Raw genomic sequence first — 85,516 nt, forward strand, 5'->3', positions numbered from 1 at the left:
CTTTCAGCGTCTCGAACGCATGGCTCCAGACGAACGGCATATGCAGTTCGACATGCAGGGTATCATCCAGCCACGCCACGTGATGTAACGCTTTCAGCGTGGTGAGATTGTGCTTCAGGGTGGGGTGCTGAAAATTAGCCAGCGTCCCGGCAACCATTGCGCGCAAGGCTTCCGGTGATTTGGCCTGGGATTGAGAACTCATCCCGACTCCTTTGTAGTTGTTCTGAAAAAGAGATGTAATTACCAAGTTTACCCCAGAGGTAACAATTATTCATTTATGGATTAATGCCCTTATCACTTGGCGTAGTTATTCCCTTTCGGGTAACATCAAAAACCCTTTTCACAGCTAAAAGAAGTAATACCTACTATGACTCAAGTCGCGAAAAAAATTCTGGTAACGTGCGCTCTGCCGTACGCTAACGGCTCCATCCACCTCGGCCACATGCTGGAGCATATCCAGGCTGATGTCTGGGTCCGTTACCAGCGAATGCGCGGCCACGAGGTAAACTTCATCTGTGCAGACGACGCTCACGGCACGCCAATCATGCTGAAAGCCCAGCAGCTGGGTATCTCCCCGGAGCAGATGATTGCCGAAATGAGTCAGGAGCATCAGACCGATTTTGCTGGCTTCGACATCAGCTATGACAACTATCACTCCACGCACAGCGACGAAAACCGTGAGCTGTCGGAGCTGATCTACACCCGTCTGAAAGAGAACGGTTTTATCAAAAACCGCACCATCTCTCAGCTGTACGATCCGGAAAAAGGCATGTTCCTGCCGGACCGTTTCGTGAAAGGCACCTGCCCGAAATGTAAGTCTCCGGACCAGTATGGCGATAACTGCGAAGTGTGCGGCGCAACCTACAGCCCAACCGAGCTGATTGAGCCGAAATCCGTGGTTTCCGGTGCGACGCCAGAGATGCGTGATTCCGAACACTTCTTCTTCGACCTGCCGTCGTTCAGCGAAATGCTGCAGGCGTGGACTCGCAGCGGCGCGCTGCAGGAACAGGTGGCGAACAAGATGCAGGAATGGTTTGAATCCGGCCTGCAGCAGTGGGATATCTCCCGCGATGCGCCATACTTCGGCTTCGAAATCCCGAACGCACCGGGCAAATACTTCTACGTCTGGCTGGATGCGCCTATCGGCTACATGGGCTCCTTCAAGAACCTGTGCGACAAGCGAGGCGACAACACCAGCTTCGACGAATACTGGAAGAAAGATTCCACCGCCGAGCTGTATCACTTCATCGGCAAAGACATCGTTTACTTCCACAGCCTGTTCTGGCCTGCCATGCTGGAAGGCAGCGGTTTCCGCAAGCCAACCAACCTGTTTGTCCACGGCTATGTAACCGTGAACGGCGCGAAGATGTCCAAATCGCGTGGCACCTTCATTAAAGCCAGCACCTGGCTGAACCACTTCGATGCGGACAGCCTGCGCTATTACTACGCGGCGAAGCTCTCTTCCCGTATCGACGATATCGACCTGAACCTGGAAGATTTCGTGCAGCGCGTGAACGCCGACATCGTGAACAAAGTCGTTAACCTGGCCTCCCGTAACGCCGGCTTTATCGCCAAGCGTTTCGACGGCGTAATGGCGGCGGAACTGGCCGATCCTGAGCTGTACAAAACCTTCACCGACGCGGCTGCCGTAATTGGCGAAGCGTGGGAGAGCCGCGAGTTTGGCAAAGCGGTGCGTGAGATCATGGCCCTGGCCGACCTCGCTAACCGCTACGTTGACGAGCAGGCTCCGTGGGTGGTGGCGAAACAGGAAGGCCGCGACGCTGACCTGCAGGCGATCTGCTCCATGGGTATCAACCTGTTCCGCGTGCTGATGTCTTACCTCAAGCCGGTTCTGCCGCAGCTGGCCGCGCGTACCGAAGCGTTCCTGAACACCGAACTGAGCTGGGACAGCATCAATCAACCGCTGCTCGGCCATAAGCTGAACGCCTTCAAGGCGCTCTACAACCGCATCGAGATGAAGCAGGTTGAAGCCCTGGTTGAAGCCTCGAAAGAAGAGGTGAAAGCCGCCGCCGCGCCGGTTACCGGCCCGCTGGCGGACGATCCGATTCAGGAGACCATCAGTTTCGATGATTTCGCCAAAGTCGATATGCGCGTGGCGCTGATTGAAAACGCGGAATTTGTGGAAGGCTCCGATAAGCTGCTGCGCCTGACCCTCGATCTGGGCGGCGAGAAGCGCAACGTCTTCTCCGGCATTCGTTCCGCCTACCCGGATCCGCAGGTGCTGATTGGCCGCCACACGGTGATGGTGGCGAACCTCGCGCCGCGCAAAATGCGCTTCGGCATCTCTGAGGGGATGGTGATGGCCGCAGGTCCTGGCGGGAAAGATATCTTCCTGTTAAGCCCGGACAGCGGTGCGCTGCCTGGTCATCAGGTGAAATAAATGAAAAAGCCGGAGTTAATCTCCGGCTTTTTTTATGCCCTTTTGCCGGGTGGCGGCTTCGCTTTACCCGGCCTGCATAACCCGTAGGCCCGCGCAAGCGCAGCGCCGCCGGGCAACATTACGGCTTCGCGGCATGCACCCGGTTGGTGAGCCCACGCAGGAAGTAGCGCAGGAATTGATCCCCACACTCGCGGTAATTTTTATGGTCCGGCGCGCGCATCATGGCGGTGATTTCCGGCATTGAGACGCGGAACTTCTGTTCGGTCATAATGGCCAGAATATCGTCGGTTTTCAGTGAAAAGGCGATGCGCAGTTTCTTCAGCACCGTGTTGTTATTCACCCGACGCTCCAGCGACAGCTCAGGCGCAGATTCATCTTTGCCACGCTTGTGGTAGATCAGGCCGTTCAGAAAACCGGAGAGGATGATGTCCGGGCAGCGAACAAATCCCTCCTCGTCCTCTTTGGTCATCCAGGTGTCGAACCCGGCGGAGGTGGATTCCATGTCGGCAAGCGCAAGAATGCGCACCATGTCGTTGTTATTGGCTTTCAGGGTGTAGCGCAGGCTACGAAGAATATCATTACTGAGCATAGAGCCTTCGAGTGTCGATGATGCAATGGCGCGCAGTGTAGCAGTTTTACAGCCCTATCGCCTCTTTCAAACTTTTCAGGTAGCGACGGCTGACCGGCACCGTCTGTCCGGCGCGCAGCACCAGTTCCGCCTGACCGTTCTCTTCAAGGCGGATCTCTTTCAGATGCGCCATGTTCACCAGGTACTGGCGATGGCAGCGCAGCAGCGGTGTACGGCTCTCCAGGGTGCGCAGCGTCAGCTCGGTAAAGCCCTCTTTGCCTTCGTGGCTGGTGACAAACACCCCGCTCATCCGGCTGCTGACAAAGGCCACATCCTCCATCTGCAGCAGATAGATCCGGCTGTGGCCGGTACAGGGGATAAACTTCAGCGGCTGCTGGTGTTCCGCCAGCAGCGATACGTCCTGCACGTTGCGCTCCTGGCGCAGGCGGTTGAGGGTCTTTTCCAGCCGCGGCTCTTCGATGGGTTTCAGCAGATAGTCAAAGGCGTGCTCTTCGAACGCTTTTACTGCGTATTCATCAAAGGCGGTGAGAAAGACAATGTAGGGACGATGTTCCGGGTCGAGCATGCCCACCATCTCTAGGCCGCTGATGCGCGGCATCTGGATATCCAGAAACAGCACGTCGGGACGCAGCTTGTGCACGGCACTAATGGCTTCAATGGCGTTAGCGCACTCGCCGACAATCTCAATATCGCTGTGCTCCTGCAGCAAAAATCGCAGGTTTTCTCGCGCTAAAGGCTCGTCATCGACAATCAGCACATTCAACATGCGTGTTCCTCCAGAGGCAGTCGTAAGGTTATACGGGTAAAGCTATCGGGCTCACAGGTAACGGTAATACCGCAGTTCTCGCCAAAATGGGCGCGCAGGCGTTTGTCCACCAGCCCCATTCCCAGGCCTCCCCCCTCTTTTGTACCGCTGTAGAGCCCGGCGTTGTCTTCTATATTCAGCACCAGATAGCGGTTAAAGCGGCTGGCGGTGATGGTTATCTCTCCGATACCCAGCAGCTGGGAGGTGCCATGCTTGATGGCGTTTTCCACAATCGGCTGCAGGGTAAAGGCTGGCAGCTGCTGCCAGGCCAGCTCATCCGGCACCGACAGGGTCACCTGCAGACGCGACTGGAACCGGGCCTGCTCGATTTGCAGATAGGCATTCACATGCTCTATTTCATCCGCGAGGGTGACAATTTCCGACGGCCGCTTCAGATTCTTACGGAAAAAGGTCGAGAGAAATTGCACCAGCTGCGTTGCCTGCTCGCTGTCCCGGCGGATCACTGCCTTCAGGGTATTGAGGGCATTGAACAGAAAATGCGGGTTCACCTGCGCATGCAGGAGCTTGATCTCCGACTGGGTCAGCAACGCCTTCTGCCGCTCATACTGCCCGGCGAGGATCTGCGCCGAGAGCAGCTGGGCGATCCCCTCCCCCAATGTACGGTTGATGGAGCTGAACAGGCGGTTTTTCGCTTCATACAGTTTAATGGTGCCCATCACCCGCTGGTTTTCGCCGCGCAGCGGGATCACCAGCGTCGAGCCCAGCTTGCACTGCGGATGCAGCGAGCAGCGGTACGGCACTTCGTTTCCGTCGGCGTAGACTACCTCACCGGTCTCGATGGCACGAAGCGTATATGCGGACGAAATCGGTCTGCCTGGCAGGTGGTGGTCGTCCCCGGTGCCGGTAAAGGCCAGCAGCTTTTCGCGATCGGTAATGGCGACCGCGCTGATATCCAGCGCCTGATGGAGCACCTGCGCCACCTTCATGCTGTTCTCTTCGTTAAAGCCCTGACGCAGGATCCCCTCCGTCGAGGCCGCGACATTGAGCGCCGTTGCCGAAAAGGCCGAGGTGTACTTTTCAAACATGGCCCGCTTATCGAGCAGAATGCGCATAAACAGCGCGGCGCCTACGGTGTTGGTGACCATCATCGGCGCGGCAATGCTGCCCACCAGATGCAGGGCATCTTCGAAGGGACGGGCAATCAGCAAAATGATCAGCATCTGCACCAGCTCGGCCACCAGGGTTATCGCGCCTGCGGTAAGGGGGCTGAAGACTTTATCCGGGCGACCGCGGCGGATCATCACGCTGTGGACGAGGCCGCCAAGCAGCCCTTCGACAATGGTCGAGATCATACAGCTCAGCGCCGTCATGCCGCCCATTGAGTAGCGGTGCAGCCCCCCGGTCAGCCCCACCAGTCCGCCGACAACCGGGCCGCCGAGCAGGCCGCCCATCACCGCGCCAATCGCACGGGTGTTGGCAATGGAGTCTTCGATATGCAGGCCCAGATAGGTGCCGAGAATGCAGAAGATAGAGAAGGTAACGTAGCAGAGCAGCTTGTGCGGCAGACGAACGGTGACCTGCATCAGGGGGATGAACAGGCGTGTTTTACTCATCAACCACGCGATGACCAGAAACACACACATCTGCTGAAGCAGCAGCAACACCAGATTAAATTCGTACATACCCACAAACCGCAAATTCTGAAAGCGCGTAACATACACCGAAGCGCAATAACTTTCTTTGCAGTCAAAGGACGAAAATGTGTTTTCGTGTTAGCCATCACACCTTTAGCCGAACATAATCTGATATTCGCATTATTTGTGCAAAAAAAGAGCGAAACTTCCTGGTTCGGGATTCTCCGTCTACAGTTAATCTGGGCATCCGCAAGCCGGGGGAAAACATGGCGCTCTACACGATAGGAGAAGTGGCACTCCTGTGTGATATCAATCCTGTGACGTTACGGGCATGGCAACGACGATATGGATTACTGAAACCGCAGCGAACCGACGGCGGCCACCGGCTGTTTACGGATGCGGATATCGACCGCATCCGTGAGATCAAAGGCTGGATCGATAATGGCGTGCAGGTCGGGAAGGTCAAAACGCTATTGAGCCCGGAAGGTCAGGAGGCGCAGGATATCTGGCGCGAACAGCAGGAGGTGCTGCTGCGTTATCTGCAGTGCGGCCATCTGCACCGCCTGCGTATATGGATCAAGGAGCAAGGCAGTGAATACCCTGCGCAAACCTTAATTAACCAACTGTTCATCCCGTTACGCAGGCGTCTGCAATCCCAGCAGCCTACGCTCCAGGCGCTGCTGAGCGCGCTGGACGGGGTGCTTATCAACTACATCTGCATTTGTCTGGCTACGGCGCGAAAGAAGAACAGCAAGGATGCGCTGGTAGTAGGCTGGAACGTGCACGATACTACACGCCTGTGGCTGGAGGCGTGGATTGCGGCGCAGCAGGGCTGGCGCGTCGATGTGCTGGCGCATTCGCTCCCACAGCTGCGCCCGGAGCTGTTCGACGGACAGACCCTGCTGGTCTGGTGCGGAGAGTCACCGACGGCGGCACAGGAGCAGCAGCTGACCCAGTGGCAGGCGCACGGCTATCCCGTCTTCCCGCTGAAAGGCAATTAATGGTTCATTAACACCCGCGCTTCACCGTATAATCGCCCTGTTAACATCAGGAGCACATTATGAAGGCAACCAAAGTCGCGGTTATTACCCTCTTCTTTCTCATGGCCGTCAGCGGTATTGGGGGCGTGATGCTGGCAGGTTATTCGTTTATTGTCCGTGGTGGTGTCGGCTGAGGCTTCGCGCCAGCCGTTCAAAGGCGCGATCGACCACAATCGCCGCCAGCGCCACCAGCAGCGCACCCTGGATAATATAGGCGGTATTAAAGCCACTTAAGCCGATAATAATCGGCGTCCCCAGCGTATTGGCCCCCACCGTTGAGGCGATGGCCGCGGTACCGATATTCACAATCACCGAGGTGCGGATGCCCGCCAGCATTACCGGCGCGGCCAGCGGCAGCTCGACGTTGCGCAGGCGCTGCCAGCCACTCATCCCCATTCCTTCGGCTACGCTGATGGCCGCCGCGGGCACTGCCGCCAGCCCCGCCAGCGTCGCCTGTAAAATCGGCAGCACCCCATAAAGGATCAGCGCGATAATCGCCGGCTTCTGACCAAAGCCCATCACCGGCACCGCAATAGCCAGCACCGCCACGGGCGGGAAGGTCTGCCCGACGGCGGCGATGGTCTCTACCAGCGGGCGAAACTCCCGGCCCGCCGGTCGCGTTACGGCAATCCCGGCGCCTGCACCCACCACGATGGCAAAAATACTGGAGATGCCGACCAGCCAGAAGTGGGCGAGCGTCAGGCTAACGAAGCTCTCCTGCTGGTAGACCGGGCGCGGCAGCTCCGGGAACAGCGCGCTGAAGAGCGGCGCGCTGTAGGGCATCAGGAACAGGAGCGCCACAAACAGCGCCACCAGCCACAGAAGTGGATCGCGTAATAGCCTCACGACGCCTCCCGGGTCAGCAGATCGCGAAACCAGAGCGTGCCGCACGGCTTTTCCTGGTCGTCCACCACCGGCAGACGTTCACAGCCCTGGCTGACAAACGCCGAGAGCGCATCCCGCAGGCTCATGGAGGCCCGCAGCGGGCTGGACTCGCCCGAGGTGATTTCCGGGCGCATCGACTCGCCGACCGTGCGCAGCGACAGCAGGCGTACGCCCAGTTCGCTGCGGCCAAAAAACTCGCGCACAAATCCATTCGCCGGTCGGGTCAGCAGCGCCAGCGGCGTCCCCTGCTGCACTACCCTGCCGCTGTCCATCAGCACCAGGTGGTCTGCCAGCCGGAGCGCCTCGTCGATATCGTGGGTCACCAGAACAATGGTCCGCCCCAGAATACGATGGATGCGGGTCATCTCCAGCTGCAACGCGCTACGGGTGACCGGGTCGAGGGCGCCAAAAGGTTCATCCATCAGCAGTACCTCCGGGTTAGCGGCCAGGGCCCGCGCCACACCGACCCGCTGCTGCTGCCCGCCTGAGAGCTGGTGCGGATAGCGCTCACGCAGGGCGGGATCCAGCCCCAGTAGCGCCATCAGTTCATCCACCCGATCGTCAATCTGTTGCCGCGGCCATTTTTGCAGCTGCGGCACGGTGGCGATGTTGCGCGCCACCGTCCAGTGCGGGAAGAGACCGATGGACTGAATGGCATAACCCATCCGCCGACGCAGCTCCAGCACCGGCAGGCTGCGGATCTCCTGCCCGGCAAAGCGGATCAGACCGCTGTCGTGCTCCACCAGACGGTTGATCATCTTCAGGGTGGTCGATTTGCCCGAACCCGAAGTACCCACCAGCACCGTGAAGGCCCCTTCGGCAAAGGTCAGATCCAGATTGCTGACCGCGGGCTCGCCGGCAAAGGTTTTACTTACATCATCAAATTCAATCATCGGTTCTCCTTTGCAGCAGGGCGATCCACAGCGCAAACAGCGCATCCACTACCACCGCCAGCACGATGGTGGGTATGACGCCCAGCAGCACCAGATCCAGGGCGCTGCTCAGCAGCCCCTGGAACACCAGCGCGCCGAATCCTCCGGCGCCAATTAAGGCCGCTATCACCGCCATCCCCACGGTCTGCACCGCCACTACGCGCAGGCCGCGCAGCAGCACCGGCAGGGCCAGCGGGAGCTGGATCTGCCAGAAGCGCTGGCGGCTGTTCATCCCCATCGCGTCGGCGCTCTCCAGCACCTCGGCGGGCACCTGGCTGAGCCCCGCCAGCACCCCACGCGCCAGCGGCAACAGGGCATAGAGCACCAGGGCGATCAGCGCGGGCGTCATGCCGGTTCCGGCAATGCCCAGCGACGACAGCCACGGCCAGGCGCGGGTCAGCCCGGCAAGGGGGGCAATCAGCAGGCCGAATAACGCAACTGAGGGGATGGTCTGAATGATATTGAGCACCGCAAACACCGGCCCCTGGGAGGCCGGACGGCGATAACAAAGCAGCCCCAGCGGCACGCCAATCAGCAAGGCCGGGATGAGGGTGCCCATCAGCAGCGTGAGGTGCTGCTGCCCGGCATCGTTAAAGACATCCTGCCGGTTGGCGTACTCTTTCATCAGCGAGAGGGCGTTGAGTTCGCCGCTGAACAGCAGTAGCAACGGCAGGATCCAGATTTGCGCCTGTAGCAGCCAGCGCCAGAGCGGCGACAGGCTAAGCCGACGAATGGCATCGCTGCAGGCGAGCAGGCAGAGCGCCAGCCAGAGCCACAGTCCGCTGCCCACGGCAGTACGCGCCAGCGGACTTTCGCTGCTGGCAAGATGCGTGGCGGCAAGCCCTGCGCTCCAGACCAGCGCGGCGAACAGCAGCTCGCACACCACAAGCGTCGCCACCACTGCCCAGCGCCCACGCATCAGCGAGAGTCCCAGCAACAGACCCGGCACAATAAGCAGCAGCGCAGGCGAGAACGCCCACACCTGCCAGACGGCGCGCCCTTCCCCGGACACCAGCCGGTTCGGGGCGAAATTCACAAAGGGTAGCGCTCCTGCTGCGAGGGCAATGAGAGCCATCAGCAGCAGCACGCGGTTATGACATCTTATCGGCACAGCACAGTCCTGCGGCGGGTTATTTCACCAGCCCTTTTTGCTTCAGGTAATCTGCCGCCACTTTTTTGGCATCCAGCCCTTCGACTGCAATGCTGGCGTTCAGCTGTTGCAGGGTTTTCTCATCCAGCGTTTCAAATACCGGCTTCAGCCACGCGTCCAGCTCCGGATAAGCCTTCAGCACCGCTTCGCGCACCACCGGCGTCGGGGCATAGATCGGCTGAACGCCTTTCGGATCGGTCAGGGTTTGCAGGCCCAGCGCCGCTACCGGGCCGTCGGTACCGTAGGCCATCGCCGCATTCACTCCCGAGGTTTGCTGGGCAGCCGCTTTGATGGTGACGGCAGTATCACCACCCGCCAGCGACAGCAGCTGGCTCTGATCGAGCTTGAAGTCATAGGCTTTTTCAAAGGCAGGCAGGGCATCAGGGCGTTCGATAAACTCGGCTGAAGCGGCGAGTTTAAAATCACCCTTCTCTTTCAGATAGCGGCTGAGATCCTCAAGGGAAGTGAGTTTACCTTTCTCCGCCACATCCTTGCGTATCGCGATGGTCCAGGTGTTATTCGCCGGAGCCGGGGTCAGCCAGATTAGCTTGTTCTGTTCGGCATCGAGTTTTTTCACTTTCTCGTAGCCATCCTTAGCATTTTTCCACGCCGGGTCGTTTTCGTCTTTAAAGAAGAAGGCCCCGTTGCCGGTGTATTCCGGGTAAATATCCAGTTCGCCGGAGGTGATGGCGCCACGTACTACCGGGGTAGTGCCAAGCTGCACTTTATTGACGGTTTTGACGCCGTGGCTCTCCAGCACCTGCAAAATAATGTTGCCCAGCAGCGCCCCTTCCGTATCAATTTTCGACCCGACCTTTACCGGCTCCGCCGCCTGTAATGGCAGGCTCAACGCCGCCAGCAGCGCCGTTGAGCCAACAATCCCCTTTAAAATAGTCATTCCGCTTTCCTCATGATTTTGCCGCCTTTTTCAGAGGCTTGAGAGAAAAGCGTAGTCGATAAGTGGCGTTTTAGCGCGTCTCAGGTAGTTTTAACGGCAGGGTAAGCACGCTGGCGGCAAAGTAGAGTATGGCGATCACCCACAGCGTCCCCTCCACGCCGAGCGGAGCCACGCAGAGGGTGACAATCAACGGCCCGACAAAGTTGCTCAGGCCGGAGCCCAGATTGAGGCAGGCGATCGCCGCGCCTTTGTTATCAGGAAGCAGGGAGGGGATCAGCGCGCTGAGCGGCCCAAATGCCCCGAGCCCAATGGCATAGAGCGCTAAGGCGCAGAATAGCGCGGGCTCGCTGTCACCAAACAGCACCGGCGCGTAACATACCGCCACCATCGCCAGTCCGCACAGGGTGCCGGAGAACCAGACCACCGTGTTGCGCCAGCCGATGGTGTCCCCCAGCCAGCCAAAGAAGTAGCTGGCAAAAATATTAACCACGTTCACCAGCCCCCAGATGGTGAGCCACGCCGCGATGCTGAAGCCAAAGCGCGGCAGGTAGACCGGCATCAGGATCACCAGCGAAAATTTACCGATGTCGTTGATGGTTTTGACGATCACCGCGAGACGCATTTTTGGCTCCCGCACCAGCACCATGATCCCTTCGGTGAGTGCAGCCCCCAGGCTGCCGCCCTGGGCCGTCTGCGGCCGATCGCGGTTGAGCACCAGCGCGCAGAACGCCCCCAGCACCACAAAGATAAAGCCGCTCAGCAGGGTCGCGGTTTCGCCGATCCGCGGCAGCATCAGGCTGGCGTACCACGGTCCGACGATCGTCATCCCCACGCCAAAGGCGATCCAGAACCAGGAAACCGCCCGCCCCAGGATACGCGGCTCGCAGCGCTGGTTGATCCAGACCAGAAACGAATAGGCAAACAGCGGGTAAGCCACGCCGCGCAGGGCGTAGCTGGCGACCATCAGGGGATAATTCCCCTGCGGCAGGGCATAGCCGATAAAGGGGATCGAACCGAGAAAATAGACCGCCGTGGCACCCCACATCAGGCGACGCAGGCCCAGTACCCCCGCGCCAATCCCCGAGAACCAGGAGATCACCGCCACGCACAGGCCGAACACCGATGAGAGCAGGCTGATGTGAAACGCGTCATAGCCGCGGTTTTGCAGCATCGAGGCCAGCCAGCTTTGCTCGATGGTGGCGCCGGTAATAAACAGGAAAAGGCCGATAAAGCCCCAGCTCAGTTCCCGGGGCAGACCCAGTCTGGCCCAGATCCCTTGCTGAATATATACGCTGTGTTCTGTCATGTGCTTCGTCCTGAAAGACCAGGCGCACAGGCCCGGTCAGAATAGGAGGATCAGGCGTTGTTAAATTGCGGGGAGGTCTGTCGCGCCATCATTCGTTTGCGGTTGAGATAGCCAACACTATTCTCGCCCCAGCAGTGCTCATACGGCATACCGGTCAGGCTTTCGATAACCGCACGGTTTTCCGCGCTGACGGTCGCCTTGCTGCCCCCCTGCTTCAGTCGTGCCACCTCTTCGTTCAGAATGGCGTGCGTGCGGCTGTTAACGCGGAACTGGAAGGCCGACCAGATCCCCCATACGGTGAGGATCACCGGCAGGGCAATCATGATCACCATAATCATATGGATGGCCGACTGCGGCTGTGCGGATTGCCCGGAGACAAAGCCCGACATCTGCAATGCCACGCCGACGAGGAAAATTGACATCGCCTGAGAGGCCTTACGCAGCAGGCTCATAAAGCCGGCAAAGATCCCCTCCCGACGCTGACAGGTGAGGATCTCGTCCACATCCGCCACGAAGGTGTAGTTATTCCATGGAATGGCGTAGATCCCGCCGCGCGCCAGGCCTGCAATCGCCGCCCCGGCATACAGCAGCACCATCCCGCCGGTCTGATGGAAGTATGCTGACACCAGCAGGACAAAGGCCACCAGCGCCATTGAGGCCTGGGTGGCAAAGGCCCGGGATGGGGAGTAACGCAGGGTCAGCCAGGTGGCGATCCCGACGCCAAAGAACTGAAGAGCGTTGATCACGCCGAGCAGGTTAGAGGCCATCACCGGCGAGGTCATCAGGGCGAAGACCATGAAGTAGGTAAAGACGGAGTTGAAGATATCCTGCGCCACTGAACCGCCCAGATACATCCCGAGGTGCGATCTGAACGTCTTGATTTTCAGCGTAGAGACAAAATCGTAATAGATTTGGTACGCCCGGGTTGCCAGCGGCGCTTTCTCCTCCTCGTCGGCGTGGGCTTCGCTCTGCTGGATCTCCTCCAGCGAACGTTCCCAGGTGCCGAAGTAGACAAAGAAGAGTACTATCATAAAGGAGACGGTAAAGATGGCACCGGTGTAGAAAAACGACGCCGAGGTTTCCGGGCCGAAGTATGCCACCAGCCGTCCCGGCAGGAAGGCGGCGGCAAAACCGGCCAGCTGGGCGATGTACATGCGGGCGCTGGTGAGTTTAGAGCGCTTTTTGAAGTCAGAGGTCATCTCTGCCGACAGGGTGTCGTAAGGGATGATGATCATGGTGTAGACAATCTCAAACAGGATGTAGAACAGCAGGTACATCCAGTAGTTAAAGCCCTCCACCCACAGCAGGCTGTAGACCGACACCAGCGGAATGCTGGCCAGCAGGAAGAAGCGGCGACGGCCAAAGCGGCGGCCCAGCGCCGTCTTGTGGAAATTATCGGAAATGTAGCCGATGACCGGACACATGATCACATCAACAATACGCGCCACCGCAAACAGCGAGCCCGCCTGAATCGGTGTCAATCCGCAGAAGGTGGTTAAGAAAAACAGCAGCCAGGCGCTGACCAGGGTGAAGGCGCCGGAGCCAATCACATCTGCCAGCCCGTAACAGACATAGTTACGCAGTTTTATTTCTCGCACTTTTTTTATCATTTTCTATTCCCTGTATTCGCCGGGTAAGTTCGGATGCTCTCTTCATCCCAGCCCGCAGGTAACGGCAGCGGACGGGTAATCTGGATGGCGTGCAGCTGTAATCCCTCAACACCTGCGGCATAGAGCGCGGGCAGTCCGTGCGGATAACGTTCTACGCCGTGGGCGCGCCCCGTTTGCGGGTTGACGAGATAGGCGTTATCCAGCCCCATCCCTGTCGGGCGCGCGGGGTTGCAGGGAGGGCGCACGTCATAGCAGCCCTGCTCGTCGCTGGCGCTCAGGCGCTGAGAGAAGCTCAGCCCATTAAAAGTGATGTCGTGAATGGCGCCCGGCATGTCGCTGTGCAGGTTGATGGCCCCTTCCCCGCTTCCGTTGAGGCTTAAGAAAGTGACCTGGCTTATTTCGCCCGGCGTGACGTCGGGCGCGCGGTGGCGGACGGAGACAAAGACCGGATCGGCTTTTCCCCAATGGCAGGGATCGCCGTGCCGGCAATCAAAGACAATATTGCTGAACAGCATCTGGCTGAACCGTCCGCCGTCGCGGGAGACCAGGCCGATGGCGCGGTTGGATTCGAAAATGACGCAGTTGCTGACCACCAGGTTGCGGATATCGGCAAAGGTCTCGGTGCCCACTTTGATGGCGCAACTTTTTGAGCGAATGATGCAGTTATTGACCGTGACATTCTCCATCGGCTGCTGCAACGCTGCGCTTTTGGCGGTGGTCTTCAGGCAGATGCCGTCGTCGGCGGCGCTGAAATAGCTGTCGCTGAGGTGAACGTGCTGGCAGCTGTCGAGATCCAGCGCATCGGTATTGGAGAGCGCCAGATCGTTATCGATGGTGATCTGTTTGATGAAAACATGCCTGCAGCTGACCAGGTGCGCGGTCCACATGGGCGCGTCATACAGCGTGATATCGGCGATCCGCACCTGCTCGCACCCTTCCAGCACCAGCAGGCGCGGACGATGGGTTTTCGGCTGACGGTAGCCCTGGGCGTCTGGCGTGGGCGCAAACCAGGCGCTGGCATTACCGTCGATACAGCCTGGACCGCTCAGGGTCAGGTGATGGGCATCACACGCATAGAGGAGCGCCATCCTTGAAAGCTCGGCCATGCTTTGGGTTTCGCAGGCCTGGTAGTCCGCCTCATGGGGGCTCGCCAGCAGACGCGCACCGGCTTCCAGATGCAGGGTGAAGTTTGACGGTAATACCAGCGTGCCCGTCAGGTAGGTACCCGGCGTGATCACCAGCGTCCCGCCACCAGCCTGAGCGAGGGTCGTAATCAGCCCCTGGAGGAGATCGGTGACGGGAGTCAGGCCGCTGCGGTCGAGAACGACATTTTCTAACGAGAGCTTTATGTTGATACCTGTCAGCTGTTAAGTGACAGGCATTTAACGCCGTTTTATCCCCCCGCTCGCGGGCCGTATTTGGGGATTTTGAGCGAAGAGTGAAGATCGTCACGCCAGAATAAGGCGGTAGAAAGCGCTTTTGATGGGGTTCACGTTTTCTCAGGGGCGGCAAAAATGAAGTGTGAAAATCATCACAAATCACCTGCCAGGAAGGGATAAAAAAGAGGGATTCAGGTCGGTTTCAGGCGGGACTGGAAAAAAATTGCGGGGCCGATCACGAATCAGGTGAGGCGGCCCCGTCTGGATATTGCCCGGCACCGCCGGGCTTTTTTTACAGCAGCTCGAACTCACCCTTGTTTACGCGAGCAGAATCCGTACCGATGAAGACGTTGAATTTGCCTGGCTCAGCGTCATATTTCATCTGCTGATTCCAGAACTTCAGCGCATCCACGTCGATTGGGAAGCTGATGGTCTTCGTTTCACCCGGTTTCAGGTTGACCTTCTCAAAGCCACGCAGCTGTTTCACCGGGCGGCTCATGGAGGCGGTAATATGCTGAACGTACATCTGAACTACCGTCTCCCCTTCACGTTTACCGGTGTTGGTGACATCCACGCTGGCGGTCACCGTGCCGTCCGCCTTCATGGTCGGGGCCGACATTTTCACCTCAGAAACCTTAAAGGTGGTGTAGCTCAGGCCGTAGCCAAACGGATAGAGCGGACCATTGGCTTCGTCAAAGTAGCGCGAGGTGTACTTGTTCGGTTTGTCGGCGTTGTAAGGTCGGCCAGTATTCAGGTGGCTGTAATAGACCGGGATCTGCCCCACCGAGCGCGGGAAGGACATCGGCAGTTTACCCGACGGGTTGTAGTCCCCAAACAGCACGTCGGCAATGGCATTACCGCCCTCGGTACCGGCGAACCAGGTTTCCAGAATCGCGTCAGCCTGCTGATCTTCTTTCACCAGCGCCAGCGGACGGCCATTCATCAGCACCAGCACCAATGGCTTGCCGGTGGCTTTCAGCGCGGCAATCAGATCGCGCTGGCTTTGCGGCAGGGTGATATCGGTACGGCTCGAGGCCTCATGCGCCATCCCCTGGGCTTCACCCACCACGGCTACCACCACATCAGACTGCTTCGCGGCATTCACCGCTTCGTCAATCATCTCCTGGGCGGAGCGCGGATCGACTTTCACCGCCTCTTCATACTGGTTGAGGAAGGTGACGATATCTTTATCGTTGGTGACGTTGGCCCCTTTGGCGTAAATCACTTTGCCCTTGTCGCCCAGCGCATCTTTAATGCCCGTCAACACCGTGACGGACTGATCCGCCACGCCAGCCGCAGACCAGCTGCCCATCACGTCGCGTTTGCTGTCGGCCAGCGGGCCCACCACCGCCACGGTGCCGGATTTCTTCAGCGGTAGGGTCTCGAGACGGTTTTTCAGCAGCACCAGGCTCTCACGCGCCACTTCACGCGCCTCTTTACGATGCAGGCGGCTTTCGGCGTTGGTGTCTACCGGGTCAGACTCTTTTGGCCCCAGGTGGCTGTACGGATCGTTAAACAGCCCCATATCATATTTGACGTTCAGAACGTGGCGCGTGGCGTCGTCCAGCTCCGCCATGGTGACCTTACCGCTCTTCACCAGACCCGGCAGGTACTTGCTGTAATACTCGTCGCTCATGCTCATGTTGATGCCGGACTTCAGCGCCACCCGCACCGCATCCTCCGGATCGGCGGCCGTGCCGTGCTTGATCAGCTCCTTGATCGCCCCGTGATCGGAGACGGTGATGCCTTTGAAGCCCCACTGGTCGCGCAGGACCTCTTTCAGCAGCCAGCTGTCGGAGGTGGCCGGTGTCCCGTTCAGGGAGTTCAGGGCCACCATCACCGCGCCGCTGCCAGCATCCAGACCCGCTTTGTACGGCGGCATATAGTCGTTGAACAGGCGCTGCGGGCTCATGTCGACGGTGTTGTACTCTTTGCCGCCCTCCACGGCGCCATAGGCGGCGAAGTGTTTGACGCTGGTCATCACCGAGTAGCGATCCGCCGGGCTTTTGCCCTGCATCGCTTCGACCATGGTTTTACCCATCGTCGCGGTGAGATAAGTATCCTCCCCGAAGCCTTCCGAGGCGCGGCCCCAGCGCGGATCGCGGGAGACGTCCACCATCGGCGCCCAGGTCATGTTCAGGCCGTCGTCCGCCGCTTCGTATGCAGACACGCGGCCCACGGTTTTCACCGCTTCGAGGTTAAAGGAGGAGGCCAGGCCGAGGGTAATCGGGAAGACGGTACGCTGGCCGTGAAGCACGTCAAAGGCGAAGAAGAGTGGGATTTTCAGGTGGCTGAGCTCCATCACCTGATCCTGCATTTTGCGGATATCCTGGCGGGTGACGGTGTTGAAAATCGCCCCCACCTGCCCGTTTTTAATCATCTCGCGAATGGCTTCTTTCGGATTATCCGGCCCGACGCTGATGAGGCGCAACTGGCCGATCTTCTCATCAACCGACATCTTTGTGAGCAGATCGGTTACAAATGCGTCCCGGGCTTCCGGCGTTAGCGGATGATTGCCAAACAGGTCGTCAGCCAGCGCGGGTTGCAGCGCCAGACTTACAGCCACACCTACAGAACAGAGCCATTTCATCTCGTTTACTCTCTCATCAATAACCGCCGGATAGTCGCGGCCAGACCGTACGAAAAGCGCAGTGTGCCATAAACCCTCTGAACGTTGCAGGGTTTATTCTCTGATTTTTCTGGTGAATACTGGTTCGCTTAAACATTAATCGCGCTATGATTTTTGACGACGCATTTGAATAACCACAAGGGGTGGACGATGTCTTCTGAACGACTGCACGATAACACCAGTTTCATTAACGAGCTATCACGCCTGGTAGGCCAGGCGCACCTGCTTACCGACGCCGCGAAAACTGCCCGCTACCGCAAGGGCTTTCGCTCCGGACAAGGGGACGCGCTGGCGGTGGTGTTCCCGGGCACGCTGCTGGAGCTGTGGCGGGTGCTCAATGCCTGCGTCGCAGCAGACAAAATTATTCTGATGCAGGCGGCCAATACCGGCCTGACCGAAGGCTCCACGCCGAACGGCAATGATTACGATCGCGACATTGTGATTATCAGCACCCTGCGCCTCGACAAGCTGCATCTGCTGGATAAAGGTGAGCAGGTGCTGGCCTATCCGGGCACCACGCTCTACTCCCTGGAAAAGGCGCTCAAGCCGCTGGGCCGTGAGCCGCACTCGGTGATTGGCTCCTCCTGTATCGGCGCCTCGGTGATCGGCGGGATCTGCAATAACTCTGGCGGATCGCTGGTACAGCGCGGCCCGGCCTATACCGAAATGTCACTCTTCGCCCGCATCGATGAGCAGGGCAAGCTGACGCTGGTGAACCATCTGGGTATCGATTTAGGGGTCACGCCGGAGCAGATCCTCAGCAAGCTGGATGACGACCGCGTGAAAGACAGCGATGTACTGCATGACGGGCGCCACGCTCATGACCATGATTACATCAGCCGGGTGCGTGAAATTGATGCCGACACCCCGGCGCGCTATAACGCCGACCCGGATCGTCTGTTTGAATCCTCCGGCTGTGCCGGCAAGCTGGCGGTCTTTGCCGTACGCCTGGACACCTTCCCGGCCGAGAAACGCCAGCAGGTGTTCTATATCGGCACCAACCAGCCGGAGGTGCTGACCACCATCCGTCGCCACATTCTCGGGGAATTTACCCATCTGCCGGTGGCCGGTGAGTATATGCACCGGGATATTTACGACATCGCCGAACGCTACGGCAAAGACACCTTCCTGATGATCGACAAGCTCGGCACCGACAAGATGCCCTTCTTCTTCACCATGAAGGGGCGCACCGATGCCATGCTGGAGAAAGTGTCGCTGTTTAAGCCCAACTTTACCGACCGCTTTATGCAGAAGCTGGGCAGCGCGTTCCCGGCACACCTGCCGCCGCGGATGAAAAGCTGGCGGGATAAGTACGAACATCACCTGCTGCTGAAGATGGCGGGCGACGGCATTGCCGAAGCACAGAGCTGGCTGAGCGAATTCTTCAAAACCGCGGAGGGGGATTTCTTTGCCTGCACCCCGGAAGAGGGCAGCAAGGCCTTTTTACACCGCTTTGCCGCCGCTGGCGCCGCGATCCGCTATCAGGCGGTTCACGCTGACGAGGTGGAGGATATTCTGGCGCTGGATATCGCCCTGCGCCGCAACGATACCGAATGGTTCGAAAAACTGCCGCCGGAGATCGACAGCCAGCTGGTGCATAAGCTCTATTACGGCCACTTTATGTGTTACGTCTTCCACCAGGATTACATCGTTAAAAAAGGGGTCGATGCCCACGCCCTGAAGGCGCAAATGCTGGCTCTGCTGAAGGCGCGCGGCGCGCAATATCCGGCGGAACACAATGTCGGTCACATTTACGAAGCACCGGACTCATTAAAACAGTTTTATCGGGCTAATGACCCAACTAACAGTATGAATCCGGGGATTGGTAAAACAACCAAGCATAAAAACTGGCAAGAGCAGCCTGAAACAGCGACTCATAGCCCGCAAGCCACTGATCAAACCAGTTAGCCAGAATGGGCCCGCTGTTAAGCCTGTACAAATCGTACTAGAGTAGCCACGGGTCGCCAGAGAAACGTTTCTCTGGCTTTTTTTGATGAGGAGCGGACATATTATGTCGGCTGTTGAAACTTTCTCCGAAACTGACGTTCAGGTTCGCGATGCAGAGGCGGAGGACGCTCATGCCATCGCCGCCATCTATGCCTGGCACGTCCTTAACGGGCGTGCATCGTTTGAAGAAGTTCCCCCTACCGTTGACGAGATGCGCGAGCGTATACACGCGGTGACCAGCCAGGGGCTGCCGTGGCTGGTGGCACTCTATCGTGGGATTGTGGTGGGCTTCTGTTACGCCACCCATTATCGCGCGCGCCCCGCCTACCGTTACACCCTTGAAGAGTCGATTTACGTTGAGGCCAGCACCCCCGGACGCGGCTTTGGCAGCGCGCTGCTGAGCGCCCTGATTGCCCGCAGCGAAGAGGGGCCGTGGCGCCAGATGATCGCCGTGGTGGGCGATGGGCCGAACAACGCCGGGTCGTTACGCCTGCATAAAAAGCACGGTTTTGAAGTGGCAGGACAGCTGAGAAGCGTGGGATACAAGAAAGGCGACTGGCGCGATACGCTGATTTTGCAGCGCCCCCTCAACGACGGTGACTGGACGCTGCCGGAGTAAGGTGATATTGCCCGGCGGCGCTACGCTTGCACGGGCCTACGGGTTTTGTAGGCCGGGTAAGCGCAGCGCCACCCGGCGATTACACACGGCTCAATCGTTCTGCGCCGTCGCCATCTGGGCGGCTTTTTGCTTTTTGTAGCTCAGAGCTGCGGCGGGAACCGGGGTGACTTTTCCGGTTTCAATCCAGGTCCGCAAACGGCTGGCGTCGGCAAAGTGGGTATATTTGCCAAAGGCATCCATCACCACCAGCGCCACCGGCTTGCCATTAAAGACCGTACGCATCACCAGACAGTGGCCCGCGGCGTTGGTAAAGCCGGTTTTGGTCAGCTGGATATTCCAGTTATCGCGGTAGACCAGATGGTTGGTGTTACGAAACGGCAGGGTATAGGCCGGATGCGAGAAGGTCGCCATCTCTTCGCGGGTGGTGCTGAGCTGGCCGAGCAGCGGATACTGCTTAGTGGCGATCAGCAGCCTCGTCAGATCCTGCGCCGTCGAGACGTTATGAATTGACAGACCGGTTGGCTCAACAAAGCGCGTCTGAACCATCCCCAGCGCCTTCGCTTTCGCATTCATCGCCCGGATAAAGGCGTCATAACCACCGGGATAGTGGTGCGCCAGGCTTGCCGCGGCGCGGTTTTCCGAGGACATCAGCGCCAGCAGCAGCATATTTTTACGGCTGATTTCGCTGTTCAGGCGCACGCGGGAGTAGATCCCTTTCATCTCTGGCGTATGGCTGATGTCGACGCGCAGTTTTTCATCCAGCGGCAGTCGTGCATCCAGCACCACCATCGCGGTCATTAATTTGGTAATCGACGCGATCGGGCGCACCAGATTCGGGTGGCTGGAATAGATCACTTTGTTGGTATTCAGATCGACGATCATAGCGCTGCCGGAAGCAATCTCCGGCTGTGTCGCCGTAGCCACAGCGGCAGTTTTGGCGATTGCGGGGGTCGCCACTGGCACGGCCAGCAACAGTGCAAGACTCAGTAAAGAAACGCGGAATTTCAGCATGGTGAGATTTCGGATAATTATTCACGCACGTAATAACGTACGCCGCCCGGGCCGAAGTGAGAACACGGGCTGGCTAAGGCATCATAGCCGTCCGGATGCCTTGCTACCAGTAGTTAATCGTGAACAGATGCTGCATTGCTGGCAATTACGCCAGCAATGCAGTGTCGTCAGAAGAGACGATATCCATAACCCCAAAGAATAACCGTCAGCGCCAGTAGCACTTCCAGCAACAGCACGCCGATGGCGAGAGTCGAACCGGAAAAGCTGCGGCCCTCTTCTTTGTTGATATTCAGGAAGGTAGGAATACCGATATAGAGCAGATAGCCGGTATAAAAGAGCGCCAGCGTCCCCACCAGCGCGCACAGCCAGACTATCGGGTAGAGTGCCACAATCCCGCTCAGGAACAGCGGCGTCGCCACATAACCGGCAAACACCATACAGCGCGTCAGGGAAGGACGCTGCGGATAGCGGCGCGCCATCCAGTAAATCACCCGCCCCATCACTGCCACCCCGGCCAGCATCAGGGCGTAAAAGACCACTGCCAGCGCCAGGCCGGTTGTCCACGAAAGTTTTACAATGTTGCCGTCGTCAAAATCCCAGCCAATTTGCGTGGTACCGATGAACGCGCAAATCACCGGTACGGCGGCCATCAGCAACACATGGTGGGTATAGTGATGACTGACCGTTTCGTTTTCGCTTCTGATCACGTGCATTTCACGATCGGGATGGGAAAAGAGTCCCCAGACATGGTTCATAACGCCCCCTTGTTGTCGGCCCGCTAGCGATAACTCAAGTATAATGCAGGCCTGAGATTATTTTTTGTACAGTATAAAAATGCAGCGGCAGGTTTGGGCGTCTGGTATATTACTCCCTGCTAAACAGCAGCTTACGGGAGAGAATCTCTGATGGCAGAATTCATTTTTTTCCAGAAAGGAAAGCAAATCGCTGCGCTGGATAAGTCCGACCTGCAGGGTGCAAAAATGCTGGTTGAACAGGGATATAAAAAGCAGTTTGAAGAGGTGACTGCCCCTGACGGTCCGCATGCGCTGGCGCGCTTTGCCGATATCAAAAAAGAAGAAGAGGTAGCGCCGTTTGCCTGGGCGACAGGTGCCCTGTTTTTTGGTCTGATCGTTCCTGTTTTAGGTTTCATCAGCTGGTTGTTCATGCGTTAACGTTTCCTGCGCTACGCTTAGCGTATGGATATTAATACTTTGATTGCACAGTATGGCTATGCCGCGCTGGTCGTTGGCAGCATAGCGGAAGGGGAAACTATCACTCTGCTGGGGGGTGTGGCGGCGCATCAGGGGCTGCTGCGTTTTCCACTGGTCGTGGCCGCGGTAGCGCTGGGGGGCATGATCGGCGATCAGCTACTCTATCTGCTTGGCGTCCGGTTTGGTCCGGCGATCCTGCGGCGCTTTTCCCGCCATCAGAAGAAAATCAACCGCGCCCAGCAGCTGATCCAGCGCCACCCTTACCTTTTCGTGATCGGCACCCGCTTTATGTACGGTTTTCGCATCATCGGCCCGCTGCTGATCGGGGCCAGTCGCCTGCCGCCGAAAATTTTCCTGCCGCTGAACATTGTGGGCGCCATCATCTGGGCGCTGATTTTCACCACCTTAGGCTACGTGGGCGGTGAAGTGCTGGAGCCCTGGCTGCACGCGCTGGACCAGCACCTGCGCCACTGGATCTGGCTGATTGTGGTGCTGGTGCTGGTTTTCGTGGTGCGCTGGTGGCTGAAACGCCGGGATCGCAGCTAAGGGTTACTGCTCCGGTTTAAACTGCGGATTGCCCAGCATAAAGCCGCCATCGACGATAAATGACTGTCCGGTGGCGTAGCTGGCGTCGGTGTCACATAGCCAGGCGACCAGGCTGGCAATCTCTTTGGTATGCCCCGGCCTTGCCAGTGGAATGTTGGGCATAGAGCCGGGCTTCACTTCGCTGTCGTCCATGTCATTCATCGGGGTGGCAATGGCGCCCGGCGCCACGGCGTTCACCAGAATGTTATGGTGAACCAGCTCCATCGCCATCGACTTGGTCAGGCCGCCGAGGGCGTGTTTGGCTGAGGTGTAAGCGCTAGCCTCCGGCAGTGGCGTATGTTCATGCACCGAGGTGATATTGACGATACGTCCCCCCTCCCCCTGCTTTACCATCTGCCGGGCGGCGATCTGCGAACAGAGAAATGCCCCATCCACATCGACGCTAAAAATGGATCGCCACTGGTCATATTCCATCTCAAGAAACGGCGCTTTGGTCATCGCCCCGGCGTTATTGACCAGCACATCAAGTCGGCCGAAACGTTCAATCAGCGTCTCGATGGCTTTCGCCCCGTCCGGCAACTGGCTCAGATCCAGATGGATGGCCTCTGCCCGCCGCCCGCGCGCCTCGATCTCGCGGCAGGTTTTCATCGCCCCTTCCTCATCCGAGTGCCAGGTGACGCCGATATCAAACCCACGCTCCGCCAGCATCAGCGCTGTGGTTTTGCCGATCCCCGAATCTGATGCCGTTACAATAGCCACACGATTGGTTGAACCCATACTCACCTCCAGAATAGAAGACAAAGAAGTAAGTATAGTGACTTCTCACTTTTCACCCGTGCTTATAGCCGCCACCCAGCGCGGAGGTGAGTTGCAGGGTGGCATCGATGTACTGTCCCTGCAGCGTCAGCCCGGCGAGTTGTTCCTGCAGGGCGGGGATTCTGGCCTCGCTGACGCGCGAGCCTGCGATAATCCCGGCGTTGAAACGCGCCTGCGCCAGAGCCACTACCCGAGCCGCATCGGCTTCCACGCGCTGCTGATGTTTATTTTTCTCCATCAGCGTTTCAACGTTGCTTGCGCAGCGGGTCACCTGATTGACCGCCTCCACCACCGCTTTGTTGTAGTGAGCAATCGACAGATTGCTTTGCGCCTGGGCAATATCAAGATTCGCATTCAGGCGACCGCTGTCAAAAATGGGCAGGGTCAGGCCGGCGGTGACGCCCATCTGCTGCGCCGAGGAGCGGAACAGATCGCTTAAGTGCAGCGCATCCTGTTGCAGGAAGGCCATCAGGTTCACGTCGGGATAGAAGGCCGCTTTCGCCGCATCCACCTCATGCAGGGAGGCTTCGATATACCAGTGCGCCTCCTGTAAATCAGGGCGGCGAGCCAGTAATTCATAGCCCAGGGTCGACGGCAGGTTGCTCTCCACAGTGGGCAAGGCGTGCGGGGTCAGCGTCACCGTTGGGGAGTTGGTAAGCGCCGCCAGACGCGCCTCAATGGCTTTCATTTTTCCCTTCACCTCCGCCAGGTGCTCATCGGTTTTACTGGCGTTAATGTCGGTTTCCACCCCTTCCACAGAAGAGGTGATGCCATGCTGGTACAGCTCCCGGTCGGTACCGATAATATTGAGCTGCTCCTGTTTGATGGCGGCTAAGAGATGCCCGATGGCCGCCTGGGTTTGCCAGTCCCAGTAAAGACGCGCCACGCTGCTGGCAAGCAGTTGACGGGTCTGCTGCAGCTCCGCCTGTTGTGCGTTGACCTTCCCGATGCGGGCTTCAACCTGGGCGCGGTTTTTACCCCACAGATCCAGATCCCAGCCGGCGGTCAGGCCAAAGGTGCCGTTGGTATACCAGGGGCCGGTGGTTCCGGCCGCCGGATCGGTTATCGCGAAGGGGCCCATCAGCCCTTCGGCTGACATTTTCTGGCGCTCTGCGTCGGCTGAGAAATTAACCTGCGGGCCATCGGCAGCCATTGCCATTTTGGCCTGCGCTTCGGCAAGGGCGATGCGCTGACGGGCAAGGGTCATATCCGGCGCATCGGCCAGGGCTTTGTTAATCAGCGTATTTAATTCTGGATCGTGAAAATCTTCCCACCAGCTCTCTTTTGGCCACTCTCCGGCAGCCAGGCCGGTATCGATTTTCGCGGCGGGGATCTGTTGATTCAGTGAGGTTGCGGTATCGTGGCCCGGGGCGCAGGCAACAAGAAGCAGGGAGAGAGGCAAGCAGCAGAAATAAAAAATCGAACGATTCATGACGTTATTCACCTAAAAAAGAAGGTGGGCAAAATACGCCCGCTTCGCCTCCTTTGTTTAGGAATCGGTGGCAATCCACAATTTGTCATACCTTTACATATCCAGTAAAAACCCGGATACGCATCCCGTTTGCACACGTTGACCGTGTCGTTCGGCGCCACAATGCGCCCCGCAAAAAGCGTGATGCTTGCCGTACTGCTATTTCGCCTGAATCACCCGGGCAATATCCGCCGAGGTTTGCAGAGTACGGATCTCCTGAAACAGCGCCAGGGCTTCGTCATACTCTTTGCGCAGATAGCTTAGCCACTGCTTGATACGCGCCACGTGATACAGGCCGGTGTCGCCCTGCTTTTCGAGGCGGGAATATTTCTTCAGCAGCGTGACGACATCCGCCCACGGCATGCGCGGCTCGTCATATTTAATCACCCGGCTGAGATTAGGAACGTTGAGCGCCCCGCGCCCAATCATGATGGCATCGCAGCCGGTTGCGGCCATGCAGGCCAGCGCGCTCTCGCGATCCCAGATTTCACCGTTAGCGACCACCGGGATGGTCAGCCGTTTACGGATCTCGCCGATGGCCTGCCAGTTAATGCGTTCGGCTTTGTAACCATCTTCTTTGGTGCGTCCGTGAACCACCAGCTCGGTCGCCCCCGCCTGCTGTACGGCGTCGGCAATTTCAAACTGCCTGTCGCCGCTGTCCCAGCCGAGGCGTACCTTCACCGTCACTGGCAGATGCGAGGGCACCGCCTCGCGCATCGCTTTTGCGCCACGGTAGATAAGCTCGGGATCTTTCAGGAGCGTGGCGCCGCCGCCGCTGCCGTTAACCATCTTTGACGGACAGCCGCAGTTCAGATCCACGCCCCAGGAGCCCAGCTCGACGGCACGCGCGGCGTTTTCTGCCAGCCACTCGGGGTATTGTCCCAGTAGCTGGACGCGCACCAGCGTACCGGAGGGGGTGCGGCTCTGGCGATGCAGCTCCGGACAGAGTCTGTAAAACGATTTTACCGGCAACAACATATCCACCACCCGTAAGAACTCGGTGATGCAGAGATCATAATCGTTAACGTCAGTCAGCAGCTCGCGCACCAGCGAATCGAGCACGCCTTCCATCGGTGCCAGTAATACACGCATATCAGTATCCGTAAAAAAAGAGGCGCTATGGTATCTGCTCTGTGTAATGGTGGGAAGCCCTGTTTAAGGGCTCATGGAACCGGGCTGATTTATAATGTTTTTACCCTTCTGGCTGGGGGAATGCCCGAGGTTCCGAATGGGAATGTCTGGTATGCTCAAAAGTCATGATGTGATCCGTAGCACGTTTCCGGTTTTAATTGTATGATGAATGCGTTCCATTAAGGGCTTCCACCATGAATAAAACACTGATCGTTATCTGGCAATACCTGCGCGCCTTCATCCTTATTTATGCCTGCCTCTATGCAGGTATCTTTCTCGCCTCCCTGCTGCCGATCACCATTCCCGGCAGTATTATTGGCATGCTGATCCTGTTTGTGCTGCTTGCGCTGCAAATCCTTCCGGCAAACTGGGTCAAGCCAGGCTGCTCGGTCCTGATCCGCTATATGGCCCTTCTGTTCGTCCCCATCGGCGTGGGCGTGATGCAGTATTACGATCTGCTGAGCGCGCAGTTTGGCCCGATCTTCGTCTCCTGTACCATCAGTACGCTGGTGGTGTTTTTAGTGGTGAGCTGGAGCACCCATCTGGCACACGGGGAGCGTAAAGTGATTGGACAGAAAGGACAGAAAAAATGATGGCTAATATCTGGTGGTCGCTGCCGCTTACCGTGGCAGTCTTCTTCGCCGCCCGCAAGCTGGCGGTGCGCCTGAAGTTCCCGCTGCTTAATCCCCTGCTGGTGGCGATGGTCGTGATCATCCCTTTCCTGCTATTAACCGGCATCCCTTACGATCACTATTTCCAGGGCAGCAAAGTCCTCAACGATCTGCTGCAACCTGCGGTGGTCGCGCTGGCGTTTCCGCTGTATGAACAACTGCACCAGATCCGCGCCCGCTGGAAGTCGATCATTACCATCTGCCTGGTGGGTAGCGTGGTGGCGATGATCACCGGCACCTCGGTGGCGTTGCTGATGGGGGCAACACCGGAAATTGCCGCCTCCATTCTGCCTAAATCGGTCACCACCCCGATTGCCATGGCGGTGGGCGGCAGCCTCGGCGGCATTCCGGCGATCAGCGCCGTGTGCGTCATTTATGTCGGTATTCTGGGTGCGGTATTAGGCCATACGCTGCTGAACGCCATGCGCATTCGCACCAAATCTGCCCGTGGGCTGGCGATGGGCACCGCCTCACACGCCCTCGGCACTGCCCGCTGTGCGGAGCTGGATTACCAGGAAGGTGCCTTCAGTTCGCTGGCGCTGGTGATCTGCGGGATTTTGACCTCGCTGATTGCCCCTTTCCTGTTCCCGATCATTCTGGCGGTGGTGGGCTAAAATTTGCGACGCGTCGCGCATTTTTAATCTGAGTTTCATAAGTTGCACACATAATGAGATCTAAGTCACATATAAAGCCCCAGCGGCTCCGTACACTACCGATCCATTAACCTTTATGAGGCAACGCCATGCATCCACGTTTTCAATCAGCTTTTGCCGAGCTAGCAGAGAATTTGCAGTCAGCCCTGGCCCCGGTTCTGGCGGATGCACACTTCCCCGCCCTGCTGACGGCTGAACAGGTCGCCGCACTGAAACGTGCCACGGATCTTGATGATGACGCGCTGGCCTTTGCGCTTCTGCCGCTGGCGGCGGCCTGCGCCCGCGCTGACCTTTCCCATTTCAACGTCGGCGCCATTGCCCGCGGCGTGAGCGGCACCTGGTACTTCGGTGGCAATATGGAGTTTCTCGGCGCCACCATGCAGCAAACCGTGCATGCGGAACAGAGCGCCATCAGCCACGCCTGGCTGCGCGGTGAAAAATCCCTGCAGGCGATCACCGTCAACTACACCCCGTGCGGCCACTGCCGTCAGTTTATGAACGAGCTTAACAGTGGTTTACAGCTGCGCATCAACCTGCCGGGCCGCGCCCAGCATACGCTGGCGGATTACCTGCCCGATGCCTTCGGACCGAAAGATCTTGAGATCAAATCGCTGCTGATGGACGAGCAGGGCCACGGTTATGGCGTGAGCGGCGATGAACTGACCCAGGCTGCTATTCTTGCCGCCAATAAAGCACACGCGCCATACAGCAACGCGCCAAGCGGCGTGGCGCTGGAGTGTCGTGACGGGCGAATCTTTACCGGCAGCTATGCTGAAAACGCTGCCTTTAACCCGACGCTGCCGCCGTTACAGGGTGCGCTGAACCTGCTCAGCCTTAACGGCTACGACTACCCGGATATCCAGCGCGCCATTCTGGCGGAAAAGGCCGATGCGCCGCTGATCCAGTGGGATGCCACTGCGGCCACGCTGCGTGCGCTGGGTTGTAGCAACATTGATCGTGTCCTGCTGGGCTAAGCGTATGATGCGGGCAGCCATGCCCGCACAACTGATGAAAATCCCCTCAATTAAATCGCCCTTTCTTGCGCTTACCAGACGGGTAAAGTAGCCTGAGTGAAATTTCACCTTTGGTAAGAGTCATCTGTATGTTAAAGCGCGTGTTTTACAGCCTGGTTGTCCTGATCGGCATCGTGCTGTTGACTGCGCTGGGCCTCGACCGCTGGATGAGCTGGAAAACGGCTCCTTATATCTTTGATGACCTTCAGGATCTGCCCTACCGGCAGGTCGGCGTGGTGCTGGGCACCGCCAAGTATTACCGCACCGGGGTGATCAACCAGTATTACCGTTACCGCATTCAGGGAGCGCTCAACGCCTATAACAGTGGCAAGGTCAACTACCTGCTACTGAGTGGTGACAATGCGCTCCAGAGCTATAACGAGCCGGTCACCATGCGTAAGGATTTGATTGCCGCAGGGGTTGATCCAGCCGATATCGTGCTCGACTACGCCGGTTTCAGGACCCTCGATTCGATTGTTCGCACCCGTAAGGTGTTTGATACCAACGATTTCATCATCATCACGCAACGCTTCCACTGCGAACGCGCGCTGTTTATCGCCCTGCATATGGGCATTCAGGCCCAGTGCTACGCCGTCCCCTCACCAAAAGATATGCTCACCGTGCGGGTACGCGAGTTTGGCGCACGCCTGGGGGCGCTGGCGGATCTCTACATCTTCAAACGCGAACCACGCTTCTTAGGCCCGCTGGTGCCAATCCCGACGATGACAGAAGTTCCGGCTGATGCCCAAGGTTATCCGGCGGTCACGCCAGAACAGCTGCTTGAGATGCAGAAGAAGAAGTAACCCCCCGCCGGGTGGCGGCTTCGCCTTACCCGGCCTACAAAACCAAGAACCAAAAAACAAAAACCAAAAACCAAATTCAGCGATGAAGAAATTCAAAGGGAAATAAAAGGCTTACAGCGGCTGCCTGGTCCGGCTGAAAATCGCCGAAGCGTTTCCGTAAGGCCGGGGCGAGGCGCATGGACGCGCCGAGAGGGCATAGCCTGCAGGGATGCAGGCTGGTGCCCGACCCGAAAGCCTGAAGGAATAAGCTGAGGACAAAATTGCCGGGAGCAATTTTGGACAGCGCTTGCGCTGGCCCCGAAGGGGTAAGCCCCAGGGATGGGGCGAACAACCCGCGAAGCGGCGATTTTCTTGCCGGGAGCCGGGGTTGCCAGGGTGGTGGCGATTGAGCCACCCTGGCACGTTCACCGGTTCGGATGCATCAGAGAAGCAAGGAAAGTAAGGTGAACGGAACCACCACCGATGCCCTATGTTTCCCCTCCCCCCTGCCCTCTCCTACAGGGAGAGGGAGCCAATTTCCTGGACATAAAAAAACCCGCACAAGGCGGGTTTTTTATTAGCAGCTATCTTACTTCTTACGCGCGTACTTCAGGGAGTCCAGCGCAACGGCGAAGATAATGATCGCGCCCTTGATAATGTACTGCCAGTACGGGTTGACGCCGATATAGGTCAGACCGTAGTTGATAACGGTGAAGATGATCACACCGGTGACCACACCCAGCACGGTACCCACACCACCACTGAACGACACGCCACCCACGACGCACGCGGCAATCGCATCCAGCTCATACATAAAGCCGAGGTTGTTGGTGGCAGAACCGATACGGCCCGCTTCCAGCAAACCACCGAACGCATAGAACACGCCAGACAGGGCATAGATAACCAGCAGGTTCAGCGCCACGTTAACACCAGAGACTTTTGCCGCTTCCGGGTTACCCCCGATAGCGAAGATGTTCTTACCGAAGCGGGTTTTGTTCCACAGCACCCAGACGAACGCCACGGCAATCAGCGCGTAGAAGGTGATGTAGGAGAGGCGGAAGCTGCCCATCGCGATAAAGCCCTGCGTAAAGGTCGAGAATCCACTGTCGAAACCGGAAATCGGTGATGCGCCCACAAAGTCGTAGTACAGGGAGTTGATACCGTAAACGATGATCATCGTACCCAGGGTGGTGATGAACGGCGTTACGTTCAGGTACGCAATGATGATGCCGTTAATCAGACCGATGACCGCGCCAATGGCACAGACAATCAGGATCACCAGGAAAATGGGCATGGTTGCCATTTCCGGGAAGACCTTGTTGGCGTTTTCCATCGACTGCAGAAGCGTTGCCGCAACAACCGCCGCCAGACCAACCTGACGGCCGGCTGACAGGTCAGTCCCCTGGGTGACAATAAGACCTGCCACGCCGAGGGCGATAATAATACGCACCGAAGACTGGGTCAGAATGTTACTTAAGTTCAGCAGACTTAAGAAAGTCGGATCCTGGAAAATAATAATGGCCAGTAAGACTAAAAGAACAACGTAAATACCGCCTTCTTTCAGATAAGTAAGAAAACTTTTCTTATTTAACGCACTCATGAGGAGCCCCTGATCTTAAAGGTGCAAAGACGCAAGACGCAAAATTTCGTTTTGCGTTGTCGTTTTGGTGTCAACAATTCCGGCAACGAGACCATTGCTCATAACCAGAATACGATCTGTGATCCCTAACAATTCCGGCATTTCGGAAGAAATAATAATAATCCCTTTATCTTTCTTAGCTAATTCAGCAATCAGCTGATAAATTTCAAATTTTGCACCAACGTCGATACCACGGGTTGGTTCATCCAGCATCAGAATTTCAGGCTGGGTTAACAACCAGCGTCCAATAATAACCTTTTGCTGGTTACCACCGGAAAGCGAGCCAATTTGCGTGCGGTGTCCTGGGGTTTTTACGCGCATGGAGTCAATAACCCACTGGGTATCGCTCTTCATACGGGAATTATCCAACAAACCGATTTTATTTTTATAATTATGGATATTAGAAATTAAGGAGTTAAAGTTAATATCCAGATAGGCATAAATACCGGTCGAGCGACGCTCTTCGGTCACCAGCGCAAAGCCGTGGTTAATGGCTTCGTTGGCGTTATGGTTATTAATCTTTTTACCGTGCAGAGTAATGGTGCCGCCAGATTTCTCGCGGATGCCAAACAGCGTTTCGACGATATCGGTACGCTTGGCGCCCACCAGACCGGCAATCCCGAGGATCTCCCCTTTATGCAGATCGAAGGAAACATCGCGAATGGAAGGCTGACGCAGTGAAGTCAGGTTGCGCACTTCCAGAATCACTTCGCCCGGCTTGTTCTCTTTTTTCGGGAAGCGCTGGTTCAGGGAACGGCCAACCATCATGGCGATGATCTTGTCCATGTCCAGCCCTTCCAGCGACTGGGTGGCGATCCACTGCCCGTCGCGAAGCACGGTGATTTCATCACACAGCTGGAAGATCTCTTCCATTTTGTGAGAGATATAAACGATGCCGCAACCGCGCTCTTTCAGTTTACGGATAATGGTGAACAGGTGGTTCACCTCTTTCTCCGTTAATGAAGAGGTAGGCTCATCCATAATCACGATTTTGGCGTTATAGGAGAAGGCCTTGGCGATTTCGATCATCTGCATTTGTGAAACAGACAACGTACCGACGCGCGCACGCGGATCGATATCAATATCCAGTTCATCAAAAATAGCTTTAGTGTCGCGATACATTTTGTCCTGATCGACAAATACGCCTTTGGTCGGATAACGACCCAGCCACATATTGTCCATAACAGAACGCTGAAGTACCAGGTTTAGTTCCTGGTGAACCATCGAAATACCGTTTTCCAGTGCCTCTTTGGCGGAATGGAAATCGATCTCTTTTCCCTGAAAAAGAATGCTGCCAGAATCTTTTTGATAGATCCCAAATAAGCATTTCAATAATGTTGATTTACCCGCACCGTTTTCACCCATTAAGGCGTGAATGGAGTGAGGCCGTACTTTTAAATTAACATTATCCAGTGCTTTAACACCGGGAAAAGACTTGTTGATACCGCTCATTTCCAACAAGTATTCACCGGACGACTGAGTCGTTGTGCTGACCATAATTATACCTTCTCGGCCTCGCGTCGCGTGATAAAAGGGCGCAGAAACTGCGCCCAGTGGAATGCTATAACTTATTTACCGGTGAACTGCGCCAGGTTTTCCTGATCTACGCCAACGTACGGTACACGAACAACTTTGTTGTCAATTTTCCAGTTAGTACCGTCAGCAGCGCCTTTGCCTTCTGCCAGGTTTTTCGCCAGATCGAAGGTGGCTTTCGCCTGGTTGTTGGCATCGTTCAGTACGGTACCGGCCATTGCGCCAGATTTAACCAGTGCCAGCGCTTCAGGCAGGGCGTCCACACCAAATACCGGGATAGAGGATTTGTTGTGTGCTTTCAGAGCTTCTACCGCACCCATTGCCATCGCGTCGTTGTTCGCGATAACCACTTCAATTTTGTTCGCGTTCGGGCCGGACAGCCATGCGTCCATCTTGTCTTTCGCCTGAGCGGTATCCCACATTGCGGTATCTAAAGCCAGCTGCTGGGTTTTCAGACCCTTGTCGTTCAGCTCTTTGATAACGTAGGTGGTACGTGCTTCAGCGTCCGGGTGGCCTGGCTCGCCTTTCAGCAGTACGAACTGTACCTGACCATCTTTGTTCAGATCCCAGTTCGGGTTAGCGGCCCAGTGTTTGGCAATCAGGTCGCCCTGAATAATGCCGGATTCTTTGGAGTCGGTACCGACGTAGAAGGCTTTGTCGTAGCTATCCAGCGCTTTGCGGGAAGGTTCTTTGTTGAAGAACACAATCGGCACGTTCTGGCCGCGTGCTTTTTCAATAACGGTGCCTGCTGCTGCCGGGTCAACCAGGTTGATTGCCAGAGCTTTTACGCCTTTCGCCAGCAGAACGTCGATCTGGTCGTTCTGTTTGGACTGGTCATTCTGGGAGTCGTTCATCAGCAGCTGTACGTCTGGTGCGCCAGTACCCTCTTTCTCGATTGCCTTACGCACAACGGACATGAAGTTGTCGTCATACTTATAGATAGTCACACCAATACGGCTATCTGCAGCGTGCGCGGCGGCACCGAAAAGCATGCTTGCCATAACAGCAGACAGAGTCAACACCTTCTTATTCATGATATCTCCGATTTTTATGCAGGGTAGTTCGTGTGAATAAGGCTCGGCGGGCACATGTTAAAGAAACGTTACTGCCGGCCGAAGTCCACTTATAAAATTTCTATCTTCCTTGGTCGGTAACGCTCCAGAATGCGTTTTTTTGGATGTTTAACGAACCTTAGCTATAGCCAAAGTGATTAATCACCGTTACATAGCGTTTCAGTTGCTAAAACGCTGACATCATAGACAGCGCATTGTTAAGTTACTGTGAATTTACTCACAAATTGAAAACGGTTACATCACGGCGAATTATTAGTTAGTGATCGGCACCACAGTTTGCCGAATGGCAACGGAGTGGCGACGCACTAAAGTTGGCATGAAACAGTGTGTTGCATTGATATCCAGCTTCCCGGCGGCCCCCTGTAACGCCAGCTCCGTGGCCAACCGGGCCATGGAGGCGATGGGGTAGCGGACTGTGGTCAGCTGCGGGTCCGTGTAACGGGCAATCGGGATATCATCAAAACCAATCAATGACAGATGCTGTGGCACCGCAATGCCATTGTCTTTCAGCGCCGTGAGTGCGCCCGCCGCCATGCTGTCGTTGTAGGCAAAAACCGCGGTCAGCTGCAGATTGCGCCCGAGCAGCTCCACCATCGCCGCTTCCCCACCCTGCATGTCCGGCGCACCGGTGCCGATCCAGCTGTCTGATCCGGTAATACCCTGTTCCAGCAACGCTTTCTGCCAGCCTTCGCGGCGCATATCATCGTCCTCAATGCGGTGGCTGGAGGCCAGATAGCCGATGCGCTGATGCCCGTTGTTCATCAGCATCCGCGTGGCCATCATCGCTCCGCTGACGTTATCAAGGCAGACGCAGCGGTGGGCGTAGCCGGGAACGATGCGGTTAATGAGCACCATGCCGGGGATCTGCTCCATGAGGGCAGAAAGCTCCTCGTCGCTCAGGGCTTTTGAATGGACGATCAGGGCGTTACAGCGCTGGCGAATCAACACCTCAATGGCGTTACGCTCCTTCTCCGCCTCGTGATAGCTGTTGCCGATCAGCACGTTTTTCTGGTGCTCCTGGGCCACCATATCGACGGCTTTTACCAGGGCACCGAAGAAGGCATCTGACACGTCCATCACCACCACGCCGATGGTATCGCTGACCTGGGTCGCCAGCGCCTGGGCGTTCGCATTAGGCCGGTAGCCTAGCGCCGTGACGGCTTTCATCACGCATTCACGCGTCTCCGGGCTGACCAATGCGCTATTGTTGAGAACCCGGGAAACGGTGGCGACAGAAACGCCCGCCTGACGCGCGACGTCACGAATGGTGATCATATTCACCACCCTTATTTAGATTGCAGCGACTCACAGACACCCCCTGTGTTTAGCAAGGTGTCTATTCTGGCAGCGACAAGGCGAGGACTACGTGAAGAAGGTCACAAGGATGAAAACGGTTACATCCGTTTTGTTAATGATTGTGATCCAGATCGTTATCCGGATGTATGGCTTGATGAAACGCCTGACGCACGTATGGTCAATTGTCGCCATACCCATTCCAGCGGTCCCTGACGGAAATGGCGCATCCAGAGGACAGAGAAAAGAATATTAACCAGCCACACCGGCAGGACAATGCCCAGCAGCTGTAGCCGGTCGAACTTCATAAATAAGCCAAGCTGATAGAACAGGGTGGTACAGATTAGCGTCTGTAAAATATAGTTGCTGAGCGCCATGCGCCCCACGCAGGCCACCGCCGTCACCAGCCGGAAACGGCAGAGCTGTGGCCAGTAACCGTAGATGAGCGCGGCATAGCCAATCGTCTGAAACGGCGCGCTCAGCTCACGCGGCGCCTGCAACAGGAATGCACACCAGCGATAATCCCAGTGCAGATACCACTGGGCGATTACCGCCGGAAGATTGATTGCCAGCCCCACCAGCACCAGCCACATCCCGGTATGGCGATAGTGGCGCGGGCTGAACTCGCCCTTCAGCCAGCCGGTACGCATCAGCGCGGCACCAATCAGCATCATCCCCGCCAGCTGCCAGCCATACTGTGCGCCGAGCGCCAGTAAGCTGTTACCGATCATATCCGCCCGGTTGCTGATGGCTTCCAGTCCGCCGCCCAGCTTCCAGTACTGCTCATATTGCAGGTTCGCCGCATCCGGCACCCAGGAGCGGTTGGTCGAGCCGCCGGAGATAACCCCCAGCAGCAGCAATATAGCCACGCCGATTAGAAACAGCACCACGCCGGTATTGAAGAGATTTTTGACATCATGTGCGTCGCGGATGATGCGCCAGCAGATCAGCCCTACCAGCCCATAGGCCAGCAGAATATCGCCATCCCAGAACAGCAGCCCATGAAGAAATCCGAACAGCACCAGCAGAGAGAGCCGGGCCTGGATCCAGCGTTTACCGCGTTTCAGTAACAGCTGAAGACCTGCGCCAAACAGCAGCGCAAACAGGGTAAGGAATTTGACCTGGGCAAAGAGATCCAGCACCGCCCATGTCCAGGCGTCGCGAAGAGTGATATCGCCATACCAGGCGGGATTGAGGTAAGCGGCCTTCGGCAAACCGAAGGCGCTTATATTCAGAAGCAGAATACCCAGAATAGCGACGCCACGAACGAAATCCAGCGTGACATTTCTTTCCATGTACCCTGCCCTGACGATTAGCTAACGTGACGGACGGCGCGCAGGAACTCCTGGCGGGTATTCTGGCTCGATTTGAACAGGCCGCCCAGCGAGGTGGTGGTGGTGGCGCTGGTCGCATCACGAATGCCGCGCGCTTTCACGCAGTAATGTACCGCATCAATCGATACCGCCACGTTGTTGGTGCCAAGCAGCGTTTGCAGCGCGATGAGGATCTGCTGGGTTAAACGCTCCTGCACCTGTGGACGCTGGGCAAAGAACTGCACGATACGGTTGATTTTGGACAGGCCAATCACCGCGTCTTTCGGGATATAGGCCACGGTCGCTTTACCGTCGATGGTCACAAAATGATGTTCGCAGGTGCTGGTCAGGGTGATATCGCGCACCGTCACCATCTCATCGACCTTCATTTTGTTTTCAATGACGGTAATTTTCGGGAAATTGGCGTAATCAAGCCCGGAGAAAATCTCATCGACATACATTTTGGCGATGCGACGCGGCGTCTCCATCAGACTGTCATCACTCAGATCGAGATTGAGCAGCTGCATGATTTCGGTCATGTGCCCGGAAATAAGACTTTTACGTGTTTCGTTGTCCATCTCCTGAACCGGTGGGCGCAGCGGCGTTTCAAGGCCGTGTGCTACCAGCGCTTCATGGACGAGGGCAGCTTCTTTACTCATTGATGACATTCTTTTCTCCTGCAGGTGTGGCGCTCTTCTGCCCTCCGTGGGGCAAAATGTGCACTCATTGTGCGCGAGGCGGCGAGCATAATCCAGTATTCACCGCGATAATTATTCTAATTGTCGTTACCTTTCAACCTGACGCTGCCAGACCAGTCCGCCCGCAACAAACAATGCGATACCGGCAAGGCCCAGCGCAGGCTCAAGCTGATGGGTAAGCCAGCTCGACAGTGCCGAGGTCACCGGGCCAATCAGCTGCCCGATGGCATAGCCGGTCGTCAGTAACCCGGCCATGTAACGCGTATGATTCGGTGCCAGTTCACGCCCATAGAGCAACGAGAGCTGCACCGCACATAAAAATCCGCCGCCAACCAGCAGCGCACCGGTCACCAGACCGGCCATCCCCGGCATCAGCCAGGCGGCAATCACCCCTACCGCCTGCAACCAGAGCACGATCGCCAGCCGACGATGGGTCGACGCGACGTGGCGCAGGGCGATACTGAAGGCAATGCCCACCATCGAGGCGACACCAAAAACCGGCCAGACAAACTGGGCAAAGGCGCTGCCGGGAAAGCGCAGCGCCGCCATCTGCGACAGAAACGTCGCCGGGAGGATGTAGCCAAACCCGGCGAGGCTGTAGCTCCAGACCAGACGACGCAGATTGCGGGTTAGCGTCAGCGGCTCTGGCGTGGTGCCCGGACGATGCAGCTGCCCGGCACGCGGCAGGTAGCGGGCCACCAGCGCGACGAGCACCAGCGCCAGCAGGCCGTAGATTTGCCAGGCAGCGCTGGCGGAGAGCGCCTGCGCCTGGATCCAGACCGCCAGCAGGCCGCTTAAGGCGATCCCCGCCCCCGGCCCGGCAAACACCGCGGCACTCAGGCCCGGCTTGCCAAAATGGGCCAGCCGTTCGTTGGTCCAGGCGGCAATCAGCACCATCGACCAGCCGCTCATGCAACCTATCACAAAGCGCAGCAGCCCGTGGATCACCGCATTATCCGCCACGGCGGAGAGCAGCGTCAGCGCCACTGCTCCCCCGATCCCCAGCCATAAACGTCCTTCAACGAAGCGGTGCGCGCGCATGGCATCCCATGCTCCCGCCAGATAGCCGAGATAGTTCATCGCCGCCACCAGCCCGGCGCTGGTCAGGGTGAGCTCGCCCGCCGAAATCATCAGCGGCACCTGAGGAGTAAAGGCAAAGCGCCCTATTCCCATCGCCACCACCAGAACCACAAATCCGCTGAGCGCGATACGCAGCGCCATGACCACCCCGATTGTTAAAGTTTCGTAAATTCATGATGCAGGATATGAGGCAAATGCGGAAGTGAAAGTTGCTCACACGTTACTGAATAATCTGTATTATGGCTTTCAATCCCGATCTCACCTTCCTGAAGGAGCCCTGCATGGAACTGCTCGAAGAGCACCACTGTTTTGAAGGTCGACAGCAGCGCTGGCGTCACGACTCCACGGTGCTGAACTGCGCGATGACGTTCAGCATTTTTCTTCCTCCGGCGACCGACGGGGCGAAACCGCCGGTGCTTTACTGGCTCTCTGGCCTGACCTGCAATGATGAGAACTTCACCACCAAAGCGGGCGCCCAGCGCGTGGCGGCCGAACTGGGGATCGCCCTGGTGATGCCGGATACCAGCCCGCGCGGCGACGACGTGGCGGACGATGCCGGATATGATCTGGGTAAAGGCGCCGGGTTCTACCTGAACGCCACCCAGCAGCCCTGGGCGCGTCATTACCGGATGTATGATTATCTGCGCGACGAGCTGCCGGCGCTGATCCAGGCGGAATTTGCAGTAGCCGATCGCTGTGCCATCAGCGGTCATTCGATGGGCGGTCACGGTGCGCTGGTGATGGCGCTGAAAAACCCGGGTAAATATGTCAGCGTCTCGGCGTTTGCGCCTATCGTCAACCCGACGCAGGTGCCGTGGGGGCAGAAGGCCTTTAGCCACTATCTGGGTGAGGATGCTGCAAACTGGCAGGCGTGGGACAGCTGCGCCCTGATGCTGGCCAGCCAGCCGGAACAGGCGATCCCGACGCTTATCGATCAGGGTGATGCCGATCAGTTCCTGGCAAGCCAGTTACAACCGGCGGTGCTGGCGGAAGCCGCGCGTCAGAAGGCCTGGCCACTGACGTTACGCATCCAGCCGGGGTACGATCACAGCTATTATTTCATTGCGTCGTTTATTGAAGATCATCTGCGCTTCCATGCGCAGCAGCTGTTGAAGTAAGTGCCAGCCTCATGCCCGGTGGCGCTTCGCTTACCGGGCCTACAAAACCCACACTAGCCCGTAGGCCGAGCAAGCGCAGTGCCGCCGGCAAACAGACCGCACCAGCCCGTAGGCCGGGCAAGCGCAGCGCCGCCCGGCAAACAGACCGCACCGCTCCGGCGATCCCTCAATCAGAACTGGTAATCCACCGCCATAAAGTAACGGCGTCCTTCTTCGGTATAGGTGTAGTCGTCGCGGCTGAGATCTTTATCCAGCAGGTTCATGACGCCCGCACGCAGCTTAACGTTTTTGGTTGCCTGCCATGCGCCACCGGTGTTCCACACCACGTAGCCGCCCGGCGTTGCCGCGCCATCGGTAATCGCGCGTTTCTCACCCGTGTAATTCCCCTGCACGTAGAAGGACCACGCCTGGGTCGCCTGCCAGTCCAGCGTACCGTTTGCGGTATGGAACGGCAGCTCGGAGAGCGGCTTGTTGCCGCCGTTGCTGATATCACGCCCATCGTTATAGGTGTAATTCAGCGTCATCCGCCACTCTTCGGCAATCGGGAACTTAATCTCCGTCTCCAGGCCACGGATACGCGCCTTATTGACGTTGTAATAGCGGAACACCGGCTCGCCGTCGGCATTCAGCCCGACATAGTTAGGGTAGCTCTGCGCCTGGCTGACGTTGGCGGTACGGCTGATGCTGATCCGGTCATCAACGTCGTTCTGGAAAGCGGTGATGCTCCCCTGAACGCCTTCTAACCAACCCTCTTCCCCGCTGTAGTAAAGCCCCAGCTCAAAACTTTCACTGGTTTCTGGTTTCAGATCCGGGCTACCGACGATTTCACAGGCACCGCGGCAGGATCCGGTGGTCCAGTCCGGACTCAGCTGCAACAGCGACGGCGCTTTGAATGCCGTTGCCCAGCCGCCTTTTACCGTTACGGTATCGGTGGCGTTATAAACCAGGTAAGCACGCGGGCTCCAGTGGTCGCCGTAGGTTTCATGGTCATCCATGCGCACGCCGGTGGTGAGTGCCAGCGGCTCAAAGATCCGCCATTCATCTTCCAGGAACAGCGCATACTGGCTGGCCGATGTATTACTGCTGTTGCCGCCGGTAAGGTTGACCGGATCTTTCAGCTTGTCGTGACGCCACTCTCCGCCAAAGGTCACCAACTGGTTAATCTCCCCCAACGGCAGGACATATTTACCGTCGATGGAGTTGCTTTCGGAGGTGATCGCGCTGCTGTTGCCCGGATTTTTGTTGTCCACCTTCTCGCCGTAGAATTTCAGCTCGCTGTTGCCCAGCCCCCAGCGGCCATTGTGGCTTAGGGAGTAGTTCTGGCGCTCCAGGCGGTTTTTGTCCAGCGAGTCGGAATCCCGATCCTGACGGTCAAAACCATACCCGGCGGTGAAATCGTGGTTTTCGTTCGGGGTCCAGGCAAATTCAACGTTGGCATCGCGGCTGGTAAAGCCTTCGATACGCGGGGTTTCGCCCGTGGCGCTGGTGGAAGAGGACTGCGGATCGTCTTTATCACGCTGGGAGACGCTGCCGAAGGCTTTCAGGCCGAGGACGCCATCCACCAGCGGACCGCTGGTATAGAACTGGCCGCCGTAGGTGTCGCCACGATCGCGATGTTCCTGAATAGTCGTGTCGGCGGTGAGGCTGCCGGTCCATTTCTGGCCGATCTTTTTGGTGATGATATTGACCACGCCGCCCAGAGCATCGGAGCCGTAGAGGGAGGACATTGGCCCGCGCACCACTTCGATGCGCTCGATGGCGTCAACCGGCACCCAGTTGAGATCGAAGTCGTTATGGCGGAACACGGCGTTGCGGGAGTTGACGCGCTTGCCGTCGATCAGGATCAGCGTATAGCTGCTGTCCAGCCCGCGGATACTGACGCCCTTGCGGTTGTCCCCTTCGTTGGTTAACTGCACGCCCGGCACGTCCTGTAACACATCTTTCAGATTCTGCACCGGCTTACGCTGCAGATCCTGCTGGGTGATGACGCTGATACTGGCGGGGGCATCTTTCAGGTTTTGCTCGTTGGCCGAGGCGGTAACGACCATCGTGTCGCCAGATTCCACCGCCGCAACCGGCAGCGCCAGGGAAAGAGCAGACGCGCACAGCCCTCCCCGAACGAAGGGATTCAACCTAAACATTCCATTTCTCCATGAGGTAAACACAGCAAAATCAAATATGTACTGCTCACATTGCATTGCATGCCGCCCGCTTCTTTCGGCGGGTCGGTCTGGTAATTCTTTGCAGGTGTGGCCGCAACCCCTCCCCTGACCAGGGCGAGAAAGTTGACTCCTTCATCCTTTTGATTACTTTGCTAATGATAAAGCAAACGATAACTATTATCAATTCAATTGTTAAAAGTTATGTCAAGAGAGCATATTGTGGAGAAATAAAAAACCCGCTCGGCTGAGCGGGTTAGAGAGAGGTGGTGCGCTTATTTTTTAAAGCTATTCGGGAATTCCATTTCGCTGTAGCGCACAAACTTCGTTCCCTTCGCCAGCTTGTAACCAAACCAGATGATCAGGAACAGCGGGATACCGATATAGGTGGCCGCTACGCCGCCCCAGTCGATGGTGTCGGCCAGGAAGGCTTCGTAGTTCTGGCCGAGGGTGATGATCAGACAGAGCACAAAGGCGAAGATCGGACCCAGCGGGAAGAAGCCGGAGCGGTATGGCAGGTTGTTAATATCGTAACCCTGCTTCACGTAGCCGCGACGGAAACGGTAATGGCTGATGGCGATGCCCAGCCAGGCGATGAAGCCCGTCATCCCGGAGGTATTCAGCAGCCACAGGTAGACAGTCTGGTTGCCGAACATCGAGGTCAGGAAGCACAGGCAGGCAATCACGGTGGTGGCATAAAGCGCGTTACGCGGCACGCCGCCACGGGAGAGCTTCGCGAAAATACGCGGCGCTTTGCCATCGCAGGCCAGTGAGTAGAGCATACGGGTAGAGGCATACATCCCGGAGTTACCCGCCGACAGCACCGCCGTCAGGATCACCGCGTTCATTACCGCCGCCGCAGAGAGCAGACCAGCATGCTGGAACACCAGGGTGAACGGGCTGACGCTGATGTCTTTCACATCATTACGCAGCAGGCTCGGATCGGTGTACGGAATGATCAGGCTGATAATCAGGATGGCGAACACATAGAACAGCAGGATACGCCAGAAGACCTGACGCACCGCGCGGGGGATGTTCTTCTCCGGGTTTTCGGATTCACCCGCCGCGATACCGATCAGTTCGGTCCCCTGGAAGGAGAAGCCGACAATCATCGCCACGCCAATCATCGCCGATAAACCACCCGCAAAAGGTGCATCGCCAACCGTCCAGTTGCTCCAGCCCGCAGGCTCGCTGCCCTGGAAGATACCGACGATCATCGCCAGGCCGACGATAATAAAGATGATCACGGTCGCCACTTTGATCAGGGAGAACCAGTATTCGGCCTCACCAAAGCCGCGCACGGAGATGTAGTTGAGCAGGAAGATCACCGCCAGGAAGAGCGCGCTCCAGATCCAGCCCGGCGTGTCCGGGAACCACCAGGTCATGACCAGCTGTGCCGCCACCAGGTCCACGGCGATGGTCACCGCCCAGTTGTACCAGTAGTTCCAGCCCAGCGCGAAGCCAAAGCCTTCTTCAACGTATTTCTGACCGTAGGTAGAAAAAGAACCGGATACCGGCATGTACGCCGCCAGTTCACCCAGGCTGGTCATCAGGAAGTAGACCATCAGACCGATCAGGATATAGGAAAAGAGCGCGCCGCCAGGACCCGCTGCTGAAATCGTCGCGCCAGAGGCGACAAAAAGGCCCGTACCGATAGAGCCGCCAATGGCGATCATCGTCAGGTGACGCGCCTTGAGTTCGCGACGTAGCGCGGGCGCTTCTGTGGTTTTAGTTTCGGAAACCATGTGAAAATGCTGTCCATTCAAAAAATGAGGCGCGATTGTAGCAGACGATCGCCGGCTCTTCCGGCACAAATGCCCTGTTATAAGAGAGCTTCATGACCGGTCCAGGATTATAAGTAAAGCAGAGAATAGTATTGATGCGAGTAATGACTACCGGCGGGCAAAACGCCGCCGGGCAGGATTACATTTCGCAGTAACGCAGAAAACGCTGGAGGGAATTAGAGAGGTGCTTCTGGCGGTGGTGGATACGCCACAGGGTACGCACCAGCTTATTGGGCAACGGCACGGGGATCTCCACCAGCGTTCCGCTCTCCAGCTGTTCGGCAATCACCCGCCGCGACAGGCAACTGATGCCAAGACCGTGGCGCACCGCATGTTTGATGGCCTCTGAATTGCCGAGCTCCATGCCCATATGGAACTGCGGCAGATGGGAGAGCAGCAGATAATCGACGATCTCACGTGTGCCTGAGCCCTGCTCGCGTAAAATCCACGGCGCCTGCGCCAGCCGCTCCAGGGTCACCTCCTGCTGTAATAAAGAAGAGGCCGGCGAGGCGAAGACCACCAGCTCATCCTCCAGCCAGGGCTCAGCAATAATGTCGGCGTTGTGGCATGGCCCTTCGATAAGGCCGATATCCACCCGAAAATCGATCACCGCGTTGATCACGTCCTGGCTGTTACCAACGCTCATCTCCAGCGGCAGGGTCGGGAAATCCCGGCGATAGCGGGCAATCACTTCAGGCAGGATATAGTTGCCAATGGTGCTGCTGGCGTAGACACGAATGGCGCCGTTATCCTCGCGAAAGAGCTGTTCGATTTCGACGGTCTGCTCCAGCAACGCCAGCGCGCGCGGGTAGAGCAAACGTCCATGCTCGTTCACCACCAGCCGCTTCCCTACCCGGTCAAAGAGCTGAACCCCCAATTGACCTTCGAGATCGGTGAGCGCAGCGCTGACGGCGGACTGAGAGAGCGCCAACATCTGAGAGGCCTGGGTGGTAGATCCGCTTTTCAGCACTTCGGCGAAGACTTCCAGCTGGCGTAAGGTAATGTGCATAGTCGCTATCCGGTAGGGTAAGCACTCTGCTTACCACTTATAAAGATTAATTATAAATATATAATCAATTTTATTTTTAAGCCAGTGCGCCGTAACCTTTTAGCCAGAGAAAAGGAGACGGTTATGACAACACTCACCCTACAGCATCATCGTACCGTGTGGCATTACATTCCGGGCCTGGCGCTGAGCGCGCTGGTCACCGGTGTCGCATTATGGGGCGGCAGCATCCCGGCAGTTGCAGGCGCCGGATTCAGCGCCCTGACCCTGGCTATCCTGCTGGGGATGGTCGTCGGAAATACGGTTTATCCGCAGATCTACAAGCCGTGCGACGGCGGCGTTATCTTCGCCAAGCAGCATCTGCTGCGACTCGGGATCATCCTGTATGGCTTTCGTCTGACCTTCGCGCAGATTGCCGATGTCGGGGTAAGCGGTATTGCGATTGATATTTTAACCCTCTCGAGCACCTTTTTACTGGCCTGCTTTATCGGCCAGAAGGTGTTCGGGCTCGACAAACAGACCAGCTGGCTGATTGGTGCGGGCAGCAGCATCTGCGGCGCCGCAGCGGTGCTGGCCACCGAGCCGGTGGTAAAGGCCGAGTCCAGCAAGGTGACCGTGGCGGTGGCGACGGTGGTGATCTTCGGTACGCTGGCGATCTTCCTCTATCCGGCCATGTATCCGCTGGTAGCCCACTGGTTTAGCCCGGAAACCTACGGCATCTATATCGGATCGACGATGCATGAGGTCGCCCAGGTGGTCGCGGCGGGTCACGCCATCAGCCCGGATGCGGAGAACGCCGCGGTGATCGCCAAAATGCTGCGGGTGATGATGCTGGCGCCGTTCCTGCTGATTCTGGCCGCAAGGGTGAAACAGCTTGCGCCAGCGGGCAACGGCGAGAAGAGCAAAATCACCATCCCGTGGTTTGCGATCCTGTTTATTGTGGTCGCGGTGTTTAACTCGTTCCATCTGCTGCCCAAAGCGGTCGTGGATATGCTGGTGACGCTGGATACCATCCTGTTGGCGATGGCGATGGCGGCGCTGGGCTTAACCACCCACGTCAGCGCCCTGAAAAAAGCCGGGGCGAAACCGCTGCTGATGGCGCTGCTGCTCTTTGTCTGGCTGATTGTCGGCGGGGGCGCCATTAACCTGGCGGTGCATAGCCTGATGACATAAACCGCTGTAGCCTTATCCTGTTAACCCGCTATCATATGCGTTTGCGGGTTAACAGGAGTCCCTTTATGAAATATGTTGGAGCGCACGTCAGCGCTGCCGGCGGTCTGGCAAATGCCGCTATTCGCGCCGCCGAAATCGAGGCGACCGCTTTCGCCCTGTTCACCAAAAATCAGCGCCAATGGCGCGCCGCGCCGTTAACCACTCAGGTGATTGATGAGTTCAAAGCGGCCTGCGAAAAATACCATTTCTCCCCCGGCCAGATCCTGCCCCACGACAGCTTCCTGATTAACCTCGGTCACCCGGTACAGGAGGCGCTGGACAAATCCCGCGCAGCCTTCCTTGATGAGGTACAGCGCTGCGAGCAGCTCGGCCTGACGCTGCTGAACTTCCATCCCGGCAGCCATCTGGCACAAATCGACGAAGATGAATGCCTGGCGCGGATCGCCGAGTCGATCAATATCGTGCTGGCGCAGACCCAGGGAGTGACGGCGGTGATTGAAAATACCGCCGGACAGGGCAGTAACCTCGGTTTTCGCTTTGAGCATCTGGCGGCCATCATCGACGCCGTGGAGGATAAATCCCGCATCGGCGTCTGCATTGATACCTGCCACGCCTTTGCCGCCGGTTACGACCTGCGCAGCGCGGAAGCGTGTGCAAAAACCTTCGCCGAGTTCGAGCGCGTCGTGGGCTTTGAGTACCTGCGCGGTATGCACCTCAACGACGCGAAAAGCACCTTCGGCAGCCGCGTTGACCGTCACCACAGCCTGGGGGAAGGCAACATCGGCCATGATGCGTTCCGCTTTATCATGCAGGATCCGCGTTTCGACAACATTCCGCTGGTGCTGGAAACCATCAACCCGGATATCTGGGCGGAAGAGATCGCCTGGCTGAAAGCGCAACAGCATGCCGAGGCCACCGCAGAATGATGAACGAAAGGGAAAAGCAGATCCTGAAGATCCTGCGGCGTAACCCCCTTATTCAGCAGCATGAGATCGCCCAGATCCTCGATATCAGTCGCTCCCGCGTCGCTGCGCACATTATGGACCTGATGCGCAAAGGGGCGATCAAGGGCAAAGGCTATATCCTCACCGAACAGGATTATTGCGTGGCGCTCGGCGCCATCAATATGGATATTCGCGGGGTGGCCGATATTCGTTTTCCTGAACCCTCCTCCCATCCGGGGGCCATTCAGTGCGCGGCGGGCGGCGTGGCGCGTAACATTGCCCATAACCTCGCGCTGCTGGGGCGCGAGGTGCACCTGATCTCTGCCGTGGGCAGCGATTTTTATGGCGAAACCCTGCTGGAGCAGACCCGCCAGGCGGGCGTTAACGTGCAGAGCACCATCCGCCTGCACGGACAAAGCACCGCAACTTATCTGTCGATTGCCAGTCCGCAGGACGACACTGTGCTGGCGATCAATGACACCCATATCCTGCAGGGGCTGACGCCGCAGCTGCTGAACCAGTCGCGCGAGCTGCTGGCCCATGCGGGCGTGGTGCTGGCCGACTGTAACCTCACCGCGGAAGCGCTGGAGTGGGTCTTTACCCTCGCCGGGGATGTGCCGGTGTTTGTCGACACGGTTTCAGAATTTAAAGCCGAGAGGATCAAACCCTGGCTGTCGCGCATCCATATCCTGAAGCCAACGCTGAAGGAGCTGCAGATCCTGGCGGAGTGCGAGGATCGTAAGAGCGCCCTCACCGCCCTGCATGAGAAAGGGGTGCAGCGGATTGTGGTCTGTCTGGAAGATGATTCGGTGCTGTGCAGTGAGCAGGGCGCGGAGCCGCTTCTGCTGACGCCCCCCACCCACCCGGTGGTCGACCGCTTTGGGGCCGATGACGCCTTTATGGCGGGGTTGATTTATGGCTTCCTCGACGGGAGCGATTTTACGGAGAGTGCCCGATTCGCGGCTGCCTGCGCGGCGCTCTCCCGCGCCAGTGAAAGTATCAATAACCCGACGCTGTCGGTAGATAACGTCCTGTCGCTGCTGGACAGCCAGCGGTAAACAGGCCGGGTAGTTGCCCTACCCGGCCTGCGTCACTAGCCTGCTAAACCAATAAAGAAGCCCGCAATGGTGGCGCTCATCAGGTTAGAGAGCGTCGCCGCCACCAGCGCCCGTACGCCCAGCTGGGCAATCTCCGGGGCGCGCTGGGGCGATACCGCAGAAAAGGCCCCTACCACCACCCCAATTGAGCCGAAGTTAGCAAAACCGCACAGGGCAAACGAGATAATGGCGATGGTTTTCACATCCAGCTGCCCGGCGGTTTGCAGATATGGCGAGAAGTTGAGATAGGCAACGAATTCGTTAATCGCCAGCTTCTGTCCAATCAGGCTGCCTGCGAGCGTCGCATCCTGCCATTCGACCCCCATGATCCACGCCAGCGGCGCCAGCGCGTAACCAAACAGCCCCTCCAGGCTCAGGCTTTCAATACCCAACCAGCCGCCAATGCCGCCCAGCATACCGTTCAGCAGGGCGATGATCGCCACAAAGGCCATTACCACCGTGGCGACCCCGGCGGCGATTTTCAACCCGGTCATCGCCCCCGTCGCCGCGGCTTCGATAATGCTTTTCGGCGGCGTGTCGCTGAACGACAGGTTATCGAAGGTGACCAGTGACGCCTCCGTGGCCGGGCTCAGCAGACGGGCAAACAAAATCCCGCCAGGAATGGCCATTAACGAGGCGGCGAGCAGGTAATCAATCGGCACTCCCATTCCGGCGTAGCCAATCAGCATCGAACCGGCAATGGACGCCATCCCGCTGCAAATAGCGGTAAACAGCTCGTTGCGGTTCAGCTTATCGACGAAGGGTTTCACGATCGCCGGGATCTCGTTCTGGCCGAGGAAGATGGTGGTCACCGCCACGAAGGATTCGATTTTACTGATACGCAGCGCTCTCTGGAAAATGCCACCCAGCACGCGGATCAGCAGCCCCATCACCCCGATGTAGTAGAGCAGGCTTATCAGCGCGGTGACAAAGATGATAGCGGGCAGCACCCGGAAGGCAAAGACGAACCCGGCGCCGTCAAACAGGGTGTCCATTTTGGGCCCCACCAGCGCGCCAAAGATAAAGGCGCTGCCGGCATCGCTGTAGGACATGACTTTACTGACCCCGATGGCGGCCTGCTCCACCAGCCATTTGCCGGGTGGGAAATAGAGCATGATGCCGCCAATTGCCACCTGCAAAATGAAAGCGGCGCCAACGGTACGCAGACTGATACGGCGTTTATTGACCGACAGGAGGAAGGCTATCGCCAACAGAACCGCCATACCCAGCAGACTTCTCATTACGTCCATAATGATTTCCTTACCTGAAAACCCGGCGACTGGCCGGGTATCCTTTATTCCACTGTGAAGACAGGCGACGGCAAACTGCCTGTGAAAAGGTTACGCGATGCGCTGGTACGCCTTCGCGATATCGCAGGCCAGGCGGGCGTTGTTAAAGACCAGCTGAATATTGGATTTCAGGCTGTCACCGCCGGTCAGTTCCGCCACGCGGGCCAGCAGGAACGGCGTGCTGGCTTTGCCGGTCACGCCCTGCTCTTCCGCTTCTTTAACCGCCTGGTCGATAGCGGCGTTGATGGTCTCTTCAGGCATCGCAAACTGTTCCGGGATGGGATTCGCCACCACCAGGCCGCCGTTGAGGCCAGTCTGCCATTTCACCGCCATTGCGCGCGCGATGGCTTCAGCGCTGTCGAGACGAATGCTGACCTCAAACGGGCTGGTGCGACAGAAAAAGGCAGGCAGGGACTGGGTCTGATAGCCAATCAACGGTACGCCATTAGTTTCCAGATATTCGGTGGTTAACCCGAGGTCGAGAATAGATTTTGCCCCGGCGCATACCACAGCAACATTGGTTTTCGCCAGCTCCTGTAAATCGGCTGAAATATCAAACGTGTGTTCCGCACCGCGGTGTACGCCGCCAATTCCGCCGGTAGCAAAAACCTTAATCCCGGCCATCGCCGCAATAATCATGGTTGAGGCAACCGTCGTCGCGCCATTTATTCCTGCGGCGACCACAAAAGGTAAATCCCGGCGGCTGACTTTGGTCACCGCGTGGCCTTCACGACCTAAAAGTTCAATTTCTTCTTTGCTAAGCCCCACTTTCATTACGCCACGAATAATGGCGATAGTGGCGGGAATAACTCCCTGCTGGCGGATCGCATCTTCAACTTCCAGCGCCGTCTGGGCATTTTGCGGGAAAGGCATGCCGTGAGAAATAATGGTAGATTCAAGCGCTACAATCGGTTTGTTATTATTTAAAGCGTCCTGAACCTCAGGAGAAATTTGCAGGAACTCAGCAGATAATTTTAATTCAGACATGTTCTCTCTCCATTAATGCATTAACGTTTTCAGACGATAAATCAGGGTTATTGGTATATACGGAAGCCAGCGCCAGCGACGAGCAGCCCTGGGCAAAACGAACGGAATGGGCAAATGTAGCTCCTTCCAGCCAGCAGAAGGCGAGCCCCGCCATCATCGCGTCCCCTGCGCCGGTGACATTGACAAGCTGGGTTTTAAACGGGGCTGACCAGCCGCTTTCGCCTCCTTTCTCGCTGTAATACACGCCGTCGCCGCCCATGCTCAATACCAGCCGGAACAGGCCATGCTGGTGAAACCAGGCCGCAACTTTCGGGGCATCCGCCGCGCAGGAGAGCGGGATGCCGCTCAGGGTTTCGGCTTCAATCCGGTTGGGCTTCAGCGTGTGGATATGGCCCAGCCAGTCGCGTACTTTGTTGCATTTCCAGGCCGAGACGGGGTCAACAAACACCGGCGCCTGGCCTGCATTTTCAAATATCCAGCCCAGCGCAGATTCACTGAGATTGCAGTCCACCACCACCGCTTTTGCCGCACGCAGAAAGGCCAGGTGGTGGGCCAGATAGTCCGGATTGATGTAGTCAGAAATAGCCATATCATTAATGGCTACCAGCATTTCGCCGGTATTATCCAGCAAGGATAAATAACTGGAGGTGCCTTCGCCCGCGATCACCTGGCATTTTTCTACCTGTACGCCAGCGGCCTGGGTTTGTGATAGCAGCGACTGACCGTAAAAATCATCGCCGACAGCAGAAAGTAGCCAGACATTTTTTCCCAGCAAGGCAAGGTTTTGCGCAATATTCCGCCCAACACCGCCGGGGGTAAATTTAATTTTCCCTGGGTTAGAGTCCGCATAATTAAGCGAGGCGTTTGAATACCCAGCAACATCCATATTCGCAGAACCAATAACAGCAATATAATCCTTTTCACGCATAGAACATCCTCTGGCACGCAGGCCATCGCAATGATAATTAAGCGAGGGAGTGATTTTAATTTCTATTAGAGCACATGTTTATATGTGAACACGTGTTCATAGTATGCGTAAGAAGGGGAAAGTAAAGCGGTGGGAAAGAGGGTGTAAAAGGGTTATGAACATAATCACAATTTTTTGTAGATAACTTTTTCTTGTCTCCAAAAAACTGCGAGCAGCAGCACGATTAAAAGCAAAAAAAAGGGCAGAGTCGCCTCTGCCCTTTTCGGATGGTGAGTGATTATGCTGCTTTCGCGGCAACCGCTTCAGCTTCCGGGCGTTTCAGCACTGCGTAAGAGAGGCCTGCCACCAGGGTACCGGCGATAATCGCAAACAGGTAACCCAGCACTGGCGTAATCGCACCCGGGATTAACAGAACAAACAGACCGCCGTGCGGCGCCATCAGTTTCGCGCCAATCGCCATAGAGATAGCACCGGTTACCGCGCCACCGACGATACAGCATGGCAGCACGCGCATCGGGTCACGGGCAGCGAACGGAATCGCCCCTTCGGTGATAAAGCACAGGCCCAGTACCAGCGCCGCTTTACCGCCTTCCTGCTGCGCCTTGTCGAACTTACGACGGGCAACGATAGTCGCCAGGCCCAGCGCCAGCGGTGGCACCATACCCGCCGCCATAATGGCCGCCATTGGCGCATAGGTCTGGGTACTCAGCAGGCCGACACCGAAGGCGTAAGATGCTTTGTTCACCGGACCCCCCATATCGGTACACATCATCGCACCGAGGATCGCACCCAGCAGGACCGCATTGGCGGTGCCCATGGTTTGCAGCCAGTGGGTCAGGCCTTCGAGGATACTCGCAACCGGCTTACCGATCAGGTAGATCATCGCCAGGCCAACCACCAGGCTGGAGATCAGCGGAATGATCAGGATCGGTTTCAGCGCTTCCATGCTCTGCGGCAGTTTCAGCTTCGAGCTAATCAGCTTCGCCATGTAGCCTGCGAGGAAGCCCGCGATGATCCCGCCGATAAAGCCAGAGCCGGTGCTCACGGCCAGCATACCGCCAATCAGACCCGGAGTCAGGCCCGGACGGTCAGCAATAGAGAACGCAATGTAACCCGCCAGGACCGGCACCATCAGCGCGAACGCCGAGCCGCCGCCAATCTGCATCAGCGCCGCCGCCAGGGTACCCGGCTCTTTAAAGGCTTCGATACCAAAGGCGAAGGAGAGCGCGATACAGAGACCGCCCGCTACCACCATCGGCAGCATATAGGAGACGCCCGTCAGCAGGTGACGATACGCGCCAGCGGACTCTTTTTTGCCTTCAGAAGCCGCAGCCGCGGTGTTGCCCGCAGGCTGGAACGGTTTCGCTTCGGCCTGGGCTTTGTCCAGCTCCTGGGCGGTTTTCTTCAGCGCCAGACCGGTGGAGGTGCGGTACATCGGCTTACCGGCAAACTTCGCCAGATCCACTTCGATATCTGCCGCCACAATCACCAGATCCGCAGCCGCCACCTCTTCCGGGGTGATCGCATTACCTGCGCCCACGGAACCGCGGGTTTCGACTTTTACCCACCAGCCGCGTTTTTTGGCTTCGGTTTCAATGGCTTCCGCCGCCATAAAGGTGTGCGCTACGCCGGTCGGGCAGGCGGTAACCGCCACCACGCGTTTCGGCCCCGCAGCAACAGCCGTTTCCGCCGCCGCGACAGGTGCGGTATAGAGTGCCGCATGGCCTTTCGCTTCGCTCAGGAACAGTTCCGGGTGTGCAACGGCGCGGTTGATATCGCCCAGCCACACTTTTTTACCGTTCAGCGAGCTGTCCGCCGGGATTTTGTCGCCCAGGACGATAACCAGTTCGGCATCGCCCGGGTTGTCGATGAAATCAAGGTGTGCTTTATGTCCCGCCGAACTCAGCAGGGTTTTCGCCATATAGGCGCGAGCCTGTCCGAGTGCAGAGTCAATAATCAGCAGCGTTTTCATTATGCCTCTCCTGCTGTCAGTTAAAGGGTTTTAAGTCAACGCGCGCCATCATCGCGGCCAACTGGGTACGATCGGTAATACCGACATTGCTCTGGCTGACGGCCAGGGCTGCAACGGCGGTGGCAAGACGTAAAGTATGTTCACTGGATTCGCGCATCAGCAGGCCATAAATCAGCCCGCCAACCATCGAGTCGCCGGCACCGACGGTGCTGACCACTTCCATCGACGGTGGTTTCGCGATCCATTCGCCGGAGGCGTTAACCCACAGCGCGCCCTCTGCCCCCAGGGAGATGACCACATGAGCGATACCCTGCTCACGCAGCGCATGGGCGGCTTCAATCACATCCTTTAATTCTGGCAGTTTACGGCCTGCCCAGATCTCAAGTTCGCGACGATTAGGTTTCACCAGCCACGGTGCGGCTTTCAGACCCGCCACCAGCGCATCGCGGCTGCTGTCAAAGATGATGCATGGGCACTGGCTGCGCAGACGCGTCATCCAGTCGGTAAAGGCTTCCGGGCTGACGCCGGACGGCAGACTGCCGCTGACGCAAACCATGTCGAACTGACCCAGCCAGCTCAGGGAGTCATTCACAAAACGTTCCCAGTCGGCCTGGGTGACTTCAAAACCGGAGAAGTTCAGGTCGGTGACTTCGCCATCTTTCTCGGTCAGCTTCACGTTGATGCGGGTACGACCCTGCACCACCTGGAAACGGTTGGCGATCCCCAGCTCGCTGAACAGCTGCTGGAAACCATCCTGGTTGTCTTTGCCGAGGAAACCGCCGACGGTAACGTCGATGCCCAGATCCTTCAGCACTTTAGCAACGTTAATCCCTTTACCTGCCGCGTGCAGGCCAGTGGTACGCACGAGGTTGACTTCGCCGCGTTCAATTTCCGGGCAAAAGCCCACGAGGTCGTAAGCCGGGTTCAGCGTAATAGTGGCAACACGTCTGCTCATTATGCGCCCTCCCCCAGACCCGCCGCGATGGCTTCGCCAATCGCTTTCAGCGCCTGTTCAGCATCCACACCCTGCGCGGTGAAGCGCAGGCGATGGCCTTTCTTCACGCCCAGCGCCACGACTTTCATCAGGCTACGGCCGTTGGCCGGTTTACCGCTGCCGTCGAGGTTGGTCACGGTCACGTCGCTGTTGAACTGTTTAATGGTATTGACCAGCATGGTGCCAGGACGGGCATGCAGGCCATGTTCGTTGCGCACCACAAACTCGGCGCTCAGCAGTTCATCGGTGTTCACATCATCGCTGGTCAGCAGCGCCAGCAGGGTTGCGGCATCGGCTTTCAGCAGTTGTTCAGCTTTTTTGTTCAGCAGCAGGTCGCCGAGGCGCTTCAGCACCTCAACCGGCTGTTCATCGGCCATGGCGACGGTCACCAGCATCGCCGTGGTTTCACCGGCGGTATCAAATGCGGTTGCCGCACGGCTGACGGCGATCGCGCTGCGCAGGTTGCCTTCAGCACAGTCGTTCAGCCAGACGCCCTGACCGAGATTCAGCGGTTTATCGTTAATGGCGTGGGCCACGAAGGCGGTATCCACTGCACCGGCCTCTTTCAGGCGACCGGCGTTCAGCGCCTGTAAGGTCACCAGATCGGAGGCGGCTACGTCGAGGATCAGCGTCTCGTTATCCAGCTTCAGGGCTTCGCTCTGCTTTTCACCCATCAGCAGGGCGCGCAGCTCTTCGGCGGTGGTGGCGGATTTCAGCTGTTCAGCCACGGCGTCGTCGCTCAGGACGTGCGTCAGCTGACGCAGCAGACCGAGGTGTTCGTCGCTGCTGGCGGCAATGCCGATGGCAACATAGGCCACCTGGCCTTCACCCCAGAGCACGCCCTGCGGAAACTGATAGACCTGAACGCCGGTTTTCAGCACCTGATCGCGGGTATCGGTGGTGCCATGCGGAATGGCGATGCCATTGCCAAGGAAAGTTGAGGTCTGCTGCTCACGCGCCAGCATGCCGTCAACGTAGCCGTTAGCGACGTTGCCCGCCTGCACCAGCGCGGCTGCGATCTGCCGGATAGCCTCTTCTTTAGTACCGGCCTGTTCGCCGGGATGAATGTCCTGCACGGATAACTGGAACATGGTTCTCCACTCCTGCTGAAATTGAATCGTTTCAGCTTAAATGTGAAAAAAGGCGCCAATCCGTTTGGGTTAGGTAAACCAATTAGCGCTGAAACGTTTCAAGAAGTCTTGCGCTTTCCAGGCATCCTTGCAAGTAAAGCTGCATTTCAGCATGCAGAATTTAGAGTTACAGCACATTTTTGCTGCAGGCCGCTGCCTTCCGGGGGCGTACAGCCGCTCGGCTTCAGCAACTTCAGCAAGCGCAGCGGCGGAATAAAAACCTGTTTTGATTTTTTGTGGGGTAATTGGCGAGGGTATCTGTTTATTTTATGACAAGCGGCGTAAACTCCGCGTCTCTTCATATCACTGATACAGAAACATGCACACCACGCCCGCAGCCGCCTCACCGAAGTCATTTGATTTGACCTCATCAGCGTTTTTAATTGTTGCTTTCCTTACCGGCATTGCCGGCGCGTTACAGACTCCGACGCTGAGCCTGTTCCTTACCAACGAGGTGCATGCCCGCCCGGCCATGGTCGGCTTCTTCTTTACCGGTAGCGCCATTATCGGCATCCTGGTCAGCCAGTTCCTGGCCGGTCGTTCAGACAAGCGGGGCGATCGCAAATCCTTAATCGTCTTCTGCTGTCTGCTGGGTGTCCTGGCCTGCCTGCTCTTCGCCTGGAACCGTAACTACTTTGTGTTGCTGTTTGTCGGCGTATTCCTTAGCAGCTTTGGCTCTACCGCCAACCCGCAGCTGTTTGCCCTCGCCCGCGAACATGCCGACCATACCGGTCGCGAGGCGGTGATGTTCAGCTCGATCCTGCGTGCCCAGGTGTCGCTGGCCTGGGTCGTGGGGCCGCCGGTGGCCTATGCACTGGCGATGGGCTTTGGCTTCCCGGTGATGTATATCAGCGCCGCCGTGGCGTTTGTGGTCTGCGGCGCGATGGTCTGGTTTTTCCTGCCGACGATGCGCAAGGAGCCGAAGCTGGCAACCGGGGTGCTGGAGTCGCCGCGCCGCAACCGTCGCGACGCCCTGCTGCTGTTTACCATCTGCACCTTAATGTGGGGCACCAACAGCCTCTATATCATTAATATGCCGCTGTTTATCATTAATGAGCTGCATCTCTCCGAGAAGCTGGCGGGAGTAATGATGGGAACCGCTGCCGGGCTGGAGATCCCGACGATGCTGATTGCTGGCTACTACGCAAAACGCTTCGGTAAGCGCTTCCTGATGCGCGTTGCCGCCGTTGCCGGTTTGCTGTTTTACGTGGGGATGCTCACCGCGCACACGCCAGTAGTATTGCTGGGGTTACAGCTGCTGAACGCCATTTATATTGGCATTCTCGCCGGGATCGGCATGCTCTATTTCCAGGATCTGATGCCAGGTCAGGCGGGTGCGGCCACCACGCTTTATACCAACACCACCCGCGTCGGCTGGATCATCGCAGGCTCCGTGGCGGGTGTCGTGGCCGAGATCTGGAGTTATCACGCGGTATTCTGGATTGCGCTGGGGATGTGCATCGCTACGACGATCTGTCTGACGCGTATAAAGGACATTTAAGGCGCGGTAAGCGCCTCGAGTTCGAGCAGCCAGGTCATGGCCTGGCCGCGCGTATCGCCGCACATCTCCCGCGACGGCTGCAGGCCAGCACAGACTTTGGGCCGCGAGCTAGAGCCGAAAATTTTGCAGCGCTGTTGCGCGTCCAACTGCACGCAAGGGGTATTGGCAGGCTTGCCGTTGGGCATCCCGGGAATGGGGCTGGAGATGGAGGGGGCGGTGCAACATGCTCCGCAGTCCGGACGGCAATCCATATTCGTACTTTACCTGAAAGAAAGCCGCTCCCGCGGGCGTGACGGGCACAGTAACACCTTTTGCGTATTGATAGCAAAAGCCGCGAAATCCGCTTGCCTGAAATGCCGCGCGCGAGTACTTTGACGCGATATTTTTGACCTTCCCGTTAACAGGATTACTGCAATGCCAAGAGCGAACGAAATTAAGAAAGGTATGGTGCTGAATTACAACGGCAAACTGCTGATTGTAAAAGACATCGATATTCAGGCACCCAGCGCCCGTGGCGCAGCAACGCTGTACAAAATGCGTTTCGCCGATGTACGTACCGGTCTGAAAGTTGAAGAGCGTTTCAAAGGCGACGATATCGTGGATACCGTTACCCTGACCCGTCGCTATGTCGATTTCTCATATGTTGACGGCAACGAATATGTCTTTATGGATAAAGAAGACTACACGCCATACATCTTCACCAAAGATCAGATCGAAGAAGAGCTGCTGTTTATTCCGGAAGGCGGCATGCCGGATATGCAGGTTCTGACCTGGGATGGCGTTCTGCTGGCGCTGGAGCTGCCGCAGACCGTCGATCTGGAGATCGTGGATACGGCACCGGGCATTAAAGGCGCATCCGCGTCTGCACGTAACAAACCTGCAACCCTGACCACCGGTCTGGTCGTGCAGGTGCCGGAATACCTCTCCGCAGGCGAGAAAATCCGCATCCATATCGAAGAAAAACGTTATATGGGCCGTGCTGACTAAGTGCGGGCTGTTTTGCCGGGTGGCGGCTTCGCCTTACCCGGCCTACAAAAGCACGCATAAAAAAACCGGCTCATTGGCCGGTTTTTTTTTGTAGGCCCGGTAAGCGCAGCGCCACCGGGCATCAAGGCTTAAAGAAGCTCAGGATATTTGGTCATCTTCAGCGCCAGCTCCACGCCACGCACTTCCGCCATCCCTTTCAGACGGCCAATGGCCGAATAACCCGGGTTGGTTTTCTTACGCAGATCGTCCAGCATCTGGTGCCCGTGATCCGGACGGAACGGAATAGGACGCAGATCCCCCGCCTGCTTACGGCGCTTCTCTTCACGCAGAATGGCATCCACGACCGCCACCATATTCACGTCACCGCCGAGGTGCGCCGCTTCGTGGAAGGTCTTCGGATTCTCTTCCCGGCAGGTTGCCCGCAGGTGGGTAAAGTGAATGCGGTCGCCGAAGGTTTCAATCATCTGCACCAGGTCGTTGTCGGCCCGCACGCCGTAGGAGCCGGTACACATGGTGAAGCCGTTGCTGATGCTGTCGACCGTCTCTTTCAGCCACTGCATATCCTCAATGGTGGAGACGATACGCGGCAGGCCCAGGATAGGACGCGGTGGATCGTCCGGGTGAACCGCCAGACGCACGCCCACCTCTTCCGCCACCGGCACGATAGCGCGCAGGAAGACGGCCATATTTTCCCGCAGCTGGGCTTTGTCGATGTTGCCATACTCCGCCAGGCGCGCGCGGAACTGGTCGAGGGTGTAGCCCTCTTCCGCCCCCGGCAGACCGGCGATGATATTGCGGGTCAGCTTTTCGATATCCGCTTCGCTTGCCGCATCGAACCACGCCTGCGCCTGCTGCTGCTCTTCTGCAGTATAGTCAGCCGCTGCGCCTTCACGCTTCAGGATGTGCAGCTCGAACGCGGCAAAGGCGATCTGGTCAAAACGCAGTGCCTTTGAACCATCCGGCAGCTGATATTCGAGGTCGGTACGCGTCCAGTCGAGGATCGGCATAAAGTTGTAGCATACGGTGTCAATGCCGCAGGCCGCGAGGTTGCGAATGCTCTGCTGGTAGTTGGCGATCCAGGTCTGATAGTCGCCGGAGTGGGTTTTAATCTCCTCGTGAACCGGAATGCTCTCCACCACCGACCAGGTGAGGCCTTTTTCGGCCAGCAGCGCCTGACGCGCTTTGATCTCTTCTACCGGCCACACCTGACCGTTAGGAATATGGTGTAGCGCGGTGACAACGCCCGTTGCGCCAGCCTGACGCACGTCATCAAGAGAAACAGGATCTTTGGGTCCGTACCAACGCCAGGTTTGTTCCATCGATTCACCCTCAAAAGTTGTTATACCAATATTTCGTCATGTGATGACGACTACCATACATGCATGCGGAAACAGGTCAACTCGCCTCGCAATATTGATTGATCCATCTCACAGTTCCCGGATATTTACGGCTTACCAATTCAATTTGTTGTCATATAACTTTACACTCACCTTGTTAATTAATGGTTAATCAGGTGTTTATTTCATGAAGACAATTGCCTCCACCGCGCTTCCCGCTCACGTGTTGCAGCCGCAGTACGATCGTCAGGCGTTACGCTCCCGTATCGTCCATTTCGGCTTTGGCGCCTTTCATCGCGCCCATCAGGCACTCCTGACCGACCGGGTGCTGAACGCCAAAGGCGGCGACTGGGGGATCTGTGAGATTAGCCTGTTTAGCGGCGATACGCTGATGAGCCAGCTGCGCGCGCAGGATCATCTCTTTACGGTGCTGGAAAAAGGCGCCGACGGAAATCAGCCGATTATCGTCGGGGCGGTACATGAATGCCTGAACGCTAAACTCGATTCGCTGGCGGCCATTATTGAGAAGTTTTGCGAGCCGCAGGTGGCGATCGTCTCCCTGACCATCACGGAAAAGGGTTACTGCATCGATCCGGCCACCGGCAAGCTGGATACCCGCAACGAACGTATTATTCACGATCTGGAGTACCCCGAAATGCCGCACTCGGCGCCGGGTATCCTGGTCGAAGCTCTGCATCGCCGCCGCGAGCGCGGCCTGGCACCGTTCAGCGTGCTCTCCTGCGATAACATTCCGGACAACGGCCACGTGGTGAAAAATGCGGTGCTGGGGATGGCCCACAAGCGCTCGCCAGAGCTGGCGGAGTGGATCGCCGCCAACGTCAGCTTCCCGGGCACGATGGTGGACAGGATCGTACCCGCCGCCACCGACGACTCCCTTGCGGAAATCGCCCGCGAAGTGGGCGTCGAGGATCCATGCGCCATTAGCTGCGAGCCGTTTATTCAGTGGGTGATCGAAGATAACTTTGTTGCCGGTCGCCCGGAGTGGGAAGTGGCCGGAGTACAGATGGTGCAGGACGTCCTCCCCTGGGAGCAGATGAAGCTGCGCATGCTCAACGGCAGCCACTCTTTCCTCGCCTATCTCGGCTATTTGGCCGGTTTCGCCCATATTAACGACTGCATGGCCGACAGCGCGCTGCGTGACGCCGCCCGTCGTCTGATGCTTAACGAACAGGCGACGACGCTGCGCATCACCGGAGTGGATCTGATCGCCTACGCCGACAGCCTGATTGACCGCTTCGCCAACCCGGCACTGCAACACCGCACCTGGCAGATTGCGATGGACGGCAGCCAGAAACTGCCGCAGCGAATGCTGGAGAGTATCCGCCTCCACCTGCAGCGCGACACCGCCTGGCCACTGCTGGCGCTGGGAGTCGCCGGATGGATGCGCTACGTCAGCGGCGTGGATGATGCGGGCAATGCCATTGACGTGCGCGATCCGCTGAGCGATAAAATTCGCGCCATCATTGAGACCAGCAGCGAGGAGGAGCGCGTGGCCGCCCTGCTGGCGCTGAATGAAATTTTTGGCCACGACCTGCCTCAGGATCCTCAGTTCGTGGAGGCCATCACCAAGGCTTACCAGCGTATCAGCCAGTCGGGCGCGCGCCAGGCGATTATCGACACGCTGTCGCTTTAACCTTTATTGCGCTTAAGGCGAGCGGGGAGTCTCCCGTTCGCCCTTCCCCTTTCCAAGGCTGTTCTTTTCCGCCAGGATTATTGATAATTGTTATAGCATTACATTTATCACCCTGGAGCACCTGTGACTAAAACCAACCTCATTACCGGTTTTCTCGGCAGCGGGAAAACCACGTCGATACTGCACCTGCTGGCCAATAAAGATCCTGACGAAAAATGGGCCGTGCTGGTCAATGAATTTGGCGAGATCGGCATTGATGGCGCGTTGATGGCCGATAACGGGGCGCTGATAAAGGAGATCCCAGGGGGATGCATGTGCTGTGTCAACGGCCTGCCGATGCAGGTGGGGCTGAATACCCTGCTGCGACAGGGCAAGCCCGACCGACTCTTGATTGAACCTACCGGGCTCGGTCATCCGAAGCAGATCCTCGACCTGCTGACCGCTCCGGTCTATGAGCCGTGGATCGATTTACGCGCCACCCTGTGCCTGCTCGATCCCCGTCAGCTGCTGGACGAAAAGTTTGTCCAGAACGAGAATTTCCGCGACCAGCTGGCGGCCGCCGACATCATCATTGCCAATAAAGAGGACCGCGCCACCCCGGAAAGCCGCGCCGCGCTGGAACTCTGGTGGCAGCACTTCGGCGGCGAGCGTCAGCTTGCGCACACCACCCAGGGGAATGTGGACAATGCCCTGCTCGACCTGCCGCGGCGTAATCTTGCTGAACTGCCCGCCAGCGCAGCCCATTCCCACAGCCACGGCGAAAAACAGGGTCTGGCGGCACTGAGTCTGCCTGCGCACCAGCGCTGGCGTCGCAGCCTGAACAGCGGCCAGGGGCATCAGGCCTGTGGTTGGGTCTTCGACGCTGACACCTGCTTCGATACCATCGGTTTACTGGAGTGGGCGCGGCTTGCGCCGGTTGAACGGGTGAAAGGGGTAATGCGTACCCCCGATGGGCTGGTACGGATTAATCGTCAGGGAGAAGATTTCTTCATCGAAACGCAGGGTGTGGCACCGCCGGACAGCCGAATAGAGTTAATTAGTGCGGTTAACACCGACTGGAATGCCTTACAGTCGAGCTTGTTGAAGCTTCGTTTAAGTTCGGGGAACTAACGTTGCCCTGATTGAACTACTTACGGCGTAATGATGAAAACCCGATTTTTCCCCATTTTATTGCTTAATGTCGCCGGTGTGGCGCTCTTTTTATCCTGGTATCTGCCGGTCAACCACGGTTTCTGGTTCCCGCTGGATAGCGGGATATTCCACTTCTTTAACCGGCAGCTGGGAGAGAACCGCGCCTTCCTGTGGCTGGTAGCAATTACCAATAACCGTGCCTTTGACGGCTGCTCGCTGCTGGCGATGGGTTATCTGATGCTGACGTTCTGGCGAAAAGAGAGTCCCGCCGGGCGCCGACGTATTCTGATGATTGGCCTGGTGATGCTACTGACCGCAGTGGTGCTGAACCAGCTGGCGCAGGCCCTAATACCGGTGAAACGCTCAAGTCCGACGCTATTTTTCCCGGATATTTACCGCGTCAGTGAATTGCTGCATATTTCGACAAAAGATGCCTCTAAAGACAGTTTCCCAGGCGATCACGGAATGATGCTGCTTATTTTCAGCGCTTTTATGTGGCGTTATTTCGGCCATAAGACTTTCGTATTAGCCCTGATTATTTTTGTGGTTTTCGCATTCCCTCGGGTAATGATCGGTGCGCATTGGTTTACTGATATTGCCGTTGGATCCCTTTCTGTGGCGTTGATTGGGCTTCCGTGGTGCCTGATGACGCCATTGTGTGAGCGTTTAATCGCCTTCTTTAATCGTTACCTGCCCGGCAATACAACAAAATCGAAACAAGTTACTAACCGAAATTAACAATAACCATCAGGGATCATAACCGATCCCTGATAGATTTTTCCCTCGACTTCAGCGTCTTTGTCATCTTCTTGTCATATTAATAACGTTAGAAATTAACGCGTTGTACATTACTTAACCTAAATCACCCTGTCTGACCACGTTCCCGTCAAGTTACTTTTACTATCATATTTCCTTATAAAAAAATTGAGTATTTTTACTCGCAATACCTGTCTCAATCAGGTAATCTCAGACTCGTTTTACCTCAGCGCCACAATTATTATCGTTGTAAATAAATTTGTGCGATTCGCCACAGATTTGACCATAAAGAATTGTCTGATAGTGCGCAGGTATTTAGTCTCGTCTCGCTTGGCATTTTTTATAACGATATTTGTCGTTAAGGACTTCAAGGGAAAATAAACAACATGGTCAAATCTCAACCGATCTTGAGATACTTCTCACGGGTAATCCCGGCGATTGCAGTCGCGGTTCTGCTTTCAGCTTGTAGCGCATCGAACACCGCAAAGAATATGCATCCTGAGACGCGTGTTGTGGGGTCAGAAGACGCCTCTTCACTGCAAGCTTCTCAGGATGAATTTGAAAAGATGGTCAGCAATCTGGATATCAAATCCCGATTAATGGACCAGTATGCCAGCTGGAAGGGCGTGCGCTATCGCCTGGGCGGCGAAACACGTAAAGGCATTGATTGTTCCGGTTTCGTACAGCGTACCTTCCGCGAACAGTTTGGTTTAGAACTTCCGCGTTCAACCTATGAACAACAGGAAATGGGCAAATCGATTTCACGTAACAGCTTACGTACCGGCGATTTAGTTCTGTTCCGTGCGGGTTCAACCGGCCGTCATGTCGGCATCTATATTGGTAACGACCAGTTTGTTCACGCGTCCACCAGCAGTGGTGTGACGATCTCCAGTATGAACGAGCCATACTGGAAGAAGCGCTACAATGAAGCGCGTCGTGTACTGACTCGCAGTTAACCGCCTGTGCTGTCCGTTTCCCTTGACTGACAGCATGGAAAAAAGCACTGCTATTGCAGTGCTTTTTTTTTATCGCAGGACGCGATAAGTCTGGACGGCTCGTTCCAGGCTATAGTTTTGTTGTTGCGTGAGTTTAGCCGTCATGATAATGCGGGCGGCAAATCAGGATCTCATAACATTTATGTTTACCCGCCATTTATCTTCCCGCCGAAAGGTGCTGATGCTCAGCGTACTTTCAGCTCTTATCGTCGCCCTGCTCTGCGGCGGTATGCAGTTTTTTTTCAGTTACCATAAACGCGAAGTAAAATACGATAATCTGATTAAAGACCTCCATGACTACATGGAAAGTTATTTTAAAGAGCTGCGCGTTTCTGTTGATGAATTACAGCCGCTGACGCTCAGCGAGTGCCCGGATGTACGCTCTGAACTCACCTCCCGCGCGTCATTCAGCCTGAACGTCCGCGCCTTTCTGCTGGTGAAAGATAAAATGGCCTTCTGCTCATCAGCAACCGGGCCGATGCATGTCGCGCTCAGCGAACTGGTGCCGGAAATTGACGCAACTAAAGCGGTAGATATGGCCCTGCTGCCGGGTACGCCAATGATGCCGAAAAAACCGGCCATTGTGTTGTGGCATCGTAATCTGCTGATGAAAGATGGCGGGATATTTACCTCTATTAACCTCAACCTGACCCCTTATTTGCTTTATACCGCTCGCCAGGATGAGTTTGCCGGTATTTCCTTGATCATTGGCAATACGGTTTTTTCCACCTATTCAAACCGCATCACCCACGTTTCGGAGCTGAAAGAGCGCCCTGCGCGCTCAAGCAAAATTGAAGGACTGCCGCTCACCGTTAATCTCTACGCCGAAAGCTGGACGATGGAAGATCTGGTCTTCGCGCTGCTGTTTGGTCTGTTGTGCGGCTCCAGCGTCGGGGTGCTCTGCTTCTACTGGCTGATGATGCGCGCCAACCCGCGGAAAGAGATCCTCACCGGTATTAAGCAGAATCAGTTTCATGTGGTCTACCAGCCGGTGGTGGGTGCCAGCGATTTGCAGATGCGGGGCGTGGAGGTGCTGATGCGCTGGCAGCATCCCGGCGCGGGGGCGATCCCGCCGGATGCCTTTATTAACTTCGCAGAGGCCCAGCAACTGATTGTGCCGCTGACGTTGCACCTTTTCGACCTGATCCTGCGCGATGCACCGGCATTAGCGAAACGGCTGCCGCCAGGCTCCAAGCTGGGCATTAATATTTCGCCAGGCCATCTGCACGCCGACAGCTTTAAAGATGACATGCGCAAGTTTGCCGCCTCGCTGCCGCCGGATCATTTCCAGATTGTGCTCGAAATTACCGAGCGCGACATGCTCAATCAACGGGAAGCGACAAAGTTGTTTGAGTGGCTGCATCTGGAAGGTTTTGAAATCGCGGTGGATGATTTTGGCACCGGACACAGCGCCCTGATCTACCTTGAGCGTTTTACCATGGACTACCTCAAAATCGACCGGGGTTTCGTGAATGCTATCGGGATGGAAACTGTCACCTCCCCGGTACTGGATGCGGTGCTGACCCTGGCCCGGCGGTTGAATATGGTGACCGTCGCCGAAGGTGTCGAAACTCCCGAGCAGGCGAAGTGGCTGCGCGATCACGACGTCAATCTGCTGCAGGGCTACTGGATAAGCCGGCCCCTGCCCCTGGAGCAGTTCCTGAACTGGCAACCTGATATTCACCTTGATAGCGAATAATTGCCCAACCACCGCTACGTCACTTATTATTCTGGTATCTTGCCCGGGCAGAACAGATAAGGAAAACGTAGCGTAATGATAGTGCGCATTGTGGTGCTGATGGTGGCGTTGATAAGCGGGTTTAGTCAGGCGCAAACCATTAAAGAGAGCTACGCCTTCGCGGTTATTGGCGAGCCAAAATATGCCAGCAATTTCGATCACTACGATTACGTCAATCCCGCCGCGCCAAAAGGGGGCGCGGTGACCCTGGCGGCAAATGGCACCTTCGATAATTTCAACCGCTATGCCCTGCGCGGCGTGGCGGCAGAAAGAACCGACGCCCTCTACGATACCCTCTTTACCACCTCAGACGACGAGCCCGGCAGCTATTATCCGCTGGTGGCTGAAACCGCCCGCTATGCCGATGATTTCTCCTGGATGGAGCTGACCATCAACCCGCTGGCGCGGTTTCATGACGGTACGCCGGTCAAGGCCAGCGATGTCGCCTTCACCTTCCATAAATTTATGACCGAGGGCGTTCCCCAGTTCCGGCTGGTCTACAAAGGGGCGACGGTGACGGCCATCGCGCCGCTGACGGTGCGCATTACCCTTGCCAGTCCTAATAAAGAGGACATGCTGAGCCTGCTCACCCTGCCGGTGATGCCGGAAAAGTTCTGGAAAGATCATAAGCTCAGCGACCCGCTCTCCACCCCACCGCTGGCTGGCGGGCCGTATCGCATCACCAGCTGGCGGATGGGCCAATATGTGATTTATTCCCGGGTAAAAGATTACTGGGCGGCAAACCTGCCGGTAAACCGGGGCCGCTGGAATTTCGACACCCTGCGCTACGACTACTATCTGGATGACAACGTGGCCTTCGAAGCCTTTAAAGCGGGTGCCTTTGATATGCGGGTCGAGAGCAGCGCCAAAAACTGGGCCACACGCTACAGCGGAAAAAACTTTGATCGCGGCTTTATCGTGAAAGAGGCGCTGAAAAATGATTCCGCGCAGGACACGCGCTGGCTGGCGTTTAATATTCAGCGCCCGGTATTTACCGATCGTCGCGTTCGCCAGGCCATTACCCTCGCCTTCGATTTTGAGTGGATGAACAAGGCGCTCTTTTATGGCGCCTACAGCCGTGCCAACAGCTATTTCCAGAATACCGAGTATGCCGCCCAGGGCTACCCGGATGCCGCGGAGCTGACGCTCCTCGGCCCGTTAAAAAATGCGGTTCCCCCGGAAGTGTTTACGACTCGCTTTCAGCCCCCCGTCTCGAAAGGCGACGGCTTTGATCGTAACAATCTCCTGAAAGCCAGCCAGCTGCTGGACGAGGCGGGTTGGGTCATCCGAAATAAGCAGCGGGTCAATAAGCAAACCGGCAAACCGCTCAGTTTTGAACTGCTGCTGGCCTCCGGCGGGAACAATCAGTGGGTACTGCCGTTCCAGCACAACCTGGCGCGGCTGGGCATTACCCTGAATATCCGCCAGGTGGATAATTCACAGCTCACCAACCGGATGCGCAACCGCGATTACGATATGATGCCTCGCCTGTGGCGGGCCATGCCGTGGCCGAGCAGCGATCTGCAAATCTCCTGGGCCTCTCAGTACATTGATTCCACCTACAATTCACCGGGGGTGAAAAACCCGGCGGTGGATAACCTGATTGCGCAAATTGTCGCCGCGCAGGGGGATAAAGCCAGACTGGTACCGCTTGGCCGGGCGCTGGATCGGGTTCTGACCTGGAACTATTACATGCTGCCAATGTGGTTTATGGGGGAAGACAGGGTCGCCCGCTGGGATAAGTTCGCCCTTCCCGCCCAGCGCCCGGTTTATTCTCTCGGGTTTGATACCTGGTGGTATGACGTTAACAAAGCGGCGAAATTACCCGCCGAACGGCGTTAAGGGATCGCAATGGGCGCATATTTACTTCGTCGTTTACTGCTGGTGATCCCCACCCTGTGGGCGATCATCACCATCAACTTTTTTATCGTGCAGATTGCTCCGGGCGGCCCGGTGGATCAGGCCATTGCCGCCATTGAGTTCGGCAACAGCGGGACGATGCCCGGCGGAGGCGATGCGGGCATGCGCGCCAGCCACGCCCGCACCGGGGTCGGCAATATCAATGAGAGCCACTATCGCGGCGGACGCGGGCTCGATCCGGAGGTGATCGCCGAGATCACCCAGCGGTACGGCTTCGACAAACCGATCCATGAACGCTACTTCAAAATGCTGGGCGACTATCTGCGCTTCGATTTTGGCGACAGCCTGTTCCGCAGCGCGTCGGTGCTGCATCTGATTAAAGAGAGCCTGCCGGTCTCCATTACTCTGGGGCTATGGGGGACACTGATCATCTATCTGGTCTCCATTCCGTTAGGTATTCGTAAGGCGATGGATAACGGCAGCCGGTTCGATATCTGGAGCAGCACCTTCATTATTATTGGCTATGCCATCCCGGCGTTCCTGTTTGCCGTCCTGCTGATTGTCTTTTTCGCCGGGGGGAGCTACTTCGATCTCTTCCCGCTGCGCGGGCTGGTCTCGACCGATTTCAGCAGCCTGCCATGGTACAAAAAGATAACTGACTACCTGTGGCACATTACCCTGCCGGTGCTGGCGACGGTGATCGGCGGCTTTGCGGCCCTGACTATGCTGACCAAAAACGCCTTTCTCGATGAGATCCGCAAGCAGTATGTGGTCACCGCCCGCGCCAAGGGGGTGAGCGAGCGGCGCATCCTGTGGAAACATATTTTTCGCAATGCCATGCTGCTGGTGATCGCCGGTTTTCCGGCCACCTTTATCAGCATGTTCTTTACCGGTTCCCTGTTAATTGAGGTGATGTTCTCCCTCAACGGCCTGGGACTGCTCGGCTATGAGGCCACCGTTTCGCGGGATTATCCGGTGATGTTTGGCACGCTCTATATTTTCACTCTGATTGGCCTGCTGCTGAATATCCTGAGTGATATCTGCTATACGCTGGTCGATCCGCGTATTGATTTTGAGGGTCGCTGATGCTGCGCTTAAGCCCCGTCAACCAGGCCCGCTGGGCTCGCTTTCGTCACAACCGCCGCGGCTACTGGTCGCTGTGGATCTTCGCCCTCTTTTTTGCGCTGAGCCTCTGTTCGGAGATCATCGCCAATGACAAACCGCTGCTGGTGCACTTTAACGATCGCTGGTACGTGCCGGTTTTCAAGGATTACAGCGAGAGCGACTTTGGTGGCCCCTTTGCTACCGCGGCGGATTATCAGGATCCGTGGCTACAGGCGCAATTAAATGAGCACGGCTGGGTGCTCTGGACGCCGGTCCGCTTTGGCGCCAACAGCATTAACTTTGCCACTACCACCCCGTTCCCGTCGCCACCCTCGGCACAAAACTGGCTGGGCACCGATGCCAACGGCGGCGATGTGCTGGCGCGTATTCTGTACGGTACCCGCATCTCTATACTGTTTGGCCTGCTGCTAACCCTGTTTTCCAGCGTCATGGGGGTGCTGGCCGGGGCGATCCAGGGCTATTACGGCGGCAAGATTGATCTCTGGGGACAGCGGTTTATCGAAGTCTGGTCCGGCATGCCAACGCTGTTTTTAATTATTCTGCTCTCAAGCGTGGTGCAGCCTAACTTCTGGTGGCTGCTGGCTATCACGGTGCTGTTTGGCTGGATGGCGCTGGTAGGTGTGGTGCGGGCGGAGTTCCTGCGCACCCGCAACTTCGACTACATTCGCGCCGCCCAGGCGCTGGGGGTGAGCGATCGCGGGATCATTTTCCGCCACATGTTGCCTAATGCGATGGTCGCCACCCTCACCTTCCTGCCGTTTATTCTGTGCAGCTCTATTACCACCCTCACCTCGCTCGATTTTCTCGGCTTCGGCCTGCCGCTGGGCTCGCCTTCCTTGGGGGAGTTGCTGTTGCAGGGCAAAAATAACCTGCAGGCGCCGTGGCTTGGGATCACCGCTTTCCTCTCCGTTGCTGTACTGCTCTCTTTGCTGATTTTTATTGGCGAAGCGGTACGCGATGCCTTTGATCCAAATAAGGCGGTTTAAGATGACCCAGCCTCTGCTTCACATCGACGCGCTCTCCGTTGCTTTTCGCCAGCAGGACGAGCTACGCACCGTGGTGAATGATATCTCCCTGAAAATTGACGCCGGCGAGACGCTGGCGCTGGTCGGTGAGTCAGGTTCCGGGAAGAGCGTCACCGCCCTGTCGATCCTGCGTCTGCTCCCCGCCCCGCCGGTGGTCTATCCCCAGGGCGATATCCTGTTTCACGGCCAGTCCCTGCTGCATGCTGACGAGCGCACGCTGCGCGGGGTGCGCGGCAATAAGATCGCCATGATCTTCCAGGAGCCGATGGTGTCGCTGAATCCGCTGCACACCCTTGAAAAACAGCTTTACGAGGTGCTCTCCCTGCACCGCGGGATGCGTAAAGAGGCCGCTCGGGGAGAGATGCTGGACTGCCTCGAACGCACCGGGATCCGCAACGCCGCAAAACGGCTTGCCGATTTCCCGCACCAGCTTTCGGGCGGTGAGCGCCAGCGAGTGATGATTGCCATGGCGCTGCTGACCCGTCCGGAGCTGCTCATCGCCGATGAGCCCACCACCGCGCTGGATGTTACGGTGCAGGCGCAGATCCTGCAGCTGTTACGCGAGCTGCGCGACGAGCTGAACATGAGCCTGCTGTTTATTACCCACAATCTCAGCATTGTGAGAAAGCTGGCCGACCAGGTGGCGGTGATGCAGAACGGTCGCTGCGTGGAGCAGAACCGCGCCGCGCCGCTGCTTTCCGCACCGCAGCACTCCTACACCCAACGCCTGCTCAACAGCGAGCCCGCAGGGGATCCCATCCCACTGCCGCAAGATGTTCAGCCGCTGCTGCGGGTGAAGGATCTCTCGGTGGCTTTTCCGCTACGTAAAGGCATCCTGCGCCGGGTGGTGGATAACAAGCAGGTGCTGAACAACGTCAGCTTTACCCTGCGCCCGGGTGAGACCCTGGGGCTGGTGGGTGAGTCCGGCTCCGGCAAGAGCACCACCGGGCTGGCACTGTTACGCCTGATCGCCTCAAAGGGGGAGATCCTGTTTGACGACAAGCCCCTGCATGAGTGGGATCGCCGCCAGATGTTACCCGTCCGCCACCGGATGCAGGTGGTTTTTCAGGATCCTAACTCTTCTCTTAACCCGCGCCTTAACGTGCAGCAGACCATTGAGGAGGGGCTGCGGGTACACCAGCCCAATCTTAGCCTGCAGGCGCGTGAAGAGGAGGTGATTCGGGTAATGGGCGAAGTGGGGCTCGACCCGCAGACCCGGCATCGTTACCCCGCCGCCTTTTCCGGCGGCCAGCGGCAGCGGATCGCCATTGCCCGCGCGCTGATTTTGCGCCCGGAGCTGATAATTCTGGATGAGCCGACCTCATCCCTCGATAAAACCGTTCAGGCGCAGATCCTGGCGCTGTTGAAAGATTTACAGCGAAAACACCGTCTGGCCTATATTTTCATCAGCCACGATTTGCAGGTGGTACGTGCGCTATGTCACCAGGTGATTGTGTTACGTCAGGGAGAGGTGGTCGAGCAGGGAGACTGTCAGCGCGTCTTTGCCGCGCCGACGCAGGAGTATACGCGTCAGCTGTTAGCGTTACGCTGACGCTCAGAAAGGATTCTGGCCAGAGAAAGGCTCGGCGATAGCCACGCCGACGTTTTTCAGGCGACAGGTTGCCGCAAACTCATCTTGGCTTTTCACGAACAGGCACGGCTCGCCTTCGCACTCTAGTACCGAGCTGTAAAGCTCAATATCCGTCAGCGCCTGGCTCAGCTTTTCCATCAGCGGCCATGCGTTGCCCTCTTCCGGGCTCAGCAGTTTGAGCGCCACCAGACAATTATCAGGGGTTGTTCCGCTTTGCGGAATCGGTTCAACTTTCGAGCCTGCAAAACCCGCCGACCAGCGATAGCTCTGCGGCAAGCGATGCACAATTGAGAGCTGTAATGTATTCACGTTTATTCCCCGGAAGCAAATTTACTTCACAATCTATTTACATTTATAGTAACACAACATTAACCGCCTGCTCTGTTTTTAGTAAGAAAACGCTTACATCCAGGATTTATGGGTTCAGACGTCTTGTTTTTCAGGGCTTTCTGGCGGTGTTTCAGGGTTGTAGCGGCGCTATATGTACCCGTTTCTGTGATCTAACACAACCTTTTTAACTACAAAGCTGTGACTATTTACACAAATAGATTTTACATAAAAGAAACAAACATGAGGTGAGTGAACCGCATCCTGGTTGACCTGTATCAAAAAAGGGCTCCGACAGAGCCCTTTTTTGTGCATCAGTTCACCGATTTTCTTGGCCGACTCGCGTAAAGGCAGAAAAGAATTGAGCCAGTGGCGCACAGCGCAATTGACCAGAGCATCGGCCAGGCGCTGTTAAACGTCGCCAGTGAAAGCAGCGCGCCGACAATGGCGCCAATACCAAAGCGGAAAGTCCCCGCCAGTGAAGAGGCGGTACCAGCCATATGTGGGAATTCGTCGAGGATGACCGCCATTGCGTTGGACGAGACCATCGATATACAGCCAACAAACGCCGCAATACCGATCACCACCGCCCAGAATCCGACATCAAAGTAAGCGGTCACCACCATCCACACCGCCATCACGAACTGGATCCACAGCCCGATGCGGAACATATTCAGTGCCCCTACCCGGCGCACGAAGCGGCTGTTGATCATCGTCAGCACGAAGATGAATACCACGTTCAGCGCGAAATAATAGCCAAATTGCTGCGGTGAGACATGGTTAAGCTCAATGTAGACAAACGGCCCGGCGCTGAGGAATGAGAACATCCCGGCAAAGCTGAAACCGCTGGCCAGCATGTAGCTCAGCACGCGCTTATGGCGAAACAGCGAGGCAAAGTTGCCAAGCGTGGTGCGAATATGAAACTTCTGCCGGTGTTGTGCAGGCAGGGTCTCTTTAATAAAGAAGAAGATCATTGCCGAGGCCAGCAGGGCCGCCAGCGCCAGGATCCAGAAAATAGCGTGCCAGCTAAACCAGACCAGCACCGCCCCCCCGACCATTGGCGCCACCAGCGGCGCGACGGTGGTCACCAGCATGACGAATGACATCATGCGGGAGAACTCCTCCTTCGGGTAGATATCGCGCATCAGGGCATTGATGACCACGCTTGCCGCCGCAGCCGCCAGGCCGTGGAAGAAACGCATCACAATAAGGTGATCGACAGATTGCGCCATCGCGCAGGCCATCGCCGCGCCGGCGAACACCAGCGTGCCGCCAAGCACCACCGGTTTGCGCCCCAGGCTGTCGGCCATTGGCCCGTAAAGCAGCTGACCGAGGGCAAAACCAAGAATATAGCTGCTGAGGGTCATTTGTACGCTGCCTGCCGGCACGCCAAACTGCTCGGCGATCACCGGCAGTGCAGGCAGATACATGTCGATGGACAGCGGCATCAGCATGGCCAGCAGGCCAAGAATAAAAACAATGCTGAACGACGAGTGTGGCCTGGTGGTCACAATTAACTCCTGAAATTAGCGTGAAGAGAGGCTAACGCTGGCAATTTCTTCTTCCGTTAACGGGCGGTATTCGCCTGGCTCAAGGTCCGGGTCGAGAGTGATAGCCCCGATCCGTTCGCGATGCAGACCGACAACGTGATTTCCCACGGCAGCAAACATGCGCTTCACCTGATGATAGCGCCCTTCGCTGATGGTCAGACGCACCTCGGTTGGGGTAATGACTTCCAGCACGGCAGGTTTGGTCAGATCTTTTTCATTATGCAGCTGAACGCCGTGGGCGAACTGCTCTGCCGTACTGTCGCTCACCGGATTTTCCAGCGTCACCAGATAGGTCTTTTCACAATGGTGGCGTGGCGAGGTGATCCGGTGTGACCACTGACCGTCGTCGGTCATCAGCACCAGGCCGGTGGTATCGATATCCAGACGCCCGGCGGCATGCAGTTTGTGGGCAACCGGCTCATCGAGAAAATAGAGCACGGTGGGATGGTCGGGATCGTCGGTAGAGCAGACATAGCCTTGCGGTTTATTGAGCATGAAGTAGCGCGGGCCATTCTGCTGCGTCAGCGAATTGCCTTCGTACTCAACCTGATGGTCAGGCTGGAGTTTGAACGCGCTGTCTCGCACAATATCACCCTCCACGGTAACGTGGTTGGCGCGGATCAGACGCCCGGCAATAGCGCGGCTTACGCCGAGTTGCTGAGCGATAAACTTATCAAGTCGCATGAAATATTTTAAGCCTTAAAGGTGCCAGGAGCCGGACAACGCGTCCGGAAAAGAAGCAGTCAGGAACAGCCAAGTATAACGGGCTCTGTGCGCCACTCAAGGGAAAAAGTTTCGTGGCATAATATGAGCGAGATAACCAAACCGAGACCCCATGACCTTTACACTTCGCCCTTACCAGCAAGAAGCCGTGGACGCTACCCTCGCCCACTTTCGTCAGCATAAAGAACCGGCGGCCATTGTCCTGCCCACCGGCGCGGGCAAAAGCCTGGTGATCGCCGAGCTGGCGCGCCTGGCCCGGGGCCGCGTGTTGGTGCTGGCGCACGTCAAAGAGCTGGTGGCGCAGAACCATGCCAAATATCTGGCGCTGGGTCTGGAGGCTGATATTTTTGCCGCCGGTCTACAGCGTAAAGAGAGCCACGGCAAAGTGGTCTTCGGCAGCGTGCAGTCGGTGGCGCGCAACCTGGACAAGTTTCAGAGCGAATTCTCGCTGCTGATCGTGGACGAATGCCACCGTATCAGCGATGACGACGACAGCCAGTATCAGCAGATTTTAACTCACCTGAAGAGCGTGAATCCGCAGATCCGCCTGCTGGGGCTCACCGCCACGCCGTTCCGCCTCGGCAAAGGCTGGATTTATCGCTTCCATTACCACGGCATGGTGCGCGGCAATGAAAATGCGCTGTTCCGCGACTGCATTTACGAGCTGCCGCTGCGCTACATGATCAAACACGGCTACCTTACCCCACCGGAGCGGCTGGATATGCCGGTGGTGCAGTATGATTTCAGCCGGTTGCAGGTGCAGAGTAACGGCCTGTTCAGCGAGGCGGATCTCAACCGCGAGCTGAAAAAGCAGGATCGTATCACTCCCCATATCATCAGCCAGATCATGGAGTTTGCCGCCGAACGTAAAGGGGTGATGATTTTTGCCGCCACCGTGGAGCACGCCCGGGAAATCACCGGCCTGCTGCCTGCCAGCGAGGCCAGGCTTATCACCGGCGAAACGCCGGGCAGCGAGCGCGACCGGCTGATTGAGGATTTTAAGGCGCAGCAGTTCCGCTATCTGATCAATGTGTCAGTGCTTACTACCGGCTTTGATGCCCCGCACGTCGATCTGATCGCCATTCTGCGCCCGACCGAATCCGTCAGCCTTTACCAGCAGATTGTTGGCCGCGGCCTGCGACTGGCCCCCGGTAAAACCGACTGCCTGATCCTGGATTATGCCGGGAACCCGCATGACCTGTATGCCCCGGAAGTGGGTGTGCCAAAAGGCAAAAGTGACAACGTGCCGGTACAGGTGTTTTGTCCCGCCTGCGGCTTTGCCAATACCTTCTGGGGTAAAACCACCGCCGACGGCACGCTAATTGAACACTTTGGCCGTCGCTGCCAGGGCTGGTTTGAAGATGACGAGGGCCATCGCGAACAGTGTGACTATCGCTTCCGCTTTAAAAACTGCCCCCAGTGCAACGCCGAGAACGATATCGCCGCCCGCCGCTGCCGCACGTGCGATGCGGTGCTGGTCGATCCCGACGATATGCTGAAAGCGGCCCTGAAGCTGAAGGACGCCCTGGTGCTGCGCTGCAGTGGAATGGCGCTGGCACACGGTGCCGATGATAAAGGCGAATGGCTGAAAGTCACCTACTACGACGAAGATGGCGCCGATGTAAGTGAGCGCTTCCGTCTGCACACGCCCGCCCAGCGCACCGCCTTTGAACAACTGTTTATCCGCCCGCATACCCGTACGCCCGGTGTACCGCTGCGCTGGATCACCGCGGCGGATATCGTTCATCAACAGCCGCTACTGCGTCACCCGGATTTTGTGGTGGCGCGGAAAAAAGGGCAGTTCTGGCAGGTGCGAGAAAAAGTGTTTGATTATGAGGGCCGCTTCCGCCGTGCCAATGAATTGCGGGGATAGCGGGACTTTTCATTGATGTGAAAGCCATTTGAGTATAAAATGCCGCCCGCTTCACATCCGTGAGGCAGAACACTCACCTGTTGCTGGGTCGCCTGTAGCAGGATTTTTTATACAGAGAGAAATCAATGTTCACTATCAATGCAGAAGTACGTAAAGAGCAGGGTAAGGGTGCGAGCCGCCGCCTGCGCGCAGCTAACAAATTCCCGGCCATCATCTATGGCGGCGAAGCTGCTCCTGTCGCAATCGAACTGGACCACGACAAAGTGTGGAACATGCAGAACAACGCTGAATTCTACAGCGAAGTGCTGACTCTGGTTGTTGACGGTAAAGAAGAGAAAGTTAAAGCTCAGGCAGTACAGCGTCACGCTTTCAAGCCAAAACTGACTCACATCGACTTCGTTCGCGCTTAATCGCAAACTTGTCGAAAAAAAACCCCGCATTGCGGGGTTTTTTTATGGCCGTTATTTGCCGCCAGAGGTGCGACGCTGCAGCTGATCCCGCAGATTTGGCGGCGTGCCTTTAATGGTCAGCGTGTCGGTCGCCGGATCCCAGAAAATGCGCTCGCCGAGCAACATGGCATCAAAGTTGATGGTTAATCCGCCGCCGCTACCGGCAAATTTGGTGAGCTGACGCAGCGTACTGCGATCCGCCGGGAAGCTCTCTTCCAGCTCGTAGCCTTTCTCTGCCGTGAATTCCTGGAAGCTCACTTCGCTGACGCCCGCCAGCTCTTTGGAGAGCGACTCCAGTTCAATCTCTTCGCCCGCCTGCAGCTGTTCGTTGCAGTAGGCATAAACCTGCTGACGCACGTTCTGGCGTTCCGCTTTGTCCAGCTCGGCTTCTGCGGTGAAGTCATCTACCGCCTGCAGCAGGCCTTTATTCTGCGCTTTGGCATTCAGCCCCTCGCTGGCACCGAGGAAATCCATAAAGAAGTCGGCCACCTTACGCCCTACCCGGCCTTTCAGGAAGGTCAGATAGCGGGTGGATTCAGGATTAGTTTCCCATTCGGTCAAATCGATACGCGCCACAATATCCGCGTGGTTGATGTCCAGATAGTGGGTCGAGCTGATATCCAGCTGCTCGTTGACGCGCATGCTGCTTAAGTTGTTCAGCACCGCCACCAGCAGGTACTCGACCGCCAGGTAACGATAGTGGCAGAACAGGACGATGCCACCATCGGCAAAGGGGTATTTTGCCAGCTCATCGCGCAGGCGGCCGGTGGCGGCCCGGCTGAACGCGAGAAAATCGTCTTCACCCTGACGCTGCTGGCGCAGCGCCTGCGCCAGTTCGCTCTCTTCGCTGAACAGGCCGTAGGCTTTGTTTTTGGCACTGTAAACCCGATGCAGCTCCGCCATCATGTCAACAACGGTAGGCGTCGGTTCCAGTAACGAATCGCGCAGCACCAGCTCAAGGGTTTGCTCATCACGCTTGATAAGCTGGTGCAGGGCAATCTGGTTGATATCCAGACTCATGTTAAACTCTCCTTTTAGACCGGGCCGTATTCAACCACCCCCCAGTCATGTATGCAACCGAAGATAAAAAAGGGGAAAAAAAGCTGTTGCTACGGTAATATGTTGCCCTTTCCTCCACAAACAGATTTAGATTTATGCCACAACTCTCCCGCTACAGTGATGAACACGTTGAACAAATGCTCAGTGAGCTGCTCAACGTACTGGAAAAACATAAGGCACCGACCGACCTTTCCCTGATGGTTCTGGGAAATATGGTGACTAACCTTATCAATACCAGCGTTGCGCCGGCCCAGCGCCAGGCGATCGCGAAATCTTTCGCTCAGGCCTTACAGTCCTCGGTTAACGACGACCAGGCGCACTAAGGGAAACGAACGACAGTTTATGGTGACGAATCGTCAGCGCTACCGTGAAAAAGTCTCCCAGATGGTTAGCTGGGGGCACTGGTTTGCCCTGTTTAACATTCTGCTGGCGATGGTGCTTGGCAGTCGTTATCTGTTTGTCGCCGACTGGCCGACGACGCTTGCCGGACGGGTCTTCTCCTGGATAAGCGTCATTGGCCATTTCAGCTTTCTGGTCTTCTCCACCTATTTACTGATCCTCTTCCCGCTGACGTTCATCGTCATGTCACAGCGGCTGATGCGGTTTATCTCCGCTATTCTCGCCACCGCAGGCATGACGCTGCTGCTTATTGACAGCGAAGTCTTTACCCGTTTTCACCTGCATCTTAATCCCGTCGTCTGGGAACTGGTGATCAATCCCGACCAGAACGAAACGGCGCGCGACTGGCAACTGATGTTCATCAGCGTGCCGATTATCCTGCTGATTGAGATGCTGTTTGCCACCTGGAGCTGGCAAAAACTGCGCAGCCTGACGCGGCGCCGTCGCTACGCCAAACCGGTGGCCGCCCTCTTTTTTGTGGCCTTTATTGGCTCGCACTTTATGTATATCTGGGCAGACGCCAACTTCTACCGCCCCATCACCATGCAGCGCGCGAACCTGCCGCTCTCCTATCCGATGACCGCCCGTCGCTTCCTGGAGAAACACGGTCTGCTGGATGCGCAGGAGTATCAGCGCCGCCTGATTGAACAAGGGGATCCTGAAGCGGTATCGGTGCAGTATCCGCTGAGCGATCTGCGCTACCGTGACATGGGTCAGGGACAAAACGTTCTGCTGATCACCGTCGACGGCCTGAACTACTCGCGCTTTGAGAAACAGATGCCGGCGCTGGCGGAGTTCGCCGAGAAGAACATCAGCTTTACCCAGCATATGAGCTCCGGTAACTCGACCGATGCCGGGATCTTTGGCCTGTTCTACGGCATTTCACCTGGCTATATGGACGGCGTGCTGTCATCGCGTATCCCTGCCGCGCTCATTACCGGGCTCAACCAGCAGGGCTATCAGCTGGGGCTGTTCTCTTCAGATGGTTTCAGCAGTCCGCTCTATCGCCAGGCGCTGCTGTCCGACTTCTCACTGCCGACCACGCAGAGCCAGTCCGACGAACAGACCGCCGGGCAGTGGATCAGCTGGCTGCACCGTTATGCCCAGGACGACAACCGCTGGTTCTCTTGGGTTGCCCTGAACGGCACGACGCTGGATGACAGTAACCAGAAAACCTTCAACCGCCGCTATGCGCAGGCCGCAGGCAATGTCGATACCCAGATTGCCCGGGTGCTGGACGCGCTGCGTGAATCCGGCAAGCTGGAGAATACCGTGGTGGTGATCACCGCTGGCCATGGCGTACCGCTGGGCAGCGAGCGCAACGATGTTGACTGGGCGCGCCCTCGCCTGCATGTTCCGCTGGTGATCCACTGGCCTGGTACGCCGTCGCAGCGCATTAACATGCTGACCGATCATAAAGATGTGATGACCACCCTGATGCAGCGTCTGCTCCACGTCAGCACGCCAGCTAATGAGTATTCCCAGGGTCAGGACCTGTTCAGCGCAACGCGTAGTCATAACTGGGTGACGGCTGCCAGCAACAACACGCTGGCCGTCACAACGCCAACCCTGACGCTGGTGCTGAACAGTAACGGTAATTACAAAACCTATAATCCGCAGGGTGAGAAACTCAACGACCAGACGCCGCAGTTAAGCCTGCTGCTACAGGTGCTGACGGATGAGAAACGGTTTATTGCTAACTGATTTAATATTAATCAGTTAGCCTGCACCACCCTTGCAATAAATGCGGAAATAGGTAGTATGAATTTCACATGTCGGCACGTAGCGCAGCCTGGTAGCGCACTGTCATGGGGTGTCAGGGGTCGGAGGTTCAAATCCTCTCGTGCCGACCAAAAATTCCTCAAAAAAACCAACCTTCGCGGTTGGTTTTTTTTTGTGTCGTCCACCCGGGAGCATCATGCCAGGCAGGCGCGTCATACCTGATTTGCCTGTTTTTTAACCACACTCGGTTGAATTTGAGAGCGAAAAGTGTCTAATCAACAAAAAATGCAGGCGAGTGGCAGTAAATCTACTTAAATCACAAAAAACAATTATAACTCGAGCCGATTAAAGCACGCCTTTTAAGCCAGAAAAAATAAACAGTTAAGAAAATCTGTAATAAAAGTCCGTAATCAACACCCTTTTTACTTAAACACTTACGATATACCTTCCTGTGATAGATAATAATAAAATATGTATTGGATAAATTCATTCATAGAATTTATTAAGCGAACCTATAATACATTCGCTGTGCTAATGGTTTAATAAACACTGGTATGGCAGTCATTTTAATTTAAAATTGAATTCAATTAATCGCCTGTACAAACAAATACCTACTCATTAAACTAGCCTCACATTCGAAACATGAGACGTTTGAATGTAATTCACTAAACGGAAACTCCCGGCAATATAATATTCCCAGTTCACTGCGAATATTCACTTAATATATAAGATTGCTGACGACTTATTACGCCAGGTGAATAAGACTGCTCCACCATAACGGATTAATACACTAAAGGAATAAAAGATGAAAAAATTAATGTTAGCTGGTTGCATCGCTGCCGCTTTTGTTTGCTCTAACGCTATGGCAGATGTGACTGCTTCCGCTACCGCTACCTGGGATGCAAGCGCAACTAAAGATACTACCAGCGCACTGGTTGTGACCCCACTCAAATCTCTCTCTTTCCAGTATGCAGAAGGCATTCAGGCGTTTAACACCCAGAATGGCGCTTTCGACATCACTATTAAAGGCCAGTCTGGTGCTACCGACTTCCTGCTGACCTCTCAGATCGTGACCAACACTCTGAGCCGCGCTACTGATACCTCTACGCTGGACGTAGGTATTAAATGGAATGGCCAGGCTCTGAGCAAAACCGAAGCTTTAAAACTGATCGATACTGCTAATAACGTCTCTGCAGGTCTGGACGCGCTGGCTGTAAGCACTGCTTACGCAGGTAAAGATCGTACTTCTACTCAGGGTAACTTCACCTTTGGTATCGACTCTGCAACCAGCGACGGCACCAACAAAGTTGAGTTCGCCGATCTGAACGACGGCTACTGGAGCGGCGACGTTAAGGTACAGTTCAACGCAGTGTGGACTACCGCTTAATTATTACCCCCGCAGTACCCCTCTAATGGAAAGAGACAAGGAGACTATTAGTCTCCTTTTAATGTAAGGATACCCCATGAAATTAAGTTATCTTTGCGCGGCTGCGTTATCTCTGGCAATTGTGTTTCCTGCCCAGGCAATTAACGTTGGGGATGTCACCTCAATAATAACCTCAAAAAATAATAGCCTGGCAAAAGAGATTGAGAATAACACCGAGGCTGCGCGATTCGTTACCGTTAAAGTTGAAAGACTATCCTCCCCGATGGCTGATGGCAAAATCATTCCAATGGCAGATCGGTCCGAATTACTTTCAACACCAGCAAGTTTAATATTACCCGGCTATGCCAAAGAAAACTTCCGTTTCATTTATAACGGACCAGCCGATGATAAAGAGCGCTATTATCGCCTGTCATGGACTGATGAACCCATCTCAGAATTTGACGGCACCAAAGAAAGCAAGCTCGGTCAGGCGACCACCTCAGCAGTGATTGGTACCATTCTGGTTGTTGCACCACGTAAAGAGCACTTCGACTACAAACGCCAGGGTGGCGAGATAACCAACACAGGCAACGTTTCTTTCCGTGTTATTTCCTATGGTCCTTGTAAAGATAAAAAGAAGGATGACGGAAAGGGCTGCCGTGAAAGATATAATTTAATGCCCGGGCTCAGCGTAAAAATAAAACATACCGATCTCAACAATAAAATGACCCGTATTGGCATCTGGCATGGTGAGCAGTTAATTCACGCAAAATAGAGACTATTATGGATAAGTCGGATTTAAATAAGGGATCTGTATTCTGCGGGCTCATGTTGACCGCTGTTATTGTTTACCAGCAAATTCCGCCGTACCTCTTCAGGTTAATAATCAAGTCATCCCTGCTGCTTTCGCCTACGCTCTTCAGCAGGGCATGACGATCCCCGTTTTTATACGATATGATGGTGAAAAGGCAGTAGCCCCCAGTCGTCAAAAAATCGCTGATGCAATCATCTCCGTTAGCGATGGTGTTTTTGTTATCAATCAGATCACGCTTTCTGATCTGCCAAACAGAACGGAGCTGGCTTCTCAGCTTAAAACCGTTATCAGCGAGTTGAAGGACGCCAAATTTAACGATGGGAATCGAATCCAGCTCAATAATGACGCCTCTATCATTCTGGATACCCGTTCGTTTTATCTTGAACTGCTGGTCAGCAGAGAGGCGATGGACGCGGCAATAATACCGCGCACCAATATACTGGGCGAATCATCTTCAGATCAGCTTTCTAACATTCTTAACTACAGTGTTGGGAGTTATTACAGCCAGTACGACGAGGATAACAACGGCAGCAGTTATATCACTCTGGATAACTCTACGTCGCTGCGCGAGCACCATGTAAACCTTAACGGTTCTGTTTATGGTGTTGGTACCAAAGATAATAAAAGCGAGCTGTATCGCGCAATGTATGAGCGCGACTATCAGGGTATGCGTGTTGCCGCAGGGATGGTGGATACATGGAACCTGCAGTCGATAGCCAGCATGAGCGCGCTGAATTCCAGCCGCATTTACGGGGTTAGCCTTGGCAATAAAAGCAGCACCCGAATTGAAGATAATACCTTAACGCTGGTACCTATTACCGTGTTCTTACCTGCCGCAGGCGAGGTACATATTACGCGTAATGGTAAGCTGCTCAGCATTCAACAATTTTCAATGGGTAGCTATGAGGTTGACACCTCTAAGCTACCGTTTGGTGTCTACAATGTTGACGTGTCTGTGATAGTGAACGGCAAAGAGGTTAGCTACCGAACCACGCAAATCAACAAGACGTTTGCGCGCGAATCAAGCGTTACGGGTCTTATCGACTGGCAGCTGTTTTCTGGCATGCTTAAATACAATAAGATGGATTATCGTGACCATGACAACATCGATTATGGTGAAAAAGATACCTGGGTCGCCGGCGCAGCGTTGGGAACACGGCTACCTATATTATCCGGCGTAAATATTAAATCCACCCTTTATGGTTTTGACAACAATGGCGTCAATGAGTCGGAAATTAACGTCGAGTTTAACGATCTCTTCAGCGCCAACCAGCAACTGCTGCTGGCAACAGACAGCAGCTGGCAGAGCATCAGTACGCTGAACTTTGCTCTTCCGGGCGGTTACGGCAATATCTGGGCATCGCGCCAGTTTAGCCATATAGGCGATAAACTGCCGATGTACAAAAGTGACTATACGACTATTGGCGCCAGCACCAATCTGAACACATTTATTCCGGGGTTAGGGAGTCTCTCCGTTAGCTACTCAAAGGATAAATACAACAACAATGATTACACTAACGTAGATTACAGCCAGTCGCTTTATAATAACCGTTGGGCCACGCTCACGATGCGCACCGGTATCCAGCGCTATTCTTATCGTGATAACGGTAACGTCAGCGATAAATACATTAACCTGGATTTAAGCTTACCGCTTTCAACCTGGTTAAGTACTGGCATGTCCAGTGAAAATGGCGCTACGCTGGCGAACGCAACGCTCCGTAAAAGTTTTGACAACAGCCCAATTACTCAGGTTGGGGCATCAGTGTCGAAGCGTATTAGCGGCGGTGACGAGAGTGATAGCAATAGCTACCAGTCTGACGATTTCGCCATCAACGGTTATGCCTCTTATGATACGAAATACAATACCGGAACCGTTTCGGCAACACGCTCTTCAGATAATAACACCAACCTGACCCTCAACTCTCAGGGTAGCGTTGCGTGGACGAAAGAGGGTGTTAACCTCGGTAAAGGTACGGATAATTCCGGTATTATTATCAACACTAACTTCGCGGAAGAAGGTCAGATGACGGCGCAAATTAATGGCCACAATTACCCTCTCACCGGTAAAAGTAATTACATCAGCCTCCCCGCTTACGCTGAATATAAAGTTGAGCTAATGAACGACAAAAACTCGATGGATAGCGTAGAGATCGTCCGCGGGCGTCGCAGTAATGTCGTGCTGTATCCAGGTAACGTCAGCGTAATTACACCTGAAGTCAAGCAGCTGGTCACCGTATTTGGCCGTATGAAAAACCTTAACGGCAAAGCTTTTTCCAACGTCAATATTCGTAACCACATTGGCAAAACGACAACCAACGATCAGGGCGAGTTTGCCATGGATGTAGACAAGCGCTACCCGGTCATCACGTTAATTGACCAGCAGGGCGGCGTTTGCGAAGCCGACCTGGAACTGACCAAAGCGCGTGGTGCCGTATGGATGGGTGATATTCCGTGCCATCCACAGGTTCAGTCAGCATCTAATAAAGGAGCGCAGCCTAATGTTTAACAGACAGACGTTAGCACTTATTATTTTCAGCCTTGCTATTACCTTTTTAAATTCCAGGGCCGCGTACGCAGTACATATGTATAATGAGGCAGCTGTCTCTAACTCCTATTTGTTTATTGAAAACAACGTCGATAATGAATATTTTCTGACTTCATCGTCCCTCGATCCCCGCTTTACGGGCGCAAATACCTGGACCCGGTATAAAACCAACCAGGATAGTATGGGATACATGGGCGTCGTTGGCTGGCATAAAACAAATACCTGGGTGGATATGTGGATTGATAATTCCCCCATTAATGGTCCCTTAATGGGGCTCCGCTGCCGTCTCCAGAACGGAGGGACATGTCCCTCTACAGGCTATCTCGAGGCGGGCGCCAGGGACAACAGCGGCTTTTATCACGCTCGTGCCGGTAATAGCTTATATAACGGCTCGTATGGTTTTGCCTCATTTAGCCCAGCAGCGTATAATTACTTTAAGGATCAGCCGGTTGGAACGCAGGATAGCTTTGACCTGAACTACTGCTACAGTGACACGGACTACGACTACGCTGCCGGTGAACGTTGTAATACCCTCAGCACCGGCTACTGGCACAAGCGTATATTTAACGTCACAAAGCTGGGCCATCTCAGGCTCCAGAGCACGGGCGCCCTGGCGGAAGTCTGGATCGCCAGCGACGGCACACCGAGCGTAAACATTGGTTCTGAATATTGCCAGGTGGGGGTGGTCAGCAACGTCAGGGGGCTGATTTGTAAGATGGCCGCTTACTCCCTGCAAGAAACCCAAAAGATCAATTCGCTTAATTTTAAGATGATAATTGATAACTCGAAGCTTGGTTTTAGCCCATACGCGTCAGACGTAAAATACAGTGGCGATGCCAGCAAATGGTATAACTTCAGTAACACTACCGCTTACAGCAACGTTTTCACCACCGGTGGTGATTACGTCTATGCCTTTATCTCGGATAGCTTTTTCCAAAAAATGGTTAAGGCGGGGACAAGTATTAGTGCCAATGACAATATTTTTACTCTGAATTTTAATAACACCAACACACCCGAGTCGGGTTACTATCAATTCACGACCTCGACGACGCTGAATATCGTTCCCAAAGAGTATGGTATTAGCATTGTTTCAGCAGATGAAAAGGCGAACCCTAAACAGTCTGGCAAAATTGACAGTGATAAACCCATTGAGTTTGAGTACCGTATTACCACATCGGCTCCGCGTCAGGCTGACAGCATTACCGTCCAGGTCGTCGGCGAGAGCGCGACCATTCAGCGCACCCCGTACTGCGTGTTTACCTCTGCCGATGAAACGTTGAAGGTGCCGGTTCCGGCCTATATCTCGCTCACCAGTAATACGGGAGCCACCATTACTAAGAGAAACAGCTGCTCGGACGCGCCGATCAATATTACTCGTGCCAATTGGGTACAAACGGCGTGGAACGCCAATCTCGATGATTCATTTTATTACAGAGCAAATATTAAGCTGATCTTCCCTATGAATGACTCTCACTCGCAATTTACGCTTTCTGGTCAGGACTGGATGGGCACCGTGAGCGCCAGCGGGGAGATCAAGGCGACGGCAACCTGGGTGGGCGTCGATCGTTCATCTTAAGCCTGGTGCGCAAAGGTCTATGTTTATGAGAAAAGCGGGTTTCACAATCCCGACGCTATTGGCAGCGCTGCTATCCATTAACACGGCACATGCCGTCTGGTTTAGCGCGCTTATCTACGATATGCCGGCAGACAAAGATTTTGTCTCCCGGCCAATCTATAACGATACCGACCGAACAAATCTGTATAACATCAGCGCCTGGAAAATTGACAGGCCTGGCAATGGCGGTGAAAACAAAATTAGCGACCAGGATCTGGAGATCCTCTGGGCACCGCTGAAGTTTTCGCTCGCGCCCCTGCAAACAGACTATTTTAAACTCTATTATCGCGGCCCAAAGGATGATAAAGAACGTTATTTCCGGGTCGTGTTTAAGGAGATCCCGCTTCGTCTCTACCCGCTGCAGAAAACCGGCAGTAATTTAAACGTGCTGCCGGTGACCTCGATGAGTACCATACTCGTCGTTCGTCCGCGTAAAATTAAACTGGCTTATAAAGTCGATGAGCAAAAAGGCATTATCGAAAATACCGGCAATACCTTTTTCAGGGTGATTATCCAGAAAGGTTGCGAGGGCGATGATGAAAGTTCAACGCAGTTTTATATGTTGCCGGGAGAAAAGTATCAGGATAAAAGCGTAAGCGTAACGAATAGAAAATTTATCGTGGCGCAGGAGAAATACATTAAATTAGGTAATGGATGCTTCCATAATTAGCGATTGGTAAACCATAAGTCCCTCTGAACAGAAGCCGGGGTAATGACTCCAACTTACTGATAGTGTTTTATGTTCAGATAATGCCCGATGACCTTGTCATGCAGCTCCACCGATTTTGAGAACGACAGTGACTTCCGTCCCAGCCTTGCCAGCTTCTGTTTCTATCAGCTGTCCCTCCTGTTCAGCTACTGACGGGGTGGTGCGTAACGGCAAAAGCACCGCCGGACATCAGCGCTATCTCTGCTCTCACTGCCGTAAAACATGGCAACTGCAGTTCACTTACACCGCTTCTCAACCCGGTACGCACCAGAAAATCATTGATATGGCCATGAATGGCGTTGGATGCCGGGCAACCGCCCGCATTATGGGCGTTGGCCTCAACACGATTTTACGTCACTTAAAAA

At 56.2% G+C, this 85,516-nt stretch carries 77 protein-coding genes and 1 tRNA gene (1 of these 78 only partly in view); 38 read left to right on the forward strand and 40 right to left on the reverse strand.

Annotation, left to right across the window (positions count from 1 at the left end; all coding sequences use genetic code 11):
- Positions 1-202 carry the start of an iron-sulfur cluster carrier protein ApbC gene (gene apbC / locus FHC51_RS20105; RefSeq protein ID WP_103825043.1) on the reverse strand. Its footprint begins 908 nt before the window's first position, so 202 of the gene's 1,110 nt are visible here — the first part of the coding sequence; it begins with the start codon at positions 200-202; its stop codon lies beyond the left edge, outside the window.
- A gap of 165 nt (positions 203-367) precedes the next feature.
- Between apbC and metG the strand changes: the two genes are divergently transcribed.
- The gene (metG, locus tag FHC51_RS20110; RefSeq protein ID WP_220436442.1) at positions 368-2,401 is read left to right on the forward strand and encodes a methionine--tRNA ligase; all 2,034 of its coding nucleotides are present in this window, start codon (positions 368-370) and stop codon (positions 2,399-2,401) included.
- Between the two features lie 118 nt (positions 2,402-2,519).
- On the opposite strand, the gene FHC51_RS20115 is transcribed toward metG, so the two are convergent.
- Genes FHC51_RS20115 through FHC51_RS20125 form a run of 3 tightly spaced genes read right to left on the reverse strand, consistent with a single transcriptional unit; the run spans position 2,520 to position 5,438 of the window.
- Positions 2,520-2,990 carry a DUF1456 family protein gene (locus tag FHC51_RS20115; RefSeq protein ID WP_114314452.1) on the reverse strand — a complete coding sequence of 157 codons (471 nt, stop codon included), beginning with the start codon at positions 2,988-2,990 and terminating at the stop codon, positions 2,520-2,522.
- 46 nt (positions 2,991-3,036) lie between these two features.
- Positions 3,037-3,756 carry a two-component system response regulator BtsR gene (gene btsR, locus FHC51_RS20120; protein WP_103180279.1) on the reverse strand — a complete coding sequence of 240 codons (720 nt, stop codon included), beginning with the start codon at positions 3,754-3,756 and terminating at the stop codon, positions 3,037-3,039.
- Positions 3,750-5,438 (reverse strand): sensor histidine kinase, encoded by a 1,689-nt coding sequence (locus FHC51_RS20125; protein WP_220436443.1) that lies wholly within the window; start codon positions 5,436-5,438, stop codon positions 3,750-3,752. The genes btsR and FHC51_RS20125 overlap by 7 nt, the downstream gene beginning before the upstream one ends.
- Positions 5,439-5,656: 218 nt before the next feature.
- On the opposite strand from FHC51_RS20125, the gene mlrA reads away from it, so the two are divergent.
- Together mlrA and FHC51_RS20135 are read left to right on the forward strand one after the other, a co-directional pair.
- The gene (gene mlrA / locus FHC51_RS20130; protein ID WP_114314451.1) at positions 5,657-6,391 is read left to right on the forward strand and encodes an HTH-type transcriptional regulator MlrA; all 735 of its coding nucleotides are present in this window, start codon (positions 5,657-5,659) and stop codon (positions 6,389-6,391) included.
- A 59-nt stretch (positions 6,392-6,450) separates the two neighbouring features.
- On the forward strand, positions 6,451-6,564 hold the full coding sequence (locus tag FHC51_RS20135; protein WP_072036698.1) for a protein YohO: 114 nt from the start codon (positions 6,451-6,453) through the stop codon (positions 6,562-6,564).
- On the opposite strand, the gene FHC51_RS20140 is transcribed toward FHC51_RS20135, so the two are convergent.
- From FHC51_RS20140 to bglX, 8 genes are all read right to left on the reverse strand, one after another.
- Positions 6,539-7,276 (reverse strand): ABC transporter permease, encoded by a 738-nt coding sequence (locus FHC51_RS20140; protein ID WP_220436444.1) that lies wholly within the window; start codon positions 7,274-7,276, stop codon positions 6,539-6,541. The two genes, FHC51_RS20135 and FHC51_RS20140, sit on opposite strands and share 26 nt — an antisense overlap.
- A complete protein-coding gene (locus FHC51_RS20145; protein WP_114314450.1) occupies positions 7,273-8,208 on the reverse strand; it encodes an ABC transporter ATP-binding protein in 936 nt (311 codons plus the stop codon). The genes FHC51_RS20140 and FHC51_RS20145 overlap by 4 nt, the downstream gene beginning before the upstream one ends.
- Positions 8,201-9,358: an ABC transporter permease gene (locus FHC51_RS20150; RefSeq protein ID WP_309236359.1), complete on the reverse strand. Its 1,158-nt coding sequence runs from the start codon at positions 9,356-9,358 to the stop codon at positions 8,201-8,203. Before FHC51_RS20150 ends, FHC51_RS20145 begins: the two co-directional genes overlap by 8 nt.
- A 19-nt stretch (positions 9,359-9,377) precedes the next feature.
- On the reverse strand, positions 9,378-10,295 hold the full coding sequence (locus FHC51_RS20155) for an ABC transporter substrate-binding protein (protein ID WP_156239356.1): 918 nt from the start codon (positions 10,293-10,295) through the stop codon (positions 9,378-9,380).
- A gap of 70 nt (positions 10,296-10,365) precedes the next feature.
- Positions 10,366-11,601: an MFS transporter gene (locus FHC51_RS20160; protein WP_220436445.1), complete on the reverse strand. Its 1,236-nt coding sequence runs from the start codon at positions 11,599-11,601 to the stop codon at positions 10,366-10,368.
- A 50-nt stretch (positions 11,602-11,651) separates the two neighbouring features.
- On the reverse strand, positions 11,652-13,211 hold the full coding sequence (locus FHC51_RS20165; RefSeq protein ID WP_220436446.1) for an MFS transporter: 1,560 nt from the start codon (positions 13,209-13,211) through the stop codon (positions 11,652-11,654).
- Complete coding sequence (locus FHC51_RS20170; protein ID WP_220436741.1) at positions 13,208-14,560, reverse strand: glycosyl hydrolase family 28 protein; 1,353 nt, start codon at positions 14,558-14,560, stop codon at positions 13,208-13,210. Before FHC51_RS20170 ends, FHC51_RS20165 begins: the two co-directional genes overlap by 4 nt.
- Positions 14,561-14,882: 322 nt before the next feature.
- Positions 14,883-17,180, reverse strand: a complete 2,298-nt coding sequence (gene bglX / locus FHC51_RS20175) for a beta-glucosidase BglX (RefSeq protein WP_220436447.1) — start codon at positions 17,178-17,180, stop codon at positions 14,883-14,885.
- A 189-nt stretch (positions 17,181-17,369) separates the two neighbouring features.
- On the opposite strand from bglX, the gene dld reads away from it, so the two are divergent.
- Positions 17,370-19,127: a D-lactate dehydrogenase gene (gene dld, locus FHC51_RS20180; RefSeq protein WP_114314443.1), complete on the forward strand. Its 1,758-nt coding sequence runs from the start codon at positions 17,370-17,372 to the stop codon at positions 19,125-19,127.
- A 103-nt stretch (positions 19,128-19,230) separates the two neighbouring features.
- Positions 19,231-19,785 carry a GNAT family N-acetyltransferase gene (locus FHC51_RS20185; protein WP_103825029.1) on the forward strand — a complete coding sequence of 185 codons (555 nt, stop codon included), beginning with the start codon at positions 19,231-19,233 and terminating at the stop codon, positions 19,783-19,785.
- 90 nt (positions 19,786-19,875) lie between these two features.
- On the opposite strand, the gene pbpG is transcribed toward FHC51_RS20185, so the two are convergent.
- Together pbpG and FHC51_RS20195 are read right to left on the reverse strand one after the other, a co-directional pair.
- Positions 19,876-20,796: a D-alanyl-D-alanine endopeptidase gene (gene pbpG, locus FHC51_RS20190; RefSeq protein ID WP_103825028.1), complete on the reverse strand. Its 921-nt coding sequence runs from the start codon at positions 20,794-20,796 to the stop codon at positions 19,876-19,878.
- A gap of 167 nt (positions 20,797-20,963) precedes the next feature.
- Positions 20,964-21,551, reverse strand: coding sequence for a Yip1 family protein (locus FHC51_RS20195; RefSeq protein WP_220436448.1), 588 nt, complete (start codon positions 21,549-21,551; stop codon positions 20,964-20,966).
- A gap of 150 nt (positions 21,552-21,701) precedes the next feature.
- Here FHC51_RS20195 and FHC51_RS20200 point away from each other — a divergent pair, with 150 nt between their 5' ends.
- Both FHC51_RS20200 and FHC51_RS20205 read left to right on the forward strand, forming a co-directional pair.
- Positions 21,702-21,968: a hypothetical protein gene (locus tag FHC51_RS20200; protein ID WP_220436449.1), complete on the forward strand. Its 267-nt coding sequence runs from the start codon at positions 21,702-21,704 to the stop codon at positions 21,966-21,968.
- Positions 21,969-21,992: 24 nt separating this feature from the next.
- Positions 21,993-22,553: a DedA family protein gene (locus tag FHC51_RS20205; RefSeq protein WP_103825026.1), complete on the forward strand. Its 561-nt coding sequence runs from the start codon at positions 21,993-21,995 to the stop codon at positions 22,551-22,553.
- Positions 22,554-22,556: 3 nt separating this feature from the next.
- Here FHC51_RS20205 and FHC51_RS20210 read toward each other — a convergent pair whose 3' ends face one another.
- The 3 genes from FHC51_RS20210 to dusC form a co-directional block, all read right to left on the reverse strand.
- Positions 22,557-23,330: an SDR family oxidoreductase gene (locus FHC51_RS20210; protein WP_114314438.1), complete on the reverse strand. Its 774-nt coding sequence runs from the start codon at positions 23,328-23,330 to the stop codon at positions 22,557-22,559.
- Positions 23,331-23,382: 52 nt separating this feature from the next.
- Positions 23,383-24,801, reverse strand: a complete 1,419-nt coding sequence (gene mdtQ / locus FHC51_RS20215) for a multidrug resistance outer membrane protein MdtQ (protein WP_220436450.1) — start codon at positions 24,799-24,801, stop codon at positions 23,383-23,385.
- Positions 24,802-24,999: 198 nt separating this feature from the next.
- The gene (gene dusC, locus FHC51_RS20220; RefSeq protein ID WP_114386100.1) at positions 25,000-25,932 is read right to left on the reverse strand and encodes a tRNA dihydrouridine(16) synthase DusC; all 933 of its coding nucleotides are present in this window, start codon (positions 25,930-25,932) and stop codon (positions 25,000-25,002) included.
- Positions 25,933-26,165: 233 nt separating this feature from the next.
- On the opposite strand from dusC, the gene FHC51_RS20225 reads away from it, so the two are divergent.
- The 4 genes from FHC51_RS20225 (at position 26,166) to sanA (ending at position 29,111) form a co-directional block, all read left to right on the forward strand.
- Positions 26,166-26,564, forward strand: coding sequence for a CidA/LrgA family protein (locus FHC51_RS20225; protein ID WP_156239374.1), 399 nt, complete (start codon positions 26,166-26,168; stop codon positions 26,562-26,564).
- Positions 26,561-27,256 (forward strand): CidB/LrgB family autolysis modulator, encoded by a 696-nt coding sequence (locus tag FHC51_RS20230; protein WP_103825023.1) that lies wholly within the window; start codon positions 26,561-26,563, stop codon positions 27,254-27,256. The genes FHC51_RS20225 and FHC51_RS20230 overlap by 4 nt, the downstream gene beginning before the upstream one ends.
- A 128-nt stretch (positions 27,257-27,384) precedes the next feature.
- On the forward strand, positions 27,385-28,269 hold the full coding sequence (cdd, locus tag FHC51_RS20235; RefSeq protein WP_220436451.1) for a cytidine deaminase: 885 nt from the start codon (positions 27,385-27,387) through the stop codon (positions 28,267-28,269).
- 128 nt (positions 28,270-28,397) lie between these two features.
- The gene (gene sanA / locus FHC51_RS20240) at positions 28,398-29,111 is read left to right on the forward strand and encodes an outer membrane permeability protein SanA (RefSeq protein WP_103180320.1); all 714 of its coding nucleotides are present in this window, start codon (positions 28,398-28,400) and stop codon (positions 29,109-29,111) included.
- A gap of 568 nt (positions 29,112-29,679) precedes the next feature.
- On the opposite strand, the gene mglC is transcribed toward sanA, so the two are convergent.
- From mglC to FHC51_RS20275, 7 genes are all read right to left on the reverse strand, one after another.
- Positions 29,680-30,690 (reverse strand): galactose/methyl galactoside ABC transporter permease MglC, encoded by a 1,011-nt coding sequence (gene mglC, locus FHC51_RS20245; RefSeq protein ID WP_103180322.1) that lies wholly within the window; start codon positions 30,688-30,690, stop codon positions 29,680-29,682.
- Between the two features lie 15 nt (positions 30,691-30,705).
- Positions 30,706-32,226 (reverse strand): galactose/methyl galactoside ABC transporter ATP-binding protein MglA, encoded by a 1,521-nt coding sequence (gene mglA / locus FHC51_RS20250; RefSeq protein WP_220436452.1) that lies wholly within the window; start codon positions 32,224-32,226, stop codon positions 30,706-30,708.
- Between the two features lie 71 nt (positions 32,227-32,297).
- Entirely contained in the window at positions 32,298-33,296 is a 999-nt protein-coding gene (gene mglB / locus FHC51_RS20255; protein WP_103825019.1) for a galactose/glucose ABC transporter substrate-binding protein MglB, read from the reverse strand.
- A 291-nt stretch (positions 33,297-33,587) separates the two neighbouring features.
- A complete protein-coding gene (gene galS / locus FHC51_RS20260) occupies positions 33,588-34,610 on the reverse strand; it encodes an HTH-type transcriptional regulator GalS (RefSeq protein WP_156239380.1) in 1,023 nt (340 codons plus the stop codon).
- Between the two features lie 155 nt (positions 34,611-34,765).
- Positions 34,766-35,923: a DUF418 domain-containing protein YeiB gene (gene yeiB / locus FHC51_RS20265; protein ID WP_220436453.1), complete on the reverse strand. Its 1,158-nt coding sequence runs from the start codon at positions 35,921-35,923 to the stop codon at positions 34,766-34,768.
- Between the two features lie 17 nt (positions 35,924-35,940).
- Positions 35,941-36,609 carry a GTP cyclohydrolase I FolE gene (gene folE / locus FHC51_RS20270; protein WP_103180331.1) on the reverse strand — a complete coding sequence of 223 codons (669 nt, stop codon included), beginning with the start codon at positions 36,607-36,609 and terminating at the stop codon, positions 35,941-35,943.
- A 117-nt stretch (positions 36,610-36,726) separates the two neighbouring features.
- A complete protein-coding gene (locus tag FHC51_RS20275; RefSeq protein WP_220436454.1) occupies positions 36,727-37,860 on the reverse strand; it encodes a YbfB/YjiJ family MFS transporter in 1,134 nt (377 codons plus the stop codon).
- A gap of 140 nt (positions 37,861-38,000) precedes the next feature.
- Between FHC51_RS20275 and fghA the strand changes: the two genes are divergently transcribed.
- Positions 38,001-38,837 (forward strand): S-formylglutathione hydrolase, encoded by an 837-nt coding sequence (gene fghA / locus FHC51_RS20280; protein WP_156239383.1) that lies wholly within the window; start codon positions 38,001-38,003, stop codon positions 38,835-38,837.
- Positions 38,838-39,007: 170 nt separating this feature from the next.
- Here fghA and cirA read toward each other — a convergent pair whose 3' ends face one another.
- The 3 genes from cirA to yieE form a co-directional block, all read right to left on the reverse strand.
- On the reverse strand, positions 39,008-40,978 hold the full coding sequence (gene cirA, locus FHC51_RS20285; RefSeq protein WP_220436455.1) for a catecholate siderophore receptor CirA: 1,971 nt from the start codon (positions 40,976-40,978) through the stop codon (positions 39,008-39,010).
- Positions 40,979-41,271: 293 nt separating this feature from the next.
- Positions 41,272-42,741 carry an amino acid permease gene (locus FHC51_RS20290; protein ID WP_103180338.1) on the reverse strand — a complete coding sequence of 490 codons (1,470 nt, stop codon included), beginning with the start codon at positions 42,739-42,741 and terminating at the stop codon, positions 41,272-41,274.
- Between the two features lie 178 nt (positions 42,742-42,919).
- Positions 42,920-43,789 carry a DNA-binding transcriptional regulator YeiE gene (gene yieE / locus FHC51_RS20295; RefSeq protein ID WP_103825013.1) on the reverse strand — a complete coding sequence of 290 codons (870 nt, stop codon included), beginning with the start codon at positions 43,787-43,789 and terminating at the stop codon, positions 42,920-42,922.
- 123 nt (positions 43,790-43,912) lie between these two features.
- Here yieE and FHC51_RS20300 point away from each other — a divergent pair, with 123 nt between their 5' ends.
- From FHC51_RS20300 to FHC51_RS20310, 3 genes are all read left to right on the forward strand, one after another.
- The gene (locus FHC51_RS20300; protein ID WP_220436456.1) at positions 43,913-44,959 is read left to right on the forward strand and encodes a YeiH family protein; all 1,047 of its coding nucleotides are present in this window, start codon (positions 43,913-43,915) and stop codon (positions 44,957-44,959) included.
- A 65-nt stretch (positions 44,960-45,024) separates the two neighbouring features.
- Positions 45,025-45,885 (forward strand): deoxyribonuclease IV, encoded by an 861-nt coding sequence (gene nfo / locus FHC51_RS20305; protein WP_103825011.1) that lies wholly within the window; start codon positions 45,025-45,027, stop codon positions 45,883-45,885.
- Positions 45,885-46,961 (forward strand): sugar kinase, encoded by a 1,077-nt coding sequence (locus tag FHC51_RS20310; RefSeq protein ID WP_220436742.1) that lies wholly within the window; start codon positions 45,885-45,887, stop codon positions 46,959-46,961. Before nfo ends, FHC51_RS20310 begins: the two co-directional genes overlap by 1 nt.
- A 35-nt stretch (positions 46,962-46,996) precedes the next feature.
- On the opposite strand, the gene FHC51_RS20315 is transcribed toward FHC51_RS20310, so the two are convergent.
- From FHC51_RS20315 to fruB, 6 genes are all read right to left on the reverse strand, one after another.
- On the reverse strand, positions 46,997-48,250 hold the full coding sequence (locus FHC51_RS20315) for a NupC/NupG family nucleoside CNT transporter (RefSeq protein WP_220436457.1): 1,254 nt from the start codon (positions 48,248-48,250) through the stop codon (positions 46,997-46,999).
- A gap of 90 nt (positions 48,251-48,340) precedes the next feature.
- Positions 48,341-49,276: a pseudouridine-5'-phosphate glycosidase gene (locus FHC51_RS20320; RefSeq protein WP_103825009.1), complete on the reverse strand. Its 936-nt coding sequence runs from the start codon at positions 49,274-49,276 to the stop codon at positions 48,341-48,343.
- The gene (locus FHC51_RS20325; RefSeq protein WP_220436458.1) at positions 49,269-50,204 is read right to left on the reverse strand and encodes a pseudouridine kinase; all 936 of its coding nucleotides are present in this window, start codon (positions 50,202-50,204) and stop codon (positions 49,269-49,271) included. Before FHC51_RS20325 ends, FHC51_RS20320 begins: the two co-directional genes overlap by 8 nt.
- 277 nt (positions 50,205-50,481) lie before the next feature.
- The gene (fruA, locus tag FHC51_RS20330; RefSeq protein WP_114314428.1) at positions 50,482-52,176 is read right to left on the reverse strand and encodes a PTS fructose transporter subunit IIBC; all 1,695 of its coding nucleotides are present in this window, start codon (positions 52,174-52,176) and stop codon (positions 50,482-50,484) included.
- Positions 52,177-52,192: 16 nt separating this feature from the next.
- Positions 52,193-53,131: a 1-phosphofructokinase gene (gene fruK, locus FHC51_RS20335; protein ID WP_103180352.1), complete on the reverse strand. Its 939-nt coding sequence runs from the start codon at positions 53,129-53,131 to the stop codon at positions 52,193-52,195.
- The gene (gene fruB, locus FHC51_RS20340) at positions 53,131-54,261 is read right to left on the reverse strand and encodes a fused PTS fructose transporter subunit IIA/HPr protein (RefSeq protein WP_220436459.1); all 1,131 of its coding nucleotides are present in this window, start codon (positions 54,259-54,261) and stop codon (positions 53,131-53,133) included. The genes fruK and fruB overlap by 1 nt, the downstream gene beginning before the upstream one ends.
- 21 nt (positions 54,262-54,282) lie before the next feature.
- On the opposite strand from fruB, the gene FHC51_RS20345 reads away from it, so the two are divergent.
- Together FHC51_RS20345 and setB are read left to right on the forward strand one after the other, a co-directional pair.
- Positions 54,283-54,573, forward strand: coding sequence for a hypothetical protein (locus tag FHC51_RS20345; protein WP_220436460.1), 291 nt, complete (start codon positions 54,283-54,285; stop codon positions 54,571-54,573).
- Positions 54,574-54,619: 46 nt separating this feature from the next.
- On the forward strand, positions 54,620-55,801 hold the full coding sequence (gene setB, locus FHC51_RS20350; protein WP_114386086.1) for a sugar efflux transporter SetB: 1,182 nt from the start codon (positions 54,620-54,622) through the stop codon (positions 55,799-55,801).
- On the opposite strand, the gene FHC51_RS20355 is transcribed toward setB, so the two are convergent.
- Entirely contained in the window at positions 55,798-56,052 is a 255-nt protein-coding gene (locus FHC51_RS20355) for a YkgJ family cysteine cluster protein (RefSeq protein WP_220436461.1), read from the reverse strand. The genes setB and FHC51_RS20355 overlap by 4 nt on opposite strands.
- 163 nt (positions 56,053-56,215) lie before the next feature.
- Here FHC51_RS20355 and yeiP point away from each other — a divergent pair, with 163 nt between their 5' ends.
- Complete coding sequence (yeiP, locus tag FHC51_RS20360) at positions 56,216-56,788, forward strand: elongation factor P-like protein YeiP (RefSeq protein WP_103825003.1); 573 nt, start codon at positions 56,216-56,218, stop codon at positions 56,786-56,788.
- A 128-nt stretch (positions 56,789-56,916) separates the two neighbouring features.
- Here yeiP and uxuA read toward each other — a convergent pair whose 3' ends face one another.
- Positions 56,917-58,107: a mannonate dehydratase gene (uxuA, locus tag FHC51_RS20365; RefSeq protein ID WP_103825002.1), complete on the reverse strand. Its 1,191-nt coding sequence runs from the start codon at positions 58,105-58,107 to the stop codon at positions 56,917-56,919.
- A gap of 205 nt (positions 58,108-58,312) precedes the next feature.
- Here uxuA and FHC51_RS20370 point away from each other — a divergent pair, with 205 nt between their 5' ends.
- From FHC51_RS20370 to yejF, 9 genes are all read left to right on the forward strand, one after another.
- A complete protein-coding gene (locus FHC51_RS20370; RefSeq protein WP_220436462.1) occupies positions 58,313-59,779 on the forward strand; it encodes a mannitol dehydrogenase family protein in 1,467 nt (488 codons plus the stop codon).
- Positions 59,780-59,902: 123 nt separating this feature from the next.
- Positions 59,903-60,889: a GTP-binding protein gene (locus FHC51_RS20375; protein WP_114386082.1), complete on the forward strand. Its 987-nt coding sequence runs from the start codon at positions 59,903-59,905 to the stop codon at positions 60,887-60,889.
- A 33-nt stretch (positions 60,890-60,922) separates the two neighbouring features.
- Positions 60,923-61,648: a phosphatase PAP2 family protein gene (locus FHC51_RS20380; protein WP_220436463.1), complete on the forward strand. Its 726-nt coding sequence runs from the start codon at positions 60,923-60,925 to the stop codon at positions 61,646-61,648.
- Positions 61,649-62,052: 404 nt separating this feature from the next.
- Positions 62,053-62,622: a bifunctional murein DD-endopeptidase/murein LD-carboxypeptidase gene (gene mepS / locus FHC51_RS20385; RefSeq protein WP_103180364.1), complete on the forward strand. Its 570-nt coding sequence runs from the start codon at positions 62,053-62,055 to the stop codon at positions 62,620-62,622.
- A gap of 181 nt (positions 62,623-62,803) precedes the next feature.
- Positions 62,804-64,360: a cyclic di-GMP phosphodiesterase gene (locus FHC51_RS20390; protein ID WP_220436464.1), complete on the forward strand. Its 1,557-nt coding sequence runs from the start codon at positions 62,804-62,806 to the stop codon at positions 64,358-64,360.
- A gap of 75 nt (positions 64,361-64,435) precedes the next feature.
- Complete coding sequence (locus FHC51_RS20395; protein WP_220436465.1) at positions 64,436-66,241, forward strand: extracellular solute-binding protein; 1,806 nt, start codon at positions 64,436-64,438, stop codon at positions 66,239-66,241.
- Between the two features lie 9 nt (positions 66,242-66,250).
- On the forward strand, positions 66,251-67,345 hold the full coding sequence (locus tag FHC51_RS20400; protein ID WP_114314418.1) for a microcin C ABC transporter permease YejB: 1,095 nt from the start codon (positions 66,251-66,253) through the stop codon (positions 67,343-67,345).
- Positions 67,345-68,370 (forward strand): ABC transporter permease, encoded by a 1,026-nt coding sequence (locus tag FHC51_RS20405; protein WP_220436466.1) that lies wholly within the window; start codon positions 67,345-67,347, stop codon positions 68,368-68,370. The genes FHC51_RS20400 and FHC51_RS20405 overlap by 1 nt, the downstream gene beginning before the upstream one ends.
- A 1-nt stretch (position 68,371) precedes the next feature.
- Positions 68,372-69,961: a microcin C ABC transporter ATP-binding protein YejF gene (yejF, locus tag FHC51_RS20410; protein WP_220436467.1), complete on the forward strand. Its 1,590-nt coding sequence runs from the start codon at positions 68,372-68,374 to the stop codon at positions 69,959-69,961.
- Between the two features lie 3 nt (positions 69,962-69,964).
- On the opposite strand, the gene FHC51_RS20415 is transcribed toward yejF, so the two are convergent.
- From FHC51_RS20415 to rsuA, 3 genes are all read right to left on the reverse strand, one after another.
- Positions 69,965-70,309 (reverse strand): YejG family protein, encoded by a 345-nt coding sequence (locus FHC51_RS20415; RefSeq protein ID WP_103180374.1) that lies wholly within the window; start codon positions 70,307-70,309, stop codon positions 69,965-69,967.
- 332 nt (positions 70,310-70,641) lie between these two features.
- The gene (locus FHC51_RS20420; protein WP_220436468.1) at positions 70,642-71,838 is read right to left on the reverse strand and encodes a Bcr/CflA family multidrug efflux MFS transporter; all 1,197 of its coding nucleotides are present in this window, start codon (positions 71,836-71,838) and stop codon (positions 70,642-70,644) included.
- Positions 71,839-71,853: 15 nt separating this feature from the next.
- On the reverse strand, positions 71,854-72,561 hold the full coding sequence (gene rsuA / locus FHC51_RS20425) for a 16S rRNA pseudouridine(516) synthase RsuA (RefSeq protein WP_220436469.1): 708 nt from the start codon (positions 72,559-72,561) through the stop codon (positions 71,854-71,856).
- 151 nt (positions 72,562-72,712) lie between these two features.
- Between rsuA and FHC51_RS20430 the strand changes: the two genes are divergently transcribed.
- The gene (locus FHC51_RS20430; RefSeq protein WP_220436470.1) at positions 72,713-74,473 is read left to right on the forward strand and encodes a DEAD/DEAH box helicase; all 1,761 of its coding nucleotides are present in this window, start codon (positions 72,713-72,715) and stop codon (positions 74,471-74,473) included.
- A gap of 125 nt (positions 74,474-74,598) precedes the next feature.
- Positions 74,599-74,883, forward strand: coding sequence for a 50S ribosomal protein L25 (gene rplY, locus FHC51_RS20435; protein WP_103180382.1), 285 nt, complete (start codon positions 74,599-74,601; stop codon positions 74,881-74,883).
- A 51-nt stretch (positions 74,884-74,934) separates the two neighbouring features.
- Here rplY and yejK read toward each other — a convergent pair whose 3' ends face one another.
- Positions 74,935-75,942, reverse strand: a complete 1,008-nt coding sequence (gene yejK / locus FHC51_RS20440; protein WP_220436471.1) for a nucleoid-associated protein YejK — start codon at positions 75,940-75,942, stop codon at positions 74,935-74,937.
- Positions 75,943-76,076: 134 nt separating this feature from the next.
- Here yejK and FHC51_RS20445 point away from each other — a divergent pair, with 134 nt between their 5' ends.
- From FHC51_RS20445 to FHC51_RS20480, 8 genes are all read left to right on the forward strand, one after another.
- Positions 76,077-76,304, forward strand: coding sequence for a YejL family protein (locus FHC51_RS20445; RefSeq protein WP_032612681.1), 228 nt, complete (start codon positions 76,077-76,079; stop codon positions 76,302-76,304).
- A gap of 19 nt (positions 76,305-76,323) precedes the next feature.
- Positions 76,324-78,084 (forward strand): LPS biosynthesis-modulating metalloenzyme YejM, encoded by a 1,761-nt coding sequence (gene yejM / locus FHC51_RS20450; RefSeq protein ID WP_220436472.1) that lies wholly within the window; start codon positions 76,324-76,326, stop codon positions 78,082-78,084.
- A gap of 72 nt (positions 78,085-78,156) precedes the next feature.
- Positions 78,157-78,233 (forward strand) — tRNA-Pro (locus FHC51_RS20455).
- A 674-nt stretch (positions 78,234-78,907) separates the two neighbouring features.
- Positions 78,908-79,489: a common pilus major fimbrillin subunit EcpA gene (locus tag FHC51_RS20460; protein WP_220436473.1), complete on the forward strand. Its 582-nt coding sequence runs from the start codon at positions 78,908-78,910 to the stop codon at positions 79,487-79,489.
- A 76-nt stretch (positions 79,490-79,565) separates the two neighbouring features.
- A complete protein-coding gene (locus tag FHC51_RS20465; RefSeq protein WP_103824987.1) occupies positions 79,566-80,243 on the forward strand; it encodes a hypothetical protein in 678 nt (225 codons plus the stop codon).
- 154 nt (positions 80,244-80,397) lie between these two features.
- Entirely contained in the window at positions 80,398-82,788 is a 2,391-nt protein-coding gene (locus FHC51_RS20470; RefSeq protein WP_255584937.1) for a CS1-pili formation C-terminal domain-containing protein, read from the forward strand.
- Positions 82,781-84,403 (forward strand): fimbrial protein, encoded by a 1,623-nt coding sequence (locus FHC51_RS20475; protein ID WP_220436474.1) that lies wholly within the window; start codon positions 82,781-82,783, stop codon positions 84,401-84,403. The genes FHC51_RS20470 and FHC51_RS20475 overlap by 8 nt, the downstream gene beginning before the upstream one ends.
- A gap of 25 nt (positions 84,404-84,428) precedes the next feature.
- Positions 84,429-85,112 carry a fimbria/pilus periplasmic chaperone gene (locus FHC51_RS20480; protein WP_114388379.1) on the forward strand — a complete coding sequence of 228 codons (684 nt, stop codon included), beginning with the start codon at positions 84,429-84,431 and terminating at the stop codon, positions 85,110-85,112.
- Positions 85,113-85,165: 53 nt separating this feature from the next.
- Here the strand turns inward: FHC51_RS20480 and FHC51_RS20485 are convergent, their stop codons facing one another.
- A complete protein-coding gene (locus FHC51_RS20485) occupies positions 85,166-85,240 on the reverse strand; it encodes an IS1 family transposase (protein ID WP_001554537.1) in 75 nt (24 codons plus the stop codon).
- 17 nt (positions 85,241-85,257) lie between these two features.
- On the opposite strand from FHC51_RS20485, the gene FHC51_RS20490 reads away from it, so the two are divergent.
- A partial coding sequence (locus FHC51_RS20490; RefSeq protein ID WP_255585102.1) for an IS1-like element transposase occupies positions 85,258-85,516 on the forward strand: 259 nt, incomplete at its 3' end.

This window comes from Leclercia sp. EC_58 (assembly GCF_019584355.1).
Taxonomy (GTDB): domain Bacteria; phylum Pseudomonadota; class Gammaproteobacteria; order Enterobacterales; family Enterobacteriaceae; genus Enterobacter.

Coding starts and splice junctions, on each gene's coding strand:
- metG (WP_220436442.1), top strand. CDS start 368: ATGACTCAAGTCGCGAAAAAAATTCTGGTAACGTGCGCTCTGCCGTAC.
- FHC51_RS20115 (WP_114314452.1), bottom strand. CDS start 2,990: ATGCTCAGTAATGATATTCTTCGTAGCCTGCGCTACACCCTGAAAGCC.
- btsR (WP_103180279.1), bottom strand. CDS start 3,756: ATGTTGAATGTGCTGATTGTCGATGACGAGCCTTTAGCGCGAGAAAAC.
- FHC51_RS20125 (WP_220436443.1), bottom strand. CDS start 5,438: ATGTACGAATTTAATCTGGTGTTGCTGCTGCTTCAGCAGATGTGTGTG.
- mlrA (WP_114314451.1), top strand. CDS start 5,657: ATGGCGCTCTACACGATAGGAGAAGTGGCACTCCTGTGTGATATCAAT.
- FHC51_RS20135 (WP_072036698.1), top strand. CDS start 6,451: ATGAAGGCAACCAAAGTCGCGGTTATTACCCTCTTCTTTCTCATGGCC.
- FHC51_RS20145 (WP_114314450.1), bottom strand. CDS start 8,208: ATGATTGAATTTGATGATGTAAGTAAAACCTTTGCCGGCGAGCCCGCG.
- FHC51_RS20155 (WP_156239356.1), bottom strand. CDS start 10,295: ATGACTATTTTAAAGGGGATTGTTGGCTCAACGGCGCTGCTGGCGGCG.
- FHC51_RS20160 (WP_220436445.1), bottom strand. CDS start 11,601: ATGACAGAACACAGCGTATATATTCAGCAAGGGATCTGGGCCAGACTG.
- FHC51_RS20165 (WP_220436446.1), bottom strand. CDS start 13,211: ATGATAAAAAAAGTGCGAGAAATAAAACTGCGTAACTATGTCTGTTAC.
- bglX (WP_220436447.1), bottom strand. CDS start 17,180: ATGAAATGGCTCTGTTCTGTAGGTGTGGCTGTAAGTCTGGCGCTGCAA.
- dld (WP_114314443.1), top strand. CDS start 17,370: ATGTCTTCTGAACGACTGCACGATAACACCAGTTTCATTAACGAGCTA.
- FHC51_RS20185 (WP_103825029.1), top strand. CDS start 19,231: ATGTCGGCTGTTGAAACTTTCTCCGAAACTGACGTTCAGGTTCGCGAT.
- pbpG (WP_103825028.1), bottom strand. CDS start 20,796: ATGCTGAAATTCCGCGTTTCTTTACTGAGTCTTGCACTGTTGCTGGCC.
- FHC51_RS20195 (WP_220436448.1), bottom strand. CDS start 21,551: ATGAACCATGTCTGGGGACTCTTTTCCCATCCCGATCGTGAAATGCAC.
- FHC51_RS20200 (WP_220436449.1), top strand. CDS start 21,702: ATGGCAGAATTCATTTTTTTCCAGAAAGGAAAGCAAATCGCTGCGCTG.
- FHC51_RS20205 (WP_103825026.1), top strand. CDS start 21,993: ATGGATATTAATACTTTGATTGCACAGTATGGCTATGCCGCGCTGGTC.
- FHC51_RS20210 (WP_114314438.1), bottom strand. CDS start 23,330: ATGGGTTCAACCAATCGTGTGGCTATTGTAACGGCATCAGATTCGGGG.
- mdtQ (WP_220436450.1), bottom strand. CDS start 24,801: ATGAATCGTTCGATTTTTTATTTCTGCTGCTTGCCTCTCTCCCTGCTT.
- dusC (WP_114386100.1), bottom strand. CDS start 25,932: ATGCGTGTATTACTGGCACCGATGGAAGGCGTGCTCGATTCGCTGGTG.
- FHC51_RS20225 (WP_156239374.1), top strand. CDS start 26,166: ATGAATAAAACACTGATCGTTATCTGGCAATACCTGCGCGCCTTCATC.
- FHC51_RS20230 (WP_103825023.1), top strand. CDS start 26,561: ATGATGGCTAATATCTGGTGGTCGCTGCCGCTTACCGTGGCAGTCTTC.
- cdd (WP_220436451.1), top strand. CDS start 27,385: ATGCATCCACGTTTTCAATCAGCTTTTGCCGAGCTAGCAGAGAATTTG.
- sanA (WP_103180320.1), top strand. CDS start 28,398: ATGTTAAAGCGCGTGTTTTACAGCCTGGTTGTCCTGATCGGCATCGTG.
- mglC (WP_103180322.1), bottom strand. CDS start 30,690: ATGAGTGCGTTAAATAAGAAAAGTTTTCTTACTTATCTGAAAGAAGGC.
- mglA (WP_220436452.1), bottom strand. CDS start 32,226: ATGGTCAGCACAACGACTCAGTCGTCCGGTGAATACTTGTTGGAAATG.
- mglB (WP_103825019.1), bottom strand. CDS start 33,296: ATGAATAAGAAGGTGTTGACTCTGTCTGCTGTTATGGCAAGCATGCTT.
- galS (WP_156239380.1), bottom strand. CDS start 34,610: ATGATCACCATTCGTGACGTCGCGCGTCAGGCGGGCGTTTCTGTCGCC.
- yeiB (WP_220436453.1), bottom strand. CDS start 35,923: ATGGAAAGAAATGTCACGCTGGATTTCGTTCGTGGCGTCGCTATTCTG.
- folE (WP_103180331.1), bottom strand. CDS start 36,609: ATGTCATCAATGAGTAAAGAAGCTGCCCTCGTCCATGAAGCGCTGGTA.
- FHC51_RS20275 (WP_220436454.1), bottom strand. CDS start 37,860: ATGGCGCTGCGTATCGCGCTCAGCGGATTTGTGGTTCTGGTGGTGGCG.
- fghA (WP_156239383.1), top strand. CDS start 38,001: ATGGAACTGCTCGAAGAGCACCACTGTTTTGAAGGTCGACAGCAGCGC.
- cirA (WP_220436455.1), bottom strand. CDS start 40,978: ATGTTTAGGTTGAATCCCTTCGTTCGGGGAGGGCTGTGCGCGTCTGCT.
- FHC51_RS20290 (WP_103180338.1), bottom strand. CDS start 42,741: ATGGTTTCCGAAACTAAAACCACAGAAGCGCCCGCGCTACGTCGCGAA.
- yieE (WP_103825013.1), bottom strand. CDS start 43,789: ATGCACATTACCTTACGCCAGCTGGAAGTCTTCGCCGAAGTGCTGAAA.
- FHC51_RS20300 (WP_220436456.1), top strand. CDS start 43,913: ATGACAACACTCACCCTACAGCATCATCGTACCGTGTGGCATTACATT.
- nfo (WP_103825011.1), top strand. CDS start 45,025: ATGAAATATGTTGGAGCGCACGTCAGCGCTGCCGGCGGTCTGGCAAAT.
- FHC51_RS20310 (WP_220436742.1), top strand. CDS start 45,885: ATGAACGAAAGGGAAAAGCAGATCCTGAAGATCCTGCGGCGTAACCCC.
- FHC51_RS20315 (WP_220436457.1), bottom strand. CDS start 48,250: ATGGACGTAATGAGAAGTCTGCTGGGTATGGCGGTTCTGTTGGCGATA.
- FHC51_RS20320 (WP_103825009.1), bottom strand. CDS start 49,276: ATGTCTGAATTAAAATTATCTGCTGAGTTCCTGCAAATTTCTCCTGAG.
- FHC51_RS20325 (WP_220436458.1), bottom strand. CDS start 50,204: ATGCGTGAAAAGGATTATATTGCTGTTATTGGTTCTGCGAATATGGAT.
- fruA (WP_114314428.1), bottom strand. CDS start 52,176: ATGAAAACGCTGCTGATTATTGACTCTGCACTCGGACAGGCTCGCGCC.
- fruK (WP_103180352.1), bottom strand. CDS start 53,131: ATGAGCAGACGTGTTGCCACTATTACGCTGAACCCGGCTTACGACCTC.
- fruB (WP_220436459.1), bottom strand. CDS start 54,261: ATGTTCCAGTTATCCGTGCAGGACATTCATCCCGGCGAACAGGCCGGT.
- setB (WP_114386086.1), top strand. CDS start 54,620: ATGCACACCACGCCCGCAGCCGCCTCACCGAAGTCATTTGATTTGACC.
- FHC51_RS20355 (WP_220436461.1), bottom strand. CDS start 56,052: ATGGATTGCCGTCCGGACTGCGGAGCATGTTGCACCGCCCCCTCCATC.
- yeiP (WP_103825003.1), top strand. CDS start 56,216: ATGCCAAGAGCGAACGAAATTAAGAAAGGTATGGTGCTGAATTACAAC.
- uxuA (WP_103825002.1), bottom strand. CDS start 58,107: ATGGAACAAACCTGGCGTTGGTACGGACCCAAAGATCCTGTTTCTCTT.
- FHC51_RS20370 (WP_220436462.1), top strand. CDS start 58,313: ATGAAGACAATTGCCTCCACCGCGCTTCCCGCTCACGTGTTGCAGCCG.
- FHC51_RS20380 (WP_220436463.1), top strand. CDS start 60,923: ATGAAAACCCGATTTTTCCCCATTTTATTGCTTAATGTCGCCGGTGTG.
- mepS (WP_103180364.1), top strand. CDS start 62,053: ATGGTCAAATCTCAACCGATCTTGAGATACTTCTCACGGGTAATCCCG.
- FHC51_RS20390 (WP_220436464.1), top strand. CDS start 62,804: ATGTTTACCCGCCATTTATCTTCCCGCCGAAAGGTGCTGATGCTCAGC.
- FHC51_RS20395 (WP_220436465.1), top strand. CDS start 64,436: ATGATAGTGCGCATTGTGGTGCTGATGGTGGCGTTGATAAGCGGGTTT.
- FHC51_RS20400 (WP_114314418.1), top strand. CDS start 66,251: ATGGGCGCATATTTACTTCGTCGTTTACTGCTGGTGATCCCCACCCTG.
- FHC51_RS20405 (WP_220436466.1), top strand. CDS start 67,345: ATGCTGCGCTTAAGCCCCGTCAACCAGGCCCGCTGGGCTCGCTTTCGT.
- yejF (WP_220436467.1), top strand. CDS start 68,372: ATGACCCAGCCTCTGCTTCACATCGACGCGCTCTCCGTTGCTTTTCGC.
- rsuA (WP_220436469.1), bottom strand. CDS start 72,561: ATGCGACTTGATAAGTTTATCGCTCAGCAACTCGGCGTAAGCCGCGCT.
- FHC51_RS20430 (WP_220436470.1), top strand. CDS start 72,713: ATGACCTTTACACTTCGCCCTTACCAGCAAGAAGCCGTGGACGCTACC.
- rplY (WP_103180382.1), top strand. CDS start 74,599: ATGTTCACTATCAATGCAGAAGTACGTAAAGAGCAGGGTAAGGGTGCG.
- yejK (WP_220436471.1), bottom strand. CDS start 75,942: ATGAGTCTGGATATCAACCAGATTGCCCTGCACCAGCTTATCAAGCGT.
- FHC51_RS20445 (WP_032612681.1), top strand. CDS start 76,077: ATGCCACAACTCTCCCGCTACAGTGATGAACACGTTGAACAAATGCTC.
- yejM (WP_220436472.1), top strand. CDS start 76,324: ATGGTGACGAATCGTCAGCGCTACCGTGAAAAAGTCTCCCAGATGGTT.
- FHC51_RS20460 (WP_220436473.1), top strand. CDS start 78,908: ATGAAAAAATTAATGTTAGCTGGTTGCATCGCTGCCGCTTTTGTTTGC.
- FHC51_RS20465 (WP_103824987.1), top strand. CDS start 79,566: ATGAAATTAAGTTATCTTTGCGCGGCTGCGTTATCTCTGGCAATTGTG.
- FHC51_RS20470 (WP_255584937.1), top strand. CDS start 80,398: ATGACGATCCCCGTTTTTATACGATATGATGGTGAAAAGGCAGTAGCC.
- FHC51_RS20475 (WP_220436474.1), top strand. CDS start 82,781: ATGTTTAACAGACAGACGTTAGCACTTATTATTTTCAGCCTTGCTATT.
- FHC51_RS20480 (WP_114388379.1), top strand. CDS start 84,429: ATGAGAAAAGCGGGTTTCACAATCCCGACGCTATTGGCAGCGCTGCTA.